The sequence below is a fragment of the Streptomyces sp. NPDC046915 genome (assembly GCF_040644935.1).
Lineage (GTDB): Bacteria > Actinomycetota > Actinomycetes > Streptomycetales > Streptomycetaceae > Streptomyces.
Genome location: NZ_JBEYXB010000007.1, coordinates 1 through 92650 on the forward strand (window position 1 = coordinate 1; position 92650 = coordinate 92650).

80 protein-coding genes, 1 rRNA gene and 1 pseudogene are annotated in these 92650 nt (G+C 72.2%); 50 read left to right on the forward strand and 32 right to left on the reverse strand.

The window, feature by feature from the left end; all coding sequences use genetic code 11:
* Together rrf and ABZ915_RS19015 are read left to right on the forward strand one after the other, a co-directional pair.
* Positions 1–93: ribosomal RNA gene (gene rrf, locus ABZ915_RS19010) — 5S ribosomal RNA — on the forward strand; the annotation flags it as partial.
* A gap of 1217 nt (positions 94–1310) precedes the next feature.
* On the forward strand, positions 1311–2093 hold the full coding sequence (locus tag ABZ915_RS19015) for a hypothetical protein (RefSeq protein ID WP_361805093.1): 783 nt from the start codon (positions 1311–1313) through the stop codon (positions 2091–2093).
* Between the two features lie 60 nt (positions 2094–2153).
* Here the strand turns inward: ABZ915_RS19015 and ABZ915_RS19020 are convergent, their stop codons facing one another.
* Positions 2154–3437: a DUF1015 domain-containing protein gene (locus tag ABZ915_RS19020; protein ID WP_361803899.1), complete on the reverse strand. Its 1284-nt coding sequence runs from the start codon at positions 3435–3437 to the stop codon at positions 2154–2156.
* Positions 3438–3510: 73 nt separating this feature from the next.
* Between ABZ915_RS19020 and ABZ915_RS19025 the strand changes: the two genes are divergently transcribed.
* From ABZ915_RS19025 to ABZ915_RS19040, 4 genes are all read left to right on the forward strand, one after another.
* Positions 3511–4539, forward strand: a complete 1029-nt coding sequence (locus tag ABZ915_RS19025) for an HAD hydrolase-like protein (protein ID WP_361803902.1) — start codon at positions 3511–3513, stop codon at positions 4537–4539.
* Positions 4540–4632: 93 nt separating this feature from the next.
* A complete protein-coding gene (locus tag ABZ915_RS19030) occupies positions 4633–5676 on the forward strand; it encodes an iron chelate uptake ABC transporter family permease subunit (protein WP_361803905.1) in 1044 nt (347 codons plus the stop codon).
* Complete coding sequence (locus tag ABZ915_RS19035) at positions 5673–6728, forward strand: iron chelate uptake ABC transporter family permease subunit (protein ID WP_361803908.1); 1056 nt, start codon at positions 5673–5675, stop codon at positions 6726–6728. Before ABZ915_RS19030 ends, ABZ915_RS19035 begins: the two co-directional genes overlap by 4 nt.
* Positions 6725–7660, forward strand: a complete 936-nt coding sequence (locus tag ABZ915_RS19040) for an ABC transporter ATP-binding protein (RefSeq protein ID WP_361803911.1) — start codon at positions 6725–6727, stop codon at positions 7658–7660. The genes ABZ915_RS19035 and ABZ915_RS19040 overlap by 4 nt, the downstream gene beginning before the upstream one ends.
* Here the strand turns inward: ABZ915_RS19040 and ABZ915_RS19045 are convergent.
* Positions 7644–7991, reverse strand: a complete 348-nt coding sequence (locus ABZ915_RS19045) for a sterol-binding protein (RefSeq protein ID WP_361803914.1) — start codon at positions 7989–7991, stop codon at positions 7644–7646. The two genes, ABZ915_RS19040 and ABZ915_RS19045, sit on opposite strands and share 17 nt — an antisense overlap.
* 42 nt (positions 7992–8033) lie before the next feature.
* On the opposite strand from ABZ915_RS19045, the gene ABZ915_RS19050 reads away from it, so the two are divergent.
* The 5 genes from ABZ915_RS19050 to ABZ915_RS19070 all read left to right on the forward strand — a co-directional run bounded on the left by ABZ915_RS19050 (position 8034) and on the right by ABZ915_RS19070 (position 13282).
* A complete protein-coding gene (locus tag ABZ915_RS19050) occupies positions 8034–8327 on the forward strand; it encodes a hypothetical protein (protein WP_361803917.1) in 294 nt (97 codons plus the stop codon).
* A gap of 7 nt (positions 8328–8334) precedes the next feature.
* Positions 8335–9150, forward strand: coding sequence for a TlyA family RNA methyltransferase (locus ABZ915_RS19055; protein WP_361803920.1), 816 nt, complete (start codon positions 8335–8337; stop codon positions 9148–9150).
* Positions 9147–10052 carry an NAD kinase gene (locus ABZ915_RS19060; RefSeq protein ID WP_361803923.1) on the forward strand — a complete coding sequence of 302 codons (906 nt, stop codon included), beginning with the start codon at positions 9147–9149 and terminating at the stop codon, positions 10050–10052. Before ABZ915_RS19055 ends, ABZ915_RS19060 begins: the two co-directional genes overlap by 4 nt.
* A 54-nt stretch (positions 10053–10106) precedes the next feature.
* On the forward strand, positions 10107–11849 hold the full coding sequence (gene recN, locus ABZ915_RS19065) for a DNA repair protein RecN (protein WP_361803926.1): 1743 nt from the start codon (positions 10107–10109) through the stop codon (positions 11847–11849).
* Positions 11850–12145: 296 nt separating this feature from the next.
* Positions 12146–13282, forward strand: a complete 1137-nt coding sequence (locus ABZ915_RS19070) for a glycosyltransferase family 4 protein (protein ID WP_361803929.1) — start codon at positions 12146–12148, stop codon at positions 13280–13282.
* Positions 13283–13465: 183 nt separating this feature from the next.
* On the opposite strand, the gene ABZ915_RS19075 is transcribed toward ABZ915_RS19070, so the two are convergent.
* The 3 genes from ABZ915_RS19075 to ABZ915_RS19085 all read right to left on the reverse strand — a co-directional run bounded on the left by ABZ915_RS19075 (position 13466) and on the right by ABZ915_RS19085 (position 18387).
* Complete coding sequence (locus ABZ915_RS19075) at positions 13466–15112, reverse strand: PucR family transcriptional regulator (protein ID WP_361803932.1); 1647 nt, start codon at positions 15110–15112, stop codon at positions 13466–13468.
* A gap of 65 nt (positions 15113–15177) precedes the next feature.
* Positions 15178–16509 carry an FAD-binding oxidoreductase gene (locus ABZ915_RS19080; RefSeq protein ID WP_361803935.1) on the reverse strand — a complete coding sequence of 444 codons (1332 nt, stop codon included), beginning with the start codon at positions 16507–16509 and terminating at the stop codon, positions 15178–15180.
* A 75-nt stretch (positions 16510–16584) separates the two neighbouring features.
* Positions 16585–18387, reverse strand: coding sequence for a glycoside hydrolase family 15 protein (locus ABZ915_RS19085; RefSeq protein ID WP_361805096.1), 1803 nt, complete (start codon positions 18385–18387; stop codon positions 16585–16587).
* 519 nt (positions 18388–18906) lie between these two features.
* On the opposite strand from ABZ915_RS19085, the gene ABZ915_RS19090 reads away from it, so the two are divergent.
* The 11 genes from ABZ915_RS19090 to ABZ915_RS19140 all read left to right on the forward strand — a co-directional run bounded on the left by ABZ915_RS19090 (position 18907) and on the right by ABZ915_RS19140 (position 31973).
* Entirely contained in the window at positions 18907–20571 is a 1665-nt protein-coding gene (locus tag ABZ915_RS19090) for a CTP synthase (protein ID WP_361803938.1), read from the forward strand.
* Between the two features lie 97 nt (positions 20572–20668).
* Positions 20669–21295, forward strand: coding sequence for an NUDIX hydrolase (locus tag ABZ915_RS19095; RefSeq protein ID WP_361803941.1), 627 nt, complete (start codon positions 20669–20671; stop codon positions 21293–21295).
* 185 nt (positions 21296–21480) lie between these two features.
* On the forward strand, positions 21481–23547 hold the full coding sequence (locus tag ABZ915_RS19100) for a tetratricopeptide repeat protein (protein WP_361803944.1): 2067 nt from the start codon (positions 21481–21483) through the stop codon (positions 23545–23547).
* 136 nt (positions 23548–23683) lie between these two features.
* Positions 23684–24808 (forward strand): alanine dehydrogenase, encoded by a 1125-nt coding sequence (ald, locus tag ABZ915_RS19105; protein ID WP_361803947.1) that lies wholly within the window; start codon positions 23684–23686, stop codon positions 24806–24808.
* Between the two features lie 402 nt (positions 24809–25210).
* Positions 25211–26347 carry a ParA family protein gene (locus tag ABZ915_RS19110; RefSeq protein WP_361803950.1) on the forward strand — a complete coding sequence of 379 codons (1137 nt, stop codon included), beginning with the start codon at positions 25211–25213 and terminating at the stop codon, positions 26345–26347.
* A complete protein-coding gene (locus ABZ915_RS19115) occupies positions 26332–26898 on the forward strand; it encodes a hypothetical protein (protein WP_361803953.1) in 567 nt (188 codons plus the stop codon). Before ABZ915_RS19110 ends, ABZ915_RS19115 begins: the two co-directional genes overlap by 16 nt.
* A 316-nt stretch (positions 26899–27214) precedes the next feature.
* Positions 27215–28405 carry a segregation/condensation protein A gene (locus ABZ915_RS19120; RefSeq protein ID WP_361803956.1) on the forward strand — a complete coding sequence of 397 codons (1191 nt, stop codon included), beginning with the start codon at positions 27215–27217 and terminating at the stop codon, positions 28403–28405.
* Positions 28402–29076 carry an SMC-Scp complex subunit ScpB gene (gene scpB, locus ABZ915_RS19125; protein ID WP_361803959.1) on the forward strand — a complete coding sequence of 225 codons (675 nt, stop codon included), beginning with the start codon at positions 28402–28404 and terminating at the stop codon, positions 29074–29076. Before ABZ915_RS19120 ends, scpB begins: the two co-directional genes overlap by 4 nt.
* Positions 29076–30146 carry a pseudouridine synthase gene (locus ABZ915_RS19130; protein ID WP_361803962.1) on the forward strand — a complete coding sequence of 357 codons (1071 nt, stop codon included), beginning with the start codon at positions 29076–29078 and terminating at the stop codon, positions 30144–30146. Before scpB ends, ABZ915_RS19130 begins: the two co-directional genes overlap by 1 nt.
* Before the next feature lie 39 nt (positions 30147–30185).
* On the forward strand, positions 30186–31211 hold the full coding sequence (locus tag ABZ915_RS19135; RefSeq protein ID WP_361803965.1) for an ADP-ribosylglycohydrolase family protein: 1026 nt from the start codon (positions 30186–30188) through the stop codon (positions 31209–31211).
* Positions 31212–31214: 3 nt separating this feature from the next.
* Complete coding sequence (locus ABZ915_RS19140; protein ID WP_361803968.1) at positions 31215–31973, forward strand: nucleotidyltransferase domain-containing protein; 759 nt, start codon at positions 31215–31217, stop codon at positions 31971–31973.
* Here ABZ915_RS19140 and ABZ915_RS19145 read toward each other — a convergent pair.
* Together ABZ915_RS19145 and ABZ915_RS19150 are read right to left on the reverse strand one after the other, a co-directional pair.
* On the reverse strand, positions 31899–32642 hold the full coding sequence (locus ABZ915_RS19145) for a nucleotidyltransferase domain-containing protein (protein WP_361803971.1): 744 nt from the start codon (positions 32640–32642) through the stop codon (positions 31899–31901). The two genes, ABZ915_RS19140 and ABZ915_RS19145, sit on opposite strands and share 75 nt — an antisense overlap.
* A gap of 22 nt (positions 32643–32664) precedes the next feature.
* A complete protein-coding gene (locus ABZ915_RS19150) occupies positions 32665–33066 on the reverse strand; it encodes a Rieske (2Fe-2S) protein (protein ID WP_361803974.1) in 402 nt (133 codons plus the stop codon).
* Positions 33067–33281: 215 nt separating this feature from the next.
* Between ABZ915_RS19150 and aroH the strand changes: the two genes are divergently transcribed.
* The 5 genes from aroH to der all read left to right on the forward strand — a co-directional run bounded on the left by aroH (position 33282) and on the right by der (position 37738).
* A complete protein-coding gene (aroH, locus tag ABZ915_RS19155; RefSeq protein WP_361803977.1) occupies positions 33282–33644 on the forward strand; it encodes a chorismate mutase in 363 nt (120 codons plus the stop codon).
* On the forward strand, positions 33641–34726 hold the full coding sequence (locus ABZ915_RS19160; protein ID WP_361803980.1) for a prephenate dehydrogenase: 1086 nt from the start codon (positions 33641–33643) through the stop codon (positions 34724–34726). Before aroH ends, ABZ915_RS19160 begins: the two co-directional genes overlap by 4 nt.
* 107 nt (positions 34727–34833) lie before the next feature.
* Entirely contained in the window at positions 34834–35526 is a 693-nt protein-coding gene (gene cmk / locus ABZ915_RS19165) for a (d)CMP kinase (protein ID WP_361803983.1), read from the forward strand.
* A gap of 62 nt (positions 35527–35588) precedes the next feature.
* Positions 35589–36176 carry a lysophospholipid acyltransferase family protein gene (locus ABZ915_RS19170; RefSeq protein WP_361805099.1) on the forward strand — a complete coding sequence of 196 codons (588 nt, stop codon included), beginning with the start codon at positions 35589–35591 and terminating at the stop codon, positions 36174–36176.
* 80 nt (positions 36177–36256) lie between these two features.
* Positions 36257–37738: a ribosome biogenesis GTPase Der gene (gene der, locus ABZ915_RS19175; protein WP_361803986.1), complete on the forward strand. Its 1482-nt coding sequence runs from the start codon at positions 36257–36259 to the stop codon at positions 37736–37738.
* 69 nt (positions 37739–37807) lie between these two features.
* Here der and ABZ915_RS19180 read toward each other — a convergent pair whose 3' ends face one another.
* Entirely contained in the window at positions 37808–38203 is a 396-nt protein-coding gene (locus tag ABZ915_RS19180; protein WP_361803989.1) for a hypothetical protein, read from the reverse strand.
* 90 nt (positions 38204–38293) lie between these two features.
* Positions 38294–39082 carry a hypothetical protein gene (locus tag ABZ915_RS19185; RefSeq protein ID WP_361803992.1) on the reverse strand — a complete coding sequence of 263 codons (789 nt, stop codon included), beginning with the start codon at positions 39080–39082 and terminating at the stop codon, positions 38294–38296.
* 538 nt (positions 39083–39620) lie between these two features.
* Between ABZ915_RS19185 and ABZ915_RS19190 the strand changes: the two genes are divergently transcribed.
* From ABZ915_RS19190 to ABZ915_RS19200, 3 genes and pseudogenes are all read left to right on the forward strand, one after another.
* Positions 39621–40301 carry a transglycosylase family protein gene (locus tag ABZ915_RS19190; RefSeq protein ID WP_361803995.1) on the forward strand — a complete coding sequence of 227 codons (681 nt, stop codon included), beginning with the start codon at positions 39621–39623 and terminating at the stop codon, positions 40299–40301.
* A 148-nt stretch (positions 40302–40449) separates the two neighbouring features.
* Positions 40450–41403, forward strand: a pseudogene (locus ABZ915_RS19195) (YafY family protein); the annotation flags it as partial.
* A 278-nt stretch (positions 41404–41681) separates the two neighbouring features.
* Positions 41682–41897: an I78 family peptidase inhibitor gene (locus ABZ915_RS19200; RefSeq protein ID WP_361440382.1), complete on the forward strand. Its 216-nt coding sequence runs from the start codon at positions 41682–41684 to the stop codon at positions 41895–41897.
* A gap of 127 nt (positions 41898–42024) precedes the next feature.
* On the opposite strand, the gene ABZ915_RS19205 is transcribed toward ABZ915_RS19200, so the two are convergent.
* On the reverse strand, positions 42025–43047 hold the full coding sequence (locus tag ABZ915_RS19205; RefSeq protein WP_361803998.1) for a phosphatase PAP2 family protein: 1023 nt from the start codon (positions 43045–43047) through the stop codon (positions 42025–42027).
* A gap of 238 nt (positions 43048–43285) precedes the next feature.
* A complete protein-coding gene (locus tag ABZ915_RS19210; protein ID WP_361804001.1) occupies positions 43286–44530 on the reverse strand; it encodes a mannosyltransferase family protein in 1245 nt (414 codons plus the stop codon).
* Between the two features lie 260 nt (positions 44531–44790).
* Between ABZ915_RS19210 and ABZ915_RS19215 the strand changes: the two genes are divergently transcribed.
* Positions 44791–46392, forward strand: coding sequence for an MFS transporter (locus tag ABZ915_RS19215; protein ID WP_361804004.1), 1602 nt, complete (start codon positions 44791–44793; stop codon positions 46390–46392).
* Between the two features lie 206 nt (positions 46393–46598).
* A complete protein-coding gene (locus ABZ915_RS19220; protein ID WP_361804006.1) occupies positions 46599–47789 on the forward strand; it encodes an acyl-CoA dehydrogenase family protein in 1191 nt (396 codons plus the stop codon).
* Positions 47790–47826: 37 nt separating this feature from the next.
* On the opposite strand, the gene ABZ915_RS19225 is transcribed toward ABZ915_RS19220, so the two are convergent.
* Positions 47827–48264, reverse strand: coding sequence for a cell division protein SepF (locus tag ABZ915_RS19225; RefSeq protein ID WP_361804009.1), 438 nt, complete (start codon positions 48262–48264; stop codon positions 47827–47829).
* A 311-nt stretch (positions 48265–48575) separates the two neighbouring features.
* Here ABZ915_RS19225 and ABZ915_RS19230 point away from each other — a divergent pair, with 311 nt between their 5' ends.
* The 8 genes from ABZ915_RS19230 (at position 48576) to ABZ915_RS19265 (ending at position 60929) form a co-directional block, all read left to right on the forward strand.
* Positions 48576–49748 carry a DUF5685 family protein gene (locus tag ABZ915_RS19230; RefSeq protein WP_361804012.1) on the forward strand — a complete coding sequence of 391 codons (1173 nt, stop codon included), beginning with the start codon at positions 48576–48578 and terminating at the stop codon, positions 49746–49748.
* Between the two features lie 462 nt (positions 49749–50210).
* Positions 50211–51986 carry an FAD/NAD(P)-binding protein gene (locus tag ABZ915_RS19235; protein WP_361804015.1) on the forward strand — a complete coding sequence of 592 codons (1776 nt, stop codon included), beginning with the start codon at positions 50211–50213 and terminating at the stop codon, positions 51984–51986.
* A 16-nt stretch (positions 51987–52002) separates the two neighbouring features.
* Positions 52003–52908, forward strand: a complete 906-nt coding sequence (locus tag ABZ915_RS19240) for an LLM class flavin-dependent oxidoreductase (RefSeq protein ID WP_361804018.1) — start codon at positions 52003–52005, stop codon at positions 52906–52908.
* A gap of 43 nt (positions 52909–52951) precedes the next feature.
* A complete protein-coding gene (locus ABZ915_RS19245; RefSeq protein ID WP_361804021.1) occupies positions 52952–53734 on the forward strand; it encodes a DUF1684 domain-containing protein in 783 nt (260 codons plus the stop codon).
* A 258-nt stretch (positions 53735–53992) separates the two neighbouring features.
* On the forward strand, positions 53993–54892 hold the full coding sequence (locus ABZ915_RS19250; RefSeq protein WP_361804024.1) for a S1 family peptidase: 900 nt from the start codon (positions 53993–53995) through the stop codon (positions 54890–54892).
* A gap of 330 nt (positions 54893–55222) precedes the next feature.
* Complete coding sequence (locus ABZ915_RS19255; RefSeq protein ID WP_361804027.1) at positions 55223–56302, forward strand: S1 family peptidase; 1080 nt, start codon at positions 55223–55225, stop codon at positions 56300–56302.
* A 188-nt stretch (positions 56303–56490) separates the two neighbouring features.
* Positions 56491–59940: a DNA polymerase III subunit alpha gene (locus tag ABZ915_RS19260; protein WP_361804030.1), complete on the forward strand. Its 3450-nt coding sequence runs from the start codon at positions 56491–56493 to the stop codon at positions 59938–59940.
* The gene (locus ABZ915_RS19265; protein ID WP_361804033.1) at positions 59937–60929 is read left to right on the forward strand and encodes a hypothetical protein; all 993 of its coding nucleotides are present in this window, start codon (positions 59937–59939) and stop codon (positions 60927–60929) included. Before ABZ915_RS19260 ends, ABZ915_RS19265 begins: the two co-directional genes overlap by 4 nt.
* Here ABZ915_RS19265 and ABZ915_RS19270 read toward each other — a convergent pair.
* Entirely contained in the window at positions 60907–61281 is a 375-nt protein-coding gene (locus ABZ915_RS19270; protein ID WP_361804036.1) for a cupin domain-containing protein, read from the reverse strand. The two genes, ABZ915_RS19265 and ABZ915_RS19270, sit on opposite strands and share 23 nt — an antisense overlap.
* Before the next feature lie 141 nt (positions 61282–61422).
* On the opposite strand from ABZ915_RS19270, the gene ABZ915_RS19275 reads away from it, so the two are divergent.
* Together ABZ915_RS19275 and ABZ915_RS19280 are read left to right on the forward strand one after the other, a co-directional pair.
* Positions 61423–61869: a MarR family winged helix-turn-helix transcriptional regulator gene (locus ABZ915_RS19275; protein ID WP_361804039.1), complete on the forward strand. Its 447-nt coding sequence runs from the start codon at positions 61423–61425 to the stop codon at positions 61867–61869.
* A gap of 170 nt (positions 61870–62039) precedes the next feature.
* Positions 62040–62909, forward strand: coding sequence for an alpha/beta fold hydrolase (locus ABZ915_RS19280; RefSeq protein ID WP_361804042.1), 870 nt, complete (start codon positions 62040–62042; stop codon positions 62907–62909).
* Positions 62910–63076: 167 nt separating this feature from the next.
* Here ABZ915_RS19280 and ABZ915_RS19285 read toward each other — a convergent pair whose 3' ends face one another.
* Positions 63077–63211 carry a hypothetical protein gene (locus tag ABZ915_RS19285; protein ID WP_361804044.1) on the reverse strand — a complete coding sequence of 45 codons (135 nt, stop codon included), beginning with the start codon at positions 63209–63211 and terminating at the stop codon, positions 63077–63079.
* 138 nt (positions 63212–63349) lie between these two features.
* Between ABZ915_RS19285 and ABZ915_RS19290 the strand changes: the two genes are divergently transcribed.
* Positions 63350–63964: a class I SAM-dependent methyltransferase gene (locus ABZ915_RS19290; protein WP_361804047.1), complete on the forward strand. Its 615-nt coding sequence runs from the start codon at positions 63350–63352 to the stop codon at positions 63962–63964.
* A gap of 14 nt (positions 63965–63978) precedes the next feature.
* Here ABZ915_RS19290 and ABZ915_RS19295 read toward each other — a convergent pair whose 3' ends face one another.
* Positions 63979–64479: a DUF402 domain-containing protein gene (locus tag ABZ915_RS19295; RefSeq protein ID WP_361804050.1), complete on the reverse strand. Its 501-nt coding sequence runs from the start codon at positions 64477–64479 to the stop codon at positions 63979–63981.
* Positions 64460–65389, reverse strand: a complete 930-nt coding sequence (locus ABZ915_RS19300) for a GNAT family N-acetyltransferase (RefSeq protein ID WP_361804053.1) — start codon at positions 65387–65389, stop codon at positions 64460–64462. Before ABZ915_RS19300 ends, ABZ915_RS19295 begins: the two co-directional genes overlap by 20 nt.
* 71 nt (positions 65390–65460) lie before the next feature.
* On the opposite strand from ABZ915_RS19300, the gene ABZ915_RS19305 reads away from it, so the two are divergent.
* The gene (locus ABZ915_RS19305) at positions 65461–65832 is read left to right on the forward strand and encodes a GntR family transcriptional regulator (protein WP_361804056.1); all 372 of its coding nucleotides are present in this window, start codon (positions 65461–65463) and stop codon (positions 65830–65832) included.
* Positions 65833–65959: 127 nt separating this feature from the next.
* Here the strand turns inward: ABZ915_RS19305 and ABZ915_RS19310 are convergent, their stop codons facing one another.
* Positions 65960–66730 (reverse strand): DUF72 domain-containing protein, encoded by a 771-nt coding sequence (locus ABZ915_RS19310; protein ID WP_361804059.1) that lies wholly within the window; start codon positions 66728–66730, stop codon positions 65960–65962.
* Between the two features lie 15 nt (positions 66731–66745).
* Entirely contained in the window at positions 66746–67855 is a 1110-nt protein-coding gene (locus ABZ915_RS19315) for a DUF5925 domain-containing protein (protein ID WP_361804062.1), read from the reverse strand.
* 132 nt (positions 67856–67987) lie between these two features.
* Between ABZ915_RS19315 and ABZ915_RS19320 the strand changes: the two genes are divergently transcribed.
* Complete coding sequence (locus ABZ915_RS19320) at positions 67988–69409, forward strand: xylan 1,4-beta-xylosidase (protein ID WP_361804065.1); 1422 nt, start codon at positions 67988–67990, stop codon at positions 69407–69409.
* A gap of 30 nt (positions 69410–69439) precedes the next feature.
* Here the strand turns inward: ABZ915_RS19320 and ABZ915_RS19325 are convergent, their stop codons facing one another.
* From ABZ915_RS19325 to ABZ915_RS19350, 6 genes are all read right to left on the reverse strand, one after another.
* A complete protein-coding gene (locus tag ABZ915_RS19325; RefSeq protein WP_361804068.1) occupies positions 69440–73219 on the reverse strand; it encodes a lipopolysaccharide biosynthesis protein in 3780 nt (1259 codons plus the stop codon).
* Positions 73212–74012 (reverse strand): polysaccharide deacetylase family protein, encoded by an 801-nt coding sequence (locus ABZ915_RS19330; RefSeq protein ID WP_361804071.1) that lies wholly within the window; start codon positions 74010–74012, stop codon positions 73212–73214. The genes ABZ915_RS19325 and ABZ915_RS19330 overlap by 8 nt, the downstream gene beginning before the upstream one ends.
* Positions 74009–75052, reverse strand: a complete 1044-nt coding sequence (locus ABZ915_RS19335; protein ID WP_361804074.1) for a glycosyltransferase family 2 protein — start codon at positions 75050–75052, stop codon at positions 74009–74011. The genes ABZ915_RS19330 and ABZ915_RS19335 overlap by 4 nt, the downstream gene beginning before the upstream one ends.
* Complete coding sequence (locus ABZ915_RS19340; RefSeq protein WP_361804077.1) at positions 75049–75870, reverse strand: glycosyltransferase family 2 protein; 822 nt, start codon at positions 75868–75870, stop codon at positions 75049–75051. Before ABZ915_RS19340 ends, ABZ915_RS19335 begins: the two co-directional genes overlap by 4 nt.
* 363 nt (positions 75871–76233) lie before the next feature.
* On the reverse strand, positions 76234–77331 hold the full coding sequence (locus ABZ915_RS19345) for a GNAT family N-acetyltransferase (RefSeq protein WP_361804080.1): 1098 nt from the start codon (positions 77329–77331) through the stop codon (positions 76234–76236).
* Between the two features lies 1 nt (position 77332).
* Positions 77333–77758 (reverse strand): hypothetical protein, encoded by a 426-nt coding sequence (locus ABZ915_RS19350; protein WP_361804083.1) that lies wholly within the window; start codon positions 77756–77758, stop codon positions 77333–77335.
* 291 nt (positions 77759–78049) lie between these two features.
* Here ABZ915_RS19350 and ABZ915_RS19355 point away from each other — a divergent pair, with 291 nt between their 5' ends.
* On the forward strand, positions 78050–78856 hold the full coding sequence (locus tag ABZ915_RS19355) for an SGNH/GDSL hydrolase family protein (RefSeq protein ID WP_361804086.1): 807 nt from the start codon (positions 78050–78052) through the stop codon (positions 78854–78856).
* Positions 78857–78861: 5 nt separating this feature from the next.
* Here ABZ915_RS19355 and ABZ915_RS19360 read toward each other — a convergent pair whose 3' ends face one another.
* The 4 genes from ABZ915_RS19360 to ABZ915_RS19375 all read right to left on the reverse strand — a co-directional run bounded on the left by ABZ915_RS19360 (position 78862) and on the right by ABZ915_RS19375 (position 85286).
* Complete coding sequence (locus tag ABZ915_RS19360) at positions 78862–80463, reverse strand: serine/threonine-protein kinase (RefSeq protein WP_361804089.1); 1602 nt, start codon at positions 80461–80463, stop codon at positions 78862–78864.
* Positions 80464–80490: 27 nt separating this feature from the next.
* Positions 80491–82047 carry a sulfite exporter TauE/SafE family protein gene (locus ABZ915_RS19365; RefSeq protein ID WP_361804092.1) on the reverse strand — a complete coding sequence of 519 codons (1557 nt, stop codon included), beginning with the start codon at positions 82045–82047 and terminating at the stop codon, positions 80491–80493.
* Entirely contained in the window at positions 82044–83636 is a 1593-nt protein-coding gene (locus ABZ915_RS19370) for a tetratricopeptide repeat protein (protein ID WP_361804095.1), read from the reverse strand. Before ABZ915_RS19370 ends, ABZ915_RS19365 begins: the two co-directional genes overlap by 4 nt.
* A gap of 111 nt (positions 83637–83747) precedes the next feature.
* Positions 83748–85286: a DUF4331 domain-containing protein gene (locus ABZ915_RS19375; protein WP_361804098.1), complete on the reverse strand. Its 1539-nt coding sequence runs from the start codon at positions 85284–85286 to the stop codon at positions 83748–83750.
* Between the two features lie 221 nt (positions 85287–85507).
* Here ABZ915_RS19375 and ABZ915_RS19380 point away from each other — a divergent pair, with 221 nt between their 5' ends.
* The 3 genes from ABZ915_RS19380 (at position 85508) to ABZ915_RS19390 (ending at position 87256) form a co-directional block, all read left to right on the forward strand.
* A complete protein-coding gene (locus ABZ915_RS19380) occupies positions 85508–86050 on the forward strand; it encodes a sigma-70 family RNA polymerase sigma factor (protein ID WP_361805102.1) in 543 nt (180 codons plus the stop codon).
* Entirely contained in the window at positions 86047–86865 is an 819-nt protein-coding gene (locus ABZ915_RS19385; protein ID WP_361804101.1) for an anti-sigma factor, read from the forward strand. Before ABZ915_RS19380 ends, ABZ915_RS19385 begins: the two co-directional genes overlap by 4 nt.
* A 115-nt stretch (positions 86866–86980) precedes the next feature.
* Positions 86981–87256 carry a hypothetical protein gene (locus ABZ915_RS19390; protein ID WP_361804104.1) on the forward strand — a complete coding sequence of 92 codons (276 nt, stop codon included), beginning with the start codon at positions 86981–86983 and terminating at the stop codon, positions 87254–87256.
* 202 nt (positions 87257–87458) lie between these two features.
* Here the strand turns inward: ABZ915_RS19390 and ABZ915_RS19395 are convergent, their stop codons facing one another.
* Genes ABZ915_RS19395 through ABZ915_RS19405 form a run of 3 tightly spaced genes read right to left on the reverse strand, consistent with a single transcriptional unit; the run spans position 87459 to position 90424 of the window.
* The gene (locus ABZ915_RS19395) at positions 87459–88655 is read right to left on the reverse strand and encodes a CaiB/BaiF CoA-transferase family protein (RefSeq protein ID WP_361804107.1); all 1197 of its coding nucleotides are present in this window, start codon (positions 88653–88655) and stop codon (positions 87459–87461) included.
* Positions 88656–88688: 33 nt separating this feature from the next.
* Positions 88689–89465 carry an ABC transporter permease gene (locus ABZ915_RS19400; RefSeq protein WP_361804110.1) on the reverse strand — a complete coding sequence of 259 codons (777 nt, stop codon included), beginning with the start codon at positions 89463–89465 and terminating at the stop codon, positions 88689–88691.
* Positions 89462–90424 carry an ATP-binding cassette domain-containing protein gene (locus tag ABZ915_RS19405; protein ID WP_361804113.1) on the reverse strand — a complete coding sequence of 321 codons (963 nt, stop codon included), beginning with the start codon at positions 90422–90424 and terminating at the stop codon, positions 89462–89464. Before ABZ915_RS19405 ends, ABZ915_RS19400 begins: the two co-directional genes overlap by 4 nt.
* Positions 90425–90488: 64 nt before the next feature.
* Here ABZ915_RS19405 and ABZ915_RS19410 point away from each other — a divergent pair, with 64 nt between their 5' ends.
* On the forward strand, positions 90489–91199 hold the full coding sequence (locus ABZ915_RS19410) for a TetR/AcrR family transcriptional regulator (RefSeq protein WP_361804116.1): 711 nt from the start codon (positions 90489–90491) through the stop codon (positions 91197–91199).
* Between the two features lie 92 nt (positions 91200–91291).
* Here ABZ915_RS19410 and ABZ915_RS19415 read toward each other — a convergent pair whose 3' ends face one another.
* Entirely contained in the window at positions 91292–92458 is a 1167-nt protein-coding gene (locus tag ABZ915_RS19415; protein WP_361804119.1) for a type ISP restriction/modification enzyme, read from the reverse strand.
* Positions 92459–92650 lie beyond the last annotated feature (192 nt).

The window sequence follows — 92650 nt, forward strand, 5'->3', positions numbered from 1 at the left end:
ACGCCCGGTTACATTCCGAACCCGGAAGCTAAGCCTCACAGCGCCGATGGTACTGCAGGGGGGACCCTGTGGGAGAGTAGGACACCGCCGAACAATCTTTGGAAGGACCCCTGGTCACCAGCGTTCAGCTGGGACCAGGGGTCCTTTTCTTTTTTCCGGAGCGCACCGGGTACTCGGTTGCGCGAGAATGACTTGCGGTACCGCAGACAGGAGTCATCATGTCCACCAACTCTCCCGGCGACCGACCGGAGCGCGACCCGCGGCGGCGGGACAGTGGTGACCGCGGTGACCGCCGTCCGTACCAGGGCGGGCAGCGCCGTGACAACGACCGTGGTGACCGGGGCGGTTACGGCCGGCGTGACGACCGCGATGCCCGCGGTCCCCGCCGTGACGACGACCGCGGTGGCTATGGTCGCCGTGATGACCGACGTGATGACCGCCGCGACGACCGGGGCGGGTTCCGGGGCCGTGACGACCGTGACCGTGGATTCCGCCGTGACGACCGGGCCGAGCGTCCTGAGCGCGGTGGCTTCCGGCGAGATGACAACCGAGGCGACCGCGGCGGGTTCCGCGGCCGTGACGACCGGAGGGATGACCGTCGCGACGGTCAGCGTTCCGACTTCCGTCGTGACGACCGCCGTGATGACCGGCGTGACGACCGGCGGGGCGGTGAGCGTCCTGGCTTCCGTCGTGATGACCGCCGTGATGACCGGCGTGACGATCGTCGTGGTGGCGACCGGCCCGACTACCGCCGCGATGACCGTCGTGGTGGCGACCGGCCCGACTACCGCCGCGATGACCGGCGTGATGACCGTCGGGGTGGTGAGCGTCCTGGCTTCCGTCGTGATGACCGCCGTGATGACCGGCGTGACGATCGTCGTGGTGGCGACCGGCCCGACTTCCGTCGTGACGACCGGCGTGATGACCGTCGTGGTGGCGACCGCCCCGACTACCGCCGCGATGACCGCCGGGACGATCGTCGTGGTGGCGACCGGCCCGACTTCCGCCGTGACGATCGGCGGGACGACCGTCGTGACGACCACCGCGGCGGTTTCCGTCGTGACGACCGCCGCGATGACCGCCGCGATGACCGCGGTGGCGGTTTCCGTCGTGACGACCGCCGCGATGACCGCGGTGGCTTCCGGGGCCGTGACGATCGCGGACGTGACGACCGTGGGCGTGGTCCTCGCCGGGATGACCGCGGTGGTCGACCCGGTGGCTTCCGGGGGCGGGACGACCGTAGGGACGACCGCCGTGGCGGTGGCCGCTTCCGGGACGAGCGGGACCGGGACCGGGAGCCCATCAAGCGGCTGCCGATCCCCGAGGACGTCACCGGTGACGAGATCGACAAGGACGTACGGCAGGAGCTCCAGAGCCTGCCCAAGACGCTCGCCGACGATGTCGCCAAGAACCTGGTGATGGTCGCCCGGCTCATCGACGAGGACCCCGAGGGTGCCTACGGCTACTCCAAGGTGGCCCTGCGGCTGGCGTCCCGTGTCGCGGCCGTACGGGAGGCCGGCGGATTCGCCGCGTACGCGAACCAGAAGTACAGCGAGGCGCTCGCCGAGTTCCGGGCCGCGCGGCGGATGACCGGCAACGTGGACCTGTGGCCCGTGATGGCCGACTGCGAGCGTGGGCTCGGGCGGCCGGAGAAGGCGCTGGACATGGCCGGGGCGCCCGAGGTGCAGAAGCTCGACAAGGCCGGGCAGGTCGAGATGCGGCTCGTCGCGGCCGGCGCCCGGCGTGACATGGGACAGCTGGACGCGGCGATCGTGACGCTCCAGAGCCCCGAGCTGGCGTCCAACTCCGTTCAGCCGTGGACCGCGCGCCTGCGCTACGCCTACGCCGACGCGCTGCTCGCCGCCGACCGGCGGGGCGAGGCGCGGGACTGGTTCGCCAAGGCCGTCGAGGCCGACCGGGACGGCAGCACGGACGCCTCGGACCGGCTGGCGGAGCTGGACGGCGTGGAGTTCGTCGACGCGCTCGACGAGAGCGAGGACGAGGAGCACGGCGGCACCCAGCACGGCGGCACCCAGCACGTCGACACCCAGCACGTCGACACCGACGTCGACACAGACGGCGACGACGACTGACGTACGCGCAGTGACAGGGCAGTGACAGGGCGGGATCCCCAGGGGTCCCGCCCTTGGACGTCAGAGATCCAGTGCCCGCAGCACCAGGCCCGAGGCCGGTTTCGGGCCGAACGACGTCGACTTGCGGGGCATGGTCACGCCCTGCCGGGCCAGGTCGCGGACGACCTCCTCGCGGACCGGGTGCATCAGGACCGCCGTGCTGCCGTCGCCTTCCGCCTTGGCGACCGTGGCCCCCGCGTCGTGGATGTAGGCGATGTGCGCGGGAGAGTCCTCGGGGACGTGCCAGACGTGTTCGAGGAGCGTGGCGTGCAGAACGGTGGCGTCGAGGGTGCGCCAGGCGGCCGGGCGGTCCGTGGGGACCGTACGGGCCAGGAGGTCCTGGTCCGGGCGGTCCACCAGATGGAAGGCGCCGTCGCCGGCGAGCAGGAAGGCGTTGCCGGTGCAGGCCGAGTCGGCGAGGGTCACCAAGGCCTCGGGCAGCGGTTTCTCCACGCGGGTCACGCGGAACAGGCCGTCGAGGGCCGACAGCGCTTCGGCTACCGGCAGGCCGTGCAGCAAGCGGTGAATGGCACGCACGCGGAGCGGATAGCGGACCGTGTCGACCAGGAGGACCAGGCCGTGGTCCCACGGGCTCGGGGAGGGATGCTCCGCGCGTAGAAGCCGGTAGGTCGCCCAGCGGTGGTGGCCGTCGGCGATCAGGGCCTGATGGCCGGCCAGGTCCGACTGGACGAGAGCCAGCTCGGCGGGGTCGGTCACCGACCAGAGGCGGTGGTGGAAGCCGTCCTCCGTGGTCGTCGACAACAGGGCGGTGCGTTCGGCGGTGCGTTCGATCACCTCGGCCGTGACACCGTTGCCCCGGTACGTCAGGAGCAGCGGTTCGAGGTTCGCGGAGGTCGCGCGCATCAGGGCGGCGCGTTCCGCGACGACGGGCGGCATGACGTCCTCGTGGGGCAGGACCACGCCCTCCGACGGATCCGAGACGCGCAACGCGCCGATGAGGCCGCGCTGGAGCATGCCCGCGTCGTCGCACTGCTCGTAGACGTAGAGGCCCGGTTCCGGGTCGGCGGTCAGGACGCCCTCGGCCAGCCAGCGGCGCAACGTGTCGGCCGCCTGTTCGGTGCGGGCGCTGGGGGTACCGGCCTGGGGCAGGATCAGCCGGACGATGTTGTACGGGTCGGCGGACTGGAGGTGGTGCAGGCCGTCGGGGCGTACGACGACGTCGTACGGCGGGGAGGTGACGGCGGCCAGACTGCCGACCCGGTCGGGGTCGTAGCGGAGGCCTCGGAACGGGGCGAGTTCCAGGCCCCGGGGCGCCGTTGCTTCCGAGTGACCTGCAGTGTTCATCCCGGCATCGTACGTGTGTCAGTGGCGTGCGGCATGATCGGGGGAAGAGCGATCGAACGAGGAGCGATGCGGAATGAGCCAGGGCGTCAGGACCCGGCCCGAGGGCAGTGAGCGCCCCCTGAGCAGCGCGTACGACACGGCACTGCTCGACCTGGACGGGGTGGTGTACGCGGGCGGGAGCGCGATCGCGCACGCCGTCGACTCGCTGGCGGTTGCCCGGGACGGAGGGATGCATCTGGCGTACGTCACCAACAACGCGCTGCGGACGCCCGACGCGGTGGCCGGGCATCTGACGGAGCTGGGCATACCGACGGGCGCCGGTGATGTCATCACCTCCGCGCAGGCCGTCGCGCGGCTGATCAGCGAGCAGGTGCCGGCGGGGGCGCGGGTACTGGTGGTCGGCGGTGAGGGGCTGCGGGTGGCGCTGCGCGAGCGTGGCCTGGAACCGGTGGAGTCGGCGGACGACGATCCGGTGGCGGTCGTGCAGGGGTACGGCGGGCCGGAGCTGCCCTGGGGGCGTTTCGCGGAGGCGTCCTACGCCGTCGCGCGCGGGGTGCCCTGGTTCGCGTCCAACACCGACCTGACGATTCCCAGTGGACGGGGCATCGCGCCGGGCAACGGCGCGGCCGTGGAGGTCGTACGGATCGCGACCGGCGCCGAGCCGCAGGTGGCGGGCAAGCCGCTGCCGCCCATGCACCGGGAGACGATCCTGCGCACGGGAGCGGAGCGGCCGCTGGTGGTCGGGGACCGGCTGGACACGGACATCGAGGGCGCCTTCAACGGGGACGTCGACTCGCTGCTGGTCCTCACCGGCGTGACCGACGGCGCCCAGCTGCTGGCCGCGCCGCCGCAGCACCGGCCGACGTATGTGGACGCCGATCTGCGCGGGCTGCTCACCGGGCAGCCGGAGGTCACGGAGGCGGGCGGCGGCTTCCGCTGCGGCGGCTGGACGGCGCGGGCCGGGGACGGGCGGCTGGAGCTGGAGGGCGAGGGCGAGGCGCTCGACGGACTGCGGGCGCTGTGCGCCGCGGCCTGGACGGCGGCCGGCGACGGCTCCTGCGAACTGGACGGGGAGAAGGCGCTGGCGCGACTCGGACTCTGAACTGCCGGACTCCGAACGCCGGTCGGTGAGCGCCGGTCGGTGAGCGCGACCACGGGATCGAGTTCGGATGCGAGGGTAGGCTAACCTAACTCCGTGTTGGTCGACAGTCCCCTCGAACAGCGCGCGGATGCCGCCCCCGCGCCCCCAACCCGCCGGGCGGTACGGTCCCTTGGGCTCCTGGTCGCGGTCGCGATCCTGGTGCTGGTCGCCTTGGCGAGCATCGCGATCGGCGCGAAAGAGCTGTCGCTGGACCAGGTGTGGCACGGCCTGTTCCATGACACGGGGACGTACGGCGACGTCGTCGTCGACGAGCGGCTCTCGCGTACCCTCCTAGGACTCCTGGCCGGTGCCGCGCTCGGCCTGTCCGGGGCGGTGCTCCAGGCGCTCACCCGCAACCCGCTGGCCGACCCCGGACTCCTCGGCATCAACGCGGGTGCGTCGGCCGCGGTCGTCACGGCCATCACCTACTTCGGCGTCACCAGCCTGACCGGCTATGTGTGGTTCGCGTTCGTGGGCGCCGCGGCCGTCGGTGCGCTGGTGTGGTTCCTCGGCGGCAGCCGGGGGGCGACACCGGTACGGCTCGCGCTCGCCGGTACGGCGATCAGCGCCGCGCTCTACGGCTACCTCCAGGCCGTGATGATCACGGACGACGCGGCGCTCGGCAAGATGCGGTTCTGGACGGTGGGTTCGCTGTCCTCGGCCACCGACTCGACCATCACGCAGGTCCTGCCGTTCCTCGGGGCCGGCACGGTCCTCGCGCTGCTGCTCGCCCGGCCGCTGAACGCCGTGGCGATGGGCGACGACACCGCCCGTGCCCTCGGCGCCAACCTGGGCCGCACCCGCGCCCTGGCCATGCTCGCCGCCACCGTGCTGTGCGGGGCCGCGACCGCCGCCTGCGGCCCGATCATGTTCGTCGGCCTGATGGTGCCGCACGTCGTGCGCTCCTTCACCGGCCCCGACCTGCGCTGGATCCTGCCGTACGCCACGGTCCTGTCACCCGTGCTGCTGCTCGGCGCCGATGTCATCGGCCGGATCGTCGCCCGGCCCGCGGAGCTCCAGGTCGGCATCGTCACCGCGGTCATCGGCGGCCCGGTCTTCATCTTCCTGGTCCGACGGCGGAGGACGGCGCAGCTGTGAGCACCCATCAGAAGGGCCCCGCGGTCCGTGCCCTGCGCACCCCCGGAGGGCTCTCCGTACGCGTGGACGTCCGCACGCTGACCGTCGTCGTCCTGCTGCTGCTCGCCGCGCTCACCGCGAGCGTCCTGCTGATCGGCACCGGTGACTTCCCGATCTCCGCCACCGACGTCCTCAAGACGCTGACCGGCAACGGCAACCAGATCCAGGAGTACATCGTCCGCGACCTGCGCCTGCCGCGGGTCCTGGTCGGCCTCCTGGTCGGTGCCTCGCTGGGTCTCGGCGGCGCCCTGTTCCAGTCCGTCTCCCGCAACCCGCTGGGCAGCCCGGACGTGCTCGGCCTCTCCCAGGGCTCGACGGCCGGGGCGCTCGTCGTGATCGTGCTGCTGTCCGGGAACGCCACGGAGGTCACCCTCGGCGCGCTGATCGGCGGCCTGGTGACCGGGTTCGCCATCTACCTGCTCGCGTGGAAACAGGGGGTGCACGGCTACCGGCTGGTCCTGGTGGGCATCGGCGTCTCCGCGGTCGTCACGGCGGTCAACGGCTACCTGCTCACCAAGGCCGACCTGGTCGACGCGGCCCGTGCGGTCGTGTGGATGACCGGCTCCCTCAACGGCCGTGACTGGGACCAGGTCTGGCCGCTGCTCGGCCTGTGCGCGGTGCTCGTACCGCTCGTCCTCGCCAACGCGCGCGGCCTCAGGGCGATGGAGATGGGCGACGACGTCAGTCACGCCCTCGGGGTGCGGGTGGAGCGGGTACGGCTGGTGCTGATGGTCTCCGCCGTACTGCTGACCGCCGCGGCGACCGCCGCCGCGGGGCCCGTCAGCTTCGTGGCGCTCACCGCGCCGCAGCTCGCCCGGCGCCTGACCCGCTCGCCGGGGCCCAACCTGGTGCCCTCCCTGTGCATGGGCGCCACGCTGCTGGTCACCGCCGACTGGGCCGCACAGCGCGCCTTCGGCGCCGACCAGCTGCCCGTGGGCGTGGTCACCGGCGTCCTGGGCGGCCTCTACCTGCTGTGGCTGCTGGTCACCGAGCGCAAGGCGGGCCGGATATGAGCACCACCCACGGCACCGCCAACGGCACCACCCGAGACGCCACCCGAGACGCCACCCGAGACACGACCCGCGACACCACCGGCGAGACGAACCACCGAAGGAGCACCGTGAACCGCCTGTCCGCCGAGAACGTCACCCTCGCCTACGACCAGCGCGTCATCGCCGAGCAACTGTCGGTGGAGATCCCCGACAACTCCTTCACGGTGATCGTCGGCCCGAACGCGTGCGGCAAGTCGACGCTCCTGCGGGCGCTGTCGCGGATGCTCAAGCCCAGCGAGGGCCGGGTGCTGCTCGACGGGCAGGTCATCCAGTCGATGCCCGCGAAGAAGGTCGCGCGGACGCTCGGCCTGCTGCCGCAGTCGTCGATCGCACCGGACGGGATCACCGTCGGTGACCTGGTGGGCCGCGGCCGGTATCCGCACCAGGGGATCCTCAGGCAGTGGTCCGCCGAGGACGAGCGGGTGGTGCAGGAGTCCATGGCGCAGACCGGGGTCGCCGAGCTGGCCGACCGGTATGTGGACGAGCTGTCCGGCGGTCAGCGGCAGCGCGTGTGGATCGCGATGGCGCTCGCCCAGCAGACCCCGCTGCTGCTCCTCGACGAGCCCACCACCTACCTGGACATCCAGCACCAGATCGACGTCCTCGACCTGTGCGCCGAGCTGCACGAGACCCGGGGCCGCACCCTGGTCGCCGTCCTGCACGACCTCAACCACGCCGCCCGGTACGCCACCCACCTCATCGCCCTGCGCGGCGGCCGGGTGATCGCCGAGGGGGCGCCGGGCGACATCGTCACGGCCGAACTGGTCGAAGAGGTCTTCGGGCTGCGCTGCCAGGTCATCGACGACCCGGAGACGGGCACGCCGCTGGTGGTGCCGGCCGCGCGCAGGGCACGCGCGCGGGTGAGCGCGGCCGGCGCTACAGAAGCTTCCTGAGCCGGAACAGGTCCAGCAGGCTCGCTTCCAGCTTGATCCGGCTCGACCCCCAGGCCTTGGCGAAGTTCAGCTCGCCGTCGACCATCGCGACCAGGTCGTCGCCGGTCATGGCCAGCCGGATCTGGGCCTTCTGGGGCGGGGGGCCCTGAAGGGTCTCGTCGATCTCGATCCGGCCGCCGGTGAGCCGGCCGGCGAAGGTGACGTCCAGGTCGGTGACGTGGCAGCTCACGGAGCGGTCCATGGCCGCGGCCGCGCGGACGTCGCCCTCGGCACCCTGCATGTTGTCCGAGAGCTTTTCCAGCGCTGCCCGGCACTCATCGATCGTCGCCATCGCGATCGACGGTACCGCAGCGCTTCGCGGTAGCGTCGGGGCATGAGCGACAGCGACTCCGTGCCCCGCGCCGAGGCGGGCGAGGAGGCGGAGGCTCCGGTCGAACTCGCGTACGACCCGGCTGCCCCCGCTCCCCTGAACGTGGCCCGCACCCCCACCGGCAACGCCGACGTGGACGCCCAGCTGGAGCGGCTGGCCGACGCCGACCACCTCGCCGCCGACGGGCATCTGGAGGTGTACGAGGATGTACACCGGGGGCTGCGCGACGCGCTCACCGCGCTCGACGCCCGCCCGGGACCTCCGGCGCCCCCATCGCCTCACGGGAACAGGAGCTGAACCGAACGTGGCAGGAGTCGCACGCCGCCGTCTGGACGCGGAGCTGGTCCGCCGGAAGCTCGCGCGCTCGCGCGAGCACGCGAGCCAGCTGATCACCGCCGGGCGGGTCACCGTCGGCAGGACCGTCGCGACCAAGCCGGCCACGCAGGTGGAGACCGCCGCCGCGATCGTCGTCGCGACCGACGACAGCGACCCGGAGTACGTATCCCGGGGCGGCCACAAACTGGCCGGCGCGCTGGCGGCCTTCGTCCCTCAGGGGCTGGTCGTCGAGGGGCGGCGCGCGCTGGACGCCGGCGCGTCCACCGGGGGGTTCACCGATGTCCTCCTGCGGGCCGGTGCCGCGCAGGTCGTCGCCGTGGACGTGGGATACGGACAACTCGCATGGTCTCTCCAGAGCGATGAACGCGTCACCGTCAAGGACCGTACGAACGTACGCGAGTTGACGCTTGAAGCGATCGATGGGGAACCTGTGGATCTTGTCGTGGGTGATCTGTCCTTCATCCCGCTCGGGCTGGTGCTGCCGGCCCTGGCGCGGTGCGTGAAGCCGGACGCCGACCTGGTGATGATGGTCAAGCCGCAGTTCGAGGTGGGGAAGGAACGGCTGGGCAGCGGGGGTGTCGTACGGAGTCCGCAGCTGCGGGCGGAGGCCGTGCGGGGCGTGGCCGAGAAGGCGTGGGAGCTCGGACTCGGGGTGCAGGGTGTCACCGCTAGTCCGCTGCCCGGGCCCTCCGGGAACGTCGAGTACTTTCTGTGGCTGCGTGCCGGGGCGCCCGCTCCGGACGCGGCCGATGTTGACCGTGCAGTGGCGGAGGGGCCGCGTTGACACAGAACCGAGCTCGTACTGTTTTCCTGCTCGCGCACACCGGGCGGCCGGCGGCCATCCGCAGTGCCGAACTGGTGGTCAAGGGGCTGTTGCAGGCGGGCGTGGGCGTGCGGGTGCTCGAGTACGAGGCGCGTGACCTGCCGCTGCCCGAGGAGGTGGAGCTCGTCGAGGAGGCGACCCCGCAGAGCCTCGACGGCTGCGAGCTGCTCATCGTGCTCGGCGGCGACGGGACGCTGCTGCGCGGCGCCGAGTTCGCCCGGGCGTCCGGCGTGCCGATGCTCGGCGTCAACCTCGGCAGCGTCGGGTTCCTCGCGGAGGCCGAGCGGGACGACCTCGACAAGGTCGTGGACCGGGTGGTGACGAAGTCGTACGAGGTCGAGGAGCGGATGACCGTCGACGTCGTCGTGCACCGCAACGGCGACATCGTGCACACCGACTGGGCGCTGAACGAGGCGGCCGTGCAGAAGGCGGGCGCCGAGAAGCTGCTCGAGGTCGTGCTGGAGATCGACGGTCGTCCGGTGACCGGGTTCGGCTGCGACGGCATCGTGCTGTCGACGCCGACCGGGTCCACGGCGTACGCGTTCTCCGCGGGCGGGCCCGTGGTGTGGCCCGAGGTGGAGGCGCTGCTGATGGTGCCGATCAGCGCGCACGCGCTGTTCGCGAAGCCGTTGGTGACCTCGCCGAACTCCGTGCTCGCGGTCGAGGTGCTGCCTCACGTCCCGGCGGGGGTCCTGTGGTGTGACGGCCGGCGGACCGTCGAGCTGCCACCGGGCGCGCGGGTCGAGGTGCGGCGCGGGGCCGTGCCGGTCCGGCTGGCCCGGCTGCACCACGCGTCGTTCACGGACCGGCTCGTGGCGAAGTTCGCGCTGCCGGTGTCCGGATGGCGGGGGGCACCTCACTAGACCTCCACCCGCCCGGGTGACAGGGCACCTCGCACTTCCGTGGCCGGACCTCGTATGGTCTTCTCCGTGCTGGAAGAGATGCGGATACGGTCACTCGGGGTCATCGACGACGCCGTCGTCGAGCTGTCGCCCGGGTTCACCGCCGTCACCGGTGAGACGGGTGCGGGCAAGACCATGGTGGTCACCAGCCTGGGGCTGTTGCTGGGCGGGCGGGCTGATCCGGCGCTCGTGCGGATCGGGGCCGGGAAGGCGGTCGTGGAGGGGCGGATCGCCGTGCCTCCGGGGGCCTCGGCCGTCGTACGGGCCGAGGAGGCCGGGGCCGAGCTGGACGACGGGGCGCTGCTGATCAGCCGTACCGTCTCCGCCGAGGGGCGCTCCCGGGCGCACCTCGGCGGGCGGAGCGTGCCGGTGGGGCTGCTGGCCGAGCTGGCCGACGACCTGGTGGCCGTGCACGGGCAGACCGACCAGCAGGGGCTGCTGAAGCTGACCCGGCAGCGGCAGGCGCTCGACCGGTACGCGGGCGACGCCGTCGCCGTGCCGCTGGCCAAGTACGGCGAGGCCTACCGGCGGCTGCGGGCCGTCTCCGTCGAGCTGGAGGAGATCGTCACGCGCGCGCGTGAGCGGGCCCAGGAAGCCGACATGCTGCGGTACGGGCTCGACGAGGTCGCGGGCGTGGAGCCACGGGCCGGCGAGGACGTGGAGCTCGCGGAGGAGGCGGAGCGGCTGGGGCACGCGGAGGCGCTGGCGTCCGCCGCCACGGCCGCGCACGCCGCCCTGGCGGCCAATCCCGAGGACCCCGAGGGCATCGACGCGGCCACACTCGTGGCGGGCGCGCACCGGGCCCTGGAGGCCGTGCGGTCGCACGATCCGGCGCTGGCCGCCCTCGCCGACCGGATCGGTGAGATCGGGATCCTGCTCGGCGATGTGGCGGGCGAGCTCGCCGGGTACGCCGACGACCTGGACGCCGATCCGCTGCGGCTGGCCGCCGTGGAGGAGCGCAGGGCGGCGCTGACCGCTCTCACGCGGAAGTACGGGGACGACATCAACGCCGTCCTGGCATGGGCCGAGCAGGGCGCCGCGCGGCTGACCGAACTGGACGGCGACGACGAGCGGATCGGTGAGCTGACCGCCGAACGGGACGCGTTGCGTGCCGAACTGGGCGGGCTGGCGCAGGCCTTGACGGACGCGCGGACGGAGGCCGCCGAGCGCTTCGCCGCCGCGGTGACCGCCGAGCTGGCCTCGCTCGCCATGCCGCACGCGCGCGTGTCCTTCGACATCCGGCAGACCGAGGACCCGGAGGGCGCCGAGGTCGGCGGGCGGACGGTCGCCTACGGGCCGTCGGGCGTGGACGAGGTGGAGCTGCTGCTCGCCCCGCACCCGGGTGCCCCGCCGCGGCCCATCGCCAAGGGCGCGTCCGGCGGTGAGCTGTCGCGCGTGATGCTCGCCGTGGAGGTCGTGTTCGCGGGTACGGACCCCGTGCCGACGTATCTCTTCGACGAGGTCGACGCCGGTGTCGGCGGCAAGGCGGCGGTCGAGATCGGGCGGCGGCTCGCACGGCTCGCGAAGACCGCGCAGGTCGTGGTCGTCACCCACCTTCCGCAGGTCGCCGCCTTCGCCGACCGGCAGCTGCTGGTCGAGAAGACCAACGACGGGTCCGTCACCCGGTCCGGTGTGAAGGTGCTGGAGGGCGAGGAGCGGATCCGCGAGCTGTCCCGGATGCTGGCCGGTCAGGAGGACTCGGAGACGGCCCGCGCCCACGCGGAGGAACTGCTGGCGACGGCCAGGGCGGACATGTAGCGGGTGGGGCTCGCGGGCGGTGGCATCCCGCGCGGCGATCGTGTGACGGCTCGGGCGTGCTGCTGAGGAAGCTCGGGCGGGTGGGCGGTTATTCACTCGTCCGGGTGCGGCTCGGTCGCCGTACGGGCCGTCCCGGCGGGATCGGAGCTCCCCGGGGTGCCCGGAACGCCCGTGCGTGCTGGCATCCTTGGCAGGGAACCCGGTAGGCGTAGGAGGCGCGCGGCACACCCCTCCGCCCGATACCTTCTGTACGTCCCTTCGTGACCGCCCGACGCCGAACCAGGAGCCCCGGCCACGTGAGCCCCGCGAGCAGTACCTCACCGCACGGTCAGTCGCCGCTGCGCACCGTGCAGGTCCTGGGCGGAGGCAACGCCGGCAGCAGCGCGCACGTGCGCTCCCTGGCCGCCGGTCTGGTCGCGCGGGGCGTGCGGGTCACGGTGTGCGCCCCCGTCGAGGCGGATCACACCTACGACTTCACCGGCGTCGGCGCCGACCACGTGCACGTGCCCCGCAGCAGCGACCCGGTGTCGGTGGCGGCGCTGCGGGCGGCCTGCTCGCACGCGGACCTGGTGCACGCGCACGGGCTGCACGCCTCCTTCCGGGCCGTGCTGGCGCTCAGCGGCCGGCACACCCCGCTCGTCGTCACCTGGCACAACCGGGCCGAGGTCGAGGGCGCGCGGGCGCATCTGCTGCGGGTGCTGGAGCGGCGGGTGGTGCGGACGGCCGCCGTGGTGCTGGGCACGACCTCGGACCTCGTGGACCGGGCGAGGCGCAGCGGAGCCCGCGACGCCCGGCTGGCCGCCGTCGCCCTGCCCGGGTCGCGCCCACCCGTGGACCGGGACGACCCCGACCGGCTGCGCCCCAAGGCGCGGGCCGAACTCGGCGCCACCGGCCGTCCGTTGCTCATGGCGGTCGGCTCCCTCGACCGGCAGCGGGGCTACGACGTCCTGCTGGACGCGGCCCGTCTGTGGTGCCGCCGGGACCCCGTGCCGCTGCTCGTCATCGCGGGGGAGGGGCCGTTGCGCGCGGAGCTCCAGCGGCGGATCGAGGCGGAGGAGCTGCCGGTCCGGCTCATCGGGCGCCGGGACGACATCGGTGAACTGCTCGCCGCCGCCGACATCGCGCTGCTGTGCAGCAGCTGGGAGTCCCGCTCCGTCCTCGCCCAGGAGGCCCTGCACGCGCGCGTGCCGCTCGTCGCGACCGCCGTGGGCGGAATCCCCGACCTCGTGGGCGGCGCCGCCGAACTCGTCCCGTACGGGGACGCGGAGGCGCTCGCGGATGCCGTCGTCGGGCTGCTCGCCGACCCCGAGCGCTGCGCGGAGCTCGCGGACAGGGGCGTACGGCAGGCGGCCACCTGGCCCAGCGAGGACCAGACGGTCGCCCAGGTCCTCAGCGTGTACGACGAGTTGACCCAGCCCCTGCCGCTGCCCTGAGCCCGCCCGAGGGCCGGGGCCGTCCGCCCCGCCTGTCGCACCGGCCCGAAGCCCGGCACCGTAGGGTGCGCGCCGCGTCGGCACAGACCGAGTGGCCGGCCGGCGCGCGGGCTGATCGGGCGCGGCCCGGCCGGCGTCGATGGGGCGCCGTCCGTTTCCTGCGACCCGATCCGCCGGACAGGCCTAAGGCACGTGCCGGCGGGCCCGTAGCGCCAGGCTCAACGCCAGTACCGTCTGCGGGTCGTCGAGGTCGGTGCCCAGCAACTCGCCGATGCGGGCGAGGCGGTTGTAGAGGGTCTGGCGGTTGAGGTGCAGCTCGCGGGCGGTCTCGGCCTTGCGGCCCGCATGGGCCAGGTACGTCTCCAGCGTGGGCAGCAGCGGCGGCTTGGAGCGGTGGTCGTGGTCGCGCAGCGGACCGATGGCCCGGTCCACGAAGGCCGCCAGGTCCGGGTGGTCGCGCAGCCGCCACAGCAGCAGGTCGATGTCCAGGCGCCGGGCGTCGTACCAGGGCCGGTCGCTCAGGCCCTGCGCCGCCGTCGCCGTCTCCGCCGCGTGTCTGAGCCCGGCCGACGCCGCCGCCCAGCCACCGGCCATCCCGACCACCACCACGGGCGGCTGGGCCCCGGGCCGCTGCATCCCCGCCCGTTCCACCCCGGCCCGCAGCGCCGCCGCGACCCGGTCCGCGACCGTCGGCCGCTCCGCCTCCGAGCGCAGCCCCACCAGCAACGGGACCCGGCCCTCGACCGGCCGCACGCCGAGCAGCACCGGCACCCCGACCGCGGCCAGCTCCTCGGCGACCGCGCGGGCCAGGACCGCCCAGCCCCCGCCGGGGGAGAGCGCGTCGCCGAGCCGCATCACGACCGGCAGCAGCGGGCTGCCGCCCGGCTTGAAGCCCAGCACCCGGGCCTGCGCCGGGGCGTCCTCCGCCGCGATCCTGCCCTCGGCGAGATCGGTGAGGAAGTCGCCGCGCCCCCGCGCCGCCAGCTCCTCCTCCTGCCGGGCCTGCATCAGCACCACGGCGAGGATGCCCGCGGCCCGCTCGGCGGCCATGCGGTGCACCGGGGCGAGCGGCCCCAGAACGGGCAGCAGCACCAGCCGGGCCCGCACCGAGCCCGTGCCCGGACCGCCGCCGGGCACGTCCACGAGCACCGAACCGGCCGGTGGCGGGGCGTCCTTGTGGGGGCCGCGCAGCCCCTCCCACACCTGAAGCGGGTCCGTACCCTCGGGCCCGGCCCCGGCGGCGTACAGCAGCTGGCCGTCCGTGGTCTCCAGGAAGACCGGGTTGCCGCTGAAGTCGGCCAGGATGCCCAGTACCTGCGGCACCCCGCCGCCGCCGAGGAGGGCCTCGGTACAGCGCCGGTGCACCTCCTCCGCCCGCTGGAGCAGCGCGTAGTGGCCGTTGACGATCTCGGTGTGGATCTCCTCGGTGACCGTGACGAAGGGCACCTCGCGGTGCAGCTGGACCAGCGGCAGCCCGGCGCCGCGGGCGGTGTCCACCAGGGCGGCCGGCAGCCGGGCGAAACGCGGTCCCAGCTCCACGACCAGGGCGGCGATGCCCCGCTCGGCGAGGGTGCGGACGAACGCCCGCTGCTCGGCCGGGCGGGTGCCGAGACCGTAACCGGTGGTGAGCAGCAGCTCGCCGCCCTTCAGCAGCGAGGCGATGTTGGGCACCTCGCCCGCGTGCACCCAGCGGACGGTGCGCCCCAGCCGGTCGGCGCCGGCCAGGATCTCCGGCAGGCCGCTGCGCAGCCCGGGCAGCTCCAGGGCTCGCTGAACGGTGATCCCGGCGCCCTGGCCGGCGAATCCGCCGCTGTCCGCACTGCTGTTCATGCAGCGGACGCTACCTGCGAAGACTCCTGGAAGACAGCTTCGGCCCCCGCGCCGGGGCCAACGGCCTACACCGGCTTGATGTTGTGGTTGAAGCGGAACACGTTGTCGGGGTCGTACGCCCGCTTCACCTTCTCCAGCCGCAGCAGGTTCCCGGCGCCCAGGCCCGCTCCGACCCGCTCGGGCCCCTCGTCGCCGACCAGGCCGAGGCAGACGGCGCCGGCGCTCCACGGCCGGACGCCGGCGCGGGCGTCCCGTACCCAGGCGAGGGCCCGCTCGTCGTCGGCGGGGTCGGCCCAGCGGGCGAAGGGGTGCACGACCCAGGGCGCGTCCCGGTACGGAACCGGGTACTGGACGGGTCCCGCGGCGACCGCGCCGCCGAGCGGGAAGAGCATGTGCCAGGACCCGCCCGGCACCGGCAGGGCCTCCGCGCGGGCGCAGAAGACGTCCACCAGTTCGTCGGGCAGACCGGTGACACACTCCGCCGACCAGTGGGCGCGCAGCCCGGGAGGGACGTCCAGCAGCGCCCCGGCGCCCGGCGGCTCAGCCTCGTGCGGCAGCGCGAGCAGCGGCTGGGCGAGCTTGCGCAGGTCCGCCGCACCGCCCGCGTACGTCAGCAGCGCGCCGTACACGGGTCTGCCCGCGGTCGGGTACGTCACGGCGCCGCCCAGCCGGTCGGGGCCGCCGGTGATGATCTCGCGGAAGGCACGCACCACCTCCCGCCCGTACTCGGGGAGGTACAGCAGCAGCGCGACGGAGAACTCCGGCAGCTCGCGCAGCTCCAGGGTGAGCGCGGTGGCGATGCCGAAGTTGCCGCCGCCCCCGTGCAGCGCCCAGAACAGCTCCGGGTTCTCGTCGGGGTTGGCGTGGACCCGTTCGGCGTCGGCGGTGACCAGCTCGACGCCGATCAGGCCGTCGACGGCGAGACCGAAGGCACGGTCCAGCCGGCCGGTGCCGCCGCCCAGGACGAAGCCGGCGACGCCGACGGCGGAGGTCCGGCAGCCGGTGGTGGCGAGGCCGTACGGCCGGGTGGCCCGGTCGAGACGGCCCATCGTGGCGCCGCCTTCGACCCGTACCGCCTCCGCCGCCGGATCGACGGTCACCTCGTGCATCCGGCGCAGGTCCACCACGAGCGCCCCGTGGTCCGGAGAGGGGCCCGCGGCGCCGTGGCCGCCGCCGCGCACGGCGATGTGCAGGTCCAGATCCCGGGCGAAGCGCACCGCCCGTACGACGTCCGCCTCGTGCGCGCATCGCGCGATCACCGCGGGCCGCCGGTCGGCCCTCGCGTCGAAGAACGCGCGGGCCTCGTCGTAGCCCGGGTCCCCCGGCGCGAACACGTCACCGGTCAGATCCGCACGCAACGCGTCGAGCGCCGCGCCCGCCTTGGAGTGGGAAGCCATGGCGGCCCCCTTCCGAAAAGGGTGCCGCTTCCAGCCTAGGCGGGCGCGCCGTGCGGGCGCCCGGTGCGGAGGGCGTCAGCCGCCGTACGCGCCCGAAGCCGTCAGGCGCAGTGCCGTGTCGATCAGCGGCACGTGGCTGAAGGCCTGCGGGAAGTTGCCGACCTGGCGCTTGCGGCGCGGGTCCCACTCCTCGGCGAGCAGACCGAGGTCGTTGCGCAGGGACAGCAGCTTCTCGAACAGCTTGCGGGCCTCGTCCACGCGGCCGATCATCGCCAGGTCGTCCGCCATCCAGAACGAGCAGGCCAGGAAGGCGCCCTCGTCGCCGGGGAGACCGTCGACGCCCTCGTGCTCGCCCTCCGTCGGGTAGCGCAGGATGAAGCCGTCCGAGGTGGACAGCTCGCGCTGGATCGCCTCGATGGTGCCGATGACCCGCTTGTCGTCGGGCGGCAGGAAGCCCATCTGCGGGATCAGCAGCAGCGAGGCGTCCAGTTCCTTCGAGCCGTACGACTGCGTGAACGTGTTGCGTTCCTTGTCGTAGCCCTTCTCGCACACGTCCCGGTGGATGTCGTCGCGCAGCTCGCGCCACCGCTCCAGCGGGCCGTCGGCGTCGCCGGACTCGATCAGCTTGATCGTGCGGTCCACCGCCACCCAGGCCATGACCTTGGAGTGCACGAAGTGGCGGCGTGGTCCGCGCACCTCCCAGATGCCCTCGTCCGGCTCGTCCCAGTGGTCCTCCAGGTAGCGGATCAGCTTCAGCTGGAGCAGGGAGGCGTAGTCGTGGCGGGCCAGGCCGGTCATGTGGGCCAGGTGCAGGGCCTCGGTGACCTCGCCGTACACGTCCAGCTGGAGCTGGTGCGCGGCGCCGTTGCCGACCCGGACCGGGGCGGAGTTCTCGTAGCCGGGCAGCCAGTCCAGCTCGGCCTCGCCCAGCTCGCGCTCTCCGGCGAGGCCGTACATGATCTGGAGGTTCTCGGGGTCGCCGGCGACGGCCCGGAGCAGCCACTCGCGCCAGGCGCGGGCCTCCTCGCGGTAGCCGGTGCGCAGCAGGGAGGACAGCGTGATCGCCGCGTCGCGCAGCCAGGTGTAGCGGTAGTCCCAGTTGCGGACGCCGCCGATGTCCTCCGGCAGGGAGGTCGTGGGGGCGGCGACGATGCCGCCGGTCGGGGCGTACGTCAGGGCCTTCAGCGTGATCAGCGAGCGGATCACCGCCTCGCGGTACGGCCCGTGGTACGTGCAGTGCTCGACCCACTCGCGCCAGAAGTCCTCCGTCGCCTCCAGCGACTGCTCGGGCTCCGGCAGCGGCGGCGGCTCCTTGTGGGAGGGCTGCCACGAGATGGTGAACGCGATCCGGTCACCCGGGGCGACGGTGAAGTCGGCGTAGGTCGTCAGCGACTTCCCGTACGTCTCGGCCTCCGTGTCGAACCACACGGAGTCCGGTCCGGCGACGGCGACCGTACGTCCCTCGTGCTTGTGCACCCACGGCACCACCCGGCCGTAGGAGAACCGCATCCGCAGGGCCGAGCGCATCGGCACCCGGCCGGACACGCCCTCGACGATCCGGATCAGCTGGGGCGCCCCGTCACGCGGGGGCATGAAATCGGTCACGCGGACCGTCCCGCGCGGGGTGTCCCACTCCGACTCCAGGATCAGCGAGTCGCCCCGGTAGGTGCGCCGGGCGGCTGTGGGCGGTTCGGCGTCGGCCGCGTGGGCCGGACCGAGTCGCCAGAAGCCGTGCTCCTCGGTGCCCAGCAGACCGGCGAAGATGGCATGTGAGTCGAAGCGGGGCAGGCACAGCCAGTCCACTGTCCCGTCACGGCAGACCAGGGCAGCGGTCTGCATGTCTCCGATGAGTGCGTAGTCTTCGATGCGCCCGGCCACGTGCATCTCCAGTCGAACGGCCACGTCGCCCCCGCAGAAGGGGGCTGTCGCTAGTGCGGTCAAGGGGTCGTTGTTGTGCGTCGTTGAGCGGTGAAGCAAAGCAGCCCGCCGAGCCCTGAGGCAAAACGACAGTCTTTGCTCAACGAACTGACGAGCTCTCGTTGTTCCGGTGCTTATCGGCGGGGGTGGTGCCGTGTTTTCCGGGCGGGCTCGGCAGCGAGTGTCCGAGCAGGATACGACGCACGTAGATGATCTGCGTCCCGCTCCGGGCAACCCGTGTGAGCCGAACGAGTGAGCCTCGGGTGAGAAACCCGTGCTCGTGGCACGTCCGTGGCGGCCCGTGCGCGGAGCGTGGCCGGAAGCCATCTCTCCGAGGCGCTGATACCCTGGTAGCCCGTGGACCGGTGGGCACGAAACCCCCGAACCGCAGCGACGGCGCCGCCGCGAGAAATCCCTGTTTCTCCGGGCCGGCAGCCGGACAGCACCCCAGACCGCGACCACGGGAGCCCCCTCTTGGCCATGCCGCCCGCTGCTTTCCGAACCAGCACCACGACGACCAAGCACATCTTCGTCACCGGGGGTGTCGCCTCCTCTCTCGGCAAGGGCCTCACGGCCTCCAGCCTCGGCATGCTGCTCAAGGCCCGCGGTCTGCGCGTCGTGATGCAGAAGCTCGACCCGTACCTGAACGTCGATCCGGGCACGATGAATCCGTTCCAGCACGGTGAGGTGTTCGTCACCAACGACGGCGCCGAGACCGACCTGGACATCGGACACTACGAGCGCTTCCTTGACCGCGACTTGGACGGCTCCGCCAACGTCACTACAGGCCAGGTGTACTCGACCGTCATCGCCAAGGAGCGGCGGGGTGAGTACCTGGGTGACACGGTGCAGGTCATCCCGCACATCACCAACGAGATCAAGCACCGTATCCGGCGCATGGCGACGGACGAGGTGGACGTGGTGATCACCGAGGTCGGCGGCACGGTCGGCGACATCGAGTCGCTGCCGTTCCTGGAGACCGTCCGCCAGGTCCGCCACGAGGTCGGCCGGGACAACGTCTTCGTGGTGCACATCTCGCTGCTGCCCTACATCGGCCCCTCGGGCGAGCTGAAGACCAAGCCGACCCAGCACAGCGTGGCCGCGCTCAGGAACATCGGAATCCAGCCGGACGCGATCGTGCTGCGGTGCGACCGCGAGGTCCCCACCGCGATCAAGCGCAAGATCTCCCTGATGTGCGACGTCGACGAGGCAGCCGTGGTCGCCTGCCCCGACGCCCGTTCGATCTACGACATCCCCAAGACGGTGCACGGCGAGGGCCTGGACGCGTACGTCGTCCGCAAGCTCGACCTGCCCTTCCGTGACGTGGACTGGCGGACCTGGGACGACCTGCTCGACCGCGTCCACAACCCCGACCACGAGATCACCCTCGCCCTGGTCGGCAAGTACATCGACCTGCCCGACGCCTACCTCTCGGTGACCGAGGCGCTGCGGGCCGGCGGCTTCGCCAACCGGGCCCGCGTCAAGATCAAGTGGGTCACCTCGGACGACTGCAAGACCCCGGCCGGCGCCAAGGCGCAGCTCGCCGACGTCGACGGCATCTGCATCCCCGGCGGCTTCGGCGACCGCGGTGTGCTCGGCAAGGTCGGCGCCATCCGCTACGCCCGCGAGAACAAGATCCCGCTGCTCGGCCTCTGCCTGGGCCTCCAGTGCATCGTGATCGAGGCCGCGCGCAACCTGGCGGACGTCTCCGACGCCAACTCCACCGAGTTCGACCCGGCCACCGCCCACCCGGTCATCTCCACCATGGCCGAGCAGCTCGACATCGTCGCGGGCGAGGGCGACATGGGCGGCACCATGCGCCTGGGCATGTACCCGGCGAAGCTGGCCGAGGGCTCGATCGTGCGCGAGGTGTACGACGACAAGGAGTACGTCGAGGAGCGCCACCGGCACCGCTACGAGGTGAACAACGCCTACCGCGCCGAGCTGGAGAAGAAGGCCGGGATCCTCTTCTCGGGCACCTCGCCGGACGGCAAGCTCGTCGAGTACGTCGAGTACCCGCGCGACGTCCACCCCTACCTGGTCGCCACGCAGGCGCACCCCGAGCTGCGCTCGCGGCCGACCCGTCCGCACCCGCTGTTCGCCGGGCTCGTGAAGGCCTCGGTGCAGCGGAAGAATTCCAAGTAACACACCAGTTGTACGGTGGCCGGGGTGCATACCTTCAAAGGGTGGGCACCCCGGTTTCGTTGAGCCGGTTTCTCTTGCACGTGTGGAAGGACAGGGCATGACGATCAAGGACACTCCGGAGGAGTGGGAGATCCGGGCGACGGAGACCCCCTTCGTGGGCAACAAGACCTCCGTCCGCACGGACGACGTGGTCATGCCCGACGGCTCGGTGGTCCGCCGCGACTACCAGGTCCACCCGGGTTCCGTGGCCGTCCTCGCCCTGGACGACGAGGACCGTGTCCTGCTCATCAAGCAGTACCGCCACCCCGTCCGGCACAAGCTGTGGGAGATCCCGGCGGGCCTGCTCGACGTGCCGGGCGAGAACCCGCTGCACGCGGCGCAGCGCGAGCTGTACGAGGAGGCGCACGTCAAGGCCGAGGACTGGCGGGTGCTGACCGACGTGTACACCACCGCCGGCGGCTGCGACGAGTCCGTGCGGATCTTCCTCGCCCGCGGCCTTTCGGAGGCCGAGGGGGAGCGCTTCGAGGTCGAGGACGAGGAGTCCGACATGGAGCACGCGCGCGTGCCCGTCGACGAGCTCGTCCGTGGGGTGCTCGCCGGCGATCTGCACAACAACTGCCTCGTCGTCGGAGTCCTGTCGCTGGTCGCCGCCCGCACCGGCGACGGACTCGACGCGCTGCGGCCGGCGGAGGCGCCGTGGCCGGCGCGTCCGTTCGAGTCCTGAACCCGGCCGCCGCGCGTAAGGGGCCCGAGCGGCCGATCCGGTGTGACGATCGCCTGATCCGATTGGGGGACGTATCCGCCGTGCTCCTCCCGGACCGTTGCAGAGCGTGAACTAGGCTCTGCAAACGCCCGGACCGGAGTCCCGGCGGGCGCCGGTGTGCGGTTGGTTGGACGGGAGTGTGGCCCGTGGCGGAACAGGCGGTGGACACAGGCGGTGTGCGGCTGTCCGGCAAGTCGGCCGCGCCGAGCCATTTCCTGGGCCGTACACGGGAGTTGAAGGAGCTGCGCGCCGACATCGAGCGCGCGGGCCTGGACACCATCTCCGGTCGCAAGGCCCCCCGCGCGCGCGTGCTCCTGATCGCCGGCCGCCCCGGCTCCGGTCGCACGGCGCTCGCCGAGGAACTCGTACGGCAGGTCGCCGAGCGTTACGAGGACGGTGTGCTGCGGGTCCGCCTCAGCGCCCCCGACGGCACCCCCGTCCCCGTCGAGCGCACCGCCCGCGAACTGCTCACCGCCCTGGGCCTGCCCACCCCGCCCGGAGCCGCCGAGGACGAGCTGACCGAGGCGCTGCGGGCGGCCCTGGCCGAGCGCCGCGTGCTGCTCCTGCTGGACGACGCGGCGAGCGCCGAGCAGGTCGACGCGCTGCTGCCGGACGCCCCGGACTGCCTCGTCGTCGCCGTGTCCGGCGGCCCGCTCACCGGGATCGCGGACGTCCGCCCGTGCACCCTGGGCGGCCTCGACACCAAGTCGGCGCTGGAGCTGCTGAACCGCTTCACCGGCTCGGTCCGCATCACCGTCGACCCACGGGCCGCGGAGAACCTGGTCGAGGTGTGCCAGGCCCAGCCCGCCGCGCTCACCCTGGCGGGCGGCTGGCTGGCCGCCCGCCCCAAGATGGCCGTGTCCGACCTGGCCAAGCGCCTGCACGCCGAGACCGACGAGGGCACGCCGCTGTCCCGGGTGTTCCGCTTCGTCTACGACCAGCTGCCGGGCCCGGCGGCCCGGATACTGCGGCTGCTCTCCATGGCCCCGGCCGGTCTGGTCGACCCGCACACCGCCTCCGCGCTGGCCGGCACCTCGGTCGGCGGCGCCCGCGCGGCTCTGGACGAGTTCGTCGCCCTGGGCCTGCTGCGGGCGGTGGCCTCCCCGCTGCCGCAGTACGAGGTGTCCGGCTGCCTCCAGCCCCTGCTGCACGCGCTCGCCGAGACCCAGGACCGCCCCGGGGAGCTCCAGCTGGCCCGCGCGCGCATGCTGGAGCGGACCGTGCGGCTGCTTCAGTCCTGCCGGGCGATCACCGAGACGGACCATCCCGAGCTGCGCGAGAAACTCCAGGGCATGCCGACCGAGCTGCGCTTTGCGACGCCGAGGGCGGCCGAGGACTGGCTGCGCGTCCGCCGGCCCGCCCTGCTGGCCGCGGCCCGGCTCGCGGTCGCCGACGGGGAGCTGGACACGCTGGCCCGCCGCCTGATGTCCCAGCTGGTCAGGGCCATGGCGGCGCACTTCGGCACCGAGGCGGCCGCGCCCGACCTGTACGGCGTGCACCGCCTCGTCCTGGACGTGGCCGAGCGCCGGAACCTGCCCCGGGAGCGGGCCGCCGCCCTGCTGAACCTCGCCGACCTGGACGCCCGGACCGGCCGCACGCGGGACGCGCTGGCCCGTTACCGGGCCGCGCTGGACGCCGGACGCCAGGCGAACGACCCGTACGCGACCGGCCGCGCGATGGAATCCGTAGGAGGTGCCCACCAGGAGCTGGGGGACTACGACCGGGCCGCCGACTGGTTCGGGCGGGCGCTCGCCCAGCGCCTGGCCCGGGGGGAGCGCGCGGACGCCGCCCGGCTGTACGGCCGTATCGCGGGCGCCCACACCTTCGCGGGCCGCTACGGGGAGGCGCTCAGGAACTGGCGCGCGGCCGGCGCCGTGTACCGCAAGGACGGTGACGTCGGCGCCTACGCAAGGGCGTTGAGCGAAGTGGCCCGGGTCCAGGAGTACGCAGGCCGGCCCACGGAGTCGCTGCGTACCTGCCAGGAGGCGGTGGAGTGGGCGCGCCGTGCCGAGGACCCCCGTTTGCAGGCCGCGATCCAGCTTCGCCTGGCCGACACCCTCGAGCGCCTCGGCGACTCCGCCGCCGCCCGACTGCACCGCTCGGCGGCCGAGCGCATGCTGGGTGAGGGGGCCCCGGAGGGCCCTGACGGCGGGAATGAGCCGGAACACGGCGCGAGTGCCTGCGAAATCTGCAGTGCATCCGGCGAAGATTGATGCAATGAAAGGCTAGACAGCCGGAACACCTTCATTAAACTGGCTCTGCCGCACGTTCTCCGGCGGTGTCTCCCGGTGTGCCCCGGCATGCCTGGGTATGCCTAGTAATGCCCCCACACCCTCTGAGCCAAGGACCGTGATCGACGTGAAGGTCGGCATCCCCCGCGAGGTCAAGAACAACGAGTTCCGGGTGGCCATCACCCCCGCCGGCGTGCACGAGCTGGTGCGCCACGGCCACCAGGTCGTCGTCGAGCGGAACGCCGGTGTCGGCTCCTCGATCCCGGACGGGGAGTACGTGGCGGCCGGCGCGCAGATCCTGGAGACGGCCGACGAGGTCTGGGCCTCCGCCGACCTGCTGCTGAAGGTCAAGGAGCCCATCGGTGAGGAGTACCACCGCCTCCGCAAGGACCAGATCCTCTTCACCTACCTGCACCTGGCCGCTTCGAAGGAGTGCACGGACGCCCTCCTGGAGTCCGGCACCACGGCGATCGCCTACGAGACGGTCGAGCTCGCGAACCGCGCCCTGCCGCTGCTCGCCCCGATGTCCGAGGTCGCGGGCCGCCTCGCCCCGCAGGTCGGCGCCTACCACCTGATGGCCGCGGCCGGCGGCCGCGGTGTGCTGCCCGGCGGTGTCCCGGGTGTGCCGGCCGGCAAGGCCGTCATCATCGGCGGAGGTGTCTCCGGCTGGAACGCCGCGCAGATCGCCATCGGCCTGGGCTTCCACGTGACCCTGCTCGACAAGGACATCAACAAGCTCAAGGAAGCCGACAAGATCTTCGGTACGAAGATCCAGACCGTCGTCTCCAACGCCTTCGAGCTGGAGAAGGCCTGCCTCGACGCCGACCTCGTCGTCGGCGCCGTGCTCATCCCGGGCGCCAAGGCCCCGAAGCTGGTCACCAACGAGCTGGTGTCCCGGATGAAGGCGGGAAGTGTTCTTGTCGACATCGCGATCGACCAGGGCGGCTGCTTCGAGGACTCCCACCCGACCACGCACGCCGAGCCGACCTTCCGGGTCCACAACTCGGTCTTCTACTGCGTCGCCAACATGCCGGGCGCGGTGCCCAACACCTCCACCTACGCGCTGACCAACGCCACGCTCCCGTACATCGTGGAACTGGCCGACAAGGGCTGGGTGGAGGCGCTGCGCCGCGACGCCGCGCTGGCCAGGGGCCTCAACACGCATGACGGCAAGGTCGTTTACAAGGAAGTCGCCGAGGCTCACGGCCTGGAGCACGTGGAGCTCGAGACCCTGCTCGGCTGATCCCCGGTCACCAAGTCGCCAAGACGCATAAGGCGATACGTCAACACCGGTCGTCAACGAAGCGCGCCCGGCCGGACCTTGCCCGACAAGGTCCGGCCGGATGTGTGTATGGTCACTTTGCGACTTGCGGTCAACTCGCCTCGAACGTAACCCTTCGACCGATTCGCACACCGGTGAAACCTGCTGTGCGACGGCCGTACGCCCTTGACAGCGGGATGTTTCATTGCCGACACATCCTGCCGGGTCCGGCGGATTGTGTTGCTGCGGACCGCCGACACGCCATAGAGTCGCCAACCGTCGGCATGGTGCCACGCTGACCTGTCTAGAAGTTTCCTGGTCACCAAGGAGGTAAGACGACTTGTGAATGAGTCGACATTTTCTCCCGGGGGTGGTCAACCAGGAATGTCTGCGCGGGGCCAGGGCTCCACGGGGCTCAAGGCTGTCGGCTCCGTCGCTGTCCGAACCTTCGCAGCCCAACAGAGCCAGACCAGCCCCCACATGGCTCTGTCAGCACTCCAGAGCATGGATGGCCATCACGTGAACGCCATGGCCGGCGACGGAAGTGGCGCGCCCCACAACCACTTCGCCGACTACGACGAACTGCCCGAAGGGCACTTCTACGACCCCGATGCCGAGTACGAGCCCGATCCCGAGTACGCGGCCACGCTCGCGCCCGACGCGGCCCGCCAGCGCCGTGAGCGCGTCGGCCCGACCGGACGCCCGCTGCCGTACTTCCCGATCCCGGGCCCGCTGACCGACCACGGCCCCGCGAAGATCATCGCGATGTGCAACCAGAAGGGCGGCGTCGGCAAGACGACGTCGACCATCAACCTGGGTGCCGCGCTCGCGGAGTACGGCCGGCGTGTGCTGCTCGTGGACTTCGACCCGCAGGGCGCGCTGTCGGTCGGTCTCGGCGTCAACCCGATGGAGCTCGACCTCACCGTCTACAACCTGCTCATGGAGCGGGGCATGTCCGCGGACGAGGTGCTCCTGAAGACGGCGGTCCCCAACATGGACCTGCTGCCCAGCAACATCGACCTGTCCGCCGCCGAGGTCCAGCTGGTCTCCGAGGTCGCTCGCGAGTCGACGCTCCAGCGGGCGCTGAAGCCGCTGCTGCCCGACTACGACTACATCGTGATCGACTGCCAGCCCTCGCTCGGCCTGCTCACGGTGAACGCGCTGACGGCCGCCCACAAGGTGATCGTCCCGCTGGAGTGCGAGTTCTTCGCGCTGCGCGGTGTCGCGCTGCTCACCGAGACCATCGAGAAGGTCCAGGAGCGGCTCAACCCGGATCTGGAGCTCGACGGCATCCTCGCCACGATGTACGACTCCCGTACCGTGCACAGCCGTGAGGTGCTGGCGCGCGTGGTCGAGGCCTTCGACGACCACGTCTACCACACGGTCATCGGCCGCACGGTCCGCTTCCCGGAGACCACGGTCGCCGGCGAGCCGATCACCACGTACGCCTCCAACTCCGTCGGTGCCGCCGCCTATCGCCAGCTCGCCAGGGAGGTGCTCGCCCGGTGTCACGCCGAGTGAGTCTGCCCGGGGCCGACGAACTGTTCCGTACGACAGGGGGGATGGCGCTCCAGGCGTCCACTCCCCGGCGCCAGGCGGGCGGCGAGGCCCGGGTGCCGGCTCCCGCCGGGGAGAGCGACCCGGCGGCCGCCGCGGCGGAGGACGCGCCGCAGGCCGTCCCCGTGCAGAGCGGTGACGGCGACGGTGCGGAGCACGTGGCGGCGGTCGGTACGGAGTCGGCCGAAGCCGGCGAGTCCCGCGGCCGGGAACCCTCCGCGCGGGCCCGGACGGCGGCGCAGGAAGGTTCTGCCGCCGCCGCGCAGCCGCGCAAGCGGGGCCGGGCCGCCGCGCGCCGGCCCAGCGGGCGCGAGCGGCACGACGAGAAGATCACGGTGTACGTCTCCGCCGAGGAACTGATGGACCTCGAGCACGCCCGCCTCGTCCTGCGCGGCGAACACGGCCTGGCGGTCGACCGCGGCCGCATCGTCCGCGAGGCGGTCGCCGTAGTACTGGCCGACCTCGAATCCCGCGGCGACGCGAGCATCCTGGTACGGCGGCTGCGAGGCCGGTAGGAGCCTCGCGGGGTGCCTGCCCCTTGGGGTGGCCGTCTTCGGGTGGCTGCCTGGGAGGCGGCTGGTCCGGCGGCCCTCGGGGACGCGGAGATCCTGGTACGGCGGTTGCGGGGTCGGTAGGGGCCTCGAGGGGTGGCCGTCCTTGGGATGGCTGTTCCGGGTGTCCTGGTGACCTGGTTGATTCGACGCGCGGGTGCCTGGGTGGTCGCGGGGCGAGAAGGTGGCTGTCCGGGACTGGGAAGCGGCGGGTCCTGTGTGGCGGCCGTGGCGGGCGGTAGTCGGCTCTGTGAGCGGGAAGCGATAGCCTGCGACGGCCATGACCTCGAACGATGTTCCCGACTCCGGCGCACGCGCCGGCCGGAGGCGTGCGCTCGGGCGGGGACCGGGCGCTCCGCGGGTCGAACCGGTCGCGGCACCGCCCCCGGTGGAGCCGGAGGCTGAGGCGCACCCCGAGCACGCCGCGTACGCGGAGCCGGAGGCAGTCGCCGGAGCAGCGGAGGCGGCTCCCGTACGCGACACGAACAGGGAGCCCCTGTCGGCAGGTGAGGCGGAGCCCCGCCCCGATGACCTGACCGCGGAGCGAAGCCCGGGGAAGCGGACCGGAACGACGCCCGAGCCGCCCCGGCCGGACCTGGCGCTGCCCACACCCCCCGCGCCGGAACCCGCGGCGGCGTCCGCCGTCGAGCCGTCGGCGGGCGACGGTGTTTTCAAGGTGCGGCTCGCCAACTTCGAGGGGCCGTTCGATCTGCTGCTCCAGCTGATCTCGAAGCACAAGCTGGACGTCACCGAGGTCGCCCTGTCCAAGGTCACCGATGAGTTCATGGCGCACATCCGGGCGATGGGGCCGGACTGGGACCTGGACCAGACGACCGAGTTCCTGGTCGTCGCGGCCACGCTGCTGGACCTGAAGGCGGCCCGGCTGCTGCCCACCGCCGAGGTCGAGGACGAGGCCGACCTGGCGCTGCTGGAGGCCCGGGACCTGCTCTTCGCGCGGCTGCTCCAGTACCGGGCGTACAAGCAGATCGCGGACATCTTCAACCGGCGGCTGGACGAAGAGGCCCGGCGCTACCCCCGCACCGTGGGACTCGAACCCCACCACGCCGAGCTCCTCCCCGAGGTCGTCATCAGCATCGGCGCGGAAGGCTTCGCCAAGCTCGCGGTCAAGGCGATGCAGCCCAAGCCGAAGCCCCAGGTGTACGTCGACCACATCCACGCCCCGCTCGTCTCCGTGCAGGAGCAGGCCGGGATCGTGATCGGACGCCTGAAGGAGCTCGGCGAGGCCAGCTTCCGCACGCTCGTCGAGGACACCGACGACACACTGACCGTCGTGGCCCGCTTCCTCGCGCTTCTCGAGCTGTACCGGGAGAAGGCCGTCGCCCTGGACCAGGAGACCGCGCTCGGCGAGCTGATCGTGCGCTGGACCGGCGGGGCGGGGGACACGACGCCGATGGTCACCGACGAGTTCGACCGGCCGCCCGAGGAGCCGAAGGAGGAGAAGAAAGCGTGAGTGAGGACACCGCGGAGCTCCCGGCAGGGCCGCGCACCGTCGCCGACCTCGAACTCAAGCCCGCCCTGGAGGCGGTCCTGATGGTCGTGGACGAGCCCGCGACCGAGGAACACCTGGCGAAAATACTTCAGCGGCCCCGGCGCCAGATCGCGGACGCCCTGCGCGAGCTGGCCGACGAGTACACCGTGCAGGGCCGCGGCTTCGAGCTGCGCCTGATCGCCGGTGGCTGGCGCTTCTACACCCGCCCCGAGTACGCCGCCGCCGTCGAGGGCTTCGTCCTGGACGGCCAGCAGGCCCGCCTCACCCAGGCGGCACTGGAGACCCTGGCCGTCGTCGCCTACCGGCAGCCGATCAGCCGCAGCCGCGTCTCGGCCGTGCGCGGAGTGAACTGTGACGGCGTGATGCGTACCCTCCTGCAACGCGGTCTGGTCGAGGAGGCGGGCACGGAACCCGAAACAGGTGCGATCCTGTACAGGACGACGAACTACTTCCTGGAGCGGATGGGCCTGCGCGGCCTGGACGAGCTCCCGGAGCTCGCGCCCTTCCTCCCGGAGGCTGAGGCGATCGAGGCCGAGACCCAGGAAGCCGTACCGTCGTTCGATCCGGACGCCCCGGACCCGGACGACGGTCCCGGGACGAACATGCCCAACACGACGACGACGGAATTTTGATGCGAAGCAGCGGTAGCGGCAGCGGCAGGAACAGCGGACGCGGTAACCACCGCGGCGCCGGCAACGACAGGGACGAGCGGCAGGGGCAGGGCCGTCCCCGCAAGCCCCGCCCCGAGGAGCGCCGCTACGACGTAGGCCCCGGCGCGACCAAGGACGGCCCCAAGTCCGGGCGCGGCGGCACGGCCCGCGGTGGCGCCAAGGGCGGTCCGAAGCAGCCCCAGAAGGGCGGCGGCCGTACGGCACCTTCGCGCTCGCGTGAGTACGAGACCCGGGCCGAGGAGCGCAACCGCGAGCGGTACGCGGGCAAGAAGGACATCAAGCTGCCCAAGACCTTCCCCGGCGCCGAGCAGGAGGGCGAGCGGCTCCAGAAGGTCCTCGCGCGCGCGGGCTACGGCTCCCGGCGTGCCTGCGAGGAGCTGATCGACCAGGCCCGCGTCGAGGTGAACGGCGAGATCGTCACCGAGCAGGGCAAGCGGGTCGACCCGGAGAAGGACGAGGTCAAGGTCGACGGCCTGACGGTGGCGACCCAGTCGTACCAGTTCTTCTCGCTCAACAAGCCGGCGGGCGTGGTCTCCACGATGGAGGACCCGGAGGGCCGCCAGTGCCTCGGGGACTACGTCACCAACCGTGAGACGCGCCTGTTCCACGTCGGCCGTCTGGACACGGAGACCGAGGGCGTCATCCTCCTCACCAACCACGGCGAGCTGGCCCACCGGCTGACCCACCCCAAGTACGGCGTGAAGAAGACCTACCTCGCCGCCATCGTCGGCCCGATCCCGCGCGACCTGGGCAAGCGCCTGAAGGACGGCATCCAGCTCGAGGACGGCTACGCCCGCGCGGACCACTTCCGCGTCGTGGAGCAGACCGGCAAGAACTACCTCGTCGAGGTCACCCTCCACGAGGGCCGCAAGCACATCGTGCGCCGTATGCTCGCCGAGGCCGGCTTCCCCGTCGAGAAGCTCGTCCGCACCTCCTTCGGCCCCATCACCCTGGGCGACCAGAAGTCCGGCTGGCTCCGCCGCCTGTCCAACACGGAGGTCGGCATGCTGATGCAGGAGGTCGAGCTCTAGGGTTTGTGCCGTACCGCACGGCAGGGGGAGGACGTCGGCATGAGCATCACCACGATCACGGGGAAGCGCCCCGCCACCGGGGCACTGATCGGGCTCGCCCTCGGGGACGCGCTCGGTTTCCCGACCGAGTTCAACGACGTGCCGTCGATCATCGCCAAGTGCGGGCCCTGGCGCCGGATGGAGCTGCCCGACCGGGCCTTCGTCTCCGACGACACACAGATGACGCTGGCCCTGGGGCGCGGGCTCAGGACGGCGATGGACCGTGGCTACCTCGCGCCGAAGCGGCTGGAGAGGCCGGTGCGTGAGGAGTTCGTGGAGTGGTACCGGTCGCCGGAGAACAACCGCGCTCCGGGACGCACCTGCCTGACCGCCTGCAACCTGCTGACGGAGGACGGGCTGCGGTGGCAGGAGGCCAGTCAGGTCGGGTCCAAGGGATGCGGCGCCAACATGCGGGTGGCCCCCGTCGGGCTGGCACCGGGGCTGAGTGACGACCAGCGTGCCGGGGCCGCCCAGTTGCAGTCCGCGCTGACGCACGGACACCCCACCGCGCTGGCCGCGTCCGACCTCACCGCGCACGCCGTACGACTGCTCGCGCACGGGGTCGAGCCGGGCGGGCTGGTGGAGATGCTGCGCTCGTACGCCGAGGGCAGCCGCACCCGCTACGACCACACCTGGCTCGGCGACCTGTGGAGCCGAGCGCATGATCCGAGCCCCGAGCACTTCATCGCCCGCGGCTGGGACGAGTGCCTGGCGATCCTGGAACGGCTCGAACAGGCCGTGGGCAGCGTGTCACCGGAGGACGATCCCTGCCTGGCCACCGGCGAGGGCTGGATCGCCGAGGAGGCGCTGGCCACCGGCCTGCTGTGCTTCCTGCTCTTTCCCGAGGAACCGGTCACCGCGCTGCGCCGGGCCGCCTGCACCTCCGGCGACTCCGACTCCATCGCCTGCCTCACCGGTGCCTTCGCGGGCGCGTACCTCGGTGCGGGTGCCTGGCCGGCCGAGTGGGCGGAGCGGATCGAGTACCGGGGTGAGCTGCTGGAGCTGGGAGCGCTCTGGGACGCTTAGGGCATGATCGATGATCTCGACATGGACCTGACGCCCGTGATAGCCGAGCAGCCGGACCCCTTGCTGTTCGCCACGGTTTCCGGTGCGCATCTGTACGGCTTCCCCTCGCAGGACTCCGATCTGGATCTGCGGGGGGTCCATCTGCTGCCCGCGGCCGATCTGCTGGGGCTGCGGGAGCCGGAGGAGACCCGGACGCGGATCTGGGTGCGGTACGGCGTGGAGATGGACCTCGTCACGCACGATCTGCGCAAGTTCGTACGGCTGATGCTGCGCCGCAACGGCTATGTGCTGGAGCAGCTCCTCTCGCCCCTGGTCGCGCACACCACCGACGCGCACCAGGAGTTGGCCGCGCTCGTGCCCGGCGTGCTGACCAGCCATCACGCCCACCACTACCGGGGGTTCGCGGCGACGCAGTGGCGGCTGTTCGAGAAGACCGGCGAGCTCAAGCCGCTGCTGTACACCTTCCGGGTCCTGCTCACCGGCATCCACCTGATGCGTTGTGGCGAGGTCCAGGCCCATCTGCCGACCCTTCTCGACCTGGACACCGGCTCGGACGCGCCCGCGTACCTGCGTGATCTGATCGCGGCGAAGGCGGAGCGGGAGCACGGCAGCGCCGAGGTGGAGCACGCGCGCGTGGCCGCCGACGTCGAGAAGCTGCACGCGGTGCTCGACGAGGCCCAGGCCGCCTCAGTCCTGCCCGGCGCGCCCACCGCGTACGACGCCCTGCACGACTTCGTCGTCCGGGTCCGCCTGGCCGGCTGAGGCGCGGCGGGTACGGACCAGGAAGTCCTCCACCCGGCGGCGGTCCGGCTCGGCCGGCAGCGGGCTGCGGTGCGACCACTCGTCCGTCTCCGCCCCCAGGCGGGCCATCCAGGCCTCGACCTCCGGCCAGGGGACCTCGCCCCGCTTCACCGCCAGCAGCGCCTCGCGCCGGTCGCCGACGTCGATCGTCAGCTCGCCCGTGCGCAGCAGGTCGCCGGCGCTCATCAGCAGCCGCAGCAGATGCATCGCGTGCTTCCAGCGCGGGGCGCCGTGGGTGCGGACGTCGGCCTCGAGCTTCCTGTGCTGGCCCAGGGCGTACCGGGTGAACGAGTCGTGGACCCGGCGGGAGAGGAACGCCCCACGCAGCGACAGCAGTTCGCGGCCGGTGTCGTCGATGTGCTCCACCAACGGCGAGTGCAGGCACTCCAGGACGTTCGGGTTCGCGCGCAGCGCCAGCTCGCAGAAGCGCTCCAGCTCCCAGTTGAACTGCTCCTCGCCGGGCCCGTCCACATGCGTCGGCGGCTTCTCGAAGCGCCAGAACAGGGGGGTGGGGGCCACGAAGACGCCCCTGCGGTCGGTGTCGCTGCCCTCCGTGGCCAGCCCGAAGGCGCGCGACCCCATCACGCAGGAGTAGATCGTGTGGTCGCGTACCAGGTCCTCGGGGTGCATGGCCGGGAGCGTACGCGGATCCTCAGGCCAGGCGGATGGATTTTCCGCTCACCGTGATCTTCTTCGGGGGCAGCGGCCTGGTGGCCGGGCCGCGGGCCACCGTGCCGTCGGCGATGTCGAACCTGCTGCCGTGGCAGGGGCAGTCGATGGTGCCGCCCGCGACCTGGTTCACCGTGCAGCCCTGGTGGGTGCAGATCGCCGAGAAGGCCTTGAACTCGCCCCTCTTCGGCTGGGTGACCACGACCTTCCGGTCCGCGAAGATCTTGCCGCCGCCGACCGGGATGTCACCGGGCGCGCCCAGGTCCTTCCCGCCGGAGGTGTTCGTGGAGGACGAGGAACCGTTGTTCCCGCATCCCACGCATCCCGTCGCGAGCGCAGCCGCACCCGTCGCGAGGAATGTACGCCGCGCCGAGCTGTGGGTCATGTCGTCACTCCGAACGTGCGGACACCGAAGGCACCGAGGAAGAAGCAATGAAGAAGCAATGAAGAAGAAGCCATGAAAGCAGCAATCCAGAACAGACTGTCACAGATCGAGCCTTTCGTACGTCTCAGCGGGCGGGCGCCGGAGACCGGGTGGGCGCGGGCTGACTACGCTGGACGGACCAAGAACCGAAACGCACGTCAGCGAGGAGCAGCGCCGTGGCGGTACGAGCGGTCCGGGGGGCCGTCCAGCTCGAGAGGGACGAGGCCGGACACATGGACGAGCAGGTCGGAGCCCTGCTCACCGCCGTCCTGGAGCGGAACGGGTTGTCCTCCGACGATCTGATCAGCATCTGGTTCACGGCCACCCCCGACCTGCACAGCGACTTCCCGGCGGCCGCCGCCCGCAAGCTCGGCATCGTCGACGTGCCGCTGATCTGCGCCCAGGAGCTGGACATCGAGGGCGCCATGCCCCGCGTGGTCCGTGTCCTCGCGCACATCGAGTCGGACCGGCCCCGCGCCGACATCGCCCATGTCTACCTCGGCGCCGCCGCCGCCCTGCGCAAGGACATCGCCCAGTGAGGACCGCGCTCGTCATCGGCACCGGGCTCATCGGCACGTCCGCCGCGCTCGCCCTGACCCAGCGGGGCGTCGTCGTCCACCTCGCCGACCACGACCCCGAGCAGGCCCGTACGGCCGCCGCGCTGGGTGCCGGCACCGACGAGGCCCCCTCCGGTCCCGTGGACCTCGCGATCGTCGCCGCCCCGCCCGCGCACGTCGCGGCCGTCCTCGCCGACGCCCTGCGCCGGGGCGTGGCCCGCGGCTACGTCGACGTGGCCAGCGTCAAGGGCGGCCCGCGCCGCGAGCTGGAGGCCCTCGGCCTCGACCTCTCCTCGTACATCGGCACGCACCCCATGTCGGGCCGTGAGAAGTCCGGCCCGCTGGCCGCGACCGCCGACCTGTTCGAGGGCCGCCCCTGGGTGCTGACGCCCACCCGGGACACGGACACCGAGGTGCTGAACCTCGCCCTGGAACTGGTCTCGCACTGCCGGGCGGTGCCGGTGGTGATGGACGCCGACGCCCACGACCGGGCGGTGGCGCTGGTGTCCCACATGCCCCACCTGGTCTCCAGCACCGTCGCGGCCAGGCTCCAGCACGCCGAGGAGGCGGCCGTACGGCTGTGCGGGCAGGGCATCCGGGACGTGACCCGGATCGCCGCCTCGGACCCGGGGATGTGGATGGACATCCTGTCCGCGAACCCCGGTCCGGTCGCCGACCTGCTCACCGACGTCGCCGCCGACCTGGAGGGGACGGTGCAGGCCCTGCGCGCCCTTCAGTCCTCCGACGAGGCCAAACGGCACGAGGGCAGCGCCGGGATCGAGGACGTGCTGCGGCGCGGCAACGCGGGGCAGGTCCGGGTGCCCGGCAAGCACGGGTCCGCGCCGCGGGCGTACGAGACCGTGGCCGTGCTGATCGACGACCAGCCGGGTCAGCTGGCCCGCATCTTCGCGGACGCCGACCGGGCCGGGGTCAACATCGAGGACGTACGGATCGAGCACGCGACCGGGCAGCAGGCCGGTCTGGTCCAGCTGATGGTCGAGCCGAAGGCGGTGCCGGTGCTGACGGCCGCGCTGCGCGAGCGAGGGTGGGCCCTGCGGCAGTAGGCGGGTGGCGGGCATGCGCGCGTCCAGACGAGTGACCCGCACCCAGTAACCTTGTGCGGGGCGCTCTCGCTCCCCGCACCCCGCACCGCACCAGGAAGGTGTCCCCCGTGGAAAACGGCGCCCCGACCGCCAAGCCCGTGATCGTCGCGATCGACGGTCCCTCCGGCACGGGCAAGTCGAGCACGTCGAAGGCCGTGGCCGCGCAGCTCGGCCTGAGCTACCTGGACACCGGTGCCCAGTACCGGGCGATCACCTGGTGGATGGTGAGCAACGGCATCGACCTGGAGGACCCGACCGCGATCGCGGCCGTCGCCGGGAAGCCGGAGATCATCTCCGGCACCGACCCGTCCGCCCCGGCCATCACGGTCGACGGCGTCGACGTGGCCGGCCCGATCCGCACCCAGGAGGTCACCTCCAAGGTCAGCGCGGTCAGCGCGGTGCCCGAGGTGCGGACCCGGATCACCGAGCTCCAGCGCTCGCTGGCCGTCTCCGCGGAGACCGGCATCGTCGTCGAGGGCCGGGACATCGGTACGACCGTGCTGCCGGACGCCGACCTGAAGGTCTTCCTCACCGCCTCCCCGGAGGCCCGTGCCGCCCGCCGCAGCGGCGAGCTGAAGGGCGTGGACATCCACGCCACCCGTGAGGCGCTGATCAAGCGGGACGCGGCCGACTCCAGCCGCAAGACCTCGCCGCTCGCCAAGGCGGGCGACGCGGTCGAGGTGGACACCACCGAGCTCACCCTCGCACAGGTCATCGAGTGCGTCGTCACGCTCGTCGAGGAGAAGCGGGCCGGGAAGTGACCCAGCCGTCCATTCCTTCCGAGAAGGGTGCCGAGGTCGGGCGGCGCATCGGCGTCGGCCTGATGTACGGGCTGTTCAAGCCGCGCGTGCTCGGCGCCTGGAAGGTGCCCGCGACCGGTCCGCTGATCTTCGCCGTCAACCACTCCCACAACATCGACGGCCCGATGGTCATGGGCGTGGCGCCCCGGCCGACGCACTTCCTGATCAAGAAGGAGGCGTTCGTCGGCCCGCTCGACCCGTTCCTGCGGGGCATCGGCCAGCTGGAGGTGGACCGTCACACCACCGACCGCACGGCCATCACGCGGGCGCTCGGTGTGCTGGAGCACGGGGGAGTACTGGGTATCTTTCCGGAGGGCACCCGGGGTGAGGGCGACTTCGCCTCGCTGCGCGCCGGGCTGGCGTACTTCGCGGTGCGCGGCGGGGCGCCCATCGTGCCCGTGGCCGTGCTGGGAAGTTCCGGGCGGCCGGGACGGTTGATAAGAGGACTGCCTCCGCTGCGCTCCCGCGTCGATGTCGTCTTCGGCGACCCGTTCGAGGCGGGCGACGGCAGCGGGCGGCGCACCCGCAAGGCGCTGGACGAGGCGACCGAGCGCATCCAGAAGCAGCTCACCGCACACCTGGAAAACGCCAGGCGCCTCACCGGGCGCTAGGCCACACTGAGTAGTGGATCAGTCGGGACAACCCGGACGATCCACCGATCACCACGAATGAACGACGAGGTACGGACTCCATGAACGACCACATCCAGCCCGACGGCTCGGCCGAGCACGAGTACGAGCACGGGGCGCTCGGCGACGCCGAGTACGCGGAGTTCATGGAGCTCGCGACCGAGGAGGGCTTCGACCTCGAGGACGTCGAGGGCGCCATCGAGGCGGCGGGCCACGGTCCGCTGCCCGTGCTCGCGGTCGTCGGCCGCCCCAATGTCGGCAAGTCGACTCTGGTGAACCGGATCATCGGCCGCCGCGAGGCCGTCGTCGAGGACAAGCCGGGCGTCACCCGTGACCGGGTCACCTACGAGGCCGAGTGGGCGGGCCGCCGCTTCAAGGTCGTCGACACCGGCGGCTGGGAGCAGGACGTCCTCGGCATCGACGCCTCCGTCGCCGCCCAGGCCGAGTACGCGATCGAGGCGGCCGACGCGGTCGTCTTCGTCGTGGACGCCAAGGTCGGCGCGACCGACACCGACGAGGCGGTCGTCCGGCTGCTGCGCAAGGCCGGCAAGCCCGTGGTGCTGTGCGCCAACAAGGTCGACGGCCCGAGCGGCGAGGCCGACGCGGCCTACCTGTGGTCCCTCGGCCTCGGCGAGCCGCACCCCGTGTCGGCGCTGCACGGCCGTGGCACCGGCGACATGCTGGACGCCGTCCTGGAGGCGCTGCCCGAGGCGCCCGAGCAGTCCTTCGGCACCGCCGTCGGCGGCCCGCGCCGCATCGCGCTGATCGGCCGCCCGAACGTCGGCAAGTCCTCGCTGCTCAACAAGGTCGCGGGCGAGGAGCGCGTCGTCGTCAACGAACTCGCGGGCACCACCCGTGACCCGGTCGACGAGCTGATCGAACTCGGCGGCGTGACCTGGAAGTTCGTCGACACGGCCGGCATCCGCAAGCGCGTCCACCTCCAGCAGGGCGCCGACTACTACGCCTCCCTGCGCACCGCGGCCGCCGTCGAGAAGGCCGAGGTGGCGGTCATCCTGATCGACGCCTCCGAGAACATCTCGGTGCAGGACCAGCGCATCGTCACCATGGCGGTCGAGGCGGGCCGTGCGGTGGTGCTCGCCTTCAACAAGTGGGACACCCTCGACGAGGAGCGCCGCTACTACCTCGAGCGGGAGATCGAGACCGAGCTCGGCCAGGTCGCCTGGGCGCCGCGGGTGAACGTCTCGGCGCGTACCGGCCGGCACATGGAGAAGCTGGTCCCGGGGATCGAGACGGCCCTGGCCGGCTGGGAGACCCGGGTGCCGACCGGCCGCCTCAACGCCTTCCTCGGCGAGCTGGTCTCGGCCCACCCGCACCCGGTCCGGGGCGGCAAGCAGCCGCGCATCCTCTTCGGCACCCAGGCCGGCACCAAGCCGCCGCGGTTCGTCCTCTTCGCCTCCGGCTTCATCGAGGCGGGCTACCGGCGCTTCATCGAGCGGCGGCTGCGCGAGGAGTTCGGCTTCGACGGCACGCCGATCCACATCTCGGTGCGGGTGCGCGAGAAGCGTGGCGCGAAGAAGAAGTGACCGACACGGCGAGAGGGCGGCCCCTGACTCGATCAGGGACCGCCCTCTCGCCGTGTCGCCGTTCGTACGTCAGGCTCCCCGGCGCGGGCCCGGTGGGAGCGCCGCCGGGACGTGGTGCATCCCGGTGTCGTGCTGCCGCCCGAGCATCCCGATCCGCTGCCAGGACGGCTGGTGCTGCCCGGTGCCGTGGCGAGCGCTGTAGGCGCCCGCGCTGTACGCGCTGTAGGAGTTCGAGCCGTACGAACCCGTGCCGGTGCCGTGCGGGGCGTTCCCGAAGGCGGTGAACCCGAACTCCTCCTCCCCGGTGCGGTCGCCCGGCAGCGTCCGGAAGGTCCTGACCCACTCCGCGTAGAGCGAGTCGTAGATCGGCGTGGCCGATGCCCTGCCGGGAACCTCCTGCCCGGACCGCGCGGACGGAATGGGGGAGAAGGACGGGCGGCGTGGGGGAACGTCGTATGTGTGCACGTATGTCCAAACGACCCCGGGCCTTCGGGGATGCGGCTCGGGGGCGTGCCATTAGGGGGGGGCGGCTGTCAGGTGCCCACGCGAGCGCTGTCAGATGCCCGCGAGTGGTAGCGCGGCCGCGACCAGCTTGCCGTTGGCCGCGGCCTTGTCCAGTGCGTCCCGCAGCAGGTCCTCCCGCGGCTGGCGGCCGATGGAACCGACCGGGGCCGCGAACATCAGCACCTGCTGGTGCTTGTTGGCGGCGGCCCGCCACCCGTCCGTGACCTGGAGCGGCTGGTGCGCCTGCCACCAGGCCACCGGCTGCCCGCCGTTCGCGCCCGGCTGGAGCACCGCGTGCAGCTGACCGACGGCCAGCAGCACCGACCACCCGTGGAGCACCGGCGGCACGGCCGCGAGCTCGGTCACCGGCATGAACCCCTGCTCGATGAGCAGGGGCAGGAAGTCGTCCCCGGCTCCGGTGGTGCCTGGACGCACGATCGGCGCGGTCGGCTCCACGACGAGCGCCGGGTGCAACTCCCCGGCGATCAGCACCAGTCCGCTGGTCACCCCGAGTACGGCCTGCTCGGGCACGGCCCTCTCCGCCCGGCCGCCGGAGGCGTGCGCCTCCCCGCTGATGGAGCGGACGGCGCCCTGCAACTGCTCCTCGGTGACCTGGACGACCTGTGAGGGCAGGCAGCTGGCGTGAGCGAAGGCGAGGACGGCGGTCTCGTCCCCGACGAACAGGACGGTGCTGGTGCGCTCCTGCTCGGAGTCGCCCGGGGTGCGGCAGGACGTGCAGTCGTAACTGCCCGGGGCGTTCTCTCCGGCGAGCAGCCGGTCGGCTTCTTCGTCGCCGATCTCGGCGCGTACGGCGTCGCTGACGTCGAGCATGCGCGGCACGGTGGCTCCCTCGGGATGCGGTGCTGGGTCGGCCGGGTGGCTCCCGGCCCATGAGTTCCGGGGGTTCCGGGCTCATGAAGAAGACAACGGGCGATCTGTGGCGGGAGTCACGCCCCGAGGGGAACGGAATCGAACCATCCACCGCACAGGGTCACAGCCGGTGCGGAATCGTCTACTCCCCGTCAACTCAGCGCGTTGTCAAGGAACTTGATCCGGTGAAGTGGGTCACAGATCGCCTGAGCGCCTGGTCGACAAATCCGGAAATCAGCGAATGAAGTGGGTGACCGAAAATCGCTGATACTCGCGGTAACGTCGAACTGGCCTGCGACAACACGGAGTTGGTTGATACCGCCTGGCCGGGGTCCTTACATTCCTCGGCCGTGTGCAACTTGCACCGCTCGGGAACGTTCGCCGGCCGCGCCGCTCAGGCATCACCGCGGCGCCGGTCGCGGCGGACAGGGCGGAGCGTGCGTACCGCGTCCATACGCGGAACCTCGCCCCGCTCGGGGGGCTCCCGGGTCCGTGGAGAGGGAATTACATGTCCGAATGTGCCGATACCACCCGTAGCACCGCTCGTAAGGACAGCGCCCGCAAGGGCCGTACGGCGGCGGTCCTCGCCGGGGCGGCGCTGCTCGCCCCGCTCGGACTGCTGGCTGCGACCGGCGACGCCGACGCGGCGGACAACGGAGTGTGGGACCGCATCGCCCAGTGCGAGAGCGGCGGCAACTGGCACATCAACACCGGCAACGGCTACTACGGCGGACTCCAGTTCTCCGCCTCGACCTGGCGCGCGTACGGCGGCACGGCCTACGCGCCGACCGCCGACCAGGCTTCCAGGGGGCAGCAGATAGCCGTCGCCACCAAGGTCCAGGGCGCCCAGGGCTGGGGCGCCTGGCCGGTCTGCTCGGGCCGCGCCGGAGCCTACGGCGCCGCACCGGCGGCTGCCTCCACCGGTACCTCGGCCGCTACGAAGTCGGCCCCGTCGGCCCGTTCGGCCCCGTCGAAGCCGTCGAAGGCGCCGCAGCGCTCGACCGGCCACACCAACCGCAGCTCGTCCCGCAGCGCGTCGCACGGGAACTACACCGTCCGCGAGGGCGACACCCTGAGCAGGATCGCCGAGCGGCACGGGACCACCTGGCAGCGGATCTACGCCGCCAACAAGTCCGTCATCGGCGGTGACCCCAACCTGATCGTGCCCGGTCAGCGCCTGGAGATCTGAGCCGGTCCGAGCCGGTCTGGAGCCGAGCCGGTCTGATCCGATCCGAGGCGGTCTGATCCGGTTCGAGCACAGCCACTGTCCGCATGAGCAGCGCACCAGGAGCTCATGCGGACAGTGGCTGTCCGCATCTGCTGGCAGACTCGCATCCATGTTGGAGACCTCGGCGCGCCTGCTGCGTCTGCTCTCGCTGCTCCAGGCCCACCGCGAGTGGTCCGGCTCCGAACTGGCCGAACGGCTCGGCGTCACCCCGCGCACCGTCCGCCGGGACGTGGACCGGCTGCGCGAGCTGGGCTACCCCGTGAACGCCAGCCCCGGCACCGGTGGCGGCTACCAGCTGGGGGCGGGGGCCGAACTGCCGCCGCTGCTCCTGGACGACGAGGAGGCGGTCGCCGTCGCGGTCGGGCTGCGCACCGCCGCCGGCCAGGGCATCGAGGGCATCGGCGAGACCTCGGTACGGGCCCTCGCCAAGCTGGAGCAGGTGCTGCCGGGCCGGCTGCGCCGCCGGGTGGGCGCCCTCAACGCGTTCACCGTGCCGATGCTGCGCGGACCGCAGCCCTCCGCCGCCGACCCGGCCGTCCTGACCGAACTGGCCAACCTGTGCCGGGACGCCGAGCGGCTCCGCTTCGACTACCGCGACCACGAAGGCACCCCCGGCCGCCGTACCGTCGAACCGCACCGGCTGGTGTGCACCGAGCGCCGCTGGTACCTGGTCGCCTGGGACCTCGACCGCGCCGACTGGCGGACCTTCCGCGTCGACCGCATCACCCCCAGGCCGCCGCACGGTCCACGCTTCACCCCGCGCGAGCCGCCCGCCGAGGATCTCGCCGCCTATGTCTCCCGCGGGGTCTCCACGCGCGCGTACGCCTCGCACGCCGCCGTCCGGCTGCTGGTGCCCCTGGCGGAGGCCGCCGAGCGGATCTCGCCGTCCGCCGGGACGCTCGAGCCCGACGGAGCGGACGCCTGCGTCCTGCGCGCCGGCGCCGCGAACCTGGACGTGATGGTGGTGCACGTGATGATGCTCGGCTTCGACTTCGAGGTGCTGGAACCCGCCGGGCTCATCGAGACCGTCAGAACGGCCCGCGACCGGCTCTCACGCGCTCTGGGTGAGGCCCCTCCGCGCGGGGGGTCCGTGCCGGATCGGTGAATTTCCTATGCGGTGTCAGCTTGCGCGGCAGTGCTTGGATCCGGAATGGAACGGCACTTTCCGCCGGGCTCTGCCGGGCTATTCGACACCCCGGACCGGCACCCGGGAATTTCGTTCGATTCCCCCGGCAAGCCGTGCGGAAACCCCCGTTCGTGTGACGGAGTTCGGCCGTATCGGGCGTCGTGATCCTGTGACAGAAGTGTGACGGGGAAGGGACGCGCGGCTAGCGTGGCCGTATGGCACCGATTCCCACTCCGTCAGCGGAGCCCCAGGACAGTCCGGAAGGGTACGTCGGCCTCGACGCGGCGCGTGCCGAGCGACTCGCGCGGGAGAGGGGGTGGTCGACGGTGCGGTCGCTGCCGCCGGGCGCGATCATCACGATGGAGTACCGGGCGGGACGGCTGAACTTCGAGGTGCGCGACGGCCGGGTGGCTCGCGCCTGGAAGGGCTGAGAGTCGTTCCGAGCCGGTGAGCGGTACGGCGAAGGCCCCGGTCCTGCGGGCAGGAACCGGGGCCTCGTGGCCTGTTCTGGCTTCGCGGGGATGGCTGTGCGTACCGGCCCCGCCGCTTCGCCGGCGGTCAGCCGCCCGTGACGGGGCGGGCCGCCGGGGCCGCACCGCGCGGGACGCGCTCCGGGTGCGGCGGACGGCGGTTGCCCGCCGGGGTGACCGGGGGGCGCTCCGAACGGGCGGCGTGCGGACTCGGCGTCCGGTGGACCGGGGTCCGGGGCGAGTGGGCGGAGGAGACCGGCTCGCGGGCCGGGGTCGTCCGCTCGGCGGGTGCGGTGAGCGGCTTGAGCGCCACCGGGGTGACCGGGATCGGCGCGGGCGCGGTGCGGCCGCGGCGGGCGCGCCAGCGGTCGCGCAGGTCGAACAGGGCGTCCTCGGTCCGGGCGATGAACGGCTCGCACCACGGCAGCGCCAGCAGGATCAGCAACCCCGCGGCCCAGCCCAGCAGTACGTCGCTCAGCCAGTGCGTACCGAGATAGACGGTGGCCATCCCGACGCCGAGCGAGGTCACGGCCGAGATCGCGGACAGCCAGCGGCGGGCTCTCGGGGTGGAGGCCAGATACGCCAGGATGCCCCACGTCACCACCGCGTTGGCGGTGTGGCCGCTGGGGAATATATCGCCGCCCAGACCCATCTCGTTCGAGCCGATGATGGTGGCGTAGTGCGGTCCGAGACGGCCCATGCCGTACTTGGCGGCGCCGACCGTGATGTTCAGCAGCAGCAGCGAGGCGCCGAGGGTCAGCAGCGGACGGACCGTGTGCTGCCGCCAGGAGCGCCAGCCCAGCCAGGCCGCGACCATCACGGCGGTGGGACCGCGCTGGCCGAGCACCACGTAGTAGTCGACGAACCAGTGGATACCCGACCACTGCTGGTACGGCCGGAAGAACATGACCTGCCAGTCGAGCCGGACCAGCCAGGAGGTGGTCACCACGGCCCACACGATCGCCAGGTAGAAGGCCAGGGTCGCCGAGAACAGCACGACCCGGTGCCGGCTCATCCTCGGCACGTCGATGTGGGCCGGCCGTTCCGGCTCACGGTCCAGCCTGGCGAACACCCGGTCCGGACGGCGGGTGAGCTTTCGTTCGGTACGCACCCAATCGACGTTACAGCGAGTGAGCTCTCAAGCCGGTCCAATCAGCGGCTTTGTGATGACGATGTGATGTGGGAAACCTCTCAGGAGGGCGCCCAATTACGAGGATTCGACAATCCTCCTCGATCGTCTCCCGCAATTCCTTTGATCATGCCGGGTGTTACTTATATGGCACTTATGAATTCGTTCACCGAATGATGGGGTGGAATTCTCCGGGTGCTCATCGGGCGGGCCGGAACGATCACGGGGGACCGGAACCGTTCAGCCAGAACGCCCCGTAGATCGCGGCGGCCACCGCCAACAGGCCGGTGACCAGCGCGGATCGGGACGTACGTGACCGGGCCAGGGCCGTCGCGAGGGGCAGCAGCAATGGAAAGGCCGGCAGCAACAGACGCGGCTTGGAGCCGAAGTAGCTCGACGCGCACAGGGCGAGCGCGACGACGACACCGGTGTACACCAGCAGGGGAAGCGGCTGGCGCTGCCGTACGCCGATCAGGTACAGCCAGATCACCAGGCCGACACCGATGATCAGCCCGGCCCCGGCGAGGGCCGACGGAAATGACGTGAACTTGTCGGCCACGAAACGGGCGAAGGCATATCCGCCGTCGAAGCCGTTCCGCCAGCCGGCCTGGACGTCCAGATAGCCGAGCGGACCCTTGCCGGTGCGCTGGCCGACCCAGAGGACATAGACGGCGGCGCCGAGGGGGGCGAGGAGCATGCCGAGGGCGCGGGACCAGAAGAGTGCGCCGGTGGTGGCGCGAGGGGCGTGCGGTGTGACGGCTGCGCCGCTCGCCGCGTCAGAGGCGCACTCCCCGCTCCGTGCGCCGTACGTGGCGGCCGTGCTCCGATCCCGCACGAACGAGACCACTCCGGCCGTCCACACCGCCGCGACCACGGCGAGCCCCACCGGCCGGGTCAGCCCGGCCAGCGCCGCCAGCGTGCCCGCGGTCACCCACCGGCCGGTCAGCACGGCGTACAGCGACCAGGCCGCGAGAGCGGTGAACAGCGACTCGCTGTACGCCATCGACTGCACGATCCCGACCGGCAGCACCGCCCACAGCAGCACCGCGCAGACCCCCGCGCGCGGGCCGTACCCGTGGTCCGCCACCGCGAAGATCCCCCAGGCCGCGGCGAGCGAGGCGAGCAGGCTGACGACGAAGCCGGCGTCGGCGTACGACAGCGGGGCCAGCGCGTGCAGCAGCCGCTCCAGCCAGGGCAGCAGCGGAAAGAAGGCCAGGTTGGAGTGGACGTCGCCGTTCGGCAGCCGCACCTCGTAGCCGTAGCCCAGTTCGGCGACCCGCGTGTACCAGAGGGCGTCCCAGCGGGCGGTGAGCAGCGTGTACGCGCTCTTGCCGCGCGCCGCGCTCCATGCCACCAGGACGAGCAGGCCCAGGGCGCGGACGGCGGCGTACCCGAGGAGGGCCGGGGCCGCCCGGCGCAGGGGCGTGACGCGGGACGGTGCCACGCGCGTTGCAAGGTCGGTCACGGGCTCGATTATCGGCCGGGCGTGGAACCGGCCTTCCCACCGGGGCGTGGTCAAGGGAAGGAGAAGTGGTGTACGCCACATGTTTCCGATGTGAGTGTGAGAGGTCCACCACGTGTATGCGGAGCGAACTCGCGTACGCTGACGTGTCACTCGCGTTCGTATGCGCGGGCCGGAGATCCCACCGCTCCTCCGGCCGAAGTCATGGGACACCCCAGCCCGTGAGCCCGCCGAACCCGAGGAAACTTCTGGGAGGTACGTGCATGTCCGGGACGACCACGGCCGCGTCCGCGCTGCGCCGTCGGGCGGCCGGGGCAGGTGCCAACCGCTGGGTCGTCCTCGTCGTCCTGTGCGTCAGCCTGCTCCTGGTCGCCCTCGACGCGACCGTGCTGCACGTGGCGGTGCCCGCCGTCACCGAGGACCTCAGGCCCGGCGCCATCGAACTGCTGTGGATCGTCGACATCTACCCGCTCGTCTGCGCCTCGCTGCTGATCCTCTTCGGCACGCTCGGCGACCGGGTGGGCCGCCGGCGGGTCCTGCTGCTCGGGTACGCGCTGTTCGGCGTCGCCTCCGCCGTCGCGGCCTTCGCGCCGAGCGCGCAGGTGCTGATCCTCGCCCGGGCGCTGCTCGGCGTGGGCGGCGCGATGATCATGCCGGCCACGCTGTCCATCCTCCGCCAGGTCTTCCCCGACCGGCGGGAGCGGGCGCTGGCGATCGGCATCTGGAGCGCGGTGGCCGCGGTGGGGGCGGCGGTGGGGCCGCTGCTCGGCGGTTTCCTGCTCGAGCACTTCTGGTGGGGTTCGGTGTTCCTGGTGAACATCCCCCTGATGCTGGTCAGTCTGCCGGTCGGGCGGCTGCTGCTGCCCGAGTCGACGGGTGCGCGGAACGGTCCCTGGGACGTGGTCGGCGCGCTGATGGCGGCCGTCGGGCTGTTCGGGGTGGTGCTGGGAGTGAAGCGGCTCGGGGGCGGCGAGCCGGTGGCCGACGTGCTCACGGTGGCGCCGCTCGTGGTGGGCGCGGGGCTGCTGTTCCTCTTCGTACGGCGTCAGCGGCGGCGGCCGTATCCGCTGGTGGATCTGCGGATGTTCGGGCGGCCGGCGTTCAGTACGGCGGTCGGGTGCATCGTGCTGGCGATGCTCGCGCTGGTGGGGCTGGAGCTGATCGCGGCGCAGTACCTCCAGTTGGTGCTGGGGCTGTCGCCGCTCGCGACCGGCCTCAGGCTGCTGCCGCTGACCCTCGCGGCGATGGCGGCCGGGCTGGCGGGCGCGCGGATGCTGCGGCGGTTCGGGCCGCGGCGGATGGTGTGCTTCGGGTTCTGCCTGACGGCGGCGGCCGTGCTGACGCTGACCGGGATGGGCGGCCGGGACAACACCGTGCTGCTGCTGGCCGGGTTCCTGCTGCTGGGCTTCGGGCTGGAGACGACGCTGTTCGGGGCGTACGAGTCGATGCTGAGCGAGGCGCCGGCCGAGCAGGCCGGTGGGGCCGCGGCCATCGGGGAGACCTCCTACCAGCTCGGGGCCGGGATCGGGATCGCGCTGCTCGGCAGTGTGATGAACGCGGCGTATGCGCCCGGGCTGGCGTCCGTTCCGGGCGTGCCGGCGCCCGCGGCGGCCTCGGCGGGGCATTCGCTGGGGGAGGCCTACGAGGTTGCCGCGCAGCTGGGCGGGAAGGCCGGGGGCGCGCTGCGCAGGGCGGCGCGGGAATCCTTTGTGCACGGGCTGCACGTCACGTTGCTGGTGAGTGCGGGGCTGCTGATGCTCGGGGCCGTGATGGCGTTGCGGTTGCCGCGGGTGATGCAGTGCGAGGGCGGCGAGGTCGAGGTGCCCGCGCCCCGTGAGCCGGAGAGATCCCGCGTCTCGGCCTGACCGCCGCGCTCGGCTTCGGCGGGGCGTCTCCCACTCACGCACCACCCGTGCGGGTCGGCCGGGAGGGGGACGTCTCCCGTGGGGGTTGCTCGCTGTCGGCGGCCGACCGTGGTACGAGGGAGAGTGTGGGGTGGACTGGCCAGGCCGCACGTCGTAACGTCGGGGCGGAAATCTTGGCTAGCGGTGCTAGTTTTACCGGAGGGTACATGTCCGCGTCCTCGAAGTTGCCCCCGTTCGACCCGGCCGACCCGCTCGGCATCGACGATCTCCTGGAACCCGAGGACCTGGCCGTCCGGGAGACCGTGCGCGCCTGGGCCGCGGACCGTGTGCTGCCGTATGTCGCCGACTGGTACGAGAAGGGCGAGCTGCCCGGCATCCGGGAGCTGGCGAGGGAACTCGGCGGTATCGGTGCGCTCGGGATGTCGCTCACCGGGTACGGCTGCGCCGGGGCGAGCGCCGTGCAGTACGGACTGGCGTGCCTGGAGCTCGAGGCCGCCGATTCGGGGATCAGGTCCCTCGTCTCGGTGCAGGGCTCGCTCGCCATGTACGCCATCCACCGCTTCGGCAGCGAGGAGCAGAAGCAGGCCTGGCTGCCCCGGATGGCCGCCGGCGAGGTGATCGGCTGCTTCGGGCTCACCGAGCCCGACCACGGCTCGGACCCCGCCTCCATGCGGACGTACGCCAAGCGCGACGGCGGGGACTGGCTGCTGAACGGCCGGAAGATGTGGATCACCAATGGCTCCGTCGCCGGAGTGGCCGTGGTCTGGGCGCGGACCGACGAGGGGATCCGCGGATTCGTCGTGCCCACCGACGCCCCCGGCTTCTCCGCGCCGGAGATCAAGCACAAGTGGTCCCTGCGGGCCAGCGTCACCAGTGAGCTCGTCCTCGACGACGTGCGGCTGCCCGCCGATGCCGTACTGCCGGAGGTCGTCGGTCTCAAGGGGCCGCTCAGCTGTCTCTCCCACGCCCGCTACGGCATCGTCTGGGGTGCCATGGGGGCGGCGCGGTCCTGTCTCGAGACCGCCGTCGACTACGCGAAGTCACGGGAGCAGTTCGGCCGGCCCATCGGGGGCTTCCAGCTCACCCAGGCCAAACTCGCCGACATGGCGGTCGAACTGCACAAGGGGATTCTGCTCGCCCACCACCTGGGGCGGCGCATGGACGCCGGTCGGCTGCGTCCCGAGCAGGTCAGCTTCGGCAAGCTCAACAACGTCCGCGAGGCCATCGACATCTGCCGGACGGCGCGGACGATCCTCGGTGCCAACGGGATCTCGCTCGAATATCCCGTGATGCGGCACGCGACCAACCTCGAGTCGGTGCTCACCTACGAGGGCACCGTCGAGATGCACCAGCTCGTGCTGGGCAAGGCGCTCACCGGGCTCGACGCCTTCCGCTGACCCCGGGAGCGGGGCAGGGCCGGCGAGCGGCCCTGCCTCAGCTCTGGTTGAAGAAGCCGTCCGAGTGGTGGGACCTGGCCTCCCCGCTGACGATCTCGGTGTCCGCGGGCGTCAACAGGAACACCCGGTTGGAGACTCTGTCGATGGAGCCGCGCAGGCCGAAGATGAGCCCGGCCGCGAAGTCGACCACGCGCTTGGCGTCGCCGGGCTCCATGGCCGTGAGGTTCATGATGACCGGCACCCCCTCCCGGAACAGCTCGCCGATGGCCCGGGCGTCCCGGAAGCTGTCCGGGGTCACCGTGCCGATCCGGCGGCCCTTCTCCTCGGCGACGTCCGTCGCCACCTTCACCCGCGGGTCGGTGACCCAGGCATCCCCGGGCTCGCTCCCCTCGGAGTAGTCGTCGTCGTAGTAACGCTCGTCATCGTTGTCGTCGACGAGGCCGAGCCACGCACTCGCCTTGCGTACCGATCCCATGGACGCCTCCTCTCACAGCGGTCCTCGTTGCTTCCGCATCCCTATGGTCATCCATGATGCGGACGGCGCGCCAAGTGGATAGACGCCGCGCGGGGGGTTTGTGACGGTACTGGTGCACAGCGAATCCGTCGAGAGCCCGTGTGCCCCAAGGGTCCTGGTCTACACGGCTGCTGACTGAGAGTGAAATATTATTGTCACCCGCGTATGGGTGATGCGTGGTGCGTACGGGTGAGCGCGGCGACTGCTCCGAACCGACTGTCGGTCGATACGATGCCGCAGCTCAACGTCGCATCACACCACGGGGGATCATCGTGTTCGGAATCGTCAGGCCCTGTAGTCACCGTCTCGGTGAGAGCCTCAAGACGGAATGGCTCGCCCATCTGTGCGGACTGTGCCTCGCGTTGCGCGGGGACCACGGGCAGTTCGCGCGCATAGTCACCAACTACGACGGGCTCCTCATATCGGTTCTGACGGATGCTCAGACCCGGCGGGACGGCCTTCTGCGGCGTACCGCCGGGCCGTGTCCGTTGCGCGGGATGCGCACCGCCTCCGTGGCCCAGGGCGAGGGGGCCCGGCTCGCGGCGGCCGTCTCGCTGGTGCTGGCCTCGGCCAAGGTGCGCGACCATGTCGCCGACGGCGACGGACTGCTGGCCCGGCGGCCGGTCGCGCTCGCCGCGCGCCGGGTCGCCGTCAACTGGGGACGCGCGGGTGCCCGTACCGGCGCGGACATCGGGTTCGACACCGCCGTACTCGTGGACGCCGTCGACCGGCAGCTCGCCATCGAGTCCCTCGCGGGCCCGGGAACACCGATCCTGAGCGTCACCGAGCCCACCGAGACGGCGACCGCCGCCGCCTTCGCGCACACCGCCGTACTGGCCGGACGGCCGGGCAACGCCGAACCGCTCGCCGAGGCCGGCCGGCTCTTCGGACGGCTGGCCCACCTTTTGGACGCCGTGGAGGACCGCGCCGCCGACGCCGAGTCCGGCGCCTGGAACCCGCTCACCGCGACCGGCACCCCGCTCACCGAGGCCCGCAGGCTCGCCGACGACGCGCTGCACGGCATCCGGCTCGCCCTGCGCGAGGCCGAGTTCGACGACGGGAAGCTGGCGCACCTGCTGCTCGTGCACGAACTGCGCCGCTCGGTGGACCGGGCGTTCGACACCCGGTCCTGCGGGCACGCACCCGAGGCCTCCTTCGGACCGCCCCCGGGCCCGCACGCGCCCCAGGCGCCGGGAAACCCCTACGGCAACCCCTTCGGCGGTGAGCCGCCGCGCCCGGAGAAGCGGGGCTTCTGGGCGGGCTGTGCCGCCGCCCTCGGGCTGTGCTGCACCTGCAAGGTGTGCTGCGCCGACGAGTACGAGGGCCCCTGGTCGCGCAAGAAGCGCGAGGGCTGTTGCAGCGACTGCGACTGCTGCGACTGCTGCGACGCCTGCCAGTGCTGCGAGATCTGCGAGTGCTGCTCGTGCTGCGACTGCGGTCTGTGACGTCCGCTCAGTTGTGCGTCGTGTGCTGCCTCCTGGAATCGGAAAAGGCATGCGGGAGCGCGAGGGGAGGGGTGCGCGTGTGAAGGCAGAAGAGGGAGAGAAGCAGGGAGAGAAACAGGAAGAGAAGAGGCAGAAACGCGGAAGAGGCCCGACCGGATCAGGGGATCAGGGCGCGCAGTGGGGTCGGCTCAACAGGAACAGGACCACACACGACCGAAGTCGATGTGGGAGCGGGTGACCAGCCACTGCTGTGGACGCATGGGCCAAGTGGAACAGGCATCCGATTGCCCGTCAACCGACTTGAGACGTACCGCTCACATCATGGACGGCCTTGACAGTGAGGGGAAACGGCCCCGTACAGTCGGCGCACGGCCCTGCTGAGGGGCTCGGCCGTGGCGCGCCTTGCCGCGCGCCTGTGTGAAGGCAATCACCCGTGTTCCAGCTGCGTCACGGAGCCTTCCCATGTCTTTCGACACCCTCCCCGAAGTCCCCGCACTGGTGATCGTCGGTGCCGGCCCGCGGGGGACCGGTCTTCTGGAGCGCATCGCCGCCAACGCGCCCGAGCTGTACGCCGGCGCGGGCCTCGACATCCACCTCGTCGACCCGCATCCGCCGGGCGCCGGACGCATCTGGCGGGCCGCGCAGTCCCCGCTGCTGTGGATGAACTCGCACGCCGAGGACGTCACCATGTTCACCGACGAGACGGTGGAGATGGCCGGGCCGGTGCGCGAGGGCCCCACCCTGCACGAGTGGGCGGGCCTGGACGGACGCACCTTCGCGGACCGCCGGATCCAGGGCGGCTACCTGCGCTGGGTGTACGACCGGGCGGTGGCCGGCCTGCCGCCGGGCGTCACCGTCCACCACCACCCCCGGCGCGCCCTGCGCCTCGGCGGCTCGCCCGAGGGCCGCCAGCAGGTGTGGCTGGAGGGCCGCCCGCGCCCGCTCCTCGCCGATCTCGTCGTCCTCGCCGTCGGCCACCTCGACGCCGAACCCGACGCGGAACAGGCTCATTTGGCGGCGTACGCCCGTGAGCACGGCCTGGTGCACCTCCCGCCCGACTACACCGCCGACAGCGACCTCACGGCTCTGAAGCCCGGCGAACCCGTCCTCGTCCGGGGTTTCGGGCTCGCCTTCGTCGACCTGATGGTGCTGCTCACGGAGGGGCGCGGCGGGCGGTACGAGGGGGACGCCTACCTCCCCTCGGGCCGCGAGCCGGTCCTGTACGTCGGCTCACGGCGCGGAGTCCCGTACCACTCGAAGATCGGCTACGACTGGACCGGCGAACGCCCCCCGCTGCCCCGCTTCTTCGGGCCCGCCGAGGCCGGGGAACTGCTCGCGCGGCCGGAGGGCTTCGACTTCCGCCGGGACGTGTGGCCGCTGGTCGAGAAGGAGCTCGGCTTCGCCCACTACCACCGGCTGTTCACCGCCCACCCCGAGCGGACGGCCATCGCCTGGCGGGACTTCGAGGAGAAGTACGCCGCGGGGGACGCCGCCGACGTCGAGGCCCTCGTCGCCTCCGCCGTACCGGACCCCGCCGACCGGCTGGACCTCGACGCGCTCCACCATCCGCTGGACGGGGTGCGGTACGGCTCGCACGAGGAGTTCCAGCACGGGCTGCGGCAGTACATCGAGGGCGACCTCGGCCGACGGCACGACGCCCGGCACAGCGCCGACCTGGCGGTCTTCCTCGGGCTGCTGTCCGTCTACGGGCAGCTGATCCGGCTCGGCTCCATCGGCCCCTGGTGGCACGGCTTCTTCAGCCACCTCGCCTCCGGTCCGCCCGGACCCCGGCTGCGGCAGATGCTCGCCCTGTCCCGGGCGGGACTGCTCCGGTTCGTCGGCGCCGGCCTGACCGTCGCCGCCGAGGACGGTGTGTTCCGGGCGTCGAGCCCCACCGTGCCCGGCTTCTCGGCCGCGGCACGGGCGCTGGTCGAGGCACGGCTGCCCGAGCCCACCGTCGGCCGGGCCCGCGACGCCCTGCTGCGCGAACTGCACGCCGACGGGGCCGCCGAGACCCCCGACGGGCTGCTCCGGGTGGACCCCGGCGACGGGCGGATCCTCGACCGGGACGGCCGGCCGCACCCCCGCCGCTTCGCCCTCGGCCCCTACACCGACGGCCGTACCCCGGGCGCGTTCACCCGGCCGCGCACCGGCGGCCCCGCCTTCCGGCAGAACGACGCCACCGCCCGGGCCGTACTGGCCTTCCTGCGGGACCTGACCCGTCCCGCCGCCGCGTGAGAAAGGGTTCCGTCACATGAGCTCATCGCACGGCCGGGCGCTGCTGCACCTGGCCGCCGCCGTCGACCTGCCGTCGGAGTACGACGCAGGCTCCCATGTGGAGCTGGCCCGGCTCGCCGAGAGCGGTGGGCTCGACTTCGTCACCCTCGACGATGCCTTCGCCCGCCCCGGGCCGGACGCGCTCGCCGCGCTGTCCCGGGTGGCGCCCGCCACCCACCGGATCGGCCTGGTCCCGACCGTCACGACCACGCTCACCGAGCCCTTCCAGGTGCAGGCCGCCGTCGCCGCCCTGGACCGGGTCAGCCACGGCCGGGCGGGCTGGCGGATCGACGTCCCGGCCGCAGAGGGCGAAGTGGCCGAGGCGGCCGCACGGTTGTGGGACAGCGCGCCCCGCTCGCCGCAGGGCCACCCCGTCCGGGTGGCCGACGCCACCGAGGGCCCCGCCCGGCCGGCCGCGTCCCGCCACGCCGACGTCGCCCTGGTCCGCGCCGCCGACCCCGCGCGGGTCGCGGCCGTACGGGACCGGCTGCGGGCGTCGGCCGCCGAGTCCGGGCGGGACCCGGACAGCCTCCGGGTCCTGGCCGGACTCATCGTCGACCTCGGCGACGGCGAGCACGCGGCCGAGCCGGGCCACGGCGGGGGCGGCCCCCGGCAGACCGCGCGGGGCCCGCTGTACCGGGGCGGCCCCGTCGACCTCGCGGAGCTGATCGCCGCCTGGCACGCGGACGGCGTCGCCGACGGCTTCCACCTCACCCCGGCCGAGCCGCGCCGTGACCTGGAGCGGCTCGTCAACGGCACCGTCGCGCTGCTCCAGCACCGCGGCCTGTTCCGCACCTTCTATCCGGGCAGCACCCTCCGGGAGCACCTCGGCCTGGCCCGGCCCGCCCGTCCGGTGCGGTCCGCCCCGGTATGGAATGGCTGAACCCACATGGAATTGTTGATCAGCATATGGAAGGTTTGAGCGCATGACGACGGACGCATCCGACGACTGGAAGCGGTGGCACGAGGACCGTGTGGACGCCGTGTCCGCGCCCCACGGGCCGCTCGCGCTCACCGGCACGCACTGGATCGAGGACTATCCGGAGGGACGACTTCCGGACATCCCGGGCACCTGGGCCGTGGACGGTGACGCGGTGCTGCTCACCGCCACCGGGGCCGACGGCCTCACCGTGGACGGCCGGCCCTTCTCCGGCGCGATACACCTGGCCGCCGACGGCGGGCCGGAGGAGTCGTCCCGGGTCGCGCTCGGCGGTCGGCGGCTCGTCGTGCTGATACGTGAAGGGGTCTGGGGAATCCGGGACTACGACCCGGACGCCGAGGCCCGCCGGAGCTTCCGGGGCATCGACGCCACCTCGTACGACCCACGCTGGTCGGTGCCGGGGCGCTTCACGCCGTACGACGGGACGCGCACCGTCCGGGTCGGGAGCGCGGACGGGGTCGAGCGCGGGCTCGGCCTCGCCGGTGAGCTCGCCTTCGCCCTGGGCGGGCGGGAGCTGACGCTCCGGGTGGCGCGGCGGGCGAGCGGTGTGCTGTGGGCGGTGTTCGCCGACGCCACCAGCGGCGACACCAGTTACCGGTTCCGGTTCCTGCACCCGGCCGCCCCCGACGCCGACGGTCGCACCACCGTCGACTTCAACCGGGCCGTGCTGCCGCCGTGCGCCTTCGCCGACCACTTCCTGTGCCCGTTCCCGCCCCCGGGGAACACACTGGACGCCGCCGTCGAGGCGGGGGAGCGGCGGCTGCTCTGAACCCGTCGCTCCTCGGGGGGAACTGACAGGGCGTCAATCGCCTGAATCGCATCAAGAACACACACAGACGACACAGATCGCACACAGTCGCACGGCCGAAAGGCGCCCTTGCGCCTACCGGCCGTTCGGCCGAATACTCCCCCACAGCGCTTGTCAGGGGCACGGCATGCCCGAATCCGGGCGTCGACACTCCCTGGCTGCGCCTCACGGGCCCCGACCCCACGCGGGCCCCCGACTTCCCCTGGGAGGGAACGAAAAGTGAGGATCAAGCGCAACACCCCCCGCGGCCCCATCGCGAGACGGACCCGGCTGATCGCCGTGACCACCGGCTTCGTGGCCGCGGCCGCGGTCGCCGTCCCCACCGCGAGCGCGAGCGACGCCCAGAGCTTCAGCACCGCCCAGCTCAGCACGGCGAGCGGTTCCGTGCTCAAGGCGGACATCCCCGGCACGGCCTGGGCCGTCGACAGCAAGACCAACCGGGTCGTCGTCACCGTCGACAACACCGTCTCCAAGGCCGAGATCGCCAAGATCAAGCGGCAGGCGGGTGCCAACGCCGGTGCCCTGGCCATCAAGCACACCGCCGGCAAGTTCAACAAGCTGATCAGCGGCGGCGACGCCATCTACGGCGGCTCCTACCGCTGCTCGCTCGGCTTCAACGTGCACAGCGGGAGCACGTACTACTTCCTGACCGCGGGCCACTGCGGTGAGGTCGCCTCGACCTGGTACAGCAACTCCGGTCACACCACGACCCTGGGCACGAACGTCAGCTACAGCTTCCCGGGCAACGACTACGCGCTGGTCCGCTACACCAACTCCTCGATCGCGCACCCGAGCGCGGTCGGCAGCCAGACCATCTCCAGCGCGGCCACGCCGGCCGTGGGCACGACGGTGTACCGCCGCGGCTCCACCACCGGCACCCACAGCGGCCGGGTCACCGCGCTGAACGCCACCGTCAACTACGGCAGCGGTGACATCGTCTCCGGCCTGATCCAGACCACGGTCTGCGCCGAGGGCGGCGACAGCGGCGGCCCGCTGTACGGGGGTTCCGTGGCCTACGGTCTGACCTCCGGCGGCAGCGGCGACTGCTCCTCCGGCGGTACGACCTTCTTCCAGCCGGTCACCGAGGCGCTGAGCGCCTACGGCGTGAGCGTCGGCTGACGGTCCCTCCGGTTCGGCCCCGGGAGAAGCCCCCGCACGCGAACCCGCGCGCGGGGGCTTCTCCTTGCGTGGCAAGGGCGAAAACAAGCCACGGCTCGATGTCACTGTCCGCTGAAGGTTACTCGCGCGTAGTGTTTGCAGTGCGAATTCCTCTGGGCGGCCGTCGGCGGTCGAGGGGGAAGGGGGCGCGCGGCTCCCTGGTACGCGCGTCCTGAAGTCGACCTTGTGTGCTCCCTGTGCGGTTCGGAAGAGTGGGCGCCCGTCAACCAGCCTTCCGGTCCGCGGGTTCCCCACAACCCCCGGACCGATCCCCCCACAGGAGGACGCGAGTTGAAGCACCGACGCATACCCGGGCGGCGGGCGGTCGTGGCAGGCGCGGGCGTCGCCGCACTGGTCGCCGCGGGAGTCACCTTCCAGAGTGCGAACGCCAGCGAACCCGCGAAGACCGCTGCGCCGCAGACCCTTTCGGCCCCGGCGGCCGGAAAGCTCGCCACCACGCTCGTCGGCGACCTCGGCGCCGACGCCGCGGGCACGTACTACGACGCGAAGGCGAAGAGCCTCGTCGTGAACGTGCTCGACGAGACCGCCGCGAAAACCGTCGAGGCGGCCGGCGCCAAGGCGAGAGTCGTCGCGAACTCCCTCGCCGAACTCGACGGCGCCCGCACCACGCTGAAGCAGGACGCCACCATCCCCGGCACCTCCTGGGCCACCGACCCGGTCGGCGACAAGGTCGTCGTCACGGCCGACAAGACGGTCTCCGGGGCGCAGTGGGCCAAGCTCACCAAGGTGGTCGACGGACTCGGCGGCACGGCCGAACTCAAGCGGAGCGCCGGGGAGTTCAAGCCCTTCCTCGCGGGCGGCGACGCGATCACCGGCTCGGGCGGGCGCTGCTCGCTCGGCTTCAACGTGGTCAAGGACGGGCAGCCGTACTTCCTGACCGCGGGGCACTGCACCGAGGCCATCTCCACCTGGTCGGACTCCTCCGGCGCCGTGATCGGCAAGAACGAGCGGTCCAGCTTCCCGGGCAACGACTTCGGCCTGGTGAAGTACACCTCGGGCACCGACCACCCGAGCGAGGTCGACCTCTACAACGGCTCCGCCCAGAAGATCACCGGCGCGGCCGAGGCCACCGTCGGCATGAAGGTCACCCGCAGCGGGTCGACCACCCAGGTGCACTCCGGCACGGTCACCGGTCTGAACGCCACCGTGAACTACTCGGAGGGCACCGTCAGCGGCCTCATCCAGACCGACGTGTGCGCCGAGCCCGGTGACAGCGGCGGCTCGCTCTTCTCGGGCAGCGACGCGATCGGCCTGACCTCCGGCGGCAGCGGCGACTGCACCGCCGGCGGCGAGACGTTCTTCCAGCCGGTCACGGAGGCGCTGTCGGCCACGGGCGCCCAGATCGGCTGATCCGCCGAGCGCACGACCCCCGGAAGTCCCGCCCCCGCGCGCGAGGGGCGGGACTTTCCGTGTTTGCGCAGGTGGGACGCGCCGGAACGTATGTCGCACACTTGTTCGGGGATAGGGGTATGGTGGGGGTGGGAGTAGGGAACTGATGTTCGAGAGCCGGTCGGGGCTCACGAGTGCGGGAGGTGCGTGTGCCGGGTTTCACGCATCTGCACACCGTCTCCGGGTTCTCCCTGCGCTACGGCGCCTCGCACCCGGAGCGGCTGGCCGAGCGCGCCTCCGAACGGGGCATGGACACCCTCGCCCTCACCGACCGCGACACCCTCGCCGGCGCGGTCCGCTTCACCAAGGCCTGCGCCAGGGCGGGCGTCCGCCCGCTGTTCGGCGTGGAGCTGGCGGTGGGGGAACCAGAAGAACGGGTGGGGCGGGACGGTGCCGGGCGCCGGGACGCCGTCGTGGCGACGGAGCGCCGCCGCACCCCCGTCCGCGGCGGTGCCTTCATCGACGAGTCGACACCCCGGGTGACCTTCCTCGCCCGGGACGGCGCCCGTGGCTGGGCCGACCTGTGCCGGCTGGTCACCGCCGCCCACACCGCCGAGGGCACCCCGCTGCTGCCCTGGCCCGACAACCACGCCGACGGCCTGACCGTCCTGCTCGGCCCCGCCTCCGACGTCGGCCGCGCCCTCGCCGCGGGCCGTCCCGACCGGGCCGCGAAGCTCCTCGTGCCCTGGCGCGAGGTCTATGGCGACGCCCTGCGCCTGGAGACCGTCTGGCACGGCCGCGAGGGCACCGGTCCCGGCTCCCTGCGCCTGGCCGCCCGCACCGTCGGCTTCGCCGCCGAGCAGCGGATCCGGCCGGTGCTCAGCAATGCCGTCCGGTACGCCGACCCCGGTCAGGGCCCGGTCGCCGACGTCCTGGACGCCGCCCGCCGCCTGGTCCCCGTCGACCCCACCAAGGAGCTGGACTCGGGGGAGGCCTGGCTGAAGGACGCGGAGGCGATGCTGCGCGTGGCCGAGCGGGTCGTGGAGGCCGCGGGCTACCGGCGCGAGGCCGCCCACCGCCTGCTGGAGCAGACCCGGGCGACGGCCGCGGAGTGCCTGGTCGACCCCGAGGACGACCTCGGCATCGGCACCGTCCACTTCCCCGAGCCGCACCTGGTCGGCGCCGGCCGCCGCACCGCCCAGCGGGCGCTGGCCTCGCGGGCCGCGGCGGGCATGGTGCTGCGCGGCTACGACACCCGGCGCGCCTACTGGGAGCGGATGCACCGGGAGCTGGACATCATCGCCCACCACGGGTTCGCCTCGTACTTCCTGACCGTCGCCCAAGTGGTGGACGACGTACGGGAGATGGGCATCCGGGTCGCCGCGCGCGGTTCCGGCGCGGGCTCCCTGGTCAACCACCTGCTCGGCATCGCGCACGCCGACCCGGTCGAGCACGGGCTGCTGATGGAACGCTTCCTGTCCAAGGAGCGGGTCGTGCTGCCGGACATCGACGTCGACGTGGAGTCCGCGCGCCGCCTTGAGGTCTACCGGGCGATCATCGACCGGTTCGGCGGCGAGCGGGTCGCGACGGTCGCGATGCCGGAGACGTACCGGGTCCGCCACGCGATCCGGGACGTGGGCGCGGCCCTGTCCATGGACCCGGCCGAGATCGACCGCGTCGCCAAGTCCTTCCCGCACATCCGGGCGCGCGACGCCCGCGCGGCCCTCGAGGAGCTGCCCGAGCTCAGGGAACTGGCTGGGGAGCGGGAGAAGTACGGGAAGCTGTGGGAGCTGGTCGAGGCCCTCGACGCCCTCCCGCGCGGAGTCGCCATGCACCCCTGCGGAGTGCTCCTCTCCGACGCCTCCCTCCTGGCCCGTACACCGGTCATGCCGACCAGCGGCGAGGGCTTCCCCATGTCGCAGTTCGACAAGGACGACGTGGAGGACCTCGGCCTGCTCAAACTGGACGTGCTGGGCGTGCGGATGCAGTCGGCGATGGCGCACGCGGTCGCGGAGGTGAAGCGGGCGACGGGCGCCGAGGTGGACCTGGACGGAGTGCCGCCCGGCGACCCGGCGACGTACCGGCTCATCCGCTCCACCGAGACGCTGGGCTGCTTCCAGATCGAGTCGCCGGGCCAGCGGGACCTGGTGGGACGGCTCCAGCCGGCCACGTTCCACGATCTCGTCGTCGACATCTCCCTCTTCCGGCCCGGTCCGGTCGCCGCCGACATGGTGCGGCCGTTCATCGAGGCCCGGCACGGGCGGGCGCCCATCCGCTATCCGCACCCGGACCTGGAACGGCCGCTGAAGGAGACGTACGGGGTCGTCGTCTTCCACGAGCAGATCATCGACATCGTCGGCATCATGACCGGCTGCGGGCGCGGCGAGGCGGACCGGGTGCGGCGCGGGCTGTCGGATCCGGAGTCGCAGGGGCGGATCAGGTTCTGGTTCGCGCAGCACGCGGCGGCGAACGGTTATGACGCGGAAACGATTCAGCGGACCTGGGAGATCATCGAGGCCTTCGGCTCCTACGGCTTCTGCAAGGCGCACGCGGTCGCCTTCGCCGTACCGACGTACCAGTCGGCCTGGCTGAAGGCGCATCACCCGGCCGCCTTCTACGCGGGGCTGCTCACCCACGACCCCGGGATGTACCCCAAGCGGCTGCTGCTGGCGGACGCGCGGCGGCGCGGGGTGCCGGTGCTGCCGCTGGACGTGAACGTGTCGGGGGTCGCCCACCGGATCGAACTGGTGTCTGAATCAAGGGTGTGGGGGCTGCGGTTGGCCCTCTCCGACGTGCACGGCATCAGCGAGGCCGAGGCGAGGCGGATCGCCGACGGGCAGCCGTACGCCTCGCTGCTGGACTTCTGGGAACGGGCCCGTCCGAGCAGGCCGCTGGCCCAGCGGCTGGCCCAGGTCGGCGCGCTGGACGCCTTCGGCGCCAACCGGCGCGACCTGCAACTGCACCTGTCCGAGCTGCACCGGGGAGCCCGGGGCGCGGGCGGCGGCCAACTCCCCCTGGCCGGCGGGCGGAAGACCGCCCCGGCCGGGCTGCCCGACCTCACCTCGGAGGAACGGCTCAGCGCCGAGCTGGGCGTGCTGTCCATGGACGCCTCGCGCAACCTGATGGACGACCACCGGGAGTTCCTCCAGGAGCTGGGCGTGGTCTCGGCACGCCGGCTGCGCGAGGCGCGGCACGGTGAGACGGTACTGGTCGCGGGCGCCAAGGCGGCCACCCAGACCCCGCCGATCCGGTCCGGCAAGCGGGTCATCTTCAGCACACTGGACGACGGCACCGGCCTGGTCGACCTGGCCTTCTTCGACGACTCCCACGACGCCTGCGCGCACACCGTCTTCCACTCCTGGCTGCTGCTGGTGCGCGGAGTGGTGCAGCGGCGCGGCCCGCGCAGCCTCAGCGTGGTGGGCTCGGCGGCCTGGAACCTGGCCGAGCTGGTCGAACTGCGTGCCGAGGGCGGCCTCGACGAGGTGGCCGCACGGCTGGCGGAACCCGTTCCCCAGCGGCACGCGGACGCGGCCGAGGGCCGGACGATCCGCATGCCCACGGGGTACGAGATGCACCCCTGGGCCGATCTGCGTCCCGCGGGCGAGGGCCCGGCGGGTGGGAAGAAGCTGTGGCACCAGAGTCCGGGGAGTGCGGGATGACGATTCTCTGCGTACGTTTCCAGCTGCCGGCGACGGACGAGGCGGCCCTGTCCGGGCTGCTCGGGTTGCTGGAGGAGTTCACCCCGGTCGTCGAGGCCCTGCCCCCGGACGGGGCCCTCGCCGATCTGCGCGGCGCGGAGCGCTACTTCGGGCGCGACGCCGTCGAGCTGGCGGCGGTGATCCGGGTCCGGGCTCTCGCGCTGTACGGCGTCGACTGTGCGATCGGCGCCGGGCCGGGCCCACTGCTGGCCCGCATGGCACTGCGCGAGGCACGGCCCGGGACGACCCGCGCGGTCGACGCGGACCAGGACGCCGTCAGGGAGTTCCTCGCCGACCGCCCCGTGGCCGCACTCCCCGGCGTCGGCACCGCCACCGCCCGCACCCTGGGCGAGTACGGCCTCGACACCCTGGGCCGGGTCGCCGCCGCACCCCTGTCCACGCTCCAGCGGCTGGTCGGTGCGAAGGCGGGCCGCGACCTGCACGAGAAGGCGAACGGGATCGACCGCGGCCGGGTGGTCCCGAACGCGGTCTCCCGTTCCCTGGCCGCCGAACGCCCCTTCCGGCTGGACGAGCTGGACCCGGACCGCCACCGCAGGGCGCTCCTGTCCGCCGCCGACGAACTGGGCACCCGGCTGCGCGCCCTGGAGAAGGTCTGCCACACCCTGACCCTCACCGTGCGCTACGCCGACCGCACCTCGACGACCCGCAGCCGCACCCTCAAGGAGCCGACCGCGCACTCCGCGGCGCTGACCAGGACGGCGTACGGCATGTACGAGGCCCTCGGCCTCCAGCGCGCCCGGGTCCGCTCCCTCACCCTGCGCGCCGAGGGCCTCACCCCCGCCGACCAGGCCCCCTGCCAGCTCACCTTCGACCCCGTGGACGAGAAGGTCCGCCGCATCGAGGAGGTCGCGGACCGCGTGCGAGCCAAGTTCGGACCCCGGGCCGTGATGCCGGGGACGCTGGCGGTCAGTTGGCCCAGGGCGGCGTGATGCGCGTGCCGTCGGCCAACTCGGCCTCCAGACCGACGGAGGTGGTGACCCAGGAGAGCGCGGTGTGATCGGTGGGGTTCTCGACGGCGAGGGTCGTGCCGGCGTTGACGATCACGGTGTCGCCGGCCGTGATCCGCTCGGAGTGGCCGTCGAGGGTGATGAGCAGTTCGCCGATGAGCAGGTGGAAGATCTCCTCGCGGTTGACGGTGTGGGCAGGGGCCTTCGTCCCCGCGGGTATCTCGCCCCGCCAGGCACACAGCTCCTTGGCGCCGGTGAGCGGGGTGGCGTACGAGACGAAGCGGGCGCCGTGGATCTCGTGGGTGGTGGCCTCGGACGAACGGATGACGGGCATGGGTGTCCTCTGAATCCTCTGGATCGGCTGGAACGGTGGTATCGGCTGGATCGGCTGGATCCAAACTGGTCAAGTAGCTTGACTATCCGCCTCTATGGTCAAGCTACTTGACCATTTCGTCAAGGGTGTTTGAATTCCTCCGTGCAGAACTCCGAAGCCATGGCCCTGTCCGCCGCCCTGCTCGCCGTCGCCGGCGACCTCACGCAACGCATCAACGACGGCGTCGTGGCCCGGGGTTTCGAGGGGGTGCGGCCCGCGCACGGCTTCGCCTTCACCAGGCTCGCCCCGGACGGGGCGACGGTCACCGAGCTCGCCGCGCATCTGGGGGTCACCAAGCAGGCCGCCAGCCAGCTCGTCGAGGAGATCGTGCGCAAGGGGTACGCCGAACGGCGGCCACATCCGGGGGACGCGCGGGCGCGGCTGATCGTGCTGACCGAGCTGGGGTGGGCCTGCACCCGGGCGGCGGAGGCGGCTGCCGCCGAGGTCGTGGGCGAGTGGGCCGAACTGCTGGGTGAGGGGGAAGTTCGCGTGTTGCGTGATGGTTTGGTGCGTATCGCGCCCTACGGTCCGATCAGGCCTGCCTGGTGACGGCCCGCTTGAAGTCGAGTGGACCGCCGACTATCACTGGAAGTTTTTACTGACGCGTAACTTCACACATCTGCTACTCGTCCGTAACTTGACGAGTGAACAGCATCCCGTGATCCGGATCACAGGGCGTAAGGCCGTCGAACTCCCTTGAGCCGCAAGGAGATCACCCGATGCTGCCCTGGAAGCGAGTGCTCAGACCCCTGGCCGCGCTGCTCCTGACCGCCGCCGTCGCCGTCGTCCCCGCCGCCACCGCCCACGCCTCGACCGCGACAGCGACCTCGACAAGTGGCTGGAACGACTACTCCTGCAAGCCGTCCGCCGCGCATCCCCGCCCTGTCGTCCTGGTCCACGGCACGCTGGGGAACTCCATCGACAACTGGCTGTCCCTCGCGCCGTACCTGGAGCACCGGGGGTACTGCGTCTACTCCCTCGACTACGGACAGCTGCCCGGCGTCCCCGTCTTCCACGGGCTCGGTCCCATCGACAAGTCGGCGGAGCAGCTCTCCGGCTTCGTCGACAAGGTGCTCGCCGCGACCGGCGCGGCCAAGGCCGACCTCGTCGGCCACTCGCAGGGCGGCATGATGCCCCGCTACTACCTCAAGTTCCTCGGCGGAGCCGCCAAGGTGAACGCCCTCGTCGGCCTCGCCCCCGACAACCACGGCGCCACGCTGAGCGGCCTCACCAACCTGCTGGCGTATTTCCCCGGCGCCGCGGACCTGCTCAAGGCCACCACCCCCGGCCTCGCGGACCAGATGCCCGGGTCCGACTTCCTCACCAAGCTCAACGCGGGCGGCGACACCGTCCCCGGAGTGCGGTACACGGTCATCGCCACCAAGTACGACGAGGTGGCCACGCCCTGGCGCAGCCAGTACCTGAGCGGCTCGGACGTCACCAACGTCCTGCTCCAGGACCTGTGCTCGCTCGACCTCTCCGAACACGTGGCGATCGGACTCTTCGACCGCATCGCCTTCCACGAGGTCGCCAACGCCCTCGACCCCGCCCATGCCACCGCCACGACCTGCGCGTCGGCGTTCAGCTGACCACCACCGGGGCTTGTCCGGCCTGAGCCGCCGGACAGGTCCCGTGGGGGCAATCCGAAACTAGCCCCACGGGACCGTGAAATCGCCTGCTGAAGGCGGGTTCCGACGATCTTTATGCTCGCGTTAAGGAAACGCTGAGGCTGCGCTCAGGTAGGTACCGCGGCGGGTCAGCTGTCCGGCCACCATGTGCGGGCGATGTCCCTGCGCACCTCGGGGCGGCCCGCGGGGCGCTCCTCGGACTCGTCGTGGACGCGGCGGGCGTCGGGCCTCTTCAGGGGCTTGTGCACGGTTACGCGGCGCATGGTGGCCTCCTTCAGCGCCTACCGAGTTCCGTGTTGTCACGGAGGTAGACCCTTTCGGGGAGAGTTCCTCATCGGTCGGGGTCTGTCAGTGGCGGCTGTCACGATTCGGATGTCAGTGGCGGGTGTCACTCTTGCGCCATGGCAAACAGGAGTGATGACACGAGCGCGGTGGGTGTCGACTGGGACGCCGAGGCCGCCGGCTTCGACGAGGAGGCGGACCACGGTCTGCGCGACCCGCGGGTCCGGGCCGCCTGGGCCGCCCGGCTCGAGGCGTGGCTCCCGGGCCGCCCCGCCGACGTCCTGGACCTCGGCTGCGGCACCGGCAGCCTCTCGCTGCTCGCCGCCGAGCGGGGGCACCGCGTCACCGGGGTCGACCTCTCCCCGCCGATGGTGGAGCTGGCCCGCGCCAAGCTGGCCGGCCGTGACGCGGTGTTCCTGCTCGGTGATGCGGCGGCACCCCCGGTCGGGGAGCAGCGCTTCGACGTCGTGCTGGTACGGCACGTGCTGTGGGCGCTGCCCGACCCGGCCCGCGTGCTGCGGCACTGGCGCGGGCTGCTGCGACCGGGGGGACGGTTCGTGCTGGTGGAGGGCGTGTGGGGGACGGCCTCACCGGCCGGCATAGCCGCGGACCGGCTCGTCGGTCTGCTGGAGCCGGTCGCCGGGCAGGTGCGCGTGGAGCGGCTGTCGGAGGACACGGCGCTGTGGGGGAAGGAGGTCGACGACGAGCGGTACGCGGTGGTGGCGATGCTGTGAGCCGTTGGCGGGCCTCAGGCCAGCAGGGCGTCGAAGCCGCCCCCGTGGGCCAGGGCCTCCAGTTCGTCGAGCGCGGCCAAGGCCGCCGCGGCGGCCCGCGGGTCCCGCTCCGCCAGTCCGCTCCCGGCGAACTCGTCCTCGTCCAGCCGTCGTACGTCGCCGCCGTCGGCGGAGCGCCACAGGTCCAGATCGAGGTCCTCGACGACCAGCTCCGTACCGGAGACGACCGCCGGGCGGGTGATGTCGCAGTACCAGCCCTTCACACCGCCGTCCGCGGCCCGGACCTCCTTCACCGCGTACCAGCGGTCCCGCCAGTAGTACTCGGTGAAGACGTCACCGGGCTCGAAGCGCACGAAGCCGAAGTCTCGGACCCCGGCACCCGCCCAAGGGGCCCGTACGGCGACACGGGTGCCGTCGTCCCCGATCAGCTCACCCTCGTAACGGATCTTCGTCCGGCCGCCCTTGACGAGCACGACCTCCACCACGGTTGCCCCGTCAGCCGAGTTCGCGGACATGACGCACCTCCGTCGCGCAGACCTCGTACCCGAACCACTTGTTGATCGCCAGCATCGGGCCGTTGCCGGTGTCGTTGCCGGTGAACGCCTCGGTGAACCCGGCCGCGCGGGCCCGGTGCAGGGAGTCGTTCTTGGCCAGCTTGGCCAGGCCCCGGCCGCGGAAGGCGCGCGCGGTGCCGGTCATGACGGTGCCGTAGCGGGTGCCGCCGTCCGTGCGGGCCACGCTGAAGGCGGCGGGGCGGCCCTCCACCACGGCCACCGAGGTCAGTTCGCGGCTGATGAGCGGGTGGTGCCAGGTCTCTTCGAGCCAGGCCTCGTAGTCCGTGAACTCGTAGGCGATGTCGCTCGGCTCGTCGGACATCGTCTCCGCGTCCAGCTCGAACAGCGGCCGCGGATCGTCCGCGAAGTCGGCCCCGGTACGGAGTTCGACGCCCGGCGGGAGTTCCGCGAGCGGCGGCAGGGTGCCGTGCGCCAGGTCCAGCCGGAGGAAGTGCGCGGAGCGGCTCGCGCGATAGCCGTGCCGCTCGGCGAAGACGCGGCTCCCGGGCTCGTCCAGCACCCACGCGAACAGCTTCTTCGCCCCGTGCTCGGCCAGGTGCTCCTCGGCGGCCCGGACCAGGAGCGAGCCCGCGCCGCGACGCGTCCGCCCGGGGTGCGTGTACACGTTCACGTAGCCCATCCCGGGCTCCGGACTGTCGTGGACGATGCCGACCTGGGCCGTGCCGATGATCTCGCCGTCCTCCTCGGCGACGAACGGGCGGTAGTGGCCGTCGGGGTGGGCGTGGGTGAGGTCGTAGGCGATGGAATCGGGGGTGACCAGGAAGAAGGGGAGTGCGAGCCGCCGGACGTGGGCGAAGCCCTCGGCATCGGCCCGGACGTCGGGACGCAGGTCGCGCACGATCACTGTCATGGAGCCGCACGGTATGCGGCAGCCGCGCCCGGATGCCTCTCATTTTCCGGCGGGTACGAGAGAATCGGCCCGTGACCTTGAAGATCCACATCGACGACAGCGCGCCGCCGTACGAGCAGGTGCGGGCGCAGATCTCCGAGCAGGCCCGGTCCGGTGAACTGCCGGTGGGATACAGGCTGCCGACCGTGCGCGGGCTGGCCGAGTCGCTGGGGCTCGCGGTGAACACGGTGGCCAAGGCGTACCGGGCGCTGGAGACGGACGGGGTGATCGAGACGCGGGGCCGCAACGGAACGTTCGTCGCTGCCGCGGGCTCGGCGGCGGTCCGGGAAGCGGCGTCGGCCGCTCAGGCCTACGTGGAGCGGGTGCGCAGGCTCGGGCTGGACGAGGCCGCGGCGCTCGCCGCCGTGCGGGATGCCCTGCGGGCGGCTTATGGGGAGGGGTGAGGGGTAGTTCGGCACCGCCGGGAGCCGTTGTTGTGGCTGAGCGCCGTTGCGGCGGAGAGAAATTCGCGGCGTGACGAAGGCGCGGGGTGGCGAAGGCGCGCGTGAAACGGGCGGCGGACCGGAAGGGTCAGCGATGTGCCGTCAGCTCCGGGGCGCGGGTCACCGTCCGGCCCGCTTTCGTCGCCGTCCGGGCGAAGGTCACCGCGTCCGCCACCGCCGCGCCGCCGGGATCGTTGTTGAAGTACGCGTACACGACCTCGGCGTCGGACCAGGTGGTGGCGATGCGGTCGACCCACGTTTCCAGGGAGCGCCGGCCGTAGCGGGGCCACGGCTGGGCGCGGCCCTCGTGGAAACGGACGTACCCCCAGCCGGCGGTGCGCCAGAGCGGGGTCACCGGGCGGGCCAGGACGTCGGCCCAGCACAGGGCGGCGCCCCGGGACTCCAGCACCCGGCGGACCTGGGGCGTCCACCAGGAGTCGTGGCGCGGCTCGACCGCGACCCGCGTGCCGGAGGGGAAGCGGGCGAGGCAGGCGTCCAGCAGGTCCGGGTCGGCGCGCAGGGTCGGCGGGAGTTGGAGCAGGACCGGGCCCAGGCGGTCACCGAGGCCCGCCGCGTGGGACATCAGGCGGTGCACCGGCTCCTCGGGATCCTTCAGGCGCTTGATGTGGGTGAGGTAGCGGCTGGCCTTGACCGCGACCACGAAGTCCGGCGGCACCCGGTCCCGCCAGGACTCGAAGGTCTCCCGCGACGGCAGCCGGTAGAACGCGTTGTTGATCTCCACCGTGGCGAAGAGCCGGGTGTACTCCTCCAGCCACAGCCGCGTCGGGACCCCGGCCGGGTAGACGAGGTCCCGCCAGTCCTTGTACTGCCACCCCGAGGTACCGACGAACAGGGTCATACGTCCATCAAAGCACTACAGGTACAGCCCCGCGTCCGCCCCGTCCCGCGCCCCCGGCACCGAGGTCGGTGACGTGCCCCGGCGCAGCGCGTACAGCTCCGCCAGCGTCGCCCCGTCCCGGCCCACGGCGTCCTCCTGGTCGCCGGCCTCGGCGCCGAGCCAGGCCACCGACTCCTGACGGGTCAGCCTGCCGACCTCGATACGGGCGAGGCAGCGGCCGGGCCGGACCACCGCCGGGTGCAGGCGCTCCAGGTCCTCGTTGGTGGTGACGCCCACCAGGACGTTGCGGCCCTGGCCGAGCAGGCCGTCGGTCAGGTTCAGCAGCCGGGACAGGGCCTGGCCGGCCGTGTGCTTGGCCTCGCCGCGGATCAGCTCGTCGCAGTCCTCCAGCAGGAGCAGCCGCCAACGGCCCTTGCCCGCCGAGTCCTCCTCGCCGATCGCGATGTCCATCAGATAGCCGACGTCGGAGAAGAGCCGCTCCGGGTCGAGCACGCAGTCCACCTGGCACCAGTCCCGCCAGGAGCGGGCGAGCGTGCGCAGCGCCGAGGTCTTGCCGGTGCCGGGCGGGCCGTGGAGCAGCAGCAGACGGCCCGCGATGTCCTCCGGGGTGGTCTTCATCAGGTGGTCCATCGCCTCGGCCACCGGTGCGGTGTAGTTGGCGCGGATCTCCTCCCAGGTGCCCGCGGAGATCTGGCGGGTGGTGCGGTGCGGACCACGCCTGGGGGAGACGTACCAGAAACCCATCGTCACGTTCTCCGGCTGCGGTTCCGGCTCGTCGGCCGCGCCGTCCGTCGCCTCGTTCAGCACCTTCGCCGCGAGGTCGGCGCTGGTCGCGGTCACCGTGACGTCCGCGCCCCGGTTCCAGCGGGAGACCAGCAGGGTCCAGCCGTCGCCCTCGGCGAGGGTCGCGCTGCGGTCGTCGTCGCGGGCGACGCGCAGGACGCGGGCCTCACGGGGCAGCAGGCTCACGCCGGAGCGGACGCGGTCGATGTTGGCGGCGTGCGCGTACGGTTGCTCGCCCGTCGCGAAGCGGCCGAGGAACAGCGCGTCGACGACGTCGGACGGCGAGTCGGAGTCGTCGACGTTGAGCCGGATCGGCAGAGCGTCGTGTGGGTTCGCAGACATGCCGCCATGATCCGGCACAGGACCGCCGGACGCACCCGGTTTCCACCGCGCCGCCCCCTCCGTCCGGTTACAAAACGGTGCTCTGCGGGATATCTGCCCCCGGAGCCCTTTCACCTCCTACTGTTGTCCTTGATGGGACGTCATGGGTGGAATTCGTATTCTCGGCGGTGGCGGCTCACCGCCCTGCTCGGTGTGGGTGTGGCCGCTCTGGCCCTGGTGGTGTCCCTGATCAACACGCTTCCCGGGAGCGGGAGCACCGTGGGGACCTCGCGCGACGGCGACAAGGTGCACGGCACTCCGGCCACCCCGGCGCAGCGGCCGGAGCCGTATGTGGGCTGGGGCTTCACCCACACCCAGTACAGCGCCGACGAGGGCAGCGGGGCGGCGACGAAGCGCGTGGCGGCGCGGCTCTCGGAGAAGGGCGGGCTGCCGCAGAACCAGCACATCATGGGCTGGGGCGCCGACAACCCCGAGCCGGTCAAGGGCCGTTACGACTTCACGGCGATGGACCGGCGCATCGACTTCGTCCGCGCCTCCGGCGGCACCCCGGTGATCACACTGTGCTGCTCACCGGACTGGATGAAGGGCGGCAAGGCGGGCGTCGGCAACACCGACTGGAGCCGGTCCGCCCTGGAGACCGCCCCGGCCCCCGCCCATTACCAGGACTTCGCCGACCTCGCCGCGACCGTCGCCGAACGCTATCCGGACGTGCGCCACTTCATCGTCTGGAACGAGTTCAAGGGCTTCTGGAACAACGCCGCGGGCCGCTGGGACTACGAGGGGTACACCCGGCTGTACAACCTGGTCTACAAGGCGCTGAAGAAGGTGAACCCGGACATCATGGTCGGCGGCCCGTACCTCGTCATGGACAGCGTCGACCCCCGCCAGAAGCAGGACGCCTCCACCGCCCTGCGGGGCGCCTGGGGCGCCATGGACCAGCGGGTCCTGGACGCCTTCACCTACTGGAACGCGCACAAGGCCGGCGCCGACTTCGTGGTGGTCGACGGCTCCAGCTACACCAAGGACGACGACCTGCTGCCGAACGAGTTCGCGGCGACCGACAAACTCACCGCCGTCAGCGAGTGGGTGCGGCGGCAGACCCACGACCTGCCGCTGTGGTGGGCCGAGTACTACGTCGAGCCCGCCGACGGCAACGACGACCGTTCGGGCTGGTCCGAACAGCACCGGGTCGCCGTCCAGGCCACCGGCATGATCGCCATGGTCAGGGGCGGCGCCGGCTCCGGCTTCTACTGGAACCCGGAGGAGGAGAAGGGGACCGACTGCCCCGGCTGCCTGTGGACACCGACCGACACCTCCGGCGGCGGCGCGGAGCTTCCCATGTACGGCCTCGTCGAGCGGTTCGGGAAGGCCTTCCCGCCGGGGAGCAGGTACGAGACCGTCTCCGTCGCCCCGGACGACGTGCCCAACGTGCGCGTCCTCGCCACCGACAAGGCCGTCCTGGTGGTCAACACCCTGGACCGGCCGATCAGCGCGAAGGTCGACGGGAAGCGGTTCGACATGCGGGCGTACGAGGTGAAGTGGCTCGCCCGGTGAGCCGGACGAGCCACGCGGCTCACTTCGCCGTCACTTCATCGTCGTGAACCGCTGCACCAGCGAGGCCAGCAGCACCGCGAGCAGCGGCAGCGAGAACCAGAAACTGCCCTGTAGCCACCGCAGTTGCCGCACCCCGGGCCGCACCGCGACCCGGACCACCTCGCGCGCGGTGAGCATCAGCATCAGGGCGACGGCGGCGAGGGCCCCGACCACCGACCACGGGGTCCAGGTCACCTGCGGTCCGATCGGTCCGGGAGCCGGCTTCGGCACCTTGCCCGCGGGCTGCTTGCGCAGCGCGTACATGGTCACGTCGTCGTTGGCCAGGACCCTCGTCAGCTCCTGCCGGTCGTCGAGGTTGCGGATCAGCCGGGACTCCCAGGCCGCCGGGTAGCCCACGTCCATCCGCAAGTACGTGACCTGGCTCTTGTTGATCATCAGATACGAGTGGGGCCCCGCGTCCTTGAGCGCCTTGACCAGGCCCGACACCAGCACCGGATCGGTCGGTGCCAGCGTCGGTACGTAGTTCACGCGCTCCATGTCCTTCGCGCCCCACGGCATCGCCGGCGTCACGTTGTTCACCGTGTCGTTGCTCAGCCACAGCAGGCGCACCGTCGGCCGGTCGTGGGCGTACACGTAGTCCATGGCCGCAACCTCGCCGGGCCGGATCCGCTCGAACGCCTCGTTGCCCCAGCGGGCCACCAGGAAGCCGCCCATGAGCAGCAGACCCGCCAGCAGCGCCGCGAGCGGGGCCAGGCGGCCGCGGTCCTTCTCGCGTTCCCCCGCGGTGGCGCCGGTGCGCGGGAAGAGGGCGAGACCGGCCAGCAGACCGGCACCGGGCAGGGCGAACATGAAGACACGCAGGGCCATCTCACCGCCGTACGACTGCATGCCGAAGCCCAGGAACGGCACGAAGGTGAGCACCAGCAGCGACCGCTCGCGGTACCTGTTCCAGCGGCGGCGCAACCAGCCGAGACAGGCGAACGCCATCACCCCGCCGGCCAGCAGCACCCGTGCGTACAGGACCAGCTTGTGCGTCGGGTCGCCGCCCTGGATACGACCGGACACGGACGTCGACACATTGCTGCCGACCCCGCCGACCCCGCCGAACAGCTCGTCGAAGTGCCCGGACCAGTACGGCTCGGCCATGAAACCGACCCACACCGCGACCAGCACCGCGAACAGCATGGGCAGCCCGCGCAGTTCCGACTTGCCGATCAGCACCAGCGCCGCGAGCACACCGAGCATCACGAACGGGGTGAGCTGGTGCGCCGGGACGCTCGCCGCGTACAGGCCGATCAGCACCATGAGCAGCACGGCCCGCTGCCGCCGGTCGGCTGGCTCGACCTCCGCCTCGCCGGGGCGGAACCTGCCCCACAGGGCGTGCGGGGCGCGGAACCAGACCAGGAGGACCGCCACGAACACGAGGTACAGCAGATAGGTGAAGCCCTGCGGGGAGAAGTAGTCCTGGCCGACCCAGCCGCTGAGCACGAACACCCACACGCCGGTCCACTTGGCCCGCCAGCTCGCCCGCAGCGAGCGGGTCAGCAGGAACATCGGGGCCAGGTAGGCGAGTTGGATGGCCAGCGGCCACCAGCGGATGACCTCCGTGAAGTCGGTGATGCCGCAGGCCCGGCCGATGAACGCGGCCGCCGCGAAGAAGCCCGGCCAGCTCCAGCGGGCGTCCAGGTCCGGTACGGCCGACCCGGTGCGGTCGACGTAGTCGATGAACCCCAGGTGCTGCCAGGCCGTCGCGAACCGCGGCTCGGTCTCGATCACGGCGGGCAGCGCGTGCAGGGACACCACCGTCGCCAGCAGCGTCACCAGCAGCAGCGCCCGGTGCTCGCGGGCCGGCCGGAGCAGCGCCGCGAACACCACCACCAGCAGCGCCGCGCCGACCAGCGTCGGCAGCGGCAGTACGGAGACCAGACCGAGCCCGCCCATCCCGTCCAGGGCGGCCTCGTCGAGCCGCAGTGCCGGCACCCAGTACAGCAGGAGCGCGGCGATCAGCAGGCAGCCGAGGAGGACACCGGTGCGGGTGGGCCGGAGGCGTTCCCGGAGCGGGCGCGGTGGCCGCGGCGGTTCCGGTACGGCCGGCGGTGGGGGAGCCGGTGCCGGTGCGGACGGCGCGACCACCGCCGCCTCCGCCTCGATCTCCCGCAGCAGCGAGGCCTCGGCGGGACCCAGCGACGCCTCCGCGCCCGGCTCTCTCTCCCACTCCCTCGGCAGCAGCGCCCAGGCCGGCCGGTGGCCGGCGCGCACCACCGGTGTGCCGGTCGGCGGGGTACCCGGTCCGGGTCGCACGTCGGGGCGGCGTTCCTGGTGGTCGAAGTCGACGTGGATGCCGAGCGCGAGGGTGTCGGCGTCCAGCGCCCAGGCCGGTCCCCGCCTGCGCGGCTCGGACGTGGCGGGGACCTCGCGCGCCCCCAGGTCGGCGAGGTCCCCGTCCGGCGCCGCCGCCTCGGGGACGGTGTCCGGCGCGGCCCTGACGGTCCTGAACAGCTTCGGCGCCGCGATCGCCACGATCACCGCGAGGGAGGAGATCTCGGCCACGCCCGCGCCGGTGAGGCCCATGCGGGGGAGCAGCAGCAGAGTCAGCCCGAGCACCAGCACGCACAGCAGGCCCTGCAACCAGGCCAGTCCGGCGGTGCGGCTCTGCGCGCGCAGCACCGCGAAGTAGGTCTCCATCACCACGCGCAGCAGCGCGCCGACCGCGAACCAGCGCAGCAGCGGGGTCGCCGCGTGCGCGTACCCCGCGCCGAAGACGCCGAGGATCCACGGTGCTCCGAGGAACAGCAGCCCGCAGATCGGCAGCATGATCCGCGCCATCCGCTTCAGCGCCGCCCGGGTGTTGGCGGCCAGTCGCCCCGGCTCGTGCGAGCCCTCGACGGTCAGGGAGGCGCCCATGTTGATGGCGAGCAGGTTGACCGTGCCGCCGATGGTGGTGGTGATGTAGAAGTACGCGTTGTCCTCGGAGCTGACCTGCGCGGCGATGATCACCGGGACCAGGTAGACCACGGCGAGGGAGAACAGCGAGCCGGTGTAGTCCCCGGCGAGGAATCTGCCGATCTCCTTCACCGAGGGCGGCTCGGTGAGCCCTTCGGTCGCCTTCACGTGCCGGGGGACCAGCCGCCGGAAGACCAGCAGGCCGAGCGGCACCACGGAGGTGGCGATGGCCAGCACCCAGGAGGCGAAGACGCCGGTCGTCGGCATCGTGGCGGCGAGTGAGACCAGCAGCGCCAGCTTCACCGCGGAGAACACCGTGTTGCCGGCCGGCACCCAGGGCGCGCTGCGCAGACCGGTCAGCACGCCGTCCTGGAGGGTGAGCAGGTTCCAGGCGGCGATGGCCATGATGAAGCCGAGTCCCTTGACGGTCCCGTGCAGGAACCGGTACGACGGCCCCCAGGTGTCGAGGGTCAGCAGGAAGACCCCGGCCGCGAACGCCACGACGACCGAACTCGCCAGGTACGTACGGGCGATGAGGCGTCCGGTGGAGCGGCCCGACACCGGGATGAACCGGGCCAGGGCGCCCGTCAGGGTCACCGCGGTCAGGCCGGCGAGGAGTTTCATCGCGGCGATCGCTGCCGAGCCCTGACCCACCGCGGACTCGGAGTAGTAGCGGGCGGCCACCAGCCAGTAGCCCAGGCCCAGGACCGCGGAGATGCCGGTGTTGAGCATCAGCGCGTAGGCGTTGCGGAACAGCTGGTTGCCGCCCGGGGACCGGCCGCGCCCTGGCAGGCGGAGACGGCGCCCCGGCTGCTCGGGCGCCTCGGTGGCGGTGGTCGCGGCCTCGGTGGTGGTCGTGTCAGACACGGGAACGGCTGGCCTTCCGGCGGACCTGGCGGGCTCTGCGGACAACGGCGTACCCCTTGGTGAGGGCACGGTCCCGGGCGAAGGTGCGGGCGATCGAACGGCCTTCGAGCAGCCGCGCGAACTCCTCCGCGTCCGTGCCGCGGCGCACGGTGACCCGCCGCAGCGCGTACGGACCCTGGCGGCGGCGGGCGAGCGCGTTGCCGACGGCGAGGGCCTGGGCGAACCCGGCGGCGCGCACGGCCCGGCGCACCCGGCGGCTGGAGTAGCCGTAGGGATAGGCGAAGGAGGCGGGCACGGTGCCCAGTTCACCGGCGACGATCTCCTTGCAGCGGACCAGCTCGGAGCGCAGTGTGTCGTCGTCGAGCTGGTCGAGCTGCGGATGGGTGTGGCTGTGCCCCCCGATCTCCACGCCCGCGTCCGCGAGTTCCCGTACCTGGTCCCAGTCCAGCATGGTGTCCAGACCGCCCCCGGTGTCGTACGCGCCCCGGATCCAGCCCGTCGAGACGAACAGCGTGGCCGTGAAGCCGTGCTTGGCGAGCACGGGCAGGGCGTGCCGGTGGACGCCCTCGTAGCCGTCGTCGAAGGTGATCAGAACCGGGCGCGCGGGCAGTGGCCGCCCCGACCGCCAACTCGCCGCCAGCTCCGCGGTACCGACCGGGGTGAGCCCCAGATCGCCGGCCATCGCCATCTGCGCCGCGAACGCCTCCGGCGCGACCGACAGGTCCCGGGTGGCGTCGTTCGGCGCGGTCGCGACCGAGTGGTACATGAGGATCGGCACGGGTGCGTCCGTCATGCGCGGCCCCCTTCGTCCCCGTCGGCGCGAACCCCGCCGCCCCCGCCGGTCGGTACGCCCTCGGATTTTTCGATCCGTACGACGGAGAACACGGTGCCGCCCCGCCGCGCCCGCACGCTCCCCACCACGTAACCGCCCGCCGCCGTGAGCACCCCGGCGACGATCGCGCCCGCCCGGCCCGCGCCGCCGGGGCGGGCCAGCAGGGCGTCCCGCAGGCCGCGGGCGACCCCCGCGGGCAGCACCCGGGTGGCGTACCGGCGTTCCGACTCCAGCCCCTTGCCGGCGCCGACGCTGCGGGCGACCAGGGCCTTGGAGAGGCCCTCGGCGTAGGCGCGGGTGCGGAAGTAGGCGAAGTGCTCGCGCGCCCCGGGCACCTTGTGGTGGATCACCGCCCGGTCGTCGATCAGCAGGACCGCGTCGGGCCGGGCGCGGCTGAGCCGGATGCACAGCTCGGTCTCCTCGCAGCCCAGCGGGCGCCGGTCGCCGTCCCGGCCGATGCCGGTGGCGAAGCCGCCCGCCGCGTCGAAGGCCGTACGCCGGAAAGAAGCGTTTCCGCCCAGGACGTTGCGCACCCGGACCCGCCCGGCCGGCAGACCGCGGTAGGTGCAGCCGACCACCCAGTCGAACTCCTCCGGGAACCAGGCGGGGCGCCGCCCCGACGCCCACACCGGCTCCGTACGGCCGCCGACGGCCATCACCCGGGGATCGGCGTACCCCTCGGCGAACCGCCGCAGCCAGTCCCGCTCGGCCACGGCGTCGTCGTCGAGGAAGGCGATCACCTCGCCGTGGGAGGCGGAGATGCCGGTGTTGCGGCCCGCGGACAGGCCGCGGGGGCCCGCGTTGGCGAGCACCCGCACGTCACCGGCCTCCTTGTACTCCCTGGCCAGCCGGTCCAGGAGCACCGGATTGTGGTCGACGACCAGGAGCGTCTCCAGCGCCGGACACGACTGCGCGCGCACCGAGGAGACCGCCGCGAGGATGTCCTCCCAGCGGTCCTCGGTGTACACGCAGATCACGACGGAGATGTCGGGATCGCTCAAGGCGCCTCTCCCTGCCCGGTGTTCAGCATCGGCGAGTGCTGGGCCATGCGGCGCAGGGCACGGCGGTTGGAGCGCTCCCTCAGGATCACCCTGAGCACCCGCAGCCCGTCCCGGACGGCCCGCAGATTGCTCGTGCCGTGGATGCGGAGGTACTCGTGGCTCGGGATCTCCTGCACCTTCAGCCCCGCCTTGACCACCCGGATGTTCATCAGGGTCTCGACCTCGAAGCCGGTGCAGTCGAGGTCGATCTTGTCCAGGCAGTGCCGCCAGAACGCGTTGTACCCGTAGCAGAGGTCGGTGTAGCGCGCGCCGAACTTGCGGTTGACGACCGCGCACAGCACCCGGTTGCCGAGCTTGCGGATGAAGGTCATGTCGTCCGTGCCGCCGCCGTTGGCGAAGCGCGAACCCTTGGCGAAGTCCGCGCCGGAGACCAGCGCGGAGACATAGCTGACGATCTCCTGCCCGTCGGCGGAGCCGTCCGCGTCGACCATCACGATGATGTCGCCGGTGCACGCCTCGAACCCGGTGATCAGGGCATCCCCCTTGCCCTTGCCCCGCTGTTCGACGACCTTGACCTTCGGCCACAGTCCACGCGCGACCTCGACGGTGTCGTCCGTGGAATTGCCGTCCACGAGAACGACCTCGTGTATCCAGTCCGGCAGCGTCTTGAAGACGTACGGGAGATTCTCCGCCTCGTTCATGGCCGGAATCACCACGCTCACCGGCGGCGCGATGGCCAGGTGAGAGGAGACGGGCCGGTATGTGGCGGCGATGAAAGGATCTTTACCCGAATTGGGCGGGTGAAGAACGGAACTCATGAGCTGGCTTCCCTCTCGTCCGGTGGGCCGCCCGCCCCTGGGCGGCCCGCTCTGTGTCCGGTTCGAAAGGGGGGTTCTCACTCACGGCACGGCGAACGGATCTCCGAGCACGCGGGTGAGCTGGCAAAGCTGGCCGGCCTGCCGCCAAGCGGCCGCCGGTCGCGCGGCACGGCCCGGTCACCCAATGCGGTCACCGAGCACGGCACCCCCCTACCGCGCCCCGCGCCGGAACGCCGTGGCCCTGAGCCCTCCCCTGGAGCCGTTGTCGACGGACCGATGCGGGTGAGATGTCTGACGGTATTGACGATTGAACCCGTATGGCAAGGCCTGGACCGAAGCCTCACGTTTTTGTTGGTTTAGTCATTACGACTGTCTCGAACGGATCTTTCCCATTCGTTTGAGAATTCTGTCCGCCGGTTCGAACAGTTCCGGCCGCGACAGCACCGTGTTGCGCAGCGCCCGGACCGGGGCGCGCCGCGCCCGGTGTCCGACCGCCATCGGGTGACGCCTGGTCACCCACCCCTCGGACACGGCGATTTCGCGTGTCTTGAGGGAGTCCTTGTACTCCTTCTGGCCCCGGCCGAGATCGAGATAGGCGATGCCGTCCGCGGCGGCCGCCTCGGCCATCCGCAGGTGCAGGACCAGCCCCGGTGAGTACTTCGCGAACGCCGGGTCGTACGCCGGGAACCAGCAGGCCAGTATCCGCTCGGTGCGCAGTCCGAAATGGGCGGCGACCGGCCGGCCGTCCGCGTACAGCACCGACAGGATCCCGGCGAACGGTTCGGAGCGGGTGTGGAAGAGCCGGGTCACCAGCCGGGTGATCCACTCGTGCGCGAAGCGGTCGCTGCGCCCCGTCCGGCGGTACTGCGCGGACTTCCACGCCATCAGCGTGTTCAGGGCCTCGGGGTCGCGCTCGTCGTGGACGTAGCGTACGGCGCCGGCGTCCCGGCCGAGCCTGCGCTCCTTGGCGAGCGTGCTCCGGGTGAACTTCGGCGAGTCGGCGCGAAGTTGGCTCAGATAGGCCTCGTAGCCCTGGTCGACGTCCATGACCGGGGACGGGAAGGTGCCGGAGGCCGAGGCCTCGAACGGCTGCTGGCCCTGCACCAGGTGGTCGAACTCCCACAGCGCGAGCCCGCAGGCCCGCAGTAACTCACGGGAGTCCCAGGTGAAGCCGGGACGGTGTACCAGGCCCTGGCAGTCCGAGACGCCGAGACCGACGGCCCGGCCGACGCCGGTGGCGGATCTCTGGTACGGGAAGTAGGCGGCGGGTTCGCCGTCCTCGTGGACCACCGCGATCCGCACGCCGCGTCTGACCCGGCCCACCGCGAGCGCGAACTCCGGGGACAGGAACGGGTTCGCCAGTTCGGGGGTGCCGTGCAGATGGGCCTTGGCCTGCATCGCCGTCCAGGCCGCCCGGTCGGCGGCGCTCAGTTCACCGGGGCGGTACACCCTGACGTCCACGTCACACGCCCTGTCTTCTCGCCGTACGGCCGCGCGGCAGCCGCACCAGGACCAGCAGGAGAAGGAGGAGGCTGAGCGCGGTCACGGCGACGACCCCGCCGCGCATCGACCAGCGGTGCACGGCCAGCATGCCCTGCGCCACCAGCATGTTCACGACCACCGCACCGGCCACCGAGGCGAGTGAGCGGCCGAACGGATCCAGCCCGCGCAGCGCCGCCGCGATCGCCGCGGCCGGGGCCGCGAGCAGGAAGAACAGCACGCTCGGGCCGCGCAGGAACCAGTGCGAGCCGGTCAGCGCGAGCAGCGCGCCGACCCCGCCCACGGCCGTGGCGGCCCCCGCGAGCAGCGGCGACAGGTCCCTCCCCGGCCCTGGTCGCGCACGCTCGGCGCCGTCCGTCGCGGCTGACTTGATGCGTATGTTCTGCATGGGCGACTTTGCCCCCCGAAGCGCCGGATGCCGGGCTTCAATGTCGCGCAGCCCGGAGGGGGCCGTCAAGATGCGGAGGCCACTCATACGGCATCTTGTCCGGCTTTAAACATGCACTGGGGCAACGCTTGAAGGTCACCTGTGCGTCGCCCGGCCGAACGTAAACAAACGGGCAGGGAACGTACTAAATCGATCCTGTTGAGGCGTCAAAAGTCTTGGCATGAACACTTCCCGTCAACACGCGTAGTTGCTACGACAGTTGAGGCAGAGATCCTGCTAAAGGGAGGTTCCATGAGACGTTCCCGGTTTACGGCATTCGTGACCTCACTCCTCCTCGCCACCGGCCTCACCCTCACCGGGGCCGCCACGGCGCAGGCATCCACCCTCGCCGCGACCGGCGGCTACGTGGCGCTCGGCGACTCCTACTCCTCCGGAGTGGGTTCGGGCAGCTACATCAGCTCCAGCGGCAGCTGCGACCGCAGCACCAAGGCGTACCCGTACCTGTGGAACGCCGCGCACGCCCCGTCCTCGTTCGCCTTCAACGCCTGCTCCGGCGCCAAGACCGGCGACGTGCTCGCCAATCAGCTCGGCTCGCTCAGCACCTCCACCGCCCTGGTCTCGATCACGATCGGCGGCAACGACGCCGGCTTCGCCGACGTCATGACGACCTGCGTGACCGGATCCGACAGCACCTGCCTCTCCCGCATCAACACCGCCAAGGCGTACGTCGACTCGACGCTGCCCGGCAAGCTCGACAGCGTCTACTCGGCGATCAGCGGCAAGGCCCCCTCCGCCCGTGTCGTCGTGATCGGCTACCCCCGCTTCTACAAGCTGGGCACGACCTGCATCGGCCTCTCCGAGACCAAGCGCGCCGCGATCAACGACGCGGCCGACTACCTGAACACCGCCGTCCAGAAGCGCGCCCTCGACCACGGCTTCGTCTTCGGCGACGTCCGCACCACGTTCTCCGGCCATGAACTGTGCTCCGGCAGCGCCTGGCTGCACAGCCTCAACCTGCTCGACATCAGCGAGTCGTACCACCCGACCGCGTCCGGCCAGTCCGGCGGCTACCTGCCCGTGTTCACCAACGCGGCCTGATCCGCTCAGGGAGAGGCCGAAGGCGAGGAGGCCCCGTCCGACGGGGTCTCCGTCGTCGCGCAGGTCACCGAGAACGGCACCTGGTCGGACGTCGTACGCACCGGGCCGCGCACCTCGACGCCGATCGCGTTCTCGACCGTCCCGCTCTTGGAGTACGTCGTCACGACCACCTTGTCCTGCTTGGACTTCCCGCCGCCCGCCGGGAACGACAGCGTCTTCCACCCCGCGTCCGAGACCGAGCCGTTCTTCGCCACCCACCGGTACTGGACCTCAGCGGGCAGCCGGCCCACCGTGAACGTCGCCGTGAACGCGGGCGCCTGCGCGCTCGGCGGCGGACAACTCCCCGAGTACTCCGTGTGCGACCCGGTCAGGGTGACGTGCACGGACTGGGCCGGGGCGGAGCTCGCCGGGCCGCTGCTCGGCGAGGGCGGCGGGGCACCCTTGGTGGAGTCGGTGGTGCGGGTGGGGGCCGGGGAGCTGAGGCTGCCGCCCTTGTCCGTGCTCGCGCCGCCGCTGTTGTCGTCGTCCCCGCTGCCGTGGTTGAGCAGCGCGTACGTCAGCCCGGCCAGTGCCAGGGCGACCGCGACCAGACCCGCGACCAGGACCACGCCGGCCCGCCGGTCGCGGTCCGGCTCCGGCAGGGGCGCCGTGGCGGTGCGGGACGGCACGGGTCTCGGCGGGGTCGGCGACGACGGCCGCACCGGACGGGTCGGGGCCGTCGGGGCGTACGACCCCACGGGCACGGTGTCCGCGCGCGGCGCACCGCCCGCGGCGACGAGCCGCAGGTCCTGCTCGGCCAGTTCGGCGGACAGCCGCTCGGCCGGGTCCTTGCGCAGCAGCCCCTCGATGACCGGGGCGAGCGGACCGGCCCGGCGCGCCGGCGGCAACTCCTCGTCGACGACCGCGCGCAGGGTGCTCAGCGGTGTGTCGTGGCGGAACGGGGAACTGCCCTCGACGGCCGCGTACAGCAGCACACCCAGCGACCAGAGATCCGACTCGGGACCGGGTGTGCGCCCGAGCGCCCGCTCCGGGGCGAGGAACTCGGGCGAGCCGATCACCTCGCCGGTCATGGTCAGCGCGGAGCTGCCCTCCACCGTGGCGATGCCGAAGTCGGTGAGCACCACCCGGCCGTCGTTCGCCAGCAGTACGTTGGCCGGTTTCACGTCCCGGTGCAGCACCCCGGCCGCGTGCGCGGCGCGCAGCGCGGCCAGCACCTCGGCGCCGATGTGCGCGGCGCGCTGCGGGGGCAGCGGGCCCTCCGCCTCCAACTGGTCGCCGAGGGACAGCCCGCGCACCAGCTCCATGACGACCCAGGGCCTACCGCCCTCCATCGCCACGTCGTACACCGTCACGACGTTGCGGTTCGCGACCCGCGCCGCCGCCCAGGCCTCGCGCTCCAGCCGGGCGTACATCCGCTCGACGTCCGCCGTGGCCAGCCCGGCCGGGGCCCGCACCTCCTTCACCGCGACCTCACGGTGCAGTACCTCGTCGCGGGCCCGCCACACGGTTCCCATACCGCCCTCGCCGAGCGGGGACAGCAGACGGTAGCGGCCGGCGATCACACGTTCACTGCCCGGCTGTTCGGACACGGGTGCCCCCCACGGCATCTCGCGTGATTTCTCCACAAAAGTAGCTCAGCCCAGTGCGGATGCCGCCCCCTTGAGCACCAATCCGGCGCCCAGGACCAGCACGACGAACGCGGACGCCAGAGGAGTGCTCCTGCGTACGAGAGCCGCCGCGGGGCCCGCGGTCCAGCGGGGGCGCTTGTTCAGCACCCGGTTCATTCCGCTACCCAGCTTGACGACCGCGAACCCGGCCGCGGTGAGTGTGAGCGCCAGTCCCACGCCGTACGCGACCACCAGCAGCAGACCGAACCACGCCTGCCCCAGGGCCGCGGCGCCCACGAGCACGACGACCGCGGAGGGGCTGGGCACGAGCCCGCCGGCGAACCCGAGCAGGATCGTGCCGCGCAGGGTGGGGGCGGTGGAGTGGGTGTGGGTGAAGCCGCCGTGGGTGTGCTCGACGGCGCCGTCGTGATGGTGGTGCTCGTGGTCGTGCCCGTGGTCGTGGGCGTGCTGGTCGTCGTGGTCATGGTCGTGGTCGTGGTGCTCATGGGTGTGGCCGTCGTCGTGCGTGTGGCCGTGCCCGTGTGTATGGCCGTGCGCGGGCTGCCGGTTGCGCAGCGCCCGCCGTACGAGGTTCGCTCCCGCGCCCGTCACCAGGAGACCGCTCGCGATGCCCAGCCAGGCGATCACCGAGGGGGTCGCGGCCGATCCGGCGGTGACGAGGAGCCCGAGGGCCACCACGCCCAGGGTGTGGGTGACCGTGACCGAGGCGGCCAGGGGAAGCACGTCCCGCATGCGGGCCCGGCCGCCCCGGGCGGCGGCCGTCGCGGCCATCAGGGTCTTGCCGTGGCCCGGCGCGAGGGCGTGCATCGCGCCGAGGCCGATCGCGATGAGCAGGGCCAGGGAGGCGAAGCCGACGGTGAGGTCGTGGCGCGCGACGAGGTTGTCCAGCGCGCGGGTCCAGCGGTCGGCACCGCGGGGCAGGATGGAGGCGGCGGGGGCGTCCTGGCGCTCCTCGGCGAGGGCCGGTCCGCCGGGCCGTACGTGCACGGACGCGGTGACGGTGTCGGCGGGGGAGGAGAGCAAGTCCTTCGGGTACGCCGTCAGTTCGTGGGAGACCGACGTCTTCGGCACGTCCGACGCGGTGAGCGTCATGCGGTCGCCGCGCGCGGTGATCTCCCGCCAGCCCGGTCCCGTGGTCGTGCCCGCGCTGTGGAAGCCGAGGGTCACGGTGTCGCCCTTGGGGAGCGGTGCGGTGAACCGGCACGACACCCGCAGGGTGTTGAGCCCGGCCTGGCCGGGCCGCGGCTTCGCCTGTGCGGTGCCGGCCGACAGCGCGGTCGTACGGCCGTCGACGGTCAGCTTGCTGCCCTCGGCGGCCGTGGCACACCGCTGCCGGGCCCACTCGGTCAGGCCCAGCCGCTCGATGTCGGGCTTGGCCTGGGTGGCCGGGATCTCGGCGAGGTCCTCGAAGTGGTCGACGCGGAGCTGTCCGGGGGCGGCGACGAGACCGTCGTACCGGTTGACGGTGAAGTTGCCGAGCGGGTGGGCGCTCGCCGCCGTGGCGGGCAGGAGCACGAGCGCGCCGGCGGCCACGGCGGCGGCAAGGAGGCGGCGGGGTTTCACTTGGCCGCCTCCAGCGCCTTGTGGGCCTCGCGGGCGCCCAGCGGGGAGAAGCCCGGGTTGAGCCTCAGGGCCGCGGTGAGCGAGGCGCGGCCGTCCTTCGTGTGGCCGGTGGCCAGTTCGATCATGCCGCGGTGGTAGAGGAAGGAGGCGTTGTGGTAGCCGGTGGCGGTCGCCTGGCGGGCATGGCCGAGGGCCTCCTGGTCCTTGCCGTTCACGTGCAGCGCCCAGGCCAGGGCGTCCGCGGTGTGCACGGTGTGCCGCCGGGCCCATTCGGCGCGGGCGGCACGCAGGGCGGCGGCCTTGTCGCCGTGCTCGGCGGCGGCCAGCGCGGTGTCGAGGTCGGCGTTGACGCCGTTGGCCTTCGCCAGGGCGATCCAGGCGTCCACGAGGGCGTACTGGTCCTCGGCCTTGGCCTTGTCGCCGTCCTGGCCGCGCGCCTCGTACAGCTCGCCGAGCTCGACGAGGGGGCCGGGCAGCGGATACCGCGAGACGACGAGCTCCATGCCCTTGATCGCGGCGGCCCGGTCACCGGTCGCCGCCTGGGCGCGGGCGCGGCCCTCCAGGGCGGGGAGGTAGTTCTCGTCGGCGGCCAGGGCGCGCGCGTACTGGTGCAGGGCCGTCTTGTAGTCGCCCTGGTTCCAGGCGAGCTGGCCGAGCTGGGCGGAGACGTAGGCGATGTCGCCGCGGGAGGTGGCGGTGGACAGGGCCTGCTCCAGCACCCGGCGGGCCGTCTTCACGTCGCCGCGCAGCTCGTGCACGTAGGCGTACCGGGTGAAGACGGGCACTCCCGGCTTGCGCTCGTCGGCGGTGTCGGCGGCCTTCGACGCCTCGTCGTACCGGCCGAGTTCGACGAGTGCGTCGACACGGGAGGACAGGGCGCGTTCGCTGTAGGGGTTCTGCTTCAGGGCCCGGTCGGCGTAGGTGAGGGCCTCGGCGAACTGGTGCCGGGCGGCGGCGAGGGCGGCGAGGCCCGCCAGCGCCTGGTCGTTGTCCGGGGACAGCCGCAGTGAGCGCTTCAGGGCCTTCTCGGCCTGCGGATACCGGGAGGGATCGCCCTTGGTCCGCGCCTGCTCGTCGTAGGCCAGTCCGAGGGTGGCCCAGCTGCCGTAGTCCTTCGGCTGGGTACGCAGATGGGCCTGGAGGGAGGCGATGGTCGAGTCGAGGTCGCCGCTCGCCAGCAGCCCGGGGGAGACGGCGCTGGAGGCCGCCACGGGCGCGGGGGAACCGTCCCGCGCGGCACCGAAGGCGATCGCCCCGCCGGTCAGCGCGACCGCCAGCAGCGCCGCGCACCCGGCGAGCCGAGCCGCCCGCCACCGCCGCCCGGCGTCCCCGACCCGCCGTACGGCGGCGACGCGTACCTCCGCCCCGGGCGCCTCGCGCTCCGCCGCGGCGGCGTCGCCGTCCGTGGGCGAGGGGGCCTCGACGGCGGCGCCGGACTCCGTCGCGGCGTCGGCCGGCTCCGCCGCGGGAGTGGACTCGGTTTCCTGACCAGGGAGTTCAGCCCGCGGCGCGGGGGATGTCTCACCGGCGGGCGGGAGTTCGTCCCCGTCCACCTCGGACACGGAGTCGTCGTTCGTGCGCGGGGACATGCCCTCTCCTGGGTCGCCTGGTCGTTGCGGGAAGTCGTGGGACGGCGCGGCCCGCGCCGTGGGGGAATGGATGCGCGGGCCGCGCCAGTCGGTGGGGGTGGGACGTGGGGCTCAGTACGGGCGCTGGATGCGCCGGCGCCACCACGCCACGGCCGCGCCGATCAGCAGGATTCCGGCCGCGCCCGAGGCCGCCGACCCGGCGATCAGGACCTTGTTGTCGGTGCCGCCGCCGGAGCCCGCCGGCTGGAGCGCGTCACCGAGCTGGCTGCGGACGTCGGCGCCGCTGGTCGTGCCCTTGGCGAGCGCGCCGCGTGAACCGGGGGTCGGCTCGGCCACGTACGGGAAGTACTTCTCGAAGTTCTTGTCGTTCTTGTCGACCGCGTCGCTCAGGTCGTTCTTGGCGCCGACCAGTTCGCCCTCCATGACCTGGAGCGCCTCGTCGACCACGTCGTCGGTGAGCCGACGGCCGTTCGGGAAGCCCGCGTTGTCACCGTCGAGCACACCGAGCCGCTTGGGGTGCATGGCCGGCTTGATCGAGGTGTTGAGGCGCAGCTCCTCCGAAGCCTTCACCTTCGGCGGCTGGTTGAGGCCCTTGACGCCCTTCAGGAACACGTCGACCAGGTCGTTGCGCGGCTCCTTCGGAGCCTTGATCTTGTAGATCGACTCGATCAGCTTCGGCAGCTCGGGGTTGGTCACGTTCTTCAGGAACTGCCCGTCGTACGCAGGCGTGGACGCGTTGAACTTGTCCTTGTCCTTCAGCGGGTTGACGACCTCGTTCACCAGCGGGTTGCCCAGGCGCGAGACCTGCGAGTAGTAGCCCTGCGCGTTCTTGCGCTGCGTGGTCGACCAGATGCCCACGATCGGCTGCTTGGACGACTCGCGGATCATGTCGTTCGGCACCTGGAGGGCGATCGTGTTGACGTTGTAGCCCTTGAGCGTGTCCCGGCCGACCTCGCTGAGGTTCCCGCCGTACAGCAGGTCGAAGACGCGCAGGTCCAGGAAGAACGGGTCGTCCGCCTGCCCGGCGAAGGTCTGGGCGCCGGCCGACGTCTTGTAGATGGCCTGCGAGCGCAGCTTCGCGTAGTCCGGCATCGACGCCTTGCCGACGTCCGACGGGGCCACCGGCACGCTGTCCGCGACCCGCGACTTGTAGACCTGCTTGCCGTACTTCAGCTTGATCAGGTCGATGTCGTACGTCTGCGTGACGTTGAGGTCGGGGTCCTTCAGGCTGTCGACCACACCGGTGTTGTAGAGGAAGGTGTTCTCGTTCTTCCGGTGCGTCTTGAAGGTGTAGCGGAAGATCAGGTCGTCCTGGGCGTCACCGTTGTTGTCGACGTGGAGGTCGTACTGGGCGTCGTCCGCGAACGTGAAGAAGTTCGGTCCGCCGGCCGGGTCCTCCATCGGGATCCAGTTCGCCACGATCGTCGTCGTGTCGGGCTTGTCGGGGCTGACGAACGCGTACACGTCGGTGTTGTCGTACTGCGGGGTCCCCGAGATCAGCGGGGCCTCGCGGTGGCTGGAGGCGAAGGCCGCCCCGGGTGCCAGTGCGGCGGCGCCGGCGGCTGCGAGCCCACCGGCGGCCAGCGCACTGCAGACGAGAGTGGCGAGGCCCTTGCGCCTCGCGCCGCTCCTGGAAAAGTGAGGTGTCATGCCGTCCGTCCTCAGTCCCAACTTGCTTGACGGACGGGTATACGGAGCGGAAGGCCGGTTCGGATTGGTCTCGAAGAAAAAATCTTTTTCGAGTTCGTGACCCGCGTTTTCCGCCCTCGTATACGTAAGCCCTGCTGGAGGTGTGTCCGTTGGGCAGGGCCGGTGCGACAGGAGCGGGTGTGGCGGGATGGGGCCGGTGCGGCCGCGGAGAGGGGGACGGGGTGGACGCGGACGAACTCCTGGTGCGCGTGGCGGGCGGTGACCAGAAGGCGTTCGAGCAGCTGTACGGCATGGTGTCCGGGCCGGTGTTCGGGCTCGTGCGCCGTGTGGTGCGCGATCCCGCGCAGTCGGAGGAGGTGGCCCAGGAGGTGCTGCTCGAACTGTGGCGCTCCGCCGCCCGGTTCGACCCCGGCCGGGGCAGCGCCCTGTCCTGGGTCCTCACCCTCGCCCACCGCCGGGCCGTCGACCGCGTGCGCAGCGCCCGCGCGGCGGGTGAGCGGGAGCAGCGCGAGGCACTGCGCGCCTCCGGACCCGCCTTCGACCAAGTCGCCGAGGAGGTCGAGGCGGGGCTGGAACGCGAATGGGTGCGGCGCTGTCTGGACCGCCTCACCACCCTGCAACGGCAGTCCGTCACCCTCGCCTACTACGACGGCTACACCTACCGTGAGGTGGCCGAGCGGCTGTCGCTGCCACTGGGTACGGTCAAGACGCGGATGCGCGACGGACTCACCCGGCTGCGCCAGTGCCTGGGAGGTGTCGCATGAGCCTGCTCGACCGGCTGCTGCGCCGCGAGGACCTGCACTCGCTCGCTGCCCCCTACGCCCTGGACGCCCTGGAACCCGCCGAGCGCGTCCGCTTCGAGAAGCACCTCAGGGCCTGTGACCGCTGCACCGCCGAGGTGCGCGAACTGGCCGAGGACGCCGTGCGCCTGGCCTGGTCCACGGCCGCTCCGCCGCCGGCCGCGATGCGCGACCGGGTGCTGGCGGCGGTCCGGGCCACCCCGCAGGACCCGGCCTCGGCCACGATCCCGGAACGCACGCCCCAACTCCCGCCGCACGTCTGGGGTGCGCAGCCGCCGCCGGCCCGCTCCCATGCGCCCCGCTCGCGCCCCCTCTTCGTCCCGTTCGCCACGGTCACGGCCGCCGCCGCGCTCGTCGTCGCCGGGCTCTTCGCGGTCCAGGCCAACCGGACTCAGGACCAACTCGACGCGGCGCGGGCGCAGTCACGTGAGATCGCCCACGTTCTCTCCGCCTCCGACGCCCGCGCGAGCAGCGGCAAGGACACACAGGGACGAACGATCGGAGTGATCGCTTCCGCATCCGAGGGCCAAGCCGTCGTCACACTCAGCGGATACAACGCTCCGCCGAGCGGACGGGTGCGCCAGCTCTGGCTCATGCGCCCCGGCGTGCAACCGCGCTCCCTAGGGCTCTTCGACGGCGACACGCCCTTGATCGCGACCGGTCTCGGGAAGTCTGCGACATCACTCGCCGTAACCGTGGAACCCGACGGTGGGTCAGCACAGCCCACCACGCAGCCAATTGCCCAACTCGCGTTGAAATCGGTCGGATTCGGAGAGTAATCGTCAACCTCCTTGCTGGGTAGGTGAATCCTGCGACCGTGATACACGCATGCCTCGCCGGGGCGATAGGGTTACCCTGCCCGGGCCGGGTGGACTCGTACGGGTGGGGAGTGACATGGAGCAGATAACAGTGCGCAGCAGGGCGCGGGTCCCTGCGATCACCTGCGGGAGCAGCGCGACCAGCTCGCGCCTGGACCGCCATCTGTCGGTATTGGGCGGTCCCGCCATACCGCAGCGGGAGACGGTCGAGGCCACCTCGCTGATGCGTGAGCTGACCGCACGTGAGCCCGCGCACGAGCGCAGCGGCAAGGGCGCCCGGATCCGCCGGGTCTCGCTCTTCGCCCCCCTGCGCCGACTGCGCCGCTCGCTGTTCGGCGGCAACAAGCACTGAGCCCTGCCCGCGCTCAGGGCCTGCCTGCCGGACCATGCCGCAGACGCGGGGCTCTTGGTACGCACACCTGCGGCATTGTCGTCACTCGCCGAGGCTCCGCGTCGACTCCCTCCTCCGCCTTGCAGCTGCACGCACCAAGCCTCGCTCACCGGCGCCGATCAGGTACCGCGTCTTTTCTGCGGCCTGATCCGCCGGGCAGGCCCTAGGCCACCACACCGTCCCGGCGCAACGCTGCGATCTCGGCGTCCGTCATCCCCACGGCACGCAGCAGCGCACCGGTGTGCTGCCCGAGCGCGGGCACGTCACCCATCCGAGCCTCGTCCCCGCCCGGCAAGGTGATGGGCGGCAGCAGTGCCCGCAACGGCCCGACCGGCGAACCCACCTCCCGCCACCGCTCCCGGGCCGCCAGCTGCGGATGCTCCGCGACCTCCCGCAGGTCCCTCAGCCGGGCGCACGCGATGCCCGCCGCCTCCAGGCGCGCCACCGCCTCGTCCGCCGTCAGCGCGCCCAGCGCCTTGGCGACCAGCCCGTCGGTGCGCTCCCGGTTCGCCACCCGCGCCGGGTTCGTCGCGTACGCGGGATCCGTGCCCAACTCGGGTTGCCCGATGACCTGCTCGGCCAGCCGCCGCCACTCCCGGTCGTTCTGCACGGACAGCAGCACCCGGCCGCCGTCCGCCGTCGGATAGGCGTCGTACGGCGCGATGACGGCATGCGCCAGCCCGGTGCGGACCGGGGGAGTGCCGCCGTGCATGGTGTGGTGCAGCGGATGGCCCATCCACTCGGCGAGCGAGTCCAGCATCGACACCTCCACCGGCCCGCCGCGCCCGGTCGTCCCGCGCCGCACCAGCGCCGCCAGCACCCCCGAGAAGGCGTACATGGCCGCCGCGATGTCCGCCGCCGGGATCCCCGCCTTCACCGGCCGCTCCGGCGTCCCGGTCACCGACACGAGCCCCGTCTCGCACTGCACGAGCATGTCGTAGGCACGCTTGTCCGCGTACGGGCCCGACGCCCCGTACCCCGAGATGTCCACCGCGACCAGCCGCGGGTGCGCCGCGCACAGCGTGGCCGCGTCGAGGCCCAGCCGGGCCGCCGCGCCCCGCGCGAGGTTCTGCACGAACACGTCCGCGTCCGCGACCAGCCGCCGTACGAGATCCAGGCCGCGCGGGTCCTTCAGGTCCAGCGCGATGGACTCCTTGCCGCGGTTGCACCACACGAAGTGCGAGGCCAGCCCGCGCGCCGCGGAGTCGTAGCCGCGCGCGAAGTCGCCGCCGTCGATCCGCTCCACCTTGATGACCCGGGCGCCCAGGTCGGCGAGCTGCCGGGTCGCGAAGGGCGCGGCCACGGCCTGTTCGACGGCGACGACTGTGATGCCCTCCAGGGGCGCGGGGAGTCGGTCCATGGGGTGGATCATCACCCCTGACCGGCGGTTCTGTCAGCCGCGCGCGTAGCGGCGGACCGCGAGCGGTGCGAAGACGGCGATCAGCACGGCGCACCACGCCAGTGACCCGGCGACCGGATGTGCGACCGGCCAGGCCGCCCCCTCGGGCACGGGCGCGTTGCCGAACAGGTCGCGCAGCGCCGTGGTCACCGCGCTGATCGGGTTCCACTCGGCGAGCGTGCGCAGCCAGCCGGGCAGGTTGACGGTGGGGATGTAGGCGTTGGACAGCAGGGGCAGCATGAAGGTGGCGCCGCCCAGCTGGCCGGCCGCCTCCTCGCTGCGGGTCAGCATCCCGAGGAAGATGCCCACCCAGGTGCAGGCGAACCGGAACAGCAGCAACAGCGCGACCGCGTCCACCGCGTCGAGCGCCGATCCCTCCACCCGCCACCCCATGGCCAGTCCGACCAGCAGGAACGGCACCGTCCCGGCGGCCGTGGTCACGAGGTCGGCCAGCGCCTGCCCCAGCGGGACGGCGGCCCGGCTCATCGGCAGCGTGCGGAAGCGGTCCATCACGCCCCGGTGGGTGTCCTGGGCGGCCTGGAACATGCCCGTCATGATCCCGCCGGCCGCGGTCGCCACCAGCAGTCCGGGGACGAGGAAGGAGCGGTACCGCGCGCCGGGCATCGCCAGCGCGCTGCCGAAGACGTAGCCGAAGAACAGCAGCATGCTGATCGGCATCGTCTGGCTGAGGATCAGCAGTCCGGGGTTGTTGCGGACCCGGCGCAGCTGGCGTCCCAGCATCGCGCCGCCGTCGTACGCCAGCGTGCTCATGCCACGGCCTCCTCGAGGTCGGTGCGGTCGGTGCGGTCGGTCAGACGCAGGAACACGTCGTCGAGGGTCGGGGGCTTGAGGCTCGCGTCGAGCAACGGCAGGCCGGCCGCATCGAGTTCGCGGACCAGGCGGGGCAGGGTGAGCGTGATGTCGGTGGTGACGGCGCCGACGCTGTGCCGCGCGTGGTCGAGCACCGGCTGTCCGCCGGTGATCCGGTCGAGGACGGCGGCGGCCTTCTCCAGCGCGTCGGGATCGGCGACGACGACCTCCGCGTGCATCCCGATCGCCGCCTTCAGCTGGGCCGGTGACCCCTGGTGCGCGACCCGCCCCCGGTCCACCAGGGCGATGTCGTCGGCGAGCTGGTCGGCCTCCTCCAGGTACTGGGTGGTGAGCAGCACGGTCGTGCCGTCCGCCTTCAGCTCGCGCACGGCGTCCCAGATCCGGTTCCGGCTGGCCGGGTCGAGCCCGGTCGTCGGCTCGTCGAGGAACAGGACGTCCGGGCGGCGTATCAGGCTCGCCGCGAGGTCCAGGCGGCGCCGCATCCCGCCCGAGTAGGTGGACGCGGGCCGGTCGGCGGCCTCGGTCAGGCCGAAGCGGTCCAGCAGCTCCGCGGCCCGCTCGGCCGGCCCCCGCACCCGGTGCAGCCGGGCGAACAGCCGCAGGTTCTGCCGACCCGTGAGGTCGCCGTCGACCGACGCGTACTGCCCCGTGACGCCGATCCGCCGCCGTACGGCCGCCGCCTCCCGCACGAGGTCGTGCCCCGCGACCCGTGCCGAGCCCGCGTCGGGCCTGAGCAGCGTGGTCAGCAGCCGTACGGCCGTCGTCTTGCCCGCCCCGTTCGGGCCCAGCAGCCCGCAGACGGTGCCCTGCGCCACGGCCAGGTCCAGCCCGCGCAGGGCGTGCACAGCGCCGAAGCGCTTCTCCAAACCTTCACTAAGTACAGCGTACGTAGAAGTCATAGGTCGACCATAGCGCACTACGTACGGTGTACGTAACTAGGATGGTGGGGCGAGGTGATGATCGATGGCAGGCCGAGGGGCCGTACCCGAAGTGATCTGGGCGCGCCCCGAGCGCGCCGGGCGAGGCCCGCGGCCGGCGTACACCCGGGCCGACATCGCGGCCGCCGCCGTACGGATCGCCGACGCCCAGGGGCTGGACGCGGTGTCGATGCGGCACGTCGCGGCCGAACTGGGCTGCGGCACGATGTCGCTGTACAACTACGTCCCCCGTAAGGAGGACCTGTACGAGCTGATGGTGGACGCGGTCAGCGGGGAGCACGAGCTGTGGGAGCCGGCCGGCGACTGGCGCGCCGACATGCTCCGGGTCGCCCACCAGACCCGCGGCCTGATGCACCGCCACCCCTGGATGCCGCGCCTGATGTCCCCGGTGTACGGCTTCAGCCCCAACGCCCTGCGCTACATCGAGCACTGCCTGGCCTGCCTGGACCCGCTTCCGGCCGCCTACGGCACGAAGATCGAGCTCGTGGCGATGCTGAACGGCGTGGTGACCACGTACGTCCGCAACGAACTGGACACCGCCGAGCGTGCCCGCTCCCTGCCCTGGTCCGAGGACGAGGAGAACGCGGTCCGCATCGCCTACCTGGGCGGTCAGATCGCCTCCGGCGCGTATCCGCGGATGGCGGCGGCCTTCGAGTCGGACCCGGGGCCGATCGATCTGGAGGCGGTGTTCCAGCGAGCGCTGGAGCGGGTGCTTGACGCCTTTACGCCGCGCTAGCTCGGCGGCATTCGGCGGGTGCGGGATCGTCGTGGCCGGTCGCGCAGTTCCCCGCGCCCCTTTGGGGCGCGGCCGGTGCCCCCATCGTTCGCCTAGAGCAGCGCGAACTGGCCCTCCGGGCCCTCCTCGTGGTGGTCGAGGACGGAGGCGGGGCGGTGGGACCAGTCCGGGGGCGGGAGTACGCCTGCCTCGCGGAGGTCGGTGGCCGTGACCGGGGCCGCCGACTCCAGCTCTTCCTGCTGTGGTTTCAGTTCGGCCAGGAGCGCGAGCATCGTGATGAGTTCCAGCAGCTCCGACGTCCAGGTCTGCGGCCAGGAGCCGGGGCGGACCGCGGAGAGGGTGCCGGGCTCGGCGGGGGCGGTGCGGGTCGCGAACCACTGCTCCAGGACGCGCACCCCGGCGACCTCGAAGTCCCATGCCTGCGGCGGTACCGGCGAGATGCGGCCCTCGTCGACGTGCAGGGTCTCCTCGTCGCGGTCGTAGTGGAGGGTGAGCGGGCGGGCGGGCAGGGGCGCGCGGACGTAGGGGCGGCGCCCGCCGGGGAGTTTGGGGCGTTCGCCGCCGCGGCGCATCAGCCAGAGCACGCGGTGGCCCAGCCGCACGCCCCGGGCCCAGAGTTCGGCGTCGCCGGTGAGCGGGACGGTGAGGTCCGGGCGGGTCGTGGCCAGGATCCAGGCGAGGACGTCCAGCGGGGCCGGGGCCAGGCCCAGACGGTCGGCCAGGAAGGCCGACAGGCCCGGCGCGAGATTGGGTTCCTCGCCTCCCGGGCGCCGGTACAGCGGGCGGATGCGGCCGGGCCGCAGAAGGGGCAGGCGGGAGGTGGCCAGCAGGGGCGAGCCCAGGGCGGGGCTGTCGCCGGCCGTCTCCACGGTGAAGACCTGGTGGTCGTCGGCCACCCGCCACAGCTCGGGGCGGGCCGCGTCCAGCAGGCGGTGATCGGGGATCAGCCACTGCTCGTCGAAGGGCGCCGCGAGCACCCGTACCGGTTCCGGGCAGGGGCCCGAGGCCCGCACCAGCTTCTCCGTGCCGCCGGACCGGCCGGGCAGCTGCCCCACCGCCGAGTGCAGCGTCCGCGAACGCGTCGGCTCGAACAGGGCCTCCCGGTCCGGGCCCTCGGCCTTCAGCAGGGCGTCCCAGCGGGCTTTCAGGGAGCCCGGATCGGGTGCCGTCGGCCAGGCGCGGCCCGGCCGCAGCGGTGCGACGGACCACGGCATGAGGTCCGCCAGCAGCGGAGCGTCGTCGTGCGTCACGCTGGGCATCGTACGGCAGCGCCCAGAAGAGGCGAGGGCCCGCATTGGACATGCCGTTCCACCACGCGGGCACGACCCGCCACGACGAACCCACAGACGTCCGACGGCCCTCGGGCCTCTGCGTGGGCGTGACCCGGCGTGACGAATCCGCAGGCGGTGGACGGCTCTCGCGGCTTCTGAGCGGCGTGACCCGGCACGGTG

Coding starts and splice junctions, on each gene's coding strand:
- ABZ915_RS19020 (WP_361803899.1), bottom strand. CDS start 3,437: ATGAACACTGCAGGTCACTCGGAAGCAACGGCGCCCCGGGGCCTGGAA.
- ABZ915_RS19025 (WP_361803902.1), top strand. CDS start 3,511: ATGAGCCAGGGCGTCAGGACCCGGCCCGAGGGCAGTGAGCGCCCCCTG.
- ABZ915_RS19040 (WP_361803911.1), top strand. CDS start 6,725: ATGAGCACCACCCACGGCACCGCCAACGGCACCACCCGAGACGCCACC.
- ABZ915_RS19045 (WP_361803914.1), bottom strand. CDS start 7,991: ATGGCGACGATCGATGAGTGCCGGGCAGCGCTGGAAAAGCTCTCGGAC.
- ABZ915_RS19050 (WP_361803917.1), top strand. CDS start 8,034: ATGAGCGACAGCGACTCCGTGCCCCGCGCCGAGGCGGGCGAGGAGGCG.
- recN (WP_361803926.1), top strand. CDS start 10,107: ATGGTCTTCTCCGTGCTGGAAGAGATGCGGATACGGTCACTCGGGGTC.
- ABZ915_RS19075 (WP_361803932.1), bottom strand. CDS start 15,112: ATGAACAGCAGTGCGGACAGCGGCGGATTCGCCGGCCAGGGCGCCGGG.
- ABZ915_RS19080 (WP_361803935.1), bottom strand. CDS start 16,509: ATGGCTTCCCACTCCAAGGCGGGCGCGGCGCTCGACGCGTTGCGTGCG.
- ABZ915_RS19090 (WP_361803938.1), top strand. CDS start 18,907: ATGCCGCCCGCTGCTTTCCGAACCAGCACCACGACGACCAAGCACATC.
- ABZ915_RS19095 (WP_361803941.1), top strand. CDS start 20,669: ATGACGATCAAGGACACTCCGGAGGAGTGGGAGATCCGGGCGACGGAG.
- ABZ915_RS19110 (WP_361803950.1), top strand. CDS start 25,211: ATGTCTGCGCGGGGCCAGGGCTCCACGGGGCTCAAGGCTGTCGGCTCC.
- ABZ915_RS19120 (WP_361803956.1), top strand. CDS start 27,215: ATGACCTCGAACGATGTTCCCGACTCCGGCGCACGCGCCGGCCGGAGG.
- ABZ915_RS19130 (WP_361803962.1), top strand. CDS start 29,076: ATGCGAAGCAGCGGTAGCGGCAGCGGCAGGAACAGCGGACGCGGTAAC.
- ABZ915_RS19135 (WP_361803965.1), top strand. CDS start 30,186: ATGAGCATCACCACGATCACGGGGAAGCGCCCCGCCACCGGGGCACTG.
- ABZ915_RS19140 (WP_361803968.1), top strand. CDS start 31,215: ATGATCGATGATCTCGACATGGACCTGACGCCCGTGATAGCCGAGCAG.
- ABZ915_RS19145 (WP_361803971.1), bottom strand. CDS start 32,642: ATGCACCCCGAGGACCTGGTACGCGACCACACGATCTACTCCTGCGTG.
- ABZ915_RS19150 (WP_361803974.1), bottom strand. CDS start 33,066: ATGACCCACAGCTCGGCGCGGCGTACATTCCTCGCGACGGGTGCGGCT.
- ABZ915_RS19170 (WP_361805099.1), top strand. CDS start 35,589: ATGTACGGGCTGTTCAAGCCGCGCGTGCTCGGCGCCTGGAAGGTGCCC.
- der (WP_361803986.1), top strand. CDS start 36,257: ATGAACGACCACATCCAGCCCGACGGCTCGGCCGAGCACGAGTACGAG.
- ABZ915_RS19190 (WP_361803995.1), top strand. CDS start 39,621: ATGTCCGAATGTGCCGATACCACCCGTAGCACCGCTCGTAAGGACAGC.
- ABZ915_RS19200 (WP_361440382.1), top strand. CDS start 41,682: ATGGCACCGATTCCCACTCCGTCAGCGGAGCCCCAGGACAGTCCGGAA.
- ABZ915_RS19215 (WP_361804004.1), top strand. CDS start 44,791: ATGTCCGGGACGACCACGGCCGCGTCCGCGCTGCGCCGTCGGGCGGCC.
- ABZ915_RS19220 (WP_361804006.1), top strand. CDS start 46,599: ATGTCCGCGTCCTCGAAGTTGCCCCCGTTCGACCCGGCCGACCCGCTC.
- ABZ915_RS19225 (WP_361804009.1), bottom strand. CDS start 48,264: ATGGGATCGGTACGCAAGGCGAGTGCGTGGCTCGGCCTCGTCGACGAC.
- ABZ915_RS19235 (WP_361804015.1), top strand. CDS start 50,211: ATGTCTTTCGACACCCTCCCCGAAGTCCCCGCACTGGTGATCGTCGGT.
- ABZ915_RS19240 (WP_361804018.1), top strand. CDS start 52,003: ATGAGCTCATCGCACGGCCGGGCGCTGCTGCACCTGGCCGCCGCCGTC.
- ABZ915_RS19245 (WP_361804021.1), top strand. CDS start 52,952: ATGACGACGGACGCATCCGACGACTGGAAGCGGTGGCACGAGGACCGT.
- ABZ915_RS19265 (WP_361804033.1), top strand. CDS start 59,937: ATGACGATTCTCTGCGTACGTTTCCAGCTGCCGGCGACGGACGAGGCG.
- ABZ915_RS19270 (WP_361804036.1), bottom strand. CDS start 61,281: ATGCCCGTCATCCGTTCGTCCGAGGCCACCACCCACGAGATCCACGGC.
- ABZ915_RS19280 (WP_361804042.1), top strand. CDS start 62,040: ATGCTGCCCTGGAAGCGAGTGCTCAGACCCCTGGCCGCGCTGCTCCTG.
- ABZ915_RS19285 (WP_361804044.1), bottom strand. CDS start 63,211: ATGCGCCGCGTAACCGTGCACAAGCCCCTGAAGAGGCCCGACGCCCGC.
- ABZ915_RS19290 (WP_361804047.1), top strand. CDS start 63,350: ATGGCAAACAGGAGTGATGACACGAGCGCGGTGGGTGTCGACTGGGAC.
- ABZ915_RS19295 (WP_361804050.1), bottom strand. CDS start 64,479: ATGTCCGCGAACTCGGCTGACGGGGCAACCGTGGTGGAGGTCGTGCTC.
- ABZ915_RS19300 (WP_361804053.1), bottom strand. CDS start 65,389: ATGACAGTGATCGTGCGCGACCTGCGTCCCGACGTCCGGGCCGATGCC.
- ABZ915_RS19310 (WP_361804059.1), bottom strand. CDS start 66,730: ATGACCCTGTTCGTCGGTACCTCGGGGTGGCAGTACAAGGACTGGCGG.
- ABZ915_RS19315 (WP_361804062.1), bottom strand. CDS start 67,855: ATGTCTGCGAACCCACACGACGCTCTGCCGATCCGGCTCAACGTCGAC.
- ABZ915_RS19320 (WP_361804065.1), top strand. CDS start 67,988: ATGGGACGTCATGGGTGGAATTCGTATTCTCGGCGGTGGCGGCTCACC.
- ABZ915_RS19330 (WP_361804071.1), bottom strand. CDS start 74,012: ATGACGGACGCACCCGTGCCGATCCTCATGTACCACTCGGTCGCGACC.
- ABZ915_RS19340 (WP_361804077.1), bottom strand. CDS start 75,870: ATGAGTTCCGTTCTTCACCCGCCCAATTCGGGTAAAGATCCTTTCATC.
- ABZ915_RS19350 (WP_361804083.1), bottom strand. CDS start 77,758: ATGCAGAACATACGCATCAAGTCAGCCGCGACGGACGGCGCCGAGCGT.
- ABZ915_RS19355 (WP_361804086.1), top strand. CDS start 78,050: ATGAGACGTTCCCGGTTTACGGCATTCGTGACCTCACTCCTCCTCGCC.
- ABZ915_RS19360 (WP_361804089.1), bottom strand. CDS start 80,463: ATGCCGTGGGGGGCACCCGTGTCCGAACAGCCGGGCAGTGAACGTGTG.
- ABZ915_RS19370 (WP_361804095.1), bottom strand. CDS start 83,636: ATGTCCCCGCGCACGAACGACGACTCCGTGTCCGAGGTGGACGGGGAC.
- ABZ915_RS19375 (WP_361804098.1), bottom strand. CDS start 85,286: ATGACACCTCACTTTTCCAGGAGCGGCGCGAGGCGCAAGGGCCTCGCC.
- ABZ915_RS19385 (WP_361804101.1), top strand. CDS start 86,047: ATGAGCCTGCTCGACCGGCTGCTGCGCCGCGAGGACCTGCACTCGCTC.
- ABZ915_RS19390 (WP_361804104.1), top strand. CDS start 86,981: ATGGAGCAGATAACAGTGCGCAGCAGGGCGCGGGTCCCTGCGATCACC.
- ABZ915_RS19395 (WP_361804107.1), bottom strand. CDS start 88,655: ATGGACCGACTCCCCGCGCCCCTGGAGGGCATCACAGTCGTCGCCGTC.
- ABZ915_RS19400 (WP_361804110.1), bottom strand. CDS start 89,465: ATGAGCACGCTGGCGTACGACGGCGGCGCGATGCTGGGACGCCAGCTG.
- ABZ915_RS19405 (WP_361804113.1), bottom strand. CDS start 90,424: ATGACTTCTACGTACGCTGTACTTAGTGAAGGTTTGGAGAAGCGCTTC.
- ABZ915_RS19410 (WP_361804116.1), top strand. CDS start 90,489: ATGGCAGGCCGAGGGGCCGTACCCGAAGTGATCTGGGCGCGCCCCGAG.
- ABZ915_RS19415 (WP_361804119.1), bottom strand. CDS start 92,458: ATGCCCAGCGTGACGCACGACGACGCTCCGCTGCTGGCGGACCTCATG.